This is a genomic window from Streptomyces sp. NPDC036815 (assembly GCF_055609205.1).
On sequence record NZ_JBVJPW010000007.1, the window covers coordinates 1 to 114,384 of the forward strand.

Below are 114,384 nucleotides of genomic sequence, written 5' to 3' on the forward strand. Positions count from 1 at the left end.
CCCCGCATGCGCGCCAACATCGGCATCCGCCGCCGCCTGGCCACCCTCCTGGACAACGACCGCAACCAGATCGAACTCTTCACCGCGCTGCTGCTGTCCCTGCCGGGCTCGCCGATCCTCTACTACGGCGACGAGATCGGGATGGGCGACAACATCTGGCTCGGCGACCGCGACGCCGTCCGCACCCCCATGCAGTGGACCCCCGACCGCAACGCCGGATTCTCCTCCTGCGACCCCGGACGCCTCTACCTGCCCACGATCATGGACCCGGTCTACGGCTACCAGGTCACCAACGTCGAAGCCTCCATGTCCTCCCCGTCCTCGCTGCTGCACTGGACGCGCCGCATGATCGAGATCCGCAAACAGAACCCCGCCTTCGGCCTCGGCTCCTACACCGAACTGCCGTCGTCGAATCCGGCCGTGATCGCGTTCCTGCGCGAGTACAAGGACGATCTGGTGCTGTGCGTGCACAACTTCTCCCGCTTCGCCCAGCCCACCGAACTCGACCTCCAGGCCTTCGACGGACGCCACCCCGTGGAGCTGATCGGCGGGGTGCGCTTTCCGGCCATCGGTGAGCTCCCCTACCTCCTGACGCTGGCGGGGCACGGGTTCTACTGGTTCCGGCTGCGCCAGGAACCGGCGTAGGCTCCGGCAGCGCGACGCCCTCGCGGGGCGGTTTCCACCGCTCCGCCCTGGGCACTCCTACGCAACACGACCGGCATCCCCGGACGCACCACTCGCACCCCTCCACGCACCACCGGCACTCCCGCACCCTGCCTTGTCCGCGACGCGGAAAGGACGCGACGCCATGTCGGAAGCCGCCACTCGCCCCACCGCGCACGCCACCGCGCTGCTCGCCTCACTCGACCCGCTGCTGCGCGCATGGCTGCCCCGGCAACGGTGGTTCGCCGGAAAGGGGCGCCCCATCAGCGCCCTGGAAGCGGTGACGGCCACCGAACTCCTGCCGCGCAGCTCGCCGTCGGGCCTGCTCCATCTGCTCCTGCGGGTCCGCCAGCCGGTCGTCGCCGCGCCGGGCGCCGCGCTCGACGGCACCGAAGTCCCCGCCGACTGCTACCAGTTGCTGCTCGGACTGCGTCGCACCCTGCCGGCCCACCTCGCCCCGGCGCTGATCGGCCACGTCACCGAGGGCCCGCTCGCCGGCCACACGGTGTACGAGGCGCTGCACGACCCGCATCTCGCCGAACTCCTCCTGGAACGACTGCGGATACCGGGCCGGGCCGGGGTACTCCGCTTCGAACGCGACATGTCCGTCGAGATCCCCTCCGGCCTCGGCCCCCGGCTGCTCGCCGGTGAGCAGTCCAACTCCTCGCTGGTCTACGGAGATACGTTCATCCTCAAGCTGTTCCGCCGCGTCGTGCCCGGCGTCAATCCCGACCTCGAACTCCCCCTGCGGCTCGCCCGCGCGGGCTGCGCCCGGGTGCCCGCGCCCGCCGCCTGGTTCCTCGCGGACCTGGCGCACGGCACGGCCGGCGCGGCGGAGAGCTGCGGCCTCGGGGTGCTCCAGCCGTTCCTGGCCGGGGCCGAGGACGGCTGGGAGCTCGCCCTCAGGATGCGCGCCAAGGGCGAGTCCTTCACCGGTGAGGCGCGGGCGCTCGGCCGCGCCACGGCCCAGGTGCACGCCTCGCTCGCGGCCGCGCTGCCGACCGTCACGCTCGGCCGGGCGCAGGTCGAGGCGGCCGCCGACGCCATGGCGGACCGCCTCACCGCGGCGGCCCGGGCCGTCCCCGCCCTGCGGCCGTACGCGCCCGGGCTGCTCACCGCCTTCGAGGCCCTCGCCGACCTGGGCGGCGAGGGCCAGTCGTGGACGGCCCAGCGCGTCCACGGCGACCTGCACCTGGGGCAGTGCCTGCGCTCCCCGGACGGCGAGTGGTCGCTCATCGACTTCGAGGGCGAGCCCGCGCGGCCGCTCTCCGAGCGCCGCCTGCCCCAGCCGCCGGTCCGCGACGTCGCGGGCATGCTGCGCTCCTTCGACTACGCGGCGTCCCACGGCACCCGGGATCCGCGGTGGGCCGACGACTGCCGCGCCGCGTACTGCTCGGGGTACGCCGAGGTCTCGGGCCGCGACCCCCGCACGGACCCCGTCCTGCTGCGCGCCCACGAGACCGACAAGGCGGTCTACGAAGTCCTCTACGAGGCGCGCCACCGCCCCGACTGGCTGCCGGTCCCCCTGGCCGCGGCCCGCCGTCTCGCCCAGGACGGCTCCGCCGACGAAGCCCATTGACCACCCCTCCGGAGGAGGACTCTCCCGTGACCCCCCGCCCCCGCAAACCGTCCGACGAAGCCGCCGCCCCCAGCACACCGGCCACCCCGGCTGGGAAGGGCGCGGCGAGCAGGAAGAGCACCAAGGCGGCGAAGCCCGCGAAGAGCACCACGAGTTCCAGGAGCACGAAGAAGGCGGCGGCGAAGGCCCCGGCGAAGAGGGGCGCCCGCTCGCAGGCCGAACCCGCGGTCACCGACACTCCGGCCACCGACTCGCCGGACGCCGGGCCCCCCTTCACCGAACCCCCCGTCACCGAATCCCCCGTAAGCCAGGACGACCGTGCCCGGCTGCTGAGCGGCACCCATCACGACCCGCACGGCGTCCTGGGCGCCCACCCGGTCCCCGGCGGCACGGCGTTCCGTGCGCTGCGCCCGTACGCCAAGGCCGTCACCGTGATCGCCGACGGCCTGCGCGCCGAGCTGCGCGACGACGGCGACGGCTTCTTCTCCGCCGTCCTCCCGCTGCGGGCCGCGCCCGACGAGTACCGGCTGCGCGTCACGTACGAGGAGACGGAGCTGGAGATCCACGACACGTACTCCTTCCTGCCCTCGCTCGGCGAGTTCGATCTGCACCTGATCGGCGAGGGCCGCCACGAGCGGCTGTGGGACGCGCTCGGCGCCCACCCGATGATCCACCAGGGGGCGACCGGCACCCGCTTCACGGTGTGGGCGCCCAACGCGCGGGGCGTGCGGGTGGTCGGGGGCTTCAACTTCTGGGACGGCGTGGGCTTCCCGATGCGCTCGCTCGGCGGCAGCGGCGTCTGGGAGCTGTTCGTGCCGTCCGTCGGCGAGGGCGAGCTGTACAAGTTCGAGATCACCCGGCCCGACGGCTCGAAGAGCCTGCGCGCCGACCCGCTCGCGCGCCGCACGGAGACGCCGCCCGCGAACTCCTCGGTCGTGCACGAGTCGCACCACGAGTGGCACGACCAGGAGTGGCTGGTGCGCCGTGCCGAACTCCCCGCCCACGAGGCGCCGTTCTCCGTGTACGAGGTGCACCTCGCCTCCTGGCGGCCCGGGCTGACGTATCGGCAACTGGCCGAGCAACTGCCCGCGTACGTAGCGGACTTGGGCTTCACCCACGTGGAGCTGATGCCGGTCGCCGAGCACCCCTTCGGCGGCTCCTGGGGCTACCAGGTCACCGGCTTCTACGCCCCGACGGCCCGCCTGGGCACCCCGGACGACTTCAAGTTCCTGGTCGACGCCCTGCACCGGGCGGGGATCGGCGTCCTGATGGACTGGGTGCCCGCGCACTTCCCGCGCGACGACTGGGCGCTCGCCGAGTTCGACGGCCGTCCCCTGTACGAGCACGAGGACCCGGCGCGCTCCGCCCACCCCGACTGGGGGACCCTGGAATTCGACTACGGCCGCAAGGAAGTCCGCAACTTCCTCGTCGCCAACGCCTGTTACTGGTGCGAGGAGTTCCACATCGACGGGCTGCGCGTCGACGCCGTCGCCTCGATGCTCTACCTCGACTACTCCCGCGAGCACGGCGAGTGGACCCCGAACGCGCACGGGGGCCGCGAGAACCTCGACGCCGTCGCCTTCCTCCAGGAGATGAACGCCACCGTCTACCGGCGGGCGCCCGGCGTCGTCACCATCGCCGAGGAGTCCACGGCCTGGGACGGCGTGACCCGGGCCACCCACCACCAGGGCCCCGGTGGCTTCGGAGGCCTCGGCTTCGGCCTGAAGTGGAACATGGGCTGGATGCACGACTCCCTCGGCTACGTCTCGAAGGAGCCGGTGCACCGCAAGCACCACCACAACGAGATGACGTTCTCGATGGTGTACGCGTACAGCGAGAACTACGTCCTGCCCATCTCGCACGACGAGGTCGTGCACGGCAAGCGCTCGCTGGTGTCGAAGATGCCCGGTGACTGGTGGCAGCAGCGCGCCAACCACCGCGCCTACCTCGGCTTCATGTGGGCCCACCCGGGCAAGCAACTCCTCTTCATGGGGCAGGAGTTCGCGCAGGGCGCCGAGTGGGCGGAGGGGCACGGCCCGGACTGGTGGCTGCTCGACCCGGCGTACGGCGCGGAGGCCGACCACCGGGGCGTGCGCGACCTCGTCCGCGACCTCAACACCGTGTACCGGCGCGAGGGCGCCCTGTGGCAGCGCGACACCGACCCCGCGGGCTTCTCCTGGGTCGAGGGCGACGCCGCCGAGGACAACGTCTTCGCCTTCCTGCGCTTCCCCGCGGCGGGCGGCGACGGAACCCCGCTGCTCGCCGTCTCGCACTTCTCCCCGGTCGTCCGGCACGGCTACCGCCTGGGCGTGCCGGACGAGTTCGCCGCCTGGCAGGAGGTCCTGAACACGGACGAGGCCCGCTACGGCGGCGGTGACGTCACCAACCCCGACCCCCTCAAACCGGAGCCGGTGGCGTCCCACGGCAGGCCCGCGTCCCTGCGCCTGACCCTGCCGCCGCTGGCTACGGTGTGGCTCCGACCCGCTTGAGCGCGACGGGCAGCTCCTCGGCGTACAGGACGCCGAGGCGCTGCGTGGCCCGGGTCAGCGCCACGTACAGGTCGCTCGTGCCGTACCGCGCGGGCTCGACGACCAGGACCGTGTCGAACTCCAGGCCCTTCGCCTGACGCGGGTCGATCAGGACGACCGGCCGCGTCAGGTCCGGGGCCTGCCCGGCCGTCACCCCGGGCAGCTCGGCGGCGAGCTCCGCGTGGAGCTCGCGGGGGGCGATCACCGCGAGGCGCCCCTGGTCACGCGCCTGGGCGGCCACCGCGTCCGCCACGGCGGCGGGGAGGTCGTCCGCGCGGCGCGCCCAGGGCCGTACGCCCGTGGACCGCACCGAACTCGGCGGCATGAAGTCGGGCCGCTCCAGGCGCGGCACCTCCGCCGCCACGTCCATGATCTCCACGGGCGTGCGGTAGTTGACGCCGAGCCGGGTGTACTCCCAGCGGTCCTCGACATACGGCGCGAGGATGCTCTCCCACGAGCCGCAGCCGCCCGCCTCCGCGGTCTGCGCCGGGTCGCCGACGAGCGTCATGGAGCGGGTCGGGCAGCGGCGCATGAGGAGTCGCCAGGCCATCGCCGAGAGCTCCTGCGCCTCGTCGACGATGATGTGCCCGAACGCCCAGGTGCGGTCGGCCGCCGCGCGCTCGGCGGCGCTGCGGTGGTCGGCCTCCTCCTGGCGCTCGGCCATCCGTTCCGCGTCGATGATGTTGTGCGCGAGCAGGACCTCCGCGTCGTCCTCGTCCTTGTCCTCGAACTCGTACGTCCGGGAGGCGCGCGAGACGTCGAGGACGCCCTGCGCGTAGGCGATCTGCCGGGCCCGCTCGGCCTCGGCCGCCGCCCGCTCGGCGCTGTCGTCGTGGCCGAGCAGCTCGGCCGCCTCGTCGAGCAGCGGCACGTCGGCGGCGGTCCAGGGCGCGTCGAAGGGCCTGCGGACGGCCGCGGCATCCCGCTCGTCCAGCCCGGTCGGCTCCTCCAGATACTCGGCGACGAACCGCTGCGGAGTCAGCGTCGGCCACAACTCCTCGATGGCCGCGTGGACTTCGGTACTGGCCGCGATGGCCTTGCCGAGCTGGGCGATGTCGTCGGGGCCGAGGAAGTTCGGCCCGCCGTACGGGTCGTGGCCGATGCGCTCGGCGAGCTGTGCGGTCAGCGCGTCGATGATCCGGAACGCGAAGTGCGGGCGGCCGAGGTTGTGCGGCACGTCGGCGGCGCGGGCCGCCTCGCGCGCCTGGTCGGCGATGGTCCAGTCGAGGATCAGATCGCCGTCGTCGTGTGCGATGACGAGGGGCTCGCCCGGCTCGGGCGTCCGCTGCCGGTCGCGTACGGCGGCGGCGAGCACCTCCGCCATCCGCGCGCGCCCCTTCACCTCGGCCGCCTCGGGGCTTTCGGTGCCGGTCGCCGTCACGCCGGGGAAGAGCTCACCGAGCGTGGAGAGCAGCACGCCGGTCTCGCCGAGAGCGGGCAGGACCTCGCCGATGTAGCCGAGGAAGGCCGGGTTCGGGCCGACGATCAGGACCGCGCGCTTGGCGAGCAGCTCGCGGTGGGCGTAGAGGAGGAAGGCGGCGCGGTGCAGCGCGACGACCGTCTTGCCCGTCCCCGGGCCGCCCTCGACGACGAGGACGCCGCGGTGCGGGGCGCGGATGATGCGGTCCTGCTCCGCCTGGATGGTCTGGACGATGTCGTGCATGCGGCCGGTGCGGGCCGAGTCGAGGGCGGCGAGCAGCACCTCGTCGGCGTCGGCGCCCTCGTGGCCGGTGCGGGTCGTGTCGGCGAGGTCCAGGATCTCGTCGTGCAGGTCCGTGACCTCGCGGCCCTTGGTGGTGATGTGACGGCGCCTGCGCAGGCCCATCGGGGTGTACCCGGTCGCGAGATAGAAGGGGCGTGCGACATCGGCGCGCCAGTCGATCACGAGCGGGGTGCGTGCGGCGTCGGACGCGCGGATCCCGATGCGGCCGATGTGGTGATCGCGGCCGTCGCGGAATTCGAGCCGGCCGAAGCAGAGCCCGTTCTCTCCCGCGTCGAAGGCGGCGAGCAGTCCGGACTGCTCGGCCACCAGTACATCTCGCTCAAGGCGCGCCTGGAGGCCCGTTCCCACCTGCGACAACGACGTCTGTACGGCGGTCTCGGCCTCCTCGCGCAGTGCGTCCAGGCGCGCGTACAGCCCGGAGACGAATTGCTGCTCTTCTCGCAATTCCTCGGTTGACAATTCAGCCCCTCGCCAGTTACAGTGCTCTTATTGAAGCTTTCCGTGAAGGCGTCGTGCTGAATAAGCACAGCTTCGCGAAAGATTCCAATATACGCAGGGAAATGCCCCGGACGTCAATTCGTCCGGGGCATTTTTCTTGAGTCGGAGCTCTGGGTCGGAGCTCTGGGTCGGGGCCTCGGGTCAGAGCACGTCGGCCAGCTCAGCGAGCAGCTTCCGCTTGGCCCGCGCCCCCACCATCTGCAGCACGGGCTCGCCCCCACGGAACACGATCATCGTCGGCGCCGACAGCACCCGGTAGGCGATCGCGGTCTCCGGGCTTCGGTCCACGTCCAGCTGGACGATCTTCAGCCGCTCCGACTCCTCCCGCGCGAGCTCGCTCAGCACCGGCGCCAGCTGCCGGCACGGCCCGCACCAGTCCGCCGTGAACTCCACGAGCACGGGGCGGTCCGCCTCACCCAGCACCTCCCCCGCGAAATCCTCGTCCGTCACTTCGGCCACTCCCGCTGCCTTCATGCCCACTCCCTTCATCCCGCTGCTGTTCCGCTGCTCATCCCGTCAGTTCGCACCGCGGCTCGGGGCCGCCCTCGATCGCCGCCTCCGCACGCGCGAGCTGCGCCCCCACCTGATCGCGCACCGCGCTCAACTCGCCGATCAGCGCGTCGAGTTCGGTGAGCTTACGGCGGTACACGGCGAGCGAGGCCGGGCAGGAGTCGCCCTCCGGATGCCCCGAACGCAGACACTCCACGAAGGGCCGGGTCTCCTCCAGATCGAACCCGAAGTCCTGCAGGGTCCTGATCTGCTCCAGAAGCCGCACGTCGTCCTCGTCGTACGTGCGGTACCCGTTGCCGGCCCGCCGCGCGGGCAGCAGCCCGCGGGACTCGTAGTAACGCAAGGTCCGCGTGGTCGTCCCCGCCCGCGCCGCGAGCTCCCCGATTCGCATGCCCTGACGGTAATCCTTGACGTGGGCGTCAAGGCCAGGGGTGTGGGCTCTCCCGTCGCCCGACAGGTTCAGGCGGGCGTGGCCAGGGCCGACCTGAGCCAGTTGTCCGCGGCGCCGGGTGTCGGCTCGGGCGGTTGTGACGGCGGGGTCAGGACCTCGGCGGTGAGCTGCCAGTAGCGGTCGATGCGGGGTTCGGCGGCGAGCACGCGGTGCAGGGTGCGGCGGAAGTCCGCGGTGTCGCGGTGGTTGCGGGCCGCGGCGTGGACGGCGACGAAGCAGTCGAGTGCCTCGCCGCGGTGCGGGGCCCGGCCGGCGCGCAGCTGCGCCGCCGCCAGCTCGTACGCCTCCGGGAGGCCCTCGTAGAGCACGGCGGGGCGGTATCCCTTGCCGGGCGCGTGCACTTCGGGCTGGCCGTGGTCGGTGCCCGCGCGGGGGCCCGCGACGAAGCAGGGGCTGACGACGAAGTCGTGCAGCCGGGCGAAGGCGAGCACCTGCGCCGGGGCGGGGGCGTCGGCCAGGGGCGGCACCGCCCGGTCGACGACGGCGGTGACCACCCGCGACGGCAGGCGCGCGGGCAGCCAGCACCGCCAGAACCGGGCGATCGCGGTCGTGTCGGGAGGGGTGGACACCGCCCCGACCAGGCGCAGCCGCTCGGCGCGCTCCTCCGCGGCGCAGTCGGTCAGGAGGCGAAGGGCCGCCTCCCGCCAGCGCAGCGCCGCGAGGCGCGAGCCGACCTCGCGCAGCTGTCCGGCGACGATGTCCGCCAGCTCGTCCTCCCGGTCGAGGACGCGGCTCACCTCGGGGACGGGCAGGTCGAGGGCGCGCAGCGAGCGGATGAGGCGGAGCCGGTCGAGGGCGTCGGGGCCGTAGCGGCGGTGGCCGCCGCCGCTGCGGGCGGCTTCGGGCAGCAGGCCGCGGTCGGAGTAGAAGCGGACGGTCTTGACGGAGACGCCCGCCTGTTCGGCGAGCTGTCCGATGCTCCACATGCCGTCGGGCAGCACGACTTGAACCTCCCTCAGGTGGAGTTCCTACGGTACCGGCGAGCGCGGGCGGCCGGTCGGCCGGACCGTGCGGACCGCGGTGTGCGCGGCCTACGAGGAGGAGGGCACATGACGACGTTCGTGCTGGTGTCGGGCGGGTACACGGGCGGCTGGCTCTGGCGGGACGTGGCCGCCGGGCTGCGTTCGGCGGGGGCCGAGGTGCATGCGGCGACGCTCACGGGCCTCGGCGACCGCCGCCATCTGGCGGGGCCCGAGGTCGACCTCGACACCCACGTCGAGGACCTCACCCAGCTGATCGACCACATCGACGCGCCGGAGGTGGTCCTCGTCGGCTACTGCTACGGGATCTATCCGTCCGCGGGCGCCGCCGACCGGCGCCCGGACCGGATCGCCCGGCTCGTGTACCTGGACTCGCCCCTGCCCCAGGACGGTTACTCCATGATCGACCAGGTGCGCGAGCAGATGCCGGACGGGCCCGCCCGGGACCGGACGCTGAGTCAGCAGGAGCGGGCCGAGGACGGCTGGCGGATCCCGGCGCCCACTCCGGCGGAGTGGGCGGCCCACGGAAACCTCGTGGGCGTCCCCGGCGAGGCGCTCGACCGGCTGGCCCGCCTCGCCTCGCCCGCGCCGGCCGGCCCGTACGCGCAGCAGGTGCGGATCTCGGAGGCGGTCGCGGCCCTGCCGACGACCGGCGTCTTCTGCACCACCGGCGGGACGATGGACATCGCCGGGCTCGAAGCCCTGGTGGCGTCGGGGCTGCCCCACGTCCAGCACCTGGCCGACCCGCGCGCCACCTTCTTCGAACTGGCCACGGGGCACTGGCCGATGCTCTCCACGCCGGACGAGCTGACCGGCGTACTGCTGCGGGCGGCGGCGGGCGAGGGCCACCGGCTCACGGCCCCGGCGACCAGGTAGTGCCGCGTCAGGTCCTGTCGTAGGTGAGGAAGAGCGCGCCGCTGTCGAGGAGCACGGCGTCCGTGCGCTCGTACAGGACCGGGTCGAAGGCGGTCTTCCGCGCGAACAGGGGCGTGCCCGAACCCAGCGTCAGCGGGCTCAGCTTGACGACGAGCCGGTCGATCTCGCCGCGCAGCACCCCGGCGAGCTCGCCGCCGCCGCACAGCCAGATGTCCTTGCCGTCCTCCCGCTTCAGCTCCCGCACCCGCTCGACCGGGTCGGTGGCGACCAGTTCGATGCCGGGGTCGGGGCTCTCGGCGAGGGTCCGGCTGAAGACGAGGTGGCGCAGGTGCGGATAGCAGTTGGTGAAGCCGGCGTCCGCGCCGATCATGTACGTCCGGCGCCCTTCGAGGATCGTGTCGAAGTGGGTTCCCTCGGCGGTGATGCCGAGGGCGTCCCGGGCGTGGCCCGGCAGGGTCTCGGGATAGGTCTGCGTGAGGTGCTCCACGTAGTCCTGCGTGACGGGCCAGAAACCGTCGGGACCCGTGGGGTCGGAGCCGTCGGGACCGGCGATGAACCCGTCGAGGCTGACGGCGATGAAGTAGACGAGCTTGCGCATACGGGCTCCCTGGAAGCGGTGGTCGTGGCCGGTCGGGACGGTGGTGGGCACATCTCTCCTCTGCGGTGCGCGGATCCGCGGTGCGGGGATTTGCGACGCGGGGACTGCCGCATTCGTTGCACTCCGTTTGAAGTGGTCTGAACGTAGTACTTCACTTGGAGTAGTGTCAACGGTTTTCTTTCGCGTCGGCAGAAAGCAGAGCCGGGCCGCCCCGACTGGGGCGACCCGGCTCTCACGCGTCCGCGCGGCTCAACTCTGGAGCTGCGACTCCCGGTCCCGCGCGCGGTCCGTCGCACGGTCCTCCGGCGCACCCGCGTCGTCGGCGGATGCCGCGGGCCCGCCCCGGCCCTTGCGCGGCAGCAGCACCGCGACCAGCACCGTTCCGACGCCGAGGATCCCCGCGCCGACCAGGCTGGTGTGGGCCACCGCGTCCGAGAACGCGGAGCCGACCGCGTCCGCCATCTTGCCCGCGCCCTGCGCGAGTTGATCGGCCTGGCCCTTGAGCTGCGCCGCCTGCTGCTGCGAGCTCGCGTGGGCCGCCTTCTCGGCCGCCGCCTGCGCCTTCTCGCCGATGCCCTGTGCCACCGCGTAGCCCGCGCCGACCGAGTCCTGCGCGGTGTCGAGCGTGCCGGCCGGCAGCTTCGTACCGGAGGCCTCGGCCGCGTCCGCCAGCTTCGAGGAGTACGAACTGGCGAGCACCGAGCCGAGGATGGCGATGCCGAGCGAGCCGCCGAGCTCCAGGGAGGTGTCGTTGACCGCGCCGCCGACGCCGAGTTCGGACTCGGGGAACGCGCCCATGATGGCGTCGGTGCAGGGCGAGAGCGCGAGGCCGATCGCCAGGCCGAGGATGATCAGCGGGGCCACGAAGTCCCCGTACGTGGAGCCGGAGTCCACCCGCGTGAGCAGCGCGAGCGCCACGGTGCCCGCGACCATGCCCGCCGACACCGTGATCTTCATGCCGATGCGCGGGGTCAGGTACCCCGTGAGGGCCGACCCGACGAAGACCGCGCCCGCGAGCGGCAGCATGCGCACGCCCGTCTCCAGCGGGTTGTAGCCGAGGACGAACTGCAGGTGCTGCGTGAGGTAGTAGAACGCGCCGAAGACCGCGAGGAAGAAGAGCGCCACCGCCAGGTTCGAGCCGGCGAAGCGGCGGTCGAGGAAGCGGCGGACGTTCAGGATCGGGTGCGGGTGGCGCAGCTCCCAGGCCACGAAGGCGAGCAGACCGAGGCCCGCGACGACCGCCGCCGAGATGGCCTTGGCGTCCCAGCCGAAGTGCGGGCCCTGGATGATCATGTAGACCAGCGCGCCGGTCCAGACGACGGAGAGCGCGCCGCCGACGTAGTCGATCCGGTTGCTGTGGCCGGCCTTGGACGGCGGGATGAGCACGAACGCGCCGACGAGCGCGACGGCGGCCACGGGCACGTTGATCAGGAAGGTCGACGCCCAGCCGTGGTTCTCCAGGAGCGCACCGGCGACCAGCGGTCCCGCGGCGATCGCGAGACCCGCGGTGGCGGTCCACAGCACGATGGCCTTGGCCCGCTCCGCGCGCGGGAACGTCGCGGCGAGCAGCGACAGCGTGGCCGGCATGATCATCGCCGCGCCGAAGCCCATCACCGCACGGGCCGCGATGACCCCGCCCGAGCTGTCGACGAGCGAGCCCGCGACCGAGCCCGCGCCGAACACAACGAGGCCGAGCACGAGCGCGCCGCGCCGGCTGTACTTGTCGCCGATCGCGCCGAGCAGCAGCATCAGCGCGGCGTACGGAACGGTGTAGCCGTCGATGACCCACTGCAGGTCGGAGCTGGAGAGCCCGAGGTCCTTGGTCATGTCGGGGGCGGCGACGGTCAGTGCCGTGTTCGCCATCACGATGATCAGCAGACTCAGGCACAGCACGCCCAGGGCCCACCAGCGCCGCGCGTACGGCTCCTTCATCTCCTCGACCGGTTGCTTCATGACGAGAGCCACCGAAGCCTCACCCTTCCCTGCTCCATGTACGTTCCTGCTTCACGGTGACCTTGCACAGCACTGTGCAATTACACACGACTGTGCAACTTACTCCACTGCACACCGCCGTGCAAAACAGGGCAGAGACGGCCGAGCCGCCCTCGGACCGAGCTCGGAAATCGCCCGCGGGACCCGCGTGCACAATGGAGCCCATGAGCAGAGCCGACGCCAACCGCCGCCGCATCCTGGAGGTGGCCCTCGCCGAGCTGCTGCGCGATCCGGACGCGTCCATGGACCAGATCGCGCGCGCCGCGGGCGTCGTGCGCAGGACGGTGTACGGCCACTTCCCCAGCCGGGAGGCGCTGATCGGCGCGCTCATCGACGGCGCGGCCGAGGCGGTCGCCGCGGCCCACGCCTCCGGGCGCGCGCGGTCGGACGACCCCGCCGAATCGCTCGCCCACTCGATCGTCGCCGTCTGGGAGATCGCCGACGGCTACCGCCTGCTCATCGCCCTCGCCCAGCGCAGCGTCGCGATGGAGGGCATCCGACAGCGCCTCGCCCCGGTCCGGGCGGAGTGCGTGGACGTCCTGCGCCACGGCCTGGCCCTGGGGGCGTTCACCTCGCCCCTGCCGCCCGCCGCCCTCGCCTACGTCCACGAACAACAGCTCTTCGGCCTGATGGAAGCGGTCAACGACGGCCTCATCGCCCCCCAGGACGCGGGCCGGGCCGCCGCGTCGACGGCACTCATGTCGGCGGGGGTTCCGGCGGAACGGGCGCGGGCGATCGTGGCGTCCTTGCCGTGACCCCGGCCGGGGGGGGACCCGGACGCGGTGCCAGACTCTCAGAGCGAGGGCGGCTCCGACCCGCCCGGCGCGGGGTCCTCCGCCCCGGCCCCCGGCGCACCCTCCGCCGACGGGAGCCCCGCCCTCGCGCGCAGGATGTCGGCTCTCGCGTGGATCAGGAGCGCGACGGCCTTGACCACGGCGGCGCCGCCCGTGCCGATCGCGAGGACCATCCCGCTGATCGCGGTGATGATCTGCCCCGTCTCGGACGGCTCGAACTGGAGGCCCGCGTGCACGTCCAGGATGCCGGCGGTGAGTTCGTGGGTGAGGAAGAAGGCGAGTGCGGAGAGCACTGCGAGGGCCGCGATGAGGGCGGCATCCGTCCGGCGCCGTTTGCGCCGCGCCAGATACGCGTCCCGGCGGTCCTGAGCAGCCGCCTGCCGGCCCGCCGGAAGGCTGGGGACGAGTACGTGGCCGGGAAATTCATCTCCCCACACCCGTAGGAGAGGGATCAGGCGCGGTCTGGCGGAACGGATGCGGTCCAGTCCCACATCCGCCGTTTCGTACGTGCCCTCCCGCACACTCCGCCGTGGCACCAAGGCGACGGACAGAAAGTCCTCGACCCGGTCCGAGAGCTGCAGGTCTCCCAGTTCCACCCAGCCCTCGACCGAGGCGCCCCGCATCGAGATCCCGCGCCGGAACTCGGCGCCGGACAGCCGGCAGTTCCCGACGATCTTCGCGCCGTCCAGGTCAAGCCGCGGGGCACAACTGCTCTCCTCGAAGGAGAGATCCCGAATCTCCGCCGCCGCCAGGGACAGTTCCCCTCCCGCGAAGACGGCTCGGCCGAAGGCCGCGTCGGCCATGGTCGCCCGGTGAAAGGATGCGCCCGCGTCGAATCGGGCGCGGTGGAAGTCGACCTGGCTACGGCCCGTCACACTTGCCCAGACGGTGGCCCGTGCGAACCACACCACCGCGAAGTCGGCGCGCTCCTCGAACCGTGCCCCGGTGAACATGCTGGCCCCCGTGAAGTGCGAGCCCGCGAAGTGGGCGGCCCCGGAGAACACCGCCCCGTCGAAGTGGGCGCCTCCGGAGAAACGGGCTTCATGGAACAGGGCTTCGGCGGTGAACCTCACCTGGGTGAAGTGGGCCTCACCCGTGAACGTCGCCCCCACGAAGCCCGCCCGCCCGAACCGGCAGCTCCGGCTCTCCGGGTCGTACAGAGCCATTTTCAGGGCGCCGAGGAGCTCGGCGTCGAAACACGTCCCCCGGTGGTCCACGTCATCGCCCGGCCGCAAACCCTCGAAGTAGGCGCTGCGTGCGTCCGCGTCCAGGTGCGCGAGGCACAGGCCCTGGCGACGCACCGCTTCCCCGCCGCACCCCACGCGCCCGCACTCCGGCCAGCGCTTGGGCATTGAGATCGTCATGTCCCGATCACACCAAGACGAGAAGCCCGGCCGCAGGGATTTCGCGGATCACCGCCCCCTCACGAGGGATTTCGAGGAGCACCGCCCCCGCACGCCCGCAGCTACACCTTCACCGGCTCCTTGCCGTCGTCGCGCTGCTCCGGCACCGGGTCCACGTCACGCGGGTCCGACGGCGCGAGAACCTCGTGACCGTCATCCACCAACGTACGCTCGTCGAAGGGCAGTTGACCGGCCAGGACCGCCGTGACGCGCTCCTTGTCGACCTCCTTGGTCCACGTGCCGATCAGCAGCGTGGCGACCGCGTTGCCCGCGAAGTTGGTGAGGGCGCGCGCCTCGCTCATGAAGCGGTCGACGCCGATGATCAGGCCGACCCCGTCGACCAGCGCGGGCTTGTGCGACTGGAGGCCGCTCGCGAGGACCGCGATGCCCGAACCGGAGACGCCCGCCGCGCCCTTCGACGCGATCATCATGAAGAGCAGCAGCGAGATCTGCTCGCCGATGCCCAGCGGCTGGTGCATCGCGTCGGCGATGAACAGCGAGGACATGGTCAGGTAGATCATGGTGCCGTCGAGGTTGAAGGAGTAGCCCGTCGGGACCGTGATGCCGACGACCGGGCGGCTGACCCCCAGGTGCTCCATCTTCGCGATGAGCCGCGGCAGCGCGGACTCGGACGACGAGGTGGAGAGGATGAGCAGGAACTCGCGGCCCAGGTACTTGAGCAGCTTGAAGAGGTTGACCCCGGTCACGACCCGTACCAGCGTGCCGAGCACCACCACGATGAACAGCACGCAGGTGACGTAGAACCCGATCATGATCGTGGCGAGCGCCTTGAGCGCGTCGACGCCCGTCTCGCCGATGACGGCCGCCATGGCGCCGAACGCGCCGACCGGGGCCGCCCACATGATCATGCCGAGGACGCGGAAGACCAGCTTCTGGATGTGCCCGATGCCGCGCAGCACCGGCTCGCCGGAGCTGCCCATGGCCTGGAGCGCGAAGCCCACGAGCAGCGCGACGAGCAGCGTCTGGAGGACCTCGCCCTGGGTGAAGGCGGAGACGAAGGTCTTGGGGATGATGCCGATCACGAAGTCGACGAGGCCCTTGTCCGCCTTGTCGGCCGCCTCGTGGCCCGCGCCCTTCTCGGACTCGGTGATGTCCATGCCCGAACCCGGGTGCAGGATGTTGCCGACGAGGAGCCCGATGGCGAGCGCGACGACGGACATCGCCATGAAGTAGCCGAGCGCGAGCCCGCCGACCTTGCCGACCTTGGCGGCCTTGCGCACCGAACCGACGCCGAGCACGATCGTGCAGAAGATGATCGGCGAGATCATCATCTTGATCAGGTCGACGAAGCCGGAGCCGACCGGCTTCAGGTCCTTGGCGAAGTCCGGCCAGATGAAGCCGACGGCGATGCCGAGCAGCACGGCGCCGATCACGGCGATGTAGAGGTAGTGCGTGCGGTCCCGCTTGGCTGCGGGCTGCGCTTGTGGGTCGGCCGTGGTGGTCACGGGGCCCTCCTTGAACGACGACGTCGGCGTTGTGGTGCCTGCGGTGCGTGCGGCTCACGTCCTGTGCGTGCGGCTCGCGCCCTGCGGACGCGGCCCACGCTCTGCGTGCCCGGCTCACGTCCTGTGCGATCGGCTCCCGTCCCGGGCGATCCCGGTGACTATCTCCCGGCCTGTGAGGGCGGTCACCCTTGCGTTCATTTAGTTCGCACTTATACGACCAGGTGTGCGAGGAGGCAGACTGGCACCATGTCCCGCACCCCTCACGGCCGCCCGCGCCGGCTGCCGCGCAGCCTGGCGGGCCAGCTCTTCGCGATGCAGATCGTGCTGGTCACGGTGGTGGTCGCCGGGTGCGCGCTCTTCACGTACCTGAGCGACAAGCACCAGGCCGAGGAGGGCGCGCGCCGACAGGCCACCGCGGCGGCGCGCGCGGTCGCGGACTCCCCTTCCGTACGGGAGGCGATCCGCGGCAGCGACCCGTCGAAGGAGCTCCAGCCGTACGCGGCCCGGGTGCAGCGCGACACCAGCGTCGACTTCGTCACGATCATGGATCCGCGCGGCATCCGCTGGACCCACCCGGACGAGCGGCGCATCGGCGAGCGCTTCCTCGGCCACCGGGCGGCCGCGCTGCGCGGCCGGACGTTCACGGAGACGTACACGGGGACGCTGGGCCCCTCGGTACGGGTGGTCACCCCGATCCGGGCGGGCTCCGGCTCCGGCGGCCGTGTCGTCGGGCTGGTCAGCGCCGGGATCACCGTCGAGGAGATCACCGCGAAGGCCCGCGGCCAGCTCGTCGCGCTGCTCGGCGTCGCGGCGGCGGCCCTCGTGCTCGGCGGCATCGGTACGTACGTCATCAACGCGCGCCTGCGCCGCAGCACCCACGGCATGAACGCGGGTGAGCTGAGCCGCATGCACGACTACCACGAGGCGGCGCTGCACGCCGTGCGCGAGGGGCTCCTGATGCTGGACGGACAGCGCCGGATCGCGCTCATCAACGACGGCGGCCGCGAGCTGCTCGGCGTCCCGGGCGGCCCGGTCATCGGCCGCAACGTCGCCGAGCTCGGTCTCCCCGCCCCCCTCACGGGCGCGCTGCTCGCCACGGAGCCGCGCGTCGACGAGCTGCACCTGACCGCCGACCGCGTGGTCGTCGTCAACACCTCCCCCGTGACGGGCGGCGAGCGCCGCGGCACGGTGGTCACCCTGCGCGACCACACCGAACTCCAGGCGCTCGCCGGGGAGCTGGACTCCGAGCGCGGCTTCACGCGGGCGCTGCGCTCGCAGGCCCACGAGGCGGCGAACCGCCTCCACACGGTGGTGTCCCTCATCGAGCTGGGCCGTGCGGACGAGGCGGTCGACTTCGCCACCGCCGAGCTGGAACTGGCCCAGGCGCTGACCGACCAGGTCGTCGCCGCCGTCAACGAGCCCGTCCTCGCGGCCCTGCTGCTCGGCAAGGCGGCGCAGGCGAACGAGCACGGCGTGGAGCTGGTCGTCTCGGCCGACAGCAGCATCGACGACGGCATGCTCCCGGAGGCCCTCTCCGCCCGCGACCTGGTGACGGTCCTCGGCAACCTCATCGACAACGCGGTCGACGCGGCGCAGGGCTCGCACGTGGCCCGGGTCACCGTGACGGCCCGGGCCGACGAGTCGGGCCTGCTCCTGCGCGTCGCGGACACGGGTCCCGGTGTCGACCCCGCGCAACGCCGCTCGGTCTTCGAACGCGGCTGGTCGACGAAGGCGCCGACGGGCCGGGGCCTCGGCCTGGCCCTGGTCCACCAGACGGTCACCCGCAACGGTGGCACGCTGACGGTACGGGAGTCCGCGGCGGGCGGAGCGGAGTTCGAGGTGACCCTGACGGCACGAGCGTCCCGCAGCGGCCCGGCCCCGGGTGACCGGAGCGATCAGGGAGGTGAGCGATGATCCGCGTACTCGTGGTCGAGGACGACCCCGTGGCGGCCGACGCCCACGTCCTCTACGTGAACCGCGTCCCCGGTTTCGAGGCCATCGAGCGCCCCGCGCACTCCGCCGCCGAGGCCCGCCGCGTCCTGGACCGCACCCCGGTCGACCTGATCCTCCTGGACCTGCACCTCCCCGACGGCCACGGCCTCCAGCTCGCCCGGTCCCTGCGTGCGGCGGGGCACCCCACGGACGTGATCGCGGTGACGTCGGCCCGCGACCTGGCGGTCGTCCGCGAGGGCGTCTCCCTCGGTGTCGTCCAGTACGTCCTGAAGCCCTTCACCTTCGCCACCCTCCGCGACCGCCTCACCCGTTACGCGGAGTTCCGCGCCGCCGCCGCCGACGGCGAGGCCACCGGCCAGGACGAGGTGGACCGCGCCCTCGCCACCCTGCGCGCGCCGGGCCCCGCCGCCCTGCCGAAGGGGCTCAGCGGGCCGACCCTCGAACGCGTCATCCACACCCTGCGCGCCGCCCCCGAGGGCCTCACCGCCGCCGCGGCGGCCCGGTCGGCGGGCCTGTCCCGCATCACCGCGCGCCGCTACCTGGAGCATCTGGTCGACACGGCGCGCGCCGCCCGCAGTCCTCAGTACGGCCATGTCGGCCGCCCCGAACTGGTCTACCGCTGGCTCTCCGCGGGCGACTGAGCCACGGGCGGCCGAGCCCCGGCCGACGCGCCCTTTCCCACCCCGGGCGCCTCACCAACGTACGCCCGATAACAACGTTGTCACGTTGCTGAAAAGCATCAATTCACAGCCCCCGCAGGGGCATTGACCTTGCTCCGAGCCCGCCCGTACGTTCACCGGGCAACCCGCGTTGTACCCGTTGCACCCCGCGTGGCGACCCAGCCGCGTCGGCCAGTAGGAGGTCGTGCCCGTGCGCCCCACCACCACCCCCCTGCTCCTCACCGCCTCCGCCCTGCTCGCCGCCGGCACCCTCACCGCGTGCGGCGGCGGCTCCGGCGACGACCCCGACACCGTGAAGGTCTCCTTCAAGCAGTCCACGGACAACAAGATCAAGGTCATGGACACCTACCTCGAAGGCGTCAAGAAGCAGTTCGAGAAGGAGAACCCCGGCAAGAAGGTCAAGCTGGTGCCGATCAAGGCGCCGGACTCCGAGTACTACACCAAGCTCCAGCAGATGATGCGCTCCCCGAAGACCGCGCCCGACCTGGTCTACGAGGACACGTTCCTCATCAACTCGGACATCACCAGCGGGTACTTGAAGCCGCTCGATCCCTACCTGGACAAGTGGCGGGACTGGGAACAGTTCATCGACACGGCGAAGACGGCGGCGAAGGCGGCCGACGGCAAGACGTACGGCGTGCCGGACGGGACGGACACCCGCGGCCTCTGGTACGACAAGGCCGTCTTCGAGAAGGCGGGCCTGCCCGCGAACTGGCGGCCGAAGACCTGGGACGACGTCCTCGACGCGGCCCGCACGGTCAAGGAGAAGGTCCCCGGCGTCACCCCGCTCAACGTCTACACCGGCAAGCCCGCGGGCGAGGCGGCGACGATGCAGGGCTTCGAGATGCTCGCGTACGGCACGGGCGACGACCCGCTCTACGACCCGGAGTCGAAGAAATGGATCACGGGCAGCAAGGGGATCGAGGACTCCCTGAAGTTCGTGGAGACCGTCTACAAGGAGAAGCTCGGCCCGGACGTCTCGGACGCCCTCGACCCCAACTTCGCCACCCGCGTACGCGGTGAGCTGCTGCCCGAGGGCAAGCTGGCGATCAACCTCGACGGCTCGTGGCTGCCGCAGGACTGGGGCGAGGGCGCGGGCCACGAGTGGCCCGAGTGGTCGAAGAAGCTGGGCCTCGCCGCCATGCCGACGCAGCACGGCCAGGCGCCCGGCAAGGTGAGCATGTCGGGCGGCTGGACCTGGTCGGTGCCGGCCAAGGCGGACAACCCCGGCCTGGCCTTCAAGTTCATCGAGACGATGCAGACGAAGGCCAACGCCAAGAAGTGGTACATCGCCAACTCGGGGATCGCGGTCCGCAAGGACGTCGCGGCCGACCCGGCGTACGTGAAGGCGCAGCCCGGCATCAAGTTCTTCACCGACCTGGTGTCCTCGACGCACTACCGGCCCGCGTTCCCCGCGTACCCCAAGGTCTCCACGGCGATCCAGGAGGCGATGGAGACGGTGACGACGGGCGACGGCTCGGTGAAGGACGCGGCGAACGGCTACGCGGAGGAGGTCGATTCGGCGACGGACGGCGAGGTCGTGGAGAAATAGCGGCACGGGCAGGCCGTACCGCCGTCGCGACCAGAGAGTGAGTGCCCGTACGTGACCACCGCATCCCCCGCGGGCCCCGGCGGCGTCGCCAAGACGTCGCCGGGCCGCCCGCCCGCCACCCCGCCGGACGCCCGGACCCGCGTCCGCAGGGGCCTGCTCAGGGCCCTGCCCGTCTCCCCCGCCGTCATCCTGCTCGTCCTCTTCCTCGCGGGCCCGATCGGCTACTGCGCGTACATCGCGTTCACCGATCTCCAGCTCACCGGCCAGGCCGAGTCGAGCTTCGTGGGGTTCGACAACTTCCGTGAGGCGTTCGGCGACGAGCGGTTCCTCAACGCGGTCTGGCTCACCCTCGTCTTCACGGTCCTCTCCTCCCTCATCGGCCAGAACACCCTGGGCCTGGCCCTCGCCTCCCTCATGCAGCGCGCGTCCAAGCCGGTCCGCACCCTCACCGGCGCGATCGTCGTCACGGCCTGGGTCCTGCCCGAAGTCGTCGCGGGCTTCCTGCTCTACGCCTTCTTCCGCCGCGAGGGCACCCTCAACGCGGTCCTCGACTTCCTCCATCTCCCGTCCCAGAACTGGATGTTCACTCTGCCGATCCTGGCGGTGTCGTTCGCGAACGTCTGGCGGGGCACGGCCTTCTCGATGCTCGTCTACTCCGCCGCCCTGAACGAGATCCCCAAGGAGATCACCGAGGCCGCGGAGGTCGACGGCGCGAGCGGCTGGCGGAAGATGTGGCACATCACGCTGCCCATGATCCGCCGCTCCATCGGCACCAACCTCATGCTCAACACCCTCCAGACGCTCTCCGTGTTCGGGCTGATCTGGGTGATGACGCGCGGCGGCCCGGGAAACGACAGCCAGACGCTCCCGCTCTTCATGTACGAGCAGGCCTTCCAGAAGAGCATGATCGGCTACGGCACCGCCGTGGCCCTGCTGCTCCTCCTGGTCGGCTCCCTCTTCTCCCTCGTCTACCTGCGCCTGCTGCGCACGGAGGTCTGAGTGGCCGTCAACTCATCTGCGCGCAGGGCGACTTCGGGCACGCTCCGGACGCGGCGCACCAAGCACCGGCTCGCGGCCGACGCGGGCCTGCTGGTGGTGGCCGCGGCGTTCGTGCTCCCGCTCGCCTGGGTGGTCCTGTCCTCCTTCGACCCGAAGGCGGACCTCAGGGTGCGGGTCCCCGACGGCCTCACCCTCGACAACTACGACCAGGTGCTGACCCCCGAGATCACCTTCACCCCGCTCCTCAACAGCCTCCTGCTGTGCGGCGGCGGCACCCTGCTCACGGTGGTCTGCGCGGCCCTCGCCGCGTATCCGCTCTCGCGCTACCGCTCCCGCCTGAACCGCCCCTTCATGCTGACGATCCTCTTCGCGACGAGCCTGCCGATCACCGCGATCATGGTCCCCGTCTACGCGCTCTTCGTCCAGGTCGACCTGATCGACACGATGCAGGGCACGATCTTCTTCTTCGCGGCGTCCCAACTGCCGTTCGCCATCTGGCTGATGAAGAACTTCATGGACGGCGTCCCCAAGGAGCTGGAGGAGGCGGCGTGGACCGACGGCGCCTCGTCCTTCCAGTCCCTCCTGCGGATCGTCCTCCCCCTGATGGGCCCGGGCGTGGCCGTGGTGACGGTCTTCTCCTTCGTCATGATGTGGGGCAACTTCTTCGTCCCCTTCATGCTGCTGCTCACCCCGGAGCAGATGCCCGCGTCGGTCAGCATCAACGACTTCTTCGGCAACAAGGGCACCGTGGTCTACGGCCAGCTCGCCGCGTTCTCCATCCTCTACTCGACGCCGGTGATCCTCTTGTACGTCCTGATCTCGCGGAAGCTCGGCGGCGGCTTCGCGCTGGGCGGGGCGGTGAAGGGCTGAAAACAGGCTTCCCCCGCGGACACAGAACTGTGACATGAGTTCGCGCCGATACGTCCCCGGCGCCCCATTCGTGGCCACACATCTCCCTGGTATCGGGCCCGTCTCCGCACTAGCGTGCTGAGCTCGCCCCCTCCCCCCCACCTCGCCAGGAGCCGACAGTGAACCGCCCTCTCCGCCTAGCGACGGCCGCGCTCACCGCGTCCGCGGTCCTGCTCCTGACGTCCTGCGGCAGCGACGACGACGCGTCCGGGGACGACGACAGGATCGCGGGGGCGGACCAGGGGGACGGCGGGAAGTCGACCCCCGCGGACAAGCCCGCCCGCGACGCCGCGGACCGGCCGAAGATCGAGCTCCCCGCGGACCTGACCTACGAGTTCGAGTGGTCGAGGACGGGCGACGAGAACAAGGACGCGGTGCTCGCCGACACCGAGCAGTACCTGAAGGCCGTCGACCTGGCCATCGCCGAGCAGAAGCCGCTGCACAAGGCGTACCGCTTCTACGCCGAGGGCGAGGCGGCGGCCGGCAGCCAGAAGTTCGTGCAGGAGTACGTCGACTACAAGGACCGGATCACCGGCACCAAGCGGTACTACAACGCCCGGGTGGACGTGACGGGCGGCAGGACGGCGGGCCTCGTCTACTGCGAGGACCAGCGCAAGGCGCACAACAAGAGCCTGAAGACGGGGAAGACCGCCAAGGCGTCGGCGCCGTCCAAGGACGACTTCGTGCTCTACAGCAGCCGACTGCGCGTGAACGACCAGGGCGTCTGGATCACCGAGACGACCACATCCGACCGGGGGAACGACACATGCCAGCCATGAGAAGGACGTCACTCGTAGCCGCCGGGGCCGTGGCGATGGCCGCCGCGCTGCTCCTGCCGGGGCCCGCGTCCGCGCGCACCGGCCACGGCGGCACCGCGAACGGAAACGCCGAGGGCCCCACCGAGAGCGGCGGCGACGGCTCGCTGACGGCGACCGCGGGCGGCATCAGCTACGACGACTCCAAGAACGGCTCCGGCCCCAAGGCCGGCCCCATCGCCCCCACCGGCGACTACAGCCCGCCGCCCTGCTGGTACGGCCCCACCTACACCCCCGCCCAGTTCAAGAAGGAGCGCGAGGCGGTCTGGTCGGTCGACTCCACGGGCGCCCAGTGGGACCTGGAGCAGCGCAAGCGGTACGTCGACGGCGAACCGTACAAGAACTTCAACCTCGACAAGGCCGGCAAGGGCTACTGGTGGACCGCGTTCCCCAACAAGTCCTACCCGCCCGGCTGGGACAAGTGCACCAAGGACACCTTCTGGGTCGACGAGGGCGACCCGCCGCCGCCCGGCATCCCCGCCCTCGACCCGGAGATCCTGGCGAAACTGGCGTACGCGAGGATCCGCGTCCCCGGCACCGAGGTGAAGCTGGCCCCCGAGGCCGCGACCAAGGTGAACCTGCCGACCTGGGCGTGGCTGGACGGCGCGGAGTTCAAGCCGGTGTCGGTCACGGCCAGGGTCCGCGTCCTCGGCATCGAGGCGACGACGACCGCCGAACCAGTCTCCCTCAAGATCGACCCGGGCACCGCGGACGCGGAGACGTACCCCGCGAACGGGGTCTGCGACCTCGTCGGCGACAAGATCGGCACGCCCTACGCCAAGGGCAGAGCCGAGGAGACCCCGCCCTGCGGCGTGAAGTACCTGCGCTCCTCGGGCAAGGGCTCGTACCCGCTGAAGGCCACGGTGACGTGGAAGATCCACTGGACGGGCACCGGCGTGAACGGTGCGAAGCCGCTGCCCGACGGCGAGTTCGGCGCGGAGCAGGACGTGGTGGTGGAGGAGGTCCAGTCGGTCAACCGCTGACGCGGACCGGGCTGCCGGGGCGGACGCGCCGCCGTTCCGGCAGCCGTACCTTCCCACCAATCCGCAACCTCGTAGAAACACACCGTAGTCACCACCCCCGCAGGCGCCTACGGTGTGCCCGTGCAATCGAGCCAACCGCCGCACCAGCCGACGCCCCCCTTCGACTTCCCCGCCGCCCGGCGCCTGCGGGAGGCGCTCGGGATGGCCCACGGGCACGTCGCCTACGGGATGCGGGCCAGTTACGGGCTCGCGTACGTCACCGCCGACACCATCGCCGCCTGGGAGCGCGGGCTCGCCGCGCCGACCTCCGCCGAGCTCACCGCGCTCGCCGCCACGCTGTGGTGCTCGCCGGGGGATCTGATGGGGGCCGCGCGGACCCTGCGCGAGCACCGGCTCGCGCGGGGGCTCGCCCCCGAGGACGTCGCGCGGGAGTCGGGGGTGGAGATCCAGTCGTATCTGCGCATGGAGGAGACCGGCACCTGGCGCGGCAACGAACGGCAGTCCGCCGCCCTCGCCCGCGCCCTGGCGCTCTCCCCCGCCGACTTCGTCACCGTGACGGGCCGGGCCGACGCGCTCGCCGAGCTGCTGCGCAGCGCCGTCACGACCCGGTGGCAGGGGTACGTGCGACCGGTGGCCAAGCTGCTTCCGGTGGAGAAGCGGCACGTCGAGGACGTGCTGCGGCAGATGCACGAGGACTACCAGTCCCGGATGACGCGCACGCTGAGCTGGGGCGGCGGGGCGAGCTCCGACGCGTCCGGGGAGGCAGGCCGGGACTTCCTCGACCGGATCCTCGAACACTTCTGGTCGTTGGTCCGGGGCGGGCGGGGCTGAGGTTCCGCCCGCCGCCCCGAAACCGGGGGACCCGTCGCGGGGACCCGGGCTAGAAGACCGACTCCGCCTCGTCCATCCGGTCCTTCGGGACCGTCTTCAGCTCCGTGACCGCCTCCGCGAGCGGCACCATCGTGATGTCCGTGCCGCGCAGCGCCGTCATCCGGCCGTACTCCCCGCGGTGCACCGCCTCGACCGCGTGCCAGCCGAAGCGGGTCGCGAGGACGCGGTCGTACGCGGTGGGGGTGCCGCCGCGCTGGACGTGGCCGAGGATGACCGGCTTGGCCTCCTTGCCGAGCCGGGCCTCCAGCTCGTAGGCGAGGGCCGTGCCGATGCCCTGGAAGCGCTCGTGGCCGAACTGGTCGATCGCGCCCTTGCCGTAGTTCATCGTGCCGTCCTGCGGGTGCGCGCCCTCGGCGACGCAGATCACCGCGAACTTCTTGCCGCGCGAGAAGCGCTCCTCGACGAGGGCGACCAGGTCGGCGGGGTCGAAGGGGCGCTCGGGCAGGCAGATGCCGTGCGCGCCGCCGGCCATGCCGGACTCCAGGGCGATCCAGCCCGCGTGGCGGCCCATGACCTCGACCACCATCACGCGCTGGTGGGACTCGGCGGTGGTCTTGAGGCGGTCCATCGCCTCGGTGGCCACGCCGACCGCCGTGTCGAAGCCGAAGGTGCGGTCCGTGCCGGAGATGTCGTTGTCGATGGTCTTGGGGACGCCGACGACCGGCACGCCCGCGTCGGACAGCAGGCGGGCCGCCGTCAGAGTGCCCTCGCCGCCGATCGGGATGAGCGCGTCGAAACCGCTCTTCTCGATGAGTTCCTTGGCGTTGTCGCAGGCCGCGCGGAAGCGGGCGCGCTCCAGGCGGGACGAGCCGAGGATGGTGCCGCCGCGGGCGAGGATGCCGCTGACGGCGTTCAGGTCGAGGGGGCGGTAGCGCCCGTCGAGCAGGCCCGCGTAGCCGTCCTCGAAGCCGATGACCTCGTCGCCGTAGTGCGTCACGGCGCGGTGCACGACCGACCGGATCACTGCGTTGAGGCCGGGGCAGTCGCCGCCCGCGGTGAGAATTCCGATACGCATCGCGCTGTGTCTCCTGCTCGCTGCTGGTACTTGTGAGCCAATCCGATTGTTCCACGGCCACCAGGGGGTCGCCGCTCACGGATGTCCGACGGATGTCTGTCCGAGAGGCGGGCAGGGACCTTGGTACCGCCCCCGTGGGGCCTTTCGTCCGGCGGGCGACGTATCCAGCCGCAGAGGTATTGTCAAGAGGGCACAGCCGCGATATCGGGTAATTTGTCCAGCTCGCCCGGCACCCGTGCCGGGCCGCGGACAGCGACGGAAGCGAAGAAGGGGAGCACGCGTGACGCGCAGCGTGTACGTGACCGGGATCGACCGGGGCGACGGTCGCCAGGTCGTCGAACTGGGAGTCATGGAGCTCCTCACCCGCCAGGTCGACCGGGTCGGGGTCTTCCGGCCGCTCGTCCACGACGGTCCCGACCGCCTCTTCGACCTGCTGCGGGCGCGCTACCGCCTCTCGCAGGACGCGACGACCGTCTACGGCATGGACTACCACGAGGCGTCGGCGCTCCAGGCCGAGCAGGGCACCGACGAACTGGTCTCGCAACTCGTCGACCGGTTCCACCGGGTCGCGAGGGATTATGAGGTCGTCCTCGTCCTCGGCACGGATTTCGCCGCCACCCAGCTCCCCGACGAGCTCGCGCTGAACGCCCGCCTGGCCAACGAGTTCGGCGCCTCCGTGCTCCCCGTGGTCGGCGGCAAGAACCAGACCGCCGAGTCGGTGCGCGCCGAGACGCGCAACGCCTACCGCGCGTACGACTCGCTCGGCTGCGACGTCCTCGCGATGATCACCAACCGGGTGGCTCCTGCCGACCGCGACGAGATCCACGAGCGCCTGGACGCCCGCCTCCCGGTGCCCTGCTACGTGCTGCCCGACGAGGCCGCGCTCTCCGCGCCGACGGTCGCGCAGATCACCCACGCCCTCGGCGGCCGCGTGCTGCTCGGGGACGACTCGGGGCTCGCGCGCGACGCCCTGGACTTCGTCTTCGGCGGCGCCATGCTGCCCAACTTCCTGAACGCCCTGACGCCGGGCTGCCTGGTGGTCACCCCCGGCGACCGCGCCGACCTCGTGGTCGGCTCGCTCGCCGCGCACAGCGCCGGTACGCCGCCCATCGCGGGCGTCCTGCTGACCCTGAACGAGCAGCCGGGCCAGGAGATCCTCACCCTTGCCGACCGCCTCGCGCCCGGCACCCCGGTCGTCGCGGTCTCCGGCGGCTCCTTCCCCACGGCGGCCGAACTCTTCGCCCTGGAGGGCAAGCTGAACGCGGCGACGCCCCGCAAGGCGGAGACCGCCCTCGGCCTCTTCGAGCGGTACGTCGACACCGCGGACCTGCTGAGCCGCGTATCGGCGCCGAGCAGCGACCGCCTCACGCCGATGATGTTCGAGCACAAGCTCCTGGAGCGGGCCCGCGCCGACCGGCGCCGCGTCGTGCTGCCCGAGGGCACCGAGGAGCGGGTGCTACGCGCCGCCGACGTGCTCCTGCGCCGCGGCGTCTGCGACCTGACGCTGCTCGGCCCGGTCGAGCAGATCCGCAAGAAGGCCGCCGACCTCGGCGTGGACCTCGCCGACTCCGAGCTCATCGACCCGCAGACCTCCGAACTGCGGGACCGTTTCGCCGCCAAGTACGCGGAGCTGCGCTCCCACAAGGGCGTCACCGTCGAGCTCGCGTACGACGTGGTGGCCGACGTGAACTACTTCGGCACACTGATGGTCCAGGAGGGCCTCGCCGACGGCATGGTGTCGGGCTCCGTGCACTCCACGGCGGCGACCATCCGGCCCGCCTTCGAGATCATCAAGACCAAGCCGGACGCCTCGATCGTCTCGTCGGTGTTCTTCATGTGCCTCGCCGACAAGGTGCTCGTGTACGGCGACTGCGCGGTCAACCCGGACCCCGACGCCGTGCAGCTCGCGGACATCGCCGTCCAGGCGGCCGCCACCGCCGGGCAGTTCGGGGTCGAGCCGCGGATCGCGATGCTCTCGTACTCGACGGGTACGTCCGGTTCGGGCGCCGACGTCGACAAGGTGCGCGAGGCCACCGAGCTGGTCCGCGAGCAGCGCCCCGACCTGAAGATCGAGGGACCGATCCAGTACGACGCCGCCGTGGAGCCCTCCGTCGCGGCCACCAAGCTGCCGGGGTCGGACGTCGCGGGCCAGGCCAGCGTGCTGATCTTCCCGGACCTGAACACCGGCAACAACACCTACAAGGCCGTGCAGCGCTCGGCCGGCGCGATCGCCGTCGGCCCGGTCCTGCAGGGCCTGCGCAAGCCGGTCAACGACCTGTCCCGCGGCGCGCTCGTCCAGGACATCGTCAACACCGTCGCCATCACGGCCATCCAGTCCCAGGCCCAGTCCCCCACCGCCTGACCACCCCCACAGAAAGCGTCCCCCCAGTGACCGCCACTCGCGTACTCGTCCTCAACTCCGGCTCCTCGTCGGTGAAGTACCAGCTGCTCGACATGCGCGACAGCTCACGCCTCGCCGTCGGCCTGGTCGAGCGGATCGGCGAGGAGACCTCGCGGCTCAAGCACACCCCGCTGGCCGGCGGCGGCGCCGAGCCCCGTGAGCGCGAGGAGCCGATCGCCGACCACGAGGCCGCGCTGCGGGCCGTCGCCCACGAGCTGACGGCGGACGGCCTCGGCCTCGACTCCCCCGAACTGGCCGCGATCGGCCACCGGGTGGTGCACGGCGGCCTGAAGTTCACCGAGCCGACCGTGATCACCGACGAGGTGCTCAAGGAGATCGAGCGCCTGGTCCCGGTGGCCCCGCTGCACAACCCGGCCAACATCACGGGCATCCGCACCGCCCAGGCCCTGCGCCCCGACCTGCCGCAGGTCGCCGTCTTCGACACCGCCTTCCACACGACGATGCCGGAGTCCGCGGCGCGCTACGCGATCGACGTGAAGACCGCCGACGAGCACCGCGTGCGGCGCTACGGCTTCCACGGCACGTCCCACGCGTACGTCTCGCGCAGGACGGCGAAGCTGCTCGGCAAGGCCCCCGAGGACGTCAACGTCATCGTGCTGCACCTGGGCAACGGCGCCTCGGCGAGCGCGGTGCGGGGCGGGAAGTGCGTCGACACCTCGATGGGGCTCACGCCGCTGGAGGGGCTCGTGATGGGCACCCGCTCCGGTGACCTGGACCCGGCGGTCATCTTCCATCTGGCCCGGGTCGGAAAGATGTCCATCGACGAGATCGACGTACTGCTCAACAAGAAGAGCGGGTTGATCGGGCTCTGCGGCGACAACGACATGCGGGAGATCAGGCGCCGGGTCGATGAAGGCGACGAAGAGGCCGCGCTCGCCTTCGACATTTACGTCCACCGCCTGAAGAAGTACATCGGTGCCTATTACGCGGTTCTCGGCCGGGTCGACGCGATCGCTTTCACGGCGGGCGTGGGTGAGAACGCCGCCCCGGTGCGGGAGGCGGCGGTGCAGGGCCTGGAGGAGCTGGGGCTCGCGGTCGACGGTGCGCTCAATTCCGTACGTTCCGACGAAGCCCGGCTCATTTCGCCGGAGTACGCGCGCGTCGCCGTGGCCGTGGTGCCGACCGACGAAGAATTGGAGATCGCCGCGCAGACGTATGCGTTGGTCGCCGACCGCAACGCCTGAGCGGACTTCCGCCCATTTGTAGATTCCACCAGACGGAATATTCCGTAGCGAAACAAACCGATAGGATCGCCCCATGCGCCGTTCCAAAATCGTCTGCACGCTGGGCCCCGCCGTCGACTCCGAAGAGCAGCTCGTCTCGCTGATCGAGGCCGGCATGAACGTGGCCCGATTCAACTTCAGCCACGGCACGCACGCCGAGCACCAGGGGCGGTACGACCGCGTCCGTGCGGCCGCCGCGAAGACCGGCCGCGCCATCGGTGTCCTCGCCGACCTGCAGGGCCCCAAGATCCGTCTGGAGACCTTCGCCGAGGGCCCCGTCGAGCTGGTGCGCGGTGACGAGTTCACCATCACCACCGAGGACGTCCCGGGCGACAAGTCGATCTGCGGCACGACCTACAAGGGCCTGCCGGGCGACGTCTCCAAGGGTGACCAGGTCCTGATCAACGACGGCAACGTCGAGCTGCGCGTCGTCGAGGTGGACGGCCCGCGCGTCAAGACGATCGTCGTCGAGGGCGGTGTCATCTCCGACCACAAGGGCATCAACCTGCCCGGTGCGGCCGTGAACGTGCCCGCGCTCTCCGAGAAGGACATCGAGGACCTGCGCTTCGCCCTGAAGATGGGCTGCGACATGGTCGCCCTGTCCTTCGTGCGCGACGCGAGCGACGTCAAGGACGTCCACAAGGTGATGGACGAGGAGGGCCGCCGGGTCCCCGTCATCGCCAAGGTGGAGAAGCCGCAGGCCGTCGCCAACATGGAGGGCGTCGTCGCGGCGTTCGACGCCGTGATGGTGGCCCGTGGCGACCTGGCCGTCGAGTACCCGCTCGAAAAGGTCCCGATGGTGCAGAAGCGCCTCGTGGAGATGTGCCGCCGCAACGCCAAGCCGGTGATCGTCGCGACCCAGATGATGGAGTCGATGATCACCAACTCGCGCCCCACGCGCGCCGAGGCGTCCGACGTCGCCAACGCGATCCTGGACGGCGCGGACGCGGTCATGCTGTCCGCCGAGTCCAGCGTGGGCGCGTACCCGATCGAGACCGTCAAGACGATGTCGAAGATCGTCGCCGCGGCCGAGGAGGAGCTCCTCTCCAAGGGCCTGCAGCCGCTCGTGCCCGGCAAGAAGCCGCGTACGCAGGGCGGTTCGGTGGCCCGTGCCGCGTGCGAGATCGCGGACTTCCTCGGCGGCGAGGCGCTGGTCGCCTTCACGCAGTCCGGTGACACGGCCCGCCGCCTCTCCCGCTACCGCGCGGCCCAGCCGATCCTGGCCTTCACCACGGACGAGGGCACCCGCAACCAGCTCGCGCTGAGCTGGGGCGTGGACACCTACGTCGTGCCGCACGTCGACAACACCGACGCGATGGTCGAGCTCGTCGACGCCGAGCTGATCAAGCTGAAGCGCTTCAACGACGGCGACACCGTCGTCATCACGGCGGGCTCGCCCCCCGGCGTCCCCGGCACCACCAACATGGTGCGGGTCCACCACCTGGGCGGCGGCGGCCGCGACTGACGGCCGGGCCCACGCCCGTCACCGCGCACGCGCCGAGGGCGCCCCCTTGCGAAAGGGGGCGCCCTCGGCGTCTGTCGTGCGGGCGGCTCAGTCGGTGATCGACTGGTGCAGTCCGGGAATCGTCAGGTTCCCGCCGAACTGGCCCGCCTGCTGCACCTTCACGTCCGTGAAGTAGATCAGCGGGATGTTCAGCGGCGGCGGGTGCTCGGGGTCGAAGGTGATCGGGATGAGCCCGAACAGCTTGCCCGAGATCCGCTCGGTGTACATCGTGGTCTCCCCGCCCCGGATGGTGGACGTGGTGCCCTTGGCCGCCTCGACGTGGTACTTCTTGCCGCCCGGCCCCTCGACGATCTGGTGCAGGTCGCCGATGTCGGTGTTCTGGACGACGTACTTCAGGGCCTGCTTGCTCTGGCCGTTGGGCATCGTCAGGTTCACGACGCCCTGGTAGTCGGCGCCCTTGAGGGTGAGCGAGCTGGCTTCCAGGTTCCACGGCTGGTTCGGGATCGGCGAGGGCGTCTTCTCGGCGTCTCCGGCGACCTTCTTCTCGACCACGCAGGGGAACGGCTTCTTGCCGTTCTCGTCCGGCGCCATCGGGTCCTCGGCCTTGTCCTTCGCCGCGTCCTTCGCCGCCTTCTCGGCCGCTTCCTTGAGCTTGTCCGCCTTGTCCTTGAGCTTGTCCGCCTTGTCCTTGAGCTTGTCGGCCTCGTCCTCGGCGGTGTCCTTGCCGTCCTCGAGACCGTCCTTGACGCCGTCCCCGAGCTTGTCGACGGTGTCGTCGACCGGCTTGGTGACCTTGTCGGTGGTGTCCTTCAGCGCGTCCTCGGGGGACCCGTCCTTGCCGGAGCCCGCCTCGGAACCGGACTTCGAGCCGGAAGACGCCGAGGAATCGGGCTCCTTCTCGGCCTCGTCCTTGGCCTCTTCCTCGTCCTTGTCGGGCGTGAAGACGTCCTTGATGGCGTCGCCCACGCCCAGCGGGTCCCAGGGGTTCTTGGTCTCGGCGGGCTCCGGAGTCTTCCCGGACTCCTCGGCGCCGTCCCTCTCGCCGGTGGAGGGCTCGGTGGGGCCGGACTTGCCGTCGGGGTCCGCCTTGTCGCCGCGGTCCGCCTCGTCGTCCGAGGAGGGCGAGGTCGACGGGTCCGGCTTCGCGGCGTCGTCCTTCTTCGCCTCGTCCTTCCCGTCCGTCCCCTTGGCCTCGTCGGCGTTCTTGGCGTCCTCAGCGTCCTTGGCCGCCTTCTCGGCCGCCTCTTCCTTCGCCTTGGCCGCGGCGTCCTTCTCCGCGTCGCCCTCGGCGTCCTTGTCCGGCGCCGTGACACACGGCCCGTCCTGGAAGGGGTTGTCCGGGACACCCGGCTTGGCCTGCGCGAGCGTCGGGGTCAGGCCCATGCCCATGAGTACGGCGGTGGGCATCGCGGCGATGGCGATCGCCTTGCCCGCGGGAACCTGCAGCCGGGTCAGCAGCGGCTTCCTGGGTGCCGCGTGGCGCGGCCCGGTTCTCGCACGGGGCTCCCCCGCGAAGCCCTCGTGGTGCACCTCGTCAGCCGGCACGGTGCCTCCCGTTCGTCCCGTTCGTCGGGCTCGTTCCTGACAGATCGTCCTGTTCGCCGCTCACCCCACCCGCGCCGGCCGCTGCGGGCGACCCGAGGACCCCGTCGGGGCCGCCGGACTCTGCGGCCTTGCGTCCCGCGGGCTCACCGGCAGGCTTCGCGTGGGCCCAGGAGACGCCGAGGGCGCCGCCGATCAGGGCGAGCAGGAAGCCGATGACGAAGCCGCCGAAGTTGGAGACCACCAGGGAGACCAGGGCGAGCAGAATCGCCGCGACGCCCGCGAAGACACGGGAGTGCGGCTGGAACCACATGGTCAGGCCGAGCACGACCAACAGCACGCCGATGATCAGCGATCCGGCGCCGGCGGTGGTCGCCATCCGGATCGTCATCGTGCCGAGCGTGAGGTTCGCGTACGGGAAATACATGATCGGGATGCCGCCGAGAAGTGTCAGCAGGCCACCCCAGAACGGGCGCTGACCGCGCCACCCTCGGAAACGAAGGCGCATCCGGCCGAGCTTGTCGCCCAGTCCCACTTGCGCTTCGGCGCTCATGTCGTACAGCTCCTCGGGAATGGCGTTGGTTCGGTGTGTCATGCGGTTTCGGGCACGGGGACGGCTCCGTCAGATGCCGTCGCGCCCCCGCGCCCGGCCGTTCTCATCGCACCGAGTGCGCGCCGGGCCGCCTAGCTGCGACCCGTTAGGGCATCAACTGCCCTAGTAGCACTCGTGCTTGCCCTTCTTGACCGACATGCCCAGGCCAGAGAGCTTGAAGGTACCGGCGGTGGTCGCCCACGCACGCTGCTTGACATCGGTGAACTTCACCGACTCCGCCTGCTGCGCGAACGAGTCCGGGGCGTACTTGTCGCCCTTCGCCGGACCAGGGCCCTTGGTGGTCTGGTCGACCGAGACGCCGATGTCGACCTTGTGGAAGGTCGCATTGGCCTTCAGGTCGTCGGCATCGATGTAGAGCTTCTTGGCCTGTACCTTCGGACCGCCCTCGCCACCGGCCTTGAGGGTCATCGACACATCGCCGAAGACCGGGACCGGCACGACCACCGACTGGCAGAGATTGGTGATCGTCGCCGATTCGAGACCGACGACCGCCACCGGGTGGTGACCCGACTTGCCGCTGTCAAGGGCTCCGTACTGGACGAACCCCTTGCCGTTGAGCTCCTTGGCAGTCACCTTGAACTGCTGACCGGACACACTGAACGATGCCGCGAGCGCACCCTGGGACAGGGCGACGCCTATCGCGGCAGTCGCCGCGACGCTCGGCACCATGACCACGGCGAACCGCTTCCATCTGGTTCCGCCACGAGCCACGGACTCCATGACTTTCCTCCTTCTCGGACGTACATCTCCGGCCCTGACTGCTCCCGTTCGGGCGGCTCAGCCGGGCAGGGATGGGAGAAGTGCTACGTCCTCGGGAAGGAGAGCGCCCGCATCGGAGGCGCGCAACCGCACCACTCATCACCGGCGATCACCCCCGAGCGACAACCACTGGTCGCGCCTGACGCATCACGCACGACCTCGCGGACAGGCCCTGCCGGGACCGGCAGAGACCCCCCTGTCCTAGACCGGCGACGGCGTCACCGGCCTGCTCGGTGGGGACCCAGAAACCCCGCTCCCGATTGGCTGTCGGGCTGCGGGTTATCGGACCGAGCGTCGCCGATCGTGGTGCATTCTCGGCCCCCGCACAAGGGGGTTCGTTACTCGCTAGTAACGGCCGGATAACCGAAGCGCGACCGCGCGGTATCGGTCGGCCACGGACGGTGGCTCAACGACCGGGAGCAGAACGGGGCATGAACGGGCGAATACGCCCAGAAGGAAGCGTTTCCCTTACTCCAAGTAACAGCGGCCGCAATTGCCAAGTTTTGGCAAAGTGCGGCCGCTGTTGCGTCCTGGGGACAGACTTTTCACTCCGGCATCACATGCCCCTGTGTTTAGGGACTGGTCAGCAGGAGGGCCGGTGGACGGTACCGGCCGGACGGTCGGCGTGCGGTCAGAAGAGCACCCGGGCGAGCGCCGTGCGCGCCGTCGTCACCCGCGGATCGTCCGCGCCCACCACCTCGAAGAGTTCGAGCAGCCGCACCCGCGCCGCGTCCCGGTCGTCGCCCACCGAGCGGCGGACCGTGTCGATGAGCCGCCCGAAGGCGTCCTCGACGTGACCGCCCACCAGGTCCAGGTCGGCGGCGGCGATCTGGGCCTGCACGTCCGCGGGACGGTCGGCGGCGTCCTTGCGGACCGCCTGCGGGTCGAGGCCCTGGACGCGCCGCAGCAGTTCGGCCTGGGCGAGGCCGAGCTTGGCCTCGGTGTTGGCCGAATCGTCGCTGAGCACGTTCTTGTACGCCTGGACGGCACCGTCGAGATCGCCCGCGTCCAGCGCCTGTACGGCCGCTTCGAGCAGGGCGTCGTAAGGACCGGCCGGCACCTCGGCGGGCGCGGGGGCCTGCTCGCCCTCGGCGCCGGCGTCGACCACCAGGCCCGTCAGGCCGAAGCGCTCCTCGCCGACCTGGATGAGCTGGTCCAGGGTCTGGCGGATCTGCGCCTCCGGGGCGGCGCCCTGGAAGAGGGGCAGGGCCTGGCCCGCCACCACCGCGAAGACGGCCGGGATCCCCTGGACCCCGAACTGCTGCATCAGCATCTGGTTCGCGTCGACATCGATCTTGGCAAGGAGGAAACGGCCGTTGTATTCCTGCGTGAGCCGCTCCAGAAGGGGGCTCAGCTGCTTGCACGGCTCGCACCACTCGGCCCAGAAGTCGATGACGACCGGGACCTCGGTGGAGCGCTGCAGGACCTCGCGCTCGAAGCCCGCCTCATCGACGTCGATGACGAGGGAGGCCGGGGAGATCGCGGCGCCCGCCGCGCCCCCGCCCTGCCGGGCCGCTTCGGCGCGCGCCTGCTCCGCCTTCGCCTTGGCCTCCTGGGCCGCCTTCACCGCGGCGAGGTCGACGACTCCGCTCATGGACATGTTCCGTGGCTGCATGAGTACATCCTCCCCCAAGCCGTGCGGGAACCGCGCCCGTCCGTGACCCCCCGCCGGATTGCGGGGCCACAGGGGGCACGGTCCAAGGTCCCGAGGAGGACCGTCGGTTGGCCCGGGGTCCCCACCCCGGGCCGGTGGTCGTGCTGCGTGGTTGTCGCTCGTGGCGGTCGTTGCTGCCGCGGGGGTGTTCGCCGTTCACCGCGGTCATCAACTTTCGCTACAGGTCGTAGCGTAACTGCCCCCTCCGGGGCGCGGAACGGGGCCTCCGGTGATCTCGCTCACTCCGCACCCCGAGGCGGTACGTACTGGCCGGTATGGTCGCGGGCATGCAGAGCCGCACCACTCCTCCCACCCGCACCGGCGGCCGCCCGCGCAGCGCGACCGCCGACGCCGCGATCCTGGAGGCGACCCGGCAGGGCCTCGTCGAACTCGGCTGGTCCAAGCTGACGCTCGGCGCCGTCGCCACCCGGGCGGGCGTCGCCAAGACGACGCTCTACCGGCGCTGGGCGGGCAAGAGCGAGCTCGTCGTCGACGCGGTGGCGGAGCTCTTCGACGAACTGGAACTGCCCGACCGGGGCAGCCTCGCCGGCGACATCGAAGGCGTCGTCCTGCAGTTCGCGGTGCTGCTCGGGCGCCCCGAGACGAAGACGGCGCTGATGGCGGTGGTCGCCGAGTCCACGACGGACGAGCCGCTGCGGGACCGCATCCGCTCCTCCATCGTGGACCGCCAGAAGCGCCTGGTCCTCGCGGGCCGCGAACGGGCCCAGGCCCGCGGCGAGCTCCCCCCCGAACCGGACCCCACCTCCGCCGCCCGCACCGCCGACCTCATCTTCGACGTGATCGCCGGCGCGGTGGTCCACCGCGCCCTGGTCAGCGCGGAACCGGTGGACGAGGAGTGGGCGCGGCGGTTCACGCTGCTGCTCCTGGGAGGCCTGGCGGCGGCAGCCGCACAGTCCTGAGCGGGTGCCGGAGGCGCGGTTCGGTCAGGGGCGCGGGGAACCGCGCGACCGGCCCCCCACGGCCCGCGGCCGGAACTCAGACCTGATAGCGCTCGGGCGCGAACAGGTGCAGGTTCTCGGCGACCCAGGCCGACGTGTGCTTGAGCCCCTCCATGAGGGAGACCTCCGGCACCCAGCCCGCCCACTCCCGCGCCCGGGAGTTGTCCGACAGGAGCCGCTCCACCTCGCTCCCCGAAGGGCGCAGCCGCGCCGGGTCCACGACCACCGACGCCTCTCGTCCGGACGCCGCGATCAGCGCCTCCGCGAGGTCGCCGATGGAGATCTCCTGACCCACGCCCAGGTTCACCGCGTGGCCGAGCGCCCGGTCGCACACCGCCATCGCCAGGAAGCCGCGCGCCGTGTCCGTGACGTAGGTGAAGTCCCGCGTGGGTGTCAGGGAACCCAGCTTGATCTCCCGTGCGCCCGCGTGCAGTTGGGCCAGGATCGTGGGGATGACGGCGCGGGCGGACTGCCGGGGCCCGTACGTGTTGAAGGGCCGGACCACCGTCACCGGCAGCTCGAAGGCGTGCCAGTGGGAGAGCGCCATCATGTCGGCGCCGATCTTCGAGGCGGAGTACGGCGACTGCGGCTGCAGCGGGTGCGTCTCGGCGATCGGTGCCGTCAGCGCGGTCCCGTACACCTCGCTGGTGGAGGTGTGGACGAGGCGCCGCACGGAGTGCCGCCGGCACGCCTCGGCGATGTTCTCCGTGCCGACGACGTTCGTCTGCACGTACGCGCCCGGCGAGTCGTAGGAGTAGGGGATGCCGATCAGCGCGGCGAGGTGGAAGACCGTGTCGCAGCCGTCGACCGCGTCCATCACGCGGCCCGCGTCCCGCACGTCCCCGGCGATCATCTCGACCCGCGGGTCGCCGAGGAGGTGCGCCAGGTGCCCCTTCTCCGCGTACGGCTTGTAGTGCACGAAGGCCCGGACGTTCGCGCCCGCTTCGAGGAGCAGGTCGACGAGCGTCGAGCCGATGAAGCCTTCGGCTCCGGTGACCAGGACGGTGCGGTCCTGCCAGGAGAAGGTGGTGGACGTGTTCATGCGTACTCCAGGTGAGGGGTGACGTGGGCGAGTTCGAGGACCCGCTCGGCGAGCAGGTCGGCGGCGCGGGCGTGCGGGCCGGGGTCCGCGGCGCCGCTCATCGCGGCGAGCCGCACCGGGTCGGCGAGCAGCGGGCCGAGCAGCTGCGCGAGCCGGTCGGCGGTGGTCTCCGCGTCCGGCAGCAGGACGCCCGCGCCGGCGTCGGAGAGGACCCGGGCGTTGTGGGTCTGGTGGTCGCCGGGCGCGTGCGGGTAGGGCACGAGGACGGCGGGGACGCCGGTGGCGGCCAGTTCGGCGACCGTCGCCGAGCCGGCGCGGCAGACGACGAGGTCGGCGGCCGCGTAGGAGAGGTCCATGCGGTCGAGGTAGGGGACGGCGCGGGCGACCGCGTCACCGCCCTCGGCGGCGAGCCGGGCCCGCGTCTCCTCCAGGGCCGCGGGGCCGGTCTTGACGAGGAGGTGTACGTCCCGCCGCTCCCGCCAGCGCGCCGCGAGGCCGACCGCCGCCTCCGTGAGGCGGGCCGCGCCGAGGCTGCCGCCGTTGAAGAGGATCAGCCGGGCCCCGGCGGGCACCCCGAGGTCGCGCCGGGCCTCGTCGCGCAGCGCGGCCCGGTCGAGCGCGGCGAGCGGCGCGGCGATCGGCATCCCGGTGGTGTGCGCGCGCTCGCCGCCCGGCAGGTGGGCGCGGCTGCGGTCGAAGGCGACCGCGATGTTGGGGGTGAGCCGCGCCGCGAACCGGTTGGCGCGGCCCGGCACCGCGTTGGACTCGTGGATGAGGCTCGGCAGCCCCGCCATGCGGGCCCCCACGATGACGGGCGCGCTGGGGTACCCGCCCATGCCGACGGCGACCTGTGCGCCCTGCCCGCGCAGGATGGCCCGGCACTGGGCGCCGGACTTCACCAGCGCGGCGGGGAGCAGGTAGCGACGGGCGCCGAGCGACGGATCGAAGGGGATCATGTCGACGGTGTGGAGGCGGTACCCGGCGTCCGGTATCAGCCGGGTCTCCAGGCCCCGCTCGGTGCCGACGAAGGAGATCACGGCGCCGGGCACGGCCCGGCGCAGCGCGTCGGCGAGGGCGAGGCCCGGATAGATGTGCCCACCGGTGCCGCCCGCGCCGATCACGACGGAGAGAGAGGTTCGCATGGCATCGGAGCTTCACGCGGGGGTCTAAGAGGGTTTTAAGAGCCGCGTTTGGCACCTTTGGTCCATGAGCTTCACGAGCGTGACCAGCAAGGGCGGCCCGCCGGGCGCGGGCGACGCGTCGCGGCACCGGATCCTCGTCGTCGACGACGACCCCGAGGTGCGGGCCGCCGTCGAGGACGCCCTCACGGTCGAGGGCCACCACGTGCGGGGCGCGGCCGACGGCCACCGCGCGCTGACGGCGGTCGCCCGCTGGCAGCCCGACCTGGTGGTGCTCGACGTCCTGATGCCGGTCATGGACGGCCTCGCGGTCTGCCGCCAGCTGCGCGCGGCGGGCGACCGCACGCCGGTCCTCGTGCTGACGGCGCTGGACTCGGTGAGCGAGCGCGTCGACGGTCTTGACGCGGGCGCCGACGACTACCTGGTCAAGCCGTTCGCCCTCGACGAGCTGGTGGCGCGGGTGCGGGCCCTGCTGCGCCGTGCGACGCCGGAGCGCGCCGCGGCCGACGGCGACGACCTCGCGTACGGCGATCTCGTCCTCGATCCCGCGACGCGCACCGGCCGCCGCGGCGAGCGCCGGGTGGAGTTCAGCCGCACGGAGGCCGTCCTGCTCGAACTGCTCCTGCGCAACGCGGGCCAGGTCCTGCCGCGCGAGCTGATCCAGCAGGCGGTGTGGGGCCGGGACTTCGGCCCCGACTCCAACTCGCTTGCCGTGTACGTGGGTTATCTGCGCCGGAAACTGGAGTCGGGCGGTGAGCCGCGGCTCGTCCACACGGTGCACGGCGTCGGCTACCGGCTGGGCTCCCCGTGAGCGCGCGGCGCAGGCTCGGCGCGCGCTGGCGGCGCCGCAGGCCGCTGCGCACCCGCCTCGCGGTGATGGCCGCGGCGGCCGTGGCGGTGGTGGCGATCGGGGTGTGCGCCGCCGCGTTCTTCGTGATCCGCTTCAAGCTCTACCAGCAGCTCGACCAGAACCTCGCCCAGTCGGCGACGCTCGTCGTCCAGGAGCACCGCGACGAGGGTCTGGGCGTCCTTGCGGGCCAGTGCCGGTACCTGGGCGCGCCCGCCTGCTCCCAGGTCGTACCGGCGGCTGCGGCGGACGACCCGGCCGAGCCGTACCTGCTGCCGGTGACGGGGCCGACGCGCGCCGTCGCGGACGGCCGGCGGGCGCCGTACTACTCGAACTTCACGCTCCCCGGCGGCAAGCCGGGCCGGATGTACACCACCACCTTCGGCAAGGGCGAGGCCGTGCAGGTCGCGCTGCGCGCGGACATCGCGGAGCGCGGGGTGCGCCAGGCCGCGTCGCTGCTCGCGGCGGTGGGCGGCGCGGGCGTGCTGCTCTCCGCGGTGGGCGGCTACTGGGTCTCGCGCACCGGTCTGGCGCCGATCACCCGGCTGACCGCCACCGCCGAGCGCATCGCGGCCACGCGGGACGCCCGGCACCGCATCGAGCTGCCGCCGGGGCCGCCGGGCCGCGAGGGGTACGAGGGGTACGAGGGGTACGAGGACGAGGTCACCCGCCTCGCCGCCACGTTCAACACGATGCTCGCCGAGCTGGAGGAGTCCGTCGCCGCCCGCCGCCGGCTGGTCGCCGACGCCTCCCACGAGCTGCGCACGCCGCTGACGGCGCTGCGTACGAACGCCGAACTGCTCGCCAAGGCCGACCTGTTGACGGACGCGCAGCGCGACCGGGCGTCCGGGGCGCTCGGCCGCCAGCTGCGTGAGGTCACCGGCCTGGTCAACGACTTGATCGAGCTGGCCAGGGACGCGGAGCCGCAGCCGCTGCTCGAAGAGGTCCGGCTCGCGCCGCTGACCGTGCACGCGGTGGACGCGGCGCGCGGCCACTGGCCTGCCGTGCCGTTCACGCTGCGGGTGGCGCCGGACGCGGAGGGCCTGAGCGTGCCCGGGGTGGCGGCGCGGCTGTCCCGGCTGCTCACCAACCTCCTGGACAACGCGGCGAAGTTCAGCCCGCCGGGCGCTCCGGTCGAGGTCGCGCTGACCGGCGCCGACCTGACCGTGCGCGACCACGGCCCGGGCATCGCGGAGGAGGACCTGCCGTACGTCTTCGACCGCTTCTACCGCGCGGAGAAGGCCCGCGCGCTGCCGGGCTCGGGTCTGGGCCTCGCGATGGCCCGCCAGATCGCGCACGCGCACGGCGCGGAGCTGACGGCGGAACGGGCGCCGGGCGGGGGCGCGCTGTTCCGCCTCGTACTGCCGAGCCCGTGAGGCCTGTGGCGGCGGGCCTGTCGCGGCGGGCCCGCTACTTCTTCGCCCAGGCGCAGCTGCCCAGCTCCGCCTTGCCCTTGGCGACGAGGCGGTCGGCCTCGCGGGCGATCAGAACGCGGGTCTTGTCGCCCTTGCAGACGACCGTGCGGTCGCCGTGCCCGGCCAGGTCGACCAGGATCTGGTCCCAGTGCCGGTACTGCACGTCGTGCCCGGAGTCCGCGTAGGTGCGCACCCGCTCCTCGCCCGGCAGCGCGTCCTGCCAGGCCTTCAGCGTGGCGGGCGGCACGGTGGTGTCCTTCTTGCCGCCGTAGAGGTAGACGGGGGCGTCGAGCTTCGACAGGTCGGGGCCGGGGCGGCCGCAGTACAGCTTCTGCTCGTGCACCTGGGGCGCGGGGTCGGCCTGCTGCCCGCGCTGGTTGTAGGTGCGCGCCCCTTCCTCGTACGCGGTGTCGGCGAAGCCCGGGATCGACTTCACGGGGCTGTCGTCGGGGAAGGCCCACCACTTGCGCGGGTCCTTGATCTGGTCCTTCACGGCGGCGGCGAGCGCGTCGTCGGAGAGGCCGCAGTAGGCGGGCTTCGTGCCGTACGGCGGCAGGGCGGCCGCGAGGTGGAGCTGCGAGATCCGCTCGGGGGCCCGGGCGGCGAGCTCGGCGGCGTAGGGGCCGCCGCCGGATATCGCGATCACGGACACGTCGTCGACGCCGAGCTTGTCGAGGACCTGGAGGGCGTCCTCGGCGTAGTCGGCCTTGCCCAGGTTCTCGTCGAATTCGGTGTCGCCGAAGCCGTTGCGCTCCACGGAGATGAGGCGCAGGCCCAGGTCCTCGCGAGTCGTGCGGAAGAAGTCCGTCATGTGCGAGGCCCGGGCGCTGGTGCCGGTGCCGCCGATGAAGAGGACGGGCTTGCCGTCCTTGTTGCCGGTGTCCGAGTAGTGCGCCGTGCGGCCGTCGGAGAGCTTCGCCGCGTGCACCTCGGGGCCGAGGGAGTCGAAGGCGTCCTGCACCTTCGGCTCGGTCGGCGGGCTCGCGCTCACCTCGCCGGAACCGCCCAGGAGGAGCGCGCCGAGGACGGTTGCGGTGGCGGCTCCGATGGCGATGGCGGCGGTGCGGGCGTGGCCGGTCGAGGTCACGGTTACTCCTGGGACGGGGGTGGGTGGCCGGGCGGGCGCCTGCCCTGGCCCCTGGGCCTTAAACCTACGAATTCGCTCGGCCCGCCGGGTGCGGCGTCCGCGGGCGGCGGGGCTCACTCACCCAGTCCCCCGCACCCCCACGCGCCCCTCCGGGGCTTGCTCGCGCAGTTCCCCGCGCCCCTACGCGCCCCTACGGGGCTTGTCGCGCAGTTCCCCGCGCCCCTGAAACCCCCTCCCCCGCAGCCGACAACGCACGACGCCCCCTCCAGGGGCGCGGGGAACTGCGCGAGCAACCCCGAACACCCCGCAGAAAACCACGCATCACCAGCCCCCCAGGGGCGCGGGGAACTGCGCGCTCAACCCGCGACGCCCGCAGGAAACCACGCACCACCAGCCCCCTAGGGGCGCGGGGAACTGCGCGACAAGCCCCCACCACCCCGCAGAAAACCACGCACCACCAGCCCCCCAAGGGGCGCGGGGAACTGCGCAACAAGCCCCCACGAGCCACAGAAGCCCACCCACAGCCAGCCACCCCGCAGGGCCCCGCAGGGAACCGCGCGAGCCACGCCCAGCTAGAAGCCCGGCGGCTCCACGTACACCCCCCACTCATCGCGAAGCACCCCGCAGATCTCCCCCAGCGTCGCCTCCGCCCGAACCGCCTCCAGCATGGGGGCGATCATGTTCGACCCGTCCCGCGCAGCCGCCAGCATCGCCTCCAGCGCCCCCCGAACCACCGCGTCGTCCCGCCGCCCCTTGCGCCCCGCGAGATCCCGGACCTGCTCCCGCTCCACCTCGTGGCTGACCCGCAGGATCTCCAGGTCACCCGTGACCGACCCGTGGTGGCAGTTGACGCCGACCACGCGCTTGTCGCCCTTCTCCAGGGACTGCTGGTACTGGAAGGCCGACTCGGCGATCTCGCCGGTGAACCAGCCGTCCTCGATGCCCCGCAGGATGCCCGAGGTGATCGGACCGATCGGGTGCTGCCCGTCCGGGTGCGCCCGGCGCCCCCGCTCCTTGATCTGGTCGAAGATCTTCTCGGCGTCGGCCTCGATGCGGTCGGTGAGCTGCTCGACGTACCAGGAGCCGCCCAGCGGGTCCGCGACGTTGGCGACGCCGGTCTCCTCCATCAGCACCTGCTGCGTACGGAGCGCGATCTCCGCGGCCTGCTCGCTCGGCAGCGCGAGGGTCTCGTCCAGGGCGTTGGTGTGCAGGGAGTTCGTGCCGCCGAGGACGGCCGCCAGGGCCTCGACCGCCGTACGGACGACGTTGTTGTACGGCTGCTGGGCCGTGAGCGAGACACCCGCCGTCTGCGTGTGGAACCGCAGCCACTGCGCCTTGTCCGTCTTCGCCCCGTACTCGTCGCGCAGCCACCGCGCCCAGATGCGGCGGGCCGCGCGGAACTTGGCGATCTCCTCGAAGAAGTCGACGTGCGCGTCGAAGAAGAAGGAGAGGCCGGGCGCGAAGACGTCGACGTCCAGGCCGCGCGAGAGGCCCAGTTCCACGTACCCGAAGCCGTCCGCGAGGGTGTACGCGAGCTCCTGCGCGGCCGTCGCCCCGGCCTCGCGGATGTGGTAGCCGGAGACGGAGAGCGGCTTGTACGCGGGGATGTCGCGCGCGCAGTGCTCCATCAGGTCGCCGATGAGGCGCAGGTGGGGCTCGGGCTGGAAGAGCCACTCCTTCTGCGCGATGTACTCCTTGAAGATGTCGGTCTGGAGCGTGCCGTTGAGCACGCCCGGGTCGACGCCCTGGCGCTCGGCCGCGACGAGGTACATGCAGAAGACGGGCACGGCGGGCCCGCTGATCGTCATGGACGTCGTCACGTCGCCGAGCGGGATGTCCTTGAAGAGGACCTCCATGTCGGCGGCGGAGTCGATGGCGACACCGCAGTGCCCGACCTCGCCGAGCGAGCGGGCGTCGTCGGAGTCGCGGCCCATGAGGGTCGGCATGTCGAAGGCGACCGAGAGGCCGCCGCCGCCGTTGGCCAGGATCATCTTGTAGCGCTCGTTGGTCTGCTCGGCGTTGCCGAAGCCCGCGAACTGGCGGATGGTCCAGGTCCGGCCGCGGTACCCGGTCGGGTAGAGCCCGCGCGTGAAGGGGTACTCACCGGGCCAGCCGATCCGCTCGAACCCCTCGTACGTGTCCCCGGGCCGCGGCCCGTAGGCGGGGTCGACCGGGTCCCCGGAGAGCGTGGTGAAGTCCGCGTCGCGCTTGCGGGCCTTGTCGTAACGGGCCTGCCAGCGCCGGCGGCCTTCCTCGATCGCTTCAGCGTCCATACCCTCGAATTTACTAGGACGTCCTAGTAAAAGTCGATGGGCAACCGCCACGGACCTGTCCGTGGCGGTGGGAGTCAGGCCTTGCTCAGGCCTTACTCAGACCTTGCTCAGACCTCGGTCAGACCTCGGTCAGGCCTTGGCCGTGGCCGGGGAGCCGTCCGCGATCAGCGGCTCCACCTCGCGGACGACCTTGCGCTCGACGAAGAACGCGGCGGTCGGGATGGTGCCCGAGACGAGCACCCACAGCAGCTTCCCGAACGGCCACTTCGCCTTGGAGCCCAGGTCGAAGGCGAAGATCAGGTAGATGATGTAGAGGACTCCGTGGATCTGGGAGACCACCAGGGTCAGGCCCTCGCCCTTTTCGAAGCCGTACTTGGCCACCATGCAGGCGCACAGGATGAGGAGCATGACGGCGGTGACGTAAGCCATCACCCGGTAGCGGGTCAGCACGCTGGATTTCATGGCTACGAGCGTAACGGCCCGTTTTGCGCGATCTTCGCCGCCCCCGCCCCGGCCGGAACGTGCAACTCCTACTTCTCCTCGAAGTCCTCCGCCGCCACCCGCAGGGGCCTGAGCATGGCGAAGATCTCCCCGCACTCCTCCGCGTCGTACACGCCGAGGCCGAAGTCCATCGCCATGAGCTCGCGCGTCGCGGCCTCGACGACCTCGCGGCCCTTCCCCGTGATGGAGGCGAGCGTGCCGCGGCCGTCGTTGGGGTTCGGGCGCTTGTCGACCAGGCCGGACCTGACCAGGCGGTCCACCGTGTTCGTGACCGACGTCGGGTGCACCATGAGCCGCTCGCCGATCTTCGACATCGGCAGTTCGCCCGCCTGCGAGAAGGTGAGCAGGACCAGCGCCTCGTACCGCGCGAAGGTCAGTCCGTACGGCTTGACGACCGCGTCGACCTCGGCGAGCAGGATCTGGTGCGCACGCATGATCGAGGTGATCGCACCCATGGCCGGCACGGACCCCCAGCGCTGCTTCCAGAGCTCGTCGGCGCGGGCGATGGGATCGAAGGGGAGGCTGAGCGGCTTCGGCACGGCATCGACCTTACCCGTCGGTCACATGCTGGTCAGCCCCGTCTCGCAATTCGGTCGCGGGCGCCCGGCGGCCGTCCGCAGCGTCTTTCCGCGTGCGCCGCACCTCCAGCGCGAGAAGCACACAGCAGGCCGTGCCGAGCACCCCCGCCCCCGCGACCACCGTGCTCACCGCCCAGAACTCCGCGGCGAGGCCGGCCAGCGCCATGCCCACCCCCTGGACCGTCATCAGCCCCGCCGTGAGCACCGTCATCGCGCGGCCCCGCAGCTCCTCGGGCACGGCGTCGAGGAACCAGCGGTCGAGGCCCAGGGTGTACGCCGACGCGGCCCCGGCGAGCGCGAGGGCCACCAGCACCGGGACGAGGCCGGGGGTGAACGCGTACGAGACGAACGGCACCAGGGCCAGCGAGGCGAGCGGCAGCACGATGCGGGCGCGCGCGGACGCGGACAGCGCCGACCCCGCGTACAGCTCGCCCGCGACCGTGCCCACCGGCAGGGCGCACATGAGCGGTCCGACGCCCCCGGCACCGATGCCGATCTCGTCCGCGTAGGGGGCGGCGAGCGCCTCGGGGGCGACCATGAACATGGGCGGCACCCAGAAGAGCAGCAGCAGGGCCCGCGCCCGCCGGTCGCCGAGCACCTGCCGGGCACCGCTCAGGGAGTACCGCACGAGCGTGCCGCCGCCGCTCCCGCGCGCGGGCCGCCGTCTTGTGCCGAACCGCAGCACCAGCGCCGACACCGTGAACGTGCCGACGGTGACCGCGAGGGCGGCGCGCGGCGTCACGAGGGTGAGGAGCACGCCGCCGAGCCCGAACCCGACGAGGAGGGAGCTCTGGGAGACGATCCGCAGCAGGGAGCGGCCGAGCACGAACAGGTCGCCGTCGCCGAGGACGTCGGCGAGGGTCGCCGTCCGCGTGCCGTTGAAGACGGGGGCGACGAGGGCGATGAGGCAGCGCAGCGCGAGCAGTGCGGCGACGGGCGTCACGGGCAGCGCCATGAGGCCCGCGCACCCGGCGCAGACCACGTCGCACACGACGAGCACGCGCCGCGGCGGACAGCGGTCGGCGATCCCCGCCAGCAGGGTCCCGCCGACCAGGTACGGCAGCATGCCGAGCGCGAAGGTGAGCGCGCCGAGCAGCGGTGACCCGGTGAGCCCGTAGACGAGCACGGTCAGGGCGATCTCGCTGACGACGACGCCGAGCAGCGAGAACGCGTGCGCGACGAAGACGGCGCGGAACTCGCGTACGGCGAAGACGCGGGCGTAGCCGGAGGGTTCGGCGGCGGGGGCGGGGCGGACGCTGGACATGTGCGCAGCCTCCCGCCGGGCGCCGGTCCTGCCCTAAAGTTTCGGCCCCGGGCGAATCTTCGGCGCCCGGCGGGAGGACGGTGAGAGTCCGGAGAGGGCCGGGGCGGGTCCGGCGGGGATCCGGAGAGGGCCGGTGCGGGCCCGGCGGGACCGGCAGGACCGGCAGGACCGGCGAGAGCCTGGCGGGTCCGGCGAGTCCGGCAGGACCGGCGAGAGCCTGGCGGGACCGGCGAGTCCGGCAGGACCGGCGAGAGCCTGGCGGGACCGGCGGGACCGGCGGGCCGGTGAGTCCGGCGGGACCGGCGGGCCCAGTGAGAATCTGGCGGGCCGGTGAGTCCGGCGGAACCGGTGAGGGGGGTTGCGTGCCGTTTCATCTGCGGTTCGGTCGGGACGACTTGCTGCGCTGCCGGTTCGCGGTGTCGCCGCTGTGGGAGACGCAGGAGGCCGTCCGTACCCTCAAACGCCCCGACCGGCACGCCTACCACCCGCGCTGGCTGCGCCGGATCCGTGCGGCGGGCCGCGGGCTCGACCTCTCCGCGCTGTGGCTCCTGATGCCCCGGCGCGGGCACTCCCCCGACTTCCTCGGACCGCCGCCGATCGGTCCCGCCGCCCGCTTCGCGGAGGAGATCGCGGGCGTCCGCGCGGCCGACCCCGCGGCCGCCGGGGAGGACATCGCGCGGGCGCTCGCCTGTACCCCGGGCGCCGCGCGCTCACCGCTGGGCCGGTCGCTGCTCGCCGATCCCGCGGGCGCGGTGCGGGAGCTCGCGGACACGCTGGAGGCCGCCTGGCACGCCCTCGTCGAGCCGGACTGGCCGCGTCTGCGCACGCTCCTGGAGGCCGATGTCGCCTATCACTCTCGGCGGCTCGCGGAGGTCGGCCTGGGCGGGGTGCTCCCGGAGCTGGACCGGCGCCTGTCGTGGGACGCGGGGACGCTCACCGTGGAGTGGCGCGACGAGCACGTGCGGGAGCTGTCGGGGCAGGGGCTCGTCCTGATCCCGAGCGTCTTCTCCTGGCCGGACGTGGTCAGCGGCTTCGAACCCCCGTGGCAGCCGACGCTGGCCTATCCGGTGCGGGGCATCGCCGCGCTCTGGGCGGAGCCGGACGACCGTACGCCCGACTCGCTCGTACGGCTGCTCGGCCGCGGCCGGGCCAGGGTGCTCGCCGCGCTCGCCGTGCCGGACACCACGTCGGGTCTGGCGCAGCGGCTCGGGCTCGCGCCGTCGTCGGTGTCGGCGCACCTGGCGGCGCTGCGGGGCGCCGGGCTGCTGATGTCGCGGCGGTACGGGCACCGGGTGTTCTACGAGTGCACGCCGCTCGGTATCGCGCTCGGCGCCGGGGGCGGTGTGGCACAAGAGCTTGAATAGTCCTTTATGTAACGATTGCCGGGCTGACTGACCGTCACCGTCACCACCGCCCAAGGGGGCTGGATGCACCGGCTGCTCCGCACGTCCAAGGCGCTGCGCACGTTCACGGCACTCGCGGCCCTCGCCGCCCTCGGGCTCACGGCGGGCTGCTCGTCGGAGTCCGGGCCCGAGACGCGGGAGGCGGCCGAGCGCGCCCCCGCCTCCGAGTCCGCCCGGCACTCCGCGAGCACCTTCTGGGTCGACCCCGACAGCGCCGCCGCACGCCAGGTGGAGCAGTGGGAGCGACAGGGCCGCACCAAGGACGCCACGGCGCTCAAGCGCATCTCCGAGCAGCCCATGGCCGTATGGCCGGCCGGCGACGACCCCGCACCCGACATCGAGGAGGCGACGAAGGGCGCGGCGAAGGAGGGCCGCACCGCCGTGCTCGTCGCGTACAACATCCCGCACCGCGACTGCGGCCAGCACTCGGCGGGCGGCGCGGGCAGCTCCGACCAGTACCGGGGCTGGGTGAACGCCTTCGCCGACGCGATCGGCTCCGCGCCCGCGCTGGTCGTCCTCGAACCCGACGCGATCCCGCACATCGCGGACGGCTGCACCCCCGCCGAGTACCACGCGGACCGCTACCAGCTGCTCTCCGAGGCGATCCAGCGGCTCAAGCGCCAGCCGAAGGTGAAGGTCTACCTCGACGCGGGGAACCCCGGCTGGATCAACGACGCCCACAAGCTCACCGAGCCGCTCCAGAAGGCGGGCGTCGCCCAGGCCGACGGGTTCTCGCTGAACGTCTCCAACTTCCAGAGCGACGCGACGACCAAGGAGTACGGCCGCACGCTGTCGGCCACGGTCGGCGGCAAGCACTTCGTCATGGACACCAGTCGCAACGGCAAGGGCCCCCTGGCGGGCGACCGCCAGGACGCCTGGTGCAATCCGCCGGGCCGGGGCCTCGGCGCCCGGCCGACCGACCGCACGGGCGACCCGCTGCTCGACGCCGTCCTGTGGATCAAGCGCCCCGGGGACTCGGACGGCCCGTGCCGGGGCGGCCCGGCCGCCGGGCAGTGGTGGCCGGACTACGCGCTCGGCCTGGCGCGCAACGCCAAACAGGCGTGAGCGCCGCGCGCCCCCGAGGAGGCCGGGCAAGGCCTCCCCGGACGGCCGCGGAGGTCAGTCCTGCGGGCCGACGTGGATCCACTTCGCCTCGGACGACGTGCCGTCCTTGTCCGTCACGAACAGCATGTACCAGCCCGGCGGGACCAGCGCCGTGTCGCCCTGCGGCACGTCCACCGTCACCGTGCCCCTGCCCTTGCTGAGCCCCAGCGCGATCGAACGCTGCTCGACGTCCGTCGTGTGCGTCACCGCGCTCGGGCGCATCAGCCGGGCCGACGCCAGGTTCTCGGGGTGCTCGGTCCTGAACGTCGCGCGGCCGTCCGCCGCCAGCTGCTCCGGGCCCTCGCCGAGCACCGGGCGCACCTGCCCGCCCTTGTGCAGCGCGGGGGGCGTGAAGATCTCCATGCGCTGCTCGAAGTGGCCGAGCTTGGTGTTCTGCTCGTTGTCGTAGAGCGGGTCGGAGCCGAACGTCGCGACCCGGCCGTCGGGCAGCAGCAGCGCCTCGGAGTGGTAGTTGCGGCCCACCCTGGGCGAGGCGGCGGCGCGGAAGGCGTTGGCCTTGGGGTCGTAGAACTGCGCCTTGAGGATGTTGCTGCCGCTGCGGCCCCGGTAGTCGCCCGAGCCGTTGGACGTGAAGACCGAGTCGTCCGGCATGAGCACGCTGTTCAGGTACCGCGTGCCCTGCGGGAGTTCGGGCCCCGTCTTGAAGGCCGGGTTCTCCTCCTTGAGGTCGATCACGGCGGTGCGGCGCGTGGCCTTGTCCGACTCGCCCACTCCCCCGCCCCCCATGATCATCACCTTCTGGTCCTGCGCGGGCGGCAGCAGCATGGACGCCGACGTCTCGGTCTGGTCCATGTCCTCCAGGCCCGGCACCTTCTCGAACTTGTTCGTCTCCAGGTCCCACAGGCCCGGCTCGCGGCCCTTCTCGGCCGGGCCGTAGCCCGCGTTCGACGCCGGGTAGAAGAGCTTGCCGCCCTTGGTGAGGAAGAGCGCGGGGTACGTCGGGAAGTACCGCTTGGGCCCGTCCGTCCACTTCTTCGTCTTCGGGTCGTAGATCTCGTTGTCGCCCGGGTCGATGACGCCGACGTCGTCGAGACCGGAGACCGCGAGCACCTTGCCGTCCTTGAGGCCGACCAGGGTCGGGTACCAGCGGGCCTTCTTCATCGGGTCGACGGGCAGGTACTTCTCGGCCTTCGGATCGAACTCGTACGCCGCCTTGATCCCCTGGAAGTCCTGCTTCTCCATGTCGATCTTCTCGGCGATGCCGTAGGTGTTGTCGGCCTCCTCGCCGGTCAGCCCCTCGATCTCGTACTGCGCCGACTTCTCGGTGACCGACTGGGCGCCGCCCTGGACGGCCTCCACGAAGACGCGCGCCTCGCTCGCCTTGACCTTGGTCTTCCAGGGCTGCATCACACCGGACTTGGAGTACGTGATCTCGAAGCCCCGCTTGGCCTTGGGCACGACGACGTCGAACTTGCTGACGTACTCGACGCCCGACGGGGAGCGGAACGTGGTGCCCTTCTTGAGGGTCACCGGCTTGTCCGGGTTCTCGTTCTTCACCCGCATGCCGCCGCCCGCCCGCTCCACCTCACCGTCGAGCAGTTCGTAGCGCGCGGTGCCGCCCGCCACCAGGAGCCGCCCGTCGGGGAGTTGGGCGTGCCCGGAGCAGAAGAAGTCCTCCGGGGTGTCGATCTTCTTGAACGTGTCGTTCTTCGGGTCCCACAGGATCGTGTCGAACGACCCGGCGTCGAACTTCTTCTGCTCGTTCCCGGAACCGGCGACGATCAGCACCTTGCCGGTGTGCAGCAGCGCGGCGTGGATGGCGTTGGTCCGGAACTCCTCGGGGATGTCGACCTGTTTCCAGGAGCCGTACTTCGCCTTGTACCCGGGTCGGGTGATCTTGTACTCGTAGTACTGCTCCTCGGCGAAGGAGAGCGCGGCGGGAGCGTTCAGCCCCACCAGGAGCGCGCCCGCGCCGACTCCGAACAGCGTCTTCCTGGTGCGCTTCGAGGGGCGGTAGGCCATGGGTCAGTTCCCTCCTGTCGTCGTGCCGGTGGCGAAGGCCGGCTCCGGCTCGCCCTCCGCGTCCTCGCCCAGCGGTCCCGTCCGCTCCGTCCGCCGCTCCTGCCGGGCCGCCCTGCGCTCCTTGGCGAGCGAGAAGGCCCAGATCGAGACCGGCGCCAGCGAGATCACCATCGCGAGGACCGCCCAGGTGCGCATCGCCACGTGGGTGTGGCCGAGCACGAAGGAGGCGACCAGCGAACTGGCGAGCACCACCGCCCAGAAGAGGTGGATACGGAAGGTGAGCAGCCGGTCGGGGCTCGCGTCGCCGCCCTTGGGGGTGACCACGAAGCGGCTGGGGCGGCGCACCAGGGCCGCGCCGAGCGACTTGGCGTAGATGGGCGCGGAGAGCGCCGACATCGCCATGCCCGCGAGGCCGCCGGAGCCTTCCGGCTCGTGCGGGGACACGTTGTGCCGCCGGTTCCAGAGGTAGAGGCCGATCTGCAGGGCCGCCGCGTCGCTGTACAGCATCAGCCAGACCGACGCGGCGACCTGCGTGCCGCTGGCCCCGAACCACAGGAACAGGACGCAACTGAGGATGCCGAGCAGCCAGTTGACGGCCGTCATGGGGTAGTACACGAGCATCAGCGAGTACGAGAAGAGGCGCCCGGGCGGCATCGTGAACGGCGCCTTCCAGTACTGCTTGAACAGCGTCTCGTAGGTGCCGCGCGACCAGCGCATCTGCTGGGTGAAGAAGTCCGTCCAGGAGGCCGGGCCCTCGCCGACGGCCAGGACGTCCGGCGTGTAGACCGAGCGCCAGTGCCGGTTGGTCGCCGGATTGCGGTGGCGGTGCAGCTCGAAGCCCGTCGCCATGTCCTCGGTGATCGAGTCGTGCAGGCCGCCGATCTGGGTGAGCGCGCTGATGCGTACGACGTTGTTCGTGCCGACGAACATGGGGGCGCGGTAGCGGTTGCCCGCGCGCTGGATGAGCGCGTGGAAGAGGAACTGCTGGGACTCGGCGGCCTTGGTGACGGGCGTCGTGTAGTTCCCGTAGACCTGCGGTCCGACGACGAACGCCACGTCCGGGTCGCGGAAGTAACCCATCATCCGCTCCAGGAAGTTGGGGAGCGGGACGTGGTCGGTGTCGACGGACGCGAAGAAGTCGTACTCCGCGTGGTAGAGCGCGAGCCAGGCGTTGTAGTTGCCGTGCTTGGTACGGGCCTTGTGCGGGCCCTTCTTGCGGTTCCACTCCGCGATGCCGTACCGCGTGAAGTGCCGCACGCCCAGCTCCTCGCAGAGCGCCTTGGCCTCGGGGGTGTTGCCCTCGTCCAGGAGCCATACGTCCAGGGGGCCGGGGTGGTGTATCCGGACGGCGCCCTCGAGGGTGGCCCGCACCATGGTGAGGGGCTCCTTGCCGGGCACGTACGTGGTGAGGAAGGCGACGCGGGTGCCCGCCTCGGGGAACACGGGGACCGGGTCCCTCGCGACCATCGTGGCGTGGGCGATCGATACGACGTTGACGAGCATGAAGAGCTCGATCAGGCCGATCGCCACGAGCATCGTCACATCCAGGCCGATCAGCCAGCGGTCGGCGCCCTCACGTTCGGTCCAGTGGGTCGGCCAGACGAGGTAGACCAGCAGGACACCGGTGAGCACCGGCGCCAGGGCCATCAGGAGCACGGCGCGTATTCGGTGCGGTTCGCCGGACAGCAGCGAGCGGTACCGGACCCGGTACGGTCCGGGGCTCCCTCCTGCTCCCTCGTCGCCGTCCGGCTCGGTGAGCGGTCCGGCGAGCGTGCTGTGGGTTTCGTAGTCGTAGCCCTCCGGCTGCCGCACAGCGCCCTCCAGGTTCTGGGTGATCCGGTATCGAACGTGCCGATACCCACACAAAAGTGGAGTTTCCCCGGCGTGTCGAACGGGGTTCCCCCGTGCGAGGGGTTTTAGGTTGGGTGGTTTTGGCCGGGTTGCGGTGCTCTTAGGGGCGTGTACGGCGCAACCGGTGGCGGACCGCGCGCTGGGCCAGCGGGCCCAGGTCCTCGACCGCCGTCACCAGGACGGCCAGCTGCTCCAGCGAGGCGAGCGCCCGCTCCGTACCCGCCGGGTCGACCCCCTCGTACAGCTCGATGCCCACGAAGGACGCGCCCAGCGCCCTGGCGAGCCCGACGGGGTCGGTGAACTCGCCGAGCGGCGACGCGGACAGGACCCGGGTGAGGACCTTCTCGATCTCCTCGATCCAGAGCGCGAGGCCCGCCGCCGTCGCCGCCGCGAGCCGCGGCTGCGTCTGCGCCCCGGCGAGGAGCTGGCCGAGGACGGCGACGTGCCCCTCCTCGCGTTCCCGCTCGTGCATCTCCCGCCCGAAGGCGAGCAGTTCGGCGAAGGACTCGATTCCGGCGAGGCGCTCCCGGTAGAGCGAGACCCGCTGTTCCGTGCCGTGCCGGCAGGCCGCCGCCAGGAGGTCGTCGACGGAGCCGTAGTGGTAGAAGACGAGCGCCTGGTTGACCCCCGCGGCCGCCGCGATGTTCCGCGCCGACGCCTTGGCGATGCCCTGCTCCGTGAGCGTCCGCAGCGCGCCTTCGAGGAGCTTGGTCCGGGTCTCCCGGCTCTTGGCCGGGTCCTTGGCGGCGCTCACGCGCGTGCCTCCTCGCGGACGGGCCGGAGCCCGGGGCGCACCCCGCACGTACGGACGTCGCCATACGTCGCCGTGAAGGACCCCTCGTACCCGAAGAGCGGCCCGAAGCGGCGGTTGGTGACCCGCACCCGGATGCGGAACCGGCCCGCCGCGTCGTCGTAGGACTCCCGCACCTCGGCGTCGCCGCCGATCAGCCCGGGGACGCGGCAGTCCACCGGGCCCTCCCGGAAGCGGTGCTCCCCGGAGCGGATCAGGAGCGAGCCGTCGGGCTCGACCCGCAGGTGCAGGTCGCTGGCGAGGTGCTGGTGCGTGCCGAGGTAGTCGAGCACGCGGTCGCCCTGGGGGCCGAGGACCATCTGGGCGTCGAAGCGGCGGGGGCCGCCGGGCAGGTCGAAGGTGCGCACGAAGGTCACCGTCTCACGGCCGTACGTGTCGGTGTACGGCACGTTCTCGATGGTGAAGGGGACGTTCGTGCCCTGGCGCGGCAGGAGGATGTTGCGGGTGCCGCCGAGCGCGAGGAACGGCTTCACGAAGCCCCTGCCGCGCCAGATCCGGTCCATCACACCCCGGCCCGTGCAGGCCTCGCCGCTGTCGAGGCCCACGGAGAAGCGGCGCTGGAGACGCGGGTGCAGCCGGTCGAAGTCGGCGCCGAGCACCGTGCGGAAGATCGAGGCGTGCTGCTTCACGGGCGCTGCTCCCGGGCGGTGTCGAGGGTGGTGGCGAGGGTGGCGAGGACGCGGGGGGCGCGGGCGCGTTCCGGCGGGGTGCGCAGACAACGGCGGGCGGCCGGGGTCGTGGGCAGGGGCGGCAGGAACAGCACCAGGGCCGCCGTGGCGATGGCCGTGACGGGGGCGAGGAGGACGGCGGCGACGACGCAGAGGACGCGGGCGGCGGTCTCCGCGACGGCGTTCCACAGGGCGCGTTCGGGGGTGATGCCCCGCTCCAGCCAGAGCCGCAGCCGGTCGAAGGACCAGGCGGTCGCCCAGCCCATGAGGGGGCGCAGGAGCACGTGGTCGACGGCCTTCCCGAAGCGGCCCCAGCGCGGCCGGTAGTCGTACCCGGTGAGGAAGCGGATGCCGTCGCCGTCCGGCGCCGGTACGTAGCGCCAGTAGCCGCTGCCCTCTTCGAGGAGGGAGAGGGGGTGCGGCGAGGAGAAGCGCAGGGCGGAGGTCCGGGTGCCGTCCGGGCGCCGCTTCTCGCCCGCGGACACCCCCGTGCCCGCGATGGCCAGGAAGGGCAGCACGCGCGTGGCGTACCGGAAGTGCTGGGGCTCCCCCTCCTGGCGCGGCAGGTAGTCGATCTCGGTGAAGCGCAGGTCCCAGCGCTGGTGCCGGTCAGGTTCCTGGGTGCGGGCCCAGAGGTCGTCGAGATCGGCGCGTATGCGTGCCTCGATGTACAGACTCACCGTAAACCCCCACGTCAGCGTACTTTTGAGCGACTGCTCAAACCGGAAGGTACAGGTGTTTGAGCGGTCGCTCAAGTGAGGGGCACGAAAAAAGCCCCCGCCCGGAAGGGCGGGGGCTTTCTGTGCTGCTTGAGGTGCGGGTGCCGGCGACTCACGCGCCGAGGTGACGCTCCACCGTGTCGACCTTGGAGGTGAGACCGTCGGTCACGCCGGGGCGGATGTCCGCCTTCATGACGACGGAGACGCGCGGGGCCCGCGCCTCGACCGCGGCGACGGCGCGCTTGACGACGTCCATGACCTCGTCCCACTCGCCCTCGACGGACGTGAACATGGCGTCGGTCCGGTTCGGCAGCCCGGACTCGCGGACGACGCGGACCGCGTCGGCGACGTACTCGCCGACGTCCTCGCCGACCCCCAGCGGGGTCACGGAGAAGGCGACGATCATGCGTTCACGACGCCTTCCTTGCGGGCGCGCGAGGCGATCACCGCGGCCTCGGCCTCACGCTTCAGCCTGCGCTCGGCCATGAACCCGCCGCCGGGGATGAAGGAGTACGCGAAGTAGAGGGCGCCCGTCTTCAGGTCCCACTTCGTACGGTTCCACGCGTCGAGCCAGAAGATCACGTACAGGATGAAGAGCACGCCGTGGATCGGGCCGAGCACCGGGGCGACGTTGAAGCCCTCGGCGACCGTGTACTTGATGATCGTGCAGACCAGCAGCACGATCCAGGAGATGCCCTCGGGCACGGAGACCAGACGGAGGCGGCGGAGGGCGGAGGCGGTCTTGATGTCCACGGGTCACCTTCGGTGGGTGGGCGGCGGGAGGAGGCGGGGCCGGGCGGCGCCGATCTTGTGAACGCACGCACAAGCGACCCCATTGTGACATCGGGGTCTTCTCGGGGTTCGCTCAGGGGCCTTCACCCTGTTCTGGGCGGGTACGCGGCGGCTACCGTCGATTCGTGGCTACATTCCGGCTCCAAGGGAGCAGAGTGCTTGCCGTCGACATGACCGGCGATGCCGTGAAGGCGAAGAACGGCTCGATGGTCGCCTATGACGGCCAGATGGCGTTCAAGAAGATGACCGGCGGCGGCGAGGGGATCCGGGGCATGGTGACCCGCCGCGTCACCGGCGAACAGATGACGGTGATGGAGGTGAAGGGCCACGGCACCTGCTGGTTCGCCGACCGGGCCACGGAGATCAATCTCGTCCGGCTGACGGGCGACAAGCTCCACGTCGAGGCGAGCAATCTGCTGTGCACCGACGCCGGGCTGCGCACCGGCACCAGCTTCACCGGCCTGCGCGGCGCGACCCAGGGCAACGGCCTGTTCACGACGACGGTCGAGGGCACGGGCCAGGCGGCGATCGTCTCGGACGGACCGGCGGTGGCGCTGCGCGTCTCCCGGCAGTACCCGCTGATGGTCGACCCGGGGGCGTACATCGCCCACCAGGGAGACGTCCGCCAGAGCTTCCAGTCCGGCGTCACCTTCCGCACCTTCATGGGCGAGGGCGGCGGCGAGGCCTTCCAGATCCGCTTCGAGGGCGACGGCCTGGTGTACGTACAGCCCAGTGAGCGCACCACGATCGCGGGGGACGTCTGAGATGCCGTTCCGGGAGATCAATTCGAAGATGGTCGAGGCCACGCTGCGGCCGGGCGACACGGTCTTCAGCCAGCGCGGCGCCATGCTCGCCTACAAGGGGGACGTCTCCTTCACCCCCAACATCCAGGGCGGCCAGGGCGGCCTCGCCTCCATGATCGGCCGCCGGGTCGCGGGCGAGGCCACCCCCCTCATGACCGTCGAGGGCAGCGGCACCGTCCTCTTCGGGCACGGCGGTCACCACATCCAGGTGATCGGCCTCTCCGGAGACACCCTCTACGTGGAGGCGGACCGCCTGCTCGCCTTCGACGGCACGCTCCAGCAGGGCACGATGTTCCTGGGCGCGCAGGGCGGCGTCATGGGCATGGTGCGCGGACAGGTCAGCGGCCAGGGCCTGTTCACCACGACCCTGAAGGGCCACGGCGCGGTCGCCGTCATGGCGCACGGCGGCGTCATCGAGGTGCCGATCACCCCGCAGCGGCCCGTCCACGTCGACCCGCAGGCGTACGTCGCCCACCACGGCGACGTGCGCAACAAGCTCTCGACGGCGCTCGGCTGGCGCGACATGGTGGGCCGCGGCTCGGGAGAGGCCTTCCAGCTGGAGCTGTCGGGGAGCGGCGCGGTGTACGTCCAGGCTTCGGAGGAGAAGCTGTGAACCCCAACGTCTCGACCCCCGCGGGGGCGCCCGCCGTCTTCGACCCCATGACGCTGCCGAGCGACGACAACGTCAATCCGTACACCTTCTGCGTGGAGCTCAAGGGCAGCCAGTGGTTCCTGCAGAAGGGGAAGATGATCGCCTACTACGGGCGCATCGACTTCAACGGCATCGGGCACGGCCGACTGGACCGGCTGGTCCGGACCAGCTTTCATTCGCCGCTGCACGCAAGCGACTGGGTCGTGGCGGACGGGCAGGGCAAGATGCTCCTCGCCGACCGGGCCTTCGACGTGAATTCGTATGACTTGAACGAGGGCAACCTGACCATTCGCTCGGGCAACCTCCTCGCTTTTCAGCCAACTCTCGCGTTGAAGCAATCCATCGTTCCGGGCTTTCTGACGCTCATCGGCACGGGCAAGTTCGTCGCCGCTTCGAACGGCCCGGTGGTGTTCATGGAACCGCCGATCCGCGTTGATCCACAGGCCCTCGTGGGGTGGGCGGACTGCCCTTCACCCTGCCACCACTACGACCACGGATATCTCACCGGAGTGATCGGGGGCGTGCGAGCGCTGACCGGCATCGGCGGCAGTTCGGGCGAGGAGCACCAGTTCGAGTTCGTGGGCGCCGGCACCGTGCTGCTCCAGTCCTCGGAGGCGCTCATGCCCGAGCAGGCCGCGGGAGCGGTGCCGAACCAGGCGGGCGTGCCCGGCGGACAGGGCGCCCCGGGCCAACCGGGTCAGCAGCCGGGGACACCGCGCCTTCCCGGACAACTGGGGGACCTCCAGCGTCGCTTCGGGCTGTGAGCGGTAGTCTGCGGAGTGTGACGGCGAACGCCTGTGCCCCTCCGAGAGGCAGGGGTTGCGAGGCGCGTCACATCCCACCATTCGTTCACCTTTCAACTTCTTAGGTAGAATCGATTCCATGGAGACCGAGACGGCCCCGCAGTGGCTGACCGACGAGGAACAGTGCGCATGGCGCACCCACGTGGAGGTCAACAGGATGCTGACATATCAGCTCGAAAAGGACCTTCAGCCGTTCAACCTGACCATGAACGACTACGACATTCTCGTGTATCTCTCCGAATCGGAAGAGCTGCGGATGCGGATGAGTGATCTTGCCGCCGCCACCCTGCAGTCCAAGAGCCGCCTGTCCCACCAGATCACCCGCATGGAGAACGCGGGTCTGGTGCGCCGTGAGAACTGCGAGTCCGACCGGCGAGGCCTCTACACCGTACTCACCGAGGAGGGCATGGAGACCATGCAGAAGGTGGCTCCACACCACGTCGCCTCCGTGCGGCGGCACTTCGTGGACCTCATCTCCGCCGAAGCACTCGAAGATCTGCGCAAGGCCCTGACCCCGATCGCGGAACACCTGCGCTCCCAGCGCGGCAAGCCCTGATCCGCTCCGCCACGGCCGGCCGCGACACCCCTCAATCCGCCGACGACTGAGGGCTGGGCAGCCGGAGTTCGAAGAGCGCACCACCGGACGGCGCCTCGCGCACCACGAGCGTGCCGCCGTGCCGTACCGCCACGTCCCGCGCGATGGCGAGGCCCAGGCCGGCCCCGCCCTCGTCGCGGGTGCGCGCGTCGTCGAGCCGTACGAACCGCTCGAAGATCCGCTCCCGTTCGCCCACCGGCACGCCGCTGCCGTCATCGGCCACCTCCAGGACCGCCCAGGCGCCGTCGGTCCCGGTGGTGACCGTGACGCGGGAGCGCGCGTGCCGCTGGGCGTTGTCCAGCAGGTTGCCGAGCACCCGCCCCAACTGGCCGCGCGAGCCCGCGATCTCGACGCTCCGCAGATCCGTGCGCACGTCGACGTGGTCCCCGGTCCGCTGCGAGACCTCCTCGCGGACGAAGGCCGCCAGGTCGACCCGGGCGTCGCCCGGCTTCTCCCCCGCGTCAAGGCGGGCAAGGAGGAGCAGGTCCGCGGCGAGACCCTGAAGCCGCACGGTGTCCTCGACGGCGCCGTCCACGTCCAGCAACTCCGGGTGCGCCGCGCCCACTTCGAGCTGGGTGCGCAGCGAGGCGATGGGGCTGCGCAGCTCGTGCGAGGCGTCCGCCACGAAGCGCCGCTGCCGCTCCACCGAGGTCTGCAGGGCGGTGAGCGTCTCGTTCGTGGTGCGGGCGAGGCGGGCGACCTCGTCGTGCGTGTCCGGCTCGGGCACGCGGCGCGCCAGGTCCTCCGACGCGGTGATCGCTGACATCTCCGCGGTGATCGCCGCCACCGGGCGCAGCGCTCGCCGCGTCACCAGCCAGGTCACACCGGCGACGACCGCGAGGAGCAGCGGGAAGCCGATCAGCATGGACGTCAACGCCGTGGAGACCGCGCTCTGTTCGCTGGAGAGCGAGCCGCCCGCGTGGACGGTGAGGTCGCCCCTGGACTCGGTGGTCACCTCGACGGCGGCGAAGCGGAAGTCGGAGGTCTCGCCGTCGACGGTGGCGGAGCCGTTGGTGAACTCGGTTTCGTCGTCGACCTCACCGACGTCGGAGGAGTCCTCCTCCCCCTTCTCCTCCCCCTTCTCGCCCTGCTCCCTCTTCTCTCCCTGCTCCCCGTCCTCGGCGCTCCCGGGCTTCGGCGTCCGGGAGGCGGGGACGGGCTTGACCGCGTCGACGCCGGTTCCACTGATCTTCTCCAGGTCCTCGCCGGCCGCGACCAGCCTGCCCTCGTCGTCGACGACCTGGACGGGCGCGTCCTCGTCGTCCGGCAGGTCGAGGTCGGCGTACGGCCGGCCCGCGACGAGCTGCGAGGCGACCTTGCGGGCGGTTGAATCGGCCCGCGCGTCCGCCTGGTCGACGAGGTTGGCCCGCAGCGAGAGGAGCACGGCGGCGCCCGCGGCGACCAGGGCGAGGGCGACGACCAGGCTCGCGCCGAGCGTGGCCCTGGCCCGTACCGATCCGAACAGCTTCCTCATCGCGGGGCCTCCAGGCGGTACCCGGCGCCGCGCACGGTCTTGATCAGGGCCGCGCCCAGCTTGCGCCGCAGCGTGCTCACGTACACCTCGACGATGTTGGGGTCGCCCTCGTACGCGAAGTCCCAGACGTGGTCCAGGATCTCGCCCTTGGAGACGACCTCGCCGGTCCGCAGGACCAGCTGCTCGAGGACCGCGAACTCCTTCGCGGTGAGCGTGACTTCGTCCTCGCCGCGGAAGACGCGGCGCGCGGCCGTGTCGACCTTGAGGTCGCCGAGGGTGTGCACCGGGGACGGTCCCGCGGAGCCGCGGCGGCGCAGCAGCGCCTTCACCCGGGCGACGAGGACGACGTACGAGAAGGGCTTGGTGAGGTAGTCGTCGGCGCCCGTGTCGAGTCCCTCCGCCTCGTCGTACTCGCCGTCCTTGGCGGTGAGCATCAGGATCGGCACCTCGTGCCCGGCGGCGCGCAGCGTGGCGCAGACGCGGTAGCCGTTCATGCCGGGCAGCATGATGTCGAGGATCACCAGGTCGTACGTGCCCTCGCTCGCCCGGTGCAGTCCGTCGAGGCCGTCGTGGACGACGTCGACCGCGTAACCCTCCGCGGTGAGGCCCTTGGCCAGCGACAGGGCCAGTCGCTTTTCGTCCTCCACGATCAACAGGCGCATGCGTTCAGGGTGGCAGAGCGAAGCTGAAGAGTTCTTCAGGCGGCTTCAGCGTGGGTTCAGGATCGCTCGGCCAGATTGGTCCCTGTCGAAAGCGAACGGCAGCGGCCCCGGCCGCCGCCCCCATCGCCCAGCTCCTCGGGAGGACCCTCATGAAGCGCAACATCGTGATCGCCACCGTCGCCGCCGCGGCCCTGATCGGAGGCGGCACCGCCACCGCCTTCGCGGTCGGCGGTGACGACGACGGCGCCGCGGGCAAGTCGAGCGTCCAGCTCAAGGACAACGGCCGCGACAGCGGCTCCGACGGCGCCCGCGACGACGACGCACACGACGACGACGCGGAGGACGCCGCCGAGGCGAAGGCCGCGAAGGTGACGGCCCCCGACGCCATCGAGGCCGCGCTCGCCCACACCAAGGGCACCGCCGTCTCCGCCGAGCTCGACGACGAGGACGGCGGCCTGGTCTGGGACGTCGACGTCCTCAAGGGCAGCACCTGGCACAGCGTCGAGGTCGACCCCGGCACCGGCAAGGTGCTCGGCTCCTGGGTCGACAAGGACGACGACGGTGACGACGCCGCCGACGCCGCCCGGGTGAACTCCGCGCTGAAGGGCGCCTCCGTCGGCGCCGCGGACGCCGCGCGGGCCGGTGCCGACAAGGGCACGGTGACCTCCGTGGACCTGGACGACGACGGCAAGGCGGTCGCCTGGGACGTGGAGACGACCGGGGCCAAGGGCGCCGAGTCCGAGTACACCGTCGACCTGAAGACCGGCAAGGTCACGGCCGACCACGACGACCGGGGCCACGACGACCACGACGACCACGACGGTCAGGACGGTCAGGATGACGACGGCTCCGACGACTGACGTACGGCGGGCACTTCGGCCACCGGGGCGGCGTCACCGACGCCGCCCTCGGTGCGTCGCGGCCCGCGCAGGGTGACGAGCACCGCCAGGACGGGGGCGACCGCGGCCCCCGCGAAGCACCAGGCCAGCGGGGCCCGTCCCACCACGGCGCCGATCGCGGCCGCGCCGACCGAGAGCCCCGCGTTCACCGCCGTGTTGACCCACGCGCCCGCCTGGGTGCGCAGCTCCGGGGCCACGGAGGCGTCCGCGATCAGATAGGCGGTGGTCAGCGCCGGGGCCACGAAGAGTCCGGCGCAGGCCGCCACGCCGACCAGGGCGGGCAGCCCCGGCGCGAGCCCCGCCGCGGCCGAGAGCAGGCCGAGCGCCACGGCGAGCACGGGCAGCCGGGACCGCGCCGACGACCGCCAGGGCACGGCGCCGTGCAGCAGACCGCCCACGGCACTGCCCGCCGAGAACGCGGCAAGGACCCAGACCACGGCGTCCGGCCGCCCCGCCCGCTCGGCGAAGGCGACGAAGAGCAGTTCGAGGGCGCCCACGCAGAGACCGACCCCCGCCACGACGACGACGGGCTGCGCCAGCACGCGCCCCGCGGCGCGCCCACCTCCTCCACCGCCCCCGGCGGCCTCGCCGCGCCGGTCGCGCCGCCCCCGGACGGCCGGGCAGGCGAGGAAGGCGAGCGTGCCGGTCCAGATCAGCGCGGCGCTGACCGCGATGCCCGCGGCGGCGGGCCCGACCTGGACGATCAGCCCCACGAGCAGCGGCCCCGAGACGAACAGCAGCTCCTCGGCCACCCCGTCCAGGCTGTACGCGCGCTGCAGCAACCGCCGGTCACCGTCGAGGAGTTCGGCCCACACGGTACGCATGACGGGGCCGAGCGGCGGCGTACAGGCTCCCGCGCACGCGGCGAGGACGCCGAGCCAGACCGGGGCCGTGCCGGGCCGCCAGGTCGCGAGGGTCAGGGCGGTCAGGAGCGCGGCGTACAGCGAGACCATCGGCGCGAGCGCGCGGCGCGGCCCGTGCCGGTCGACGAGCGCGGCACGGACCGGCGAGAGCAGCACGTTGGTCGCCCCGAACAGCGCGGCGACGGCCCCCGCCACCGCGTACGAACCGGAGGCATCCCTGACCGCCAGCATCAGGGAGAGGGAGACGGTCCCGTACGAGAGGCGGGCGGGCAGGACGGTGGCGAAGGCGCGGAGGGCGTGCGGGGTCCGCAGCACGGCGAGATACACGGAAGGGTTCCTCTGGACTCGAAGAGGCACAAGGGGTCGCCGGAGTCCCGCGTGGGCCACGGTCGTACGTGGCGAGCGCGGGCGGGTCGGGCCTTATGCCAAGAGGAGGAACACGGGGGCACGGTAACCGTCGGGATGCCGCTCCGGCACCCCTTTTTCCCGTACGGGCGTCAGAGGCGCCCAGCTCCCCGGCCGATGTCAGAGGCACTCCAGCCCCCCCCCGTTCAGCAGCGGCGCCCTGGCCCTCCGTCAGCAGCGGCGCCCTAGCCCTCCGTCAGCCCTTCGACCAGTTCGTCGGCCGCCGTGTACGGGTCGAGCTCCCCCGCCACGATCCGCTCCGCGAGCGCGGAGAGCCTGAGGTCGCCGTGCAGGGAGCCGATCCGCTCGCGCAGCGCCGTGACGGCGATCGTCTCGACCTCGTGGGAGGCGCGGGCGGCCCGGCGCTCCGCGAGGACCCCCCGCTCCTCCATCCACGCCCGGTGCTTCTCCAGCGCCTCGACGACCTCGTCGACGCCCTCGCCGCGCGCCGCGACCGTCTTCACGATGGGCGGCCGCCAGTCGCCGGCGCCGCGGGACTCGCCGAGGCCCAGCATGTGGTTCAGCTCGCGCGCGGTCGCGTCGGCGCCGTCGCGGTCCGCCTTGTTGACGACGTACACGTCGCCGATCTCCAGGATTCCGGCCTTCGCCGCCTGGATGCCGTCGCCCATGCCGGGCGCGAGGAGCACGACCGAGGTGTCCGCCTGCGAGGCGATCTCCACCTCGGACTGCCCGACGCCGACGGTCTCGACGAGGATCACGTCGCAGCCCGCGGCGTCCAGGACGCGGATGGCCTGCGGCGCGGCCCACGCGAGCCCGCCGAGGTGGCCGCGCGTGGCCATGGAGCGGATGTAGACGCCGGGGTCGGACGCGTGGTCCGACATCCGCACCCGGTCGCCGAGGAGCGCGCCCCCGGAGAAGGGGGACGACGGGTCGACGGCGAGGACGCCGACCCGCTTGCCGGTCCGCCGGTAGGCGCTCACGAGCGCGGACGTCGATGTCGACTTGCCGACACCGGGCGACCCCGTGAGGCCGACCACGTACGCGTGGCCGGCGAGCGGCGCCAGCGCGGCCATCACTTCGCGCAGCTGCGGCGACGCCCCCTCGACCAGAGAGATCAGCCGGGCCACGGCCCGCGGCCTGCCCTCGCGGGCCTGCGCCACGAGAGAGGGGACGTCCTGCATCACAGCTCCGTTCACTACGTACGACTCACTGCGGCGGCCGGGCGGAGGCTAGCCCTTGGCCACCTTCACGATCAGGGCATCGCCCTGACCACCGCCACCGCACAGCGCGGCCGCGCCCACGCCACCGCCGCGCCGCCGCAGTTCCAGGGCGAGGTGCAGCACGACACGGGCGCCGGACATCCCGATCGGGTGACCCAGGGCAATGGCGCCGCCGTTGACGTTCACCTTTTCCGAGGACACTCCGAGGTCCTTCATTGACTGCACCGCGACGGCGGCGAAGGCCTCGTTGATCTCGATCAGATCGAGGTCGGAGACCTGCAGGCCCTCCTTCTTCAGCGCGTGCCGGATCGCGTTGGACGGCTGCGACTGCAGCGAGCTGTCGGGCCCCGCCACGTTGCCGTGGGCGCCGATCTCCGCGATCCAGGCCAGGCCCAGCTCCTCGGCCTTGGCCCTGGACATGACGACGACCGCGGCCGCGCCGTCGGAGATCTGCGAGGAGGTGCCCGCGGTGATCGTCCCGTCCTTGGCGAAGGCGGGGCGCAGCTTGCCGAGGGACTCGACGGTCGTCTCCGGGCGGATGCCCTCGTCCTGGGAGAAGAGGACCGGGTCGCCCTTGCGCTGCGGAATCTCGACCGGGGTGATCTCGGCCTCGTACAGGCCGTTCTTCTGGGCGGCGGCGGCGCGCTGGTGGGAGAGGGCGGCCACCTCGTCCTGCTCCGGGCGGCCGATGCCGAGGCGGGTGTTGTGCTTCTCCGTGGACTCGCCCATCGCGACGCCGTCGAAGGAGTCGGTCAGGCCGTCGTACGCCATGGAGTCGATCATCTCGATCGCCCCGTACTTGTGGCCCTCGCGGGACTTGGGGAGCAGGTGCGGGGCGTTGGTCATCGACTCCTGGCCGCCCGCCACCACGATGTCGAACTCGCCGGCGCGGATCAGCTGGTCGGCGAGCGCGATGGCGTCGAGGCCCGACAGGCACACCTTGTTGATGGTGAGTGCGGGGACGTTCATGGGGATGCCCGCCTTGACGGCGGCCTGGCGCGCCGGGATCTGCCCTGTCCCGGCCTGGAGCACCTGGCCCATGATCACGTACTGGACCTGGTCGCCTCCGATGCCCGCGCGCTCGAGCGCGGCCTTGATCGCGAAGCCCCCCAGGTCCGCACCCGAGAAGGACTTCAGCGAGCCGAGGAGGCGGCCCATGGGCGTGCGAGCGCCCGAGACGATCACTGAGGTGGTGCCGGTCGTTCCTGCCATGTGCGACGACCCCTTGGGAGGAGAGGAGTTAACGAGGGTTTATCTGAATGTACTGAGCAGTACCCCCGCCGTCACCGGGCGGCAGGTGTGATCGCGCGCACGTTGCGTAATCACTGCGTCAAGCGCTGCACTTGAAGCATGCTGACGCGAATCGATCACATCGGGATCGCCTGTTTCGACCTCGACAAGACCGTCGAGTTCTACCGCGCGACGTACGGATTCGAGGTGACCCACAGCGAGGTCAACGAGGAGCAGGGCGTGCGGGAGGCCATGCTCAAGATCAACGACACCGGCGACGGAGGCGCCTCCTACCTCCAGCTCCTCGAGCCCACCCGCGACGACTCCGCGGTCGGCAAGTGGCTGGCCAAGAACGGCGAGGGCGTCCACCACATCGCCTTCGGCACCGCCGACGTGGACGGCGACGCCGCGGCCATCAAGGACAAGGGCGTGCGCGTGCTCTACGAAGAGCCCCGGATCGGCTCCATGGGGTCACGCATCACCTTCCTGCACCCCAAGGACTGCCACGGCGTCCTTACGGAACTTGTCACTTCGGCACCGTCCGAGTCACCGGAGCACTGACCTCCGTATATCTGGGCCGGTAGGGTGAGGGGCGGCCGTCCGAACTTCGGGGCGGCCGAGTGCCGGGGTCCGGGTTTCGGGGGACGAGCGTCGGGGCAGCAGCCCATGCTCCGCTGTTGATCTGACACCATTCCCCCGGGGGCCCCGTTCGGCGGATGAACGGGGCTCGATGGAGAGAGTTGCGACCAGGGTTGGGGTATCCCCTGCTCGTAGAGCTTGGGGAAGGATGGGACCGCGCAGTGCGGGGCTACGAACGCCAAGAGAACTCGCGGGCTGAGACCGACAGTCTTTCGCGGTTCGAGGCCGAGATGGACCGGCTGAAGACCGAGCGGGAGAAGGCCGTCCAGCACGCCGAGGACCTCGGCTACCAGGTCGAGGTGTTGCGCGCCAAGCTGCACGAGGCGCGCCGCAACCTCGCGTCCCGCCCTGCCTACGACAGCGCGGACATCGGGTATCAGGCCGAGCAGTTGCTCCGCAATGCCCAGATCCAGGCCGAACAGCTGCGCGCCGACGCCGAGCGCGAACTGCGGGACGCCCGGGCGCAGACCCAGCGCATCCTCCAGGAGCACGCCGAACAGCAGGCCAGGCTCCAGTCCGAGCTGCACACCGAGGCCGTGACGCGGCGCCAGCAGCTCGACCAGGAGCTGAACGAGCGCCGGCAGACCGTCGAGTCGCACGTCAACGAGAACGTGGCCTGGGCCGAGCAGCTCAGGGCCCGTACCGAACAGCAGGCCCGCCGCCTCCTCGACGAGTCGCGCGCCGAGGCCGAGCAGTCCCTCGCCGCCGCCCGCGCGGAGGCCGCCCGCGTCGCCGAGGAGGCCCGCCAGCGCCTGGCCGGGGACGCCGAGGCCGCCCGCGCCGAGGCCGAGGCGATCCTGCGCCGCGCCCGCACGGACGCCGAGCGCCTCCTGAACGCCGCGTCCACGCAGGCCCAGGAGGCCACCGACCACGCCGAGCAGCTGCGCTCCACCACGGCGACCGAGTCCGAGCAGGCGCGCCGGCAGGCCGCCGAGGCGAGCCGGGCCGCCGAGCAGCGGATGGCCGAGGCCGAGACGGCGCTGCGCGCGGCGCGCGCCGAGGCGGAGAAGGTGCTCGCCGAGGCCAAGGAGACCGCCTCCAAGCAGCTCTCCGCCGCCGAGGGGGCCAACGAACAGCGCACCCGCACCGCCAAGGAGCAGGTCGCCCGGCTGGTCAGCGAGGCCACCAAGGAGGCCGAGGCCACCAAGGCCGAGGCCGAGCAGCTGGTCGCCGACGCCCGCGCGGAGGCCGAGAAGCTGATCGCGGACGCCGCCGAGAAGGCGCGCACGATCACCGCCGAGGAGACCGCGGGCCAGCTCGCGAAGGCCGCGCGCACCGCCGAGGAGGTCCTCGACAAGGCCTCCAAGAACGCCAAGGACACGACGAAGGCCGCCACCGAGGAGGCCGAGCGGATCCGCACCGAGGCGGAGACCGAGGCGGACCGGCTGCGCGCCGAGGCGCACGACATCGCCGAGGAGCTCAAGGGCGCGGCGAAGGACGACACCAAGGAGTACCGCGCCAAGACCGTCGAGCTGCAGGAGGAGGCGCGCCGGCTGCGCGGCGAGGCCGAGCAGCTGCGGGCCGACGCGGTCGCCGAGGGCGAGCGCATCCGGGGCGAGGCGAGGCGCGAGGCGGTCAAGGAGATCGAGGAGGCGGCCAAGTCCGCCGAGGAACTCCTGGCCAAGGCGAAGGCCGACGCCGAGGAGCTGCGCACCGCCGCGACCACCGAGAGCGAGCGGGTCCGCGCCGAGGCCGTCGAGCGCGCCACGGCGCTGCGCACGCAGGCCGAGGAGACCCTGGAGCGCACCCGCGAGGAGGCCGAGCGGCACCGCGAGGAGGCCGCCGAGCAGGCCGAGACGACCAAGTCCGAGGCTGAGGAGGCCGCGCGGGCGCTGCGCGAGGAGACCGAGCGGGCCATAGCGGCGCGTCAGGCCGAGGCCGCCGACGAGCTGACGCGGCTGCACACGGAGGCCGAGGAGCGTCTGACCACCGCCGAGCAGGCGCTGAGCGACGCCCGCGCGGAGGCCGAGCGCATCCGCAAGGAGGCCACGGACGAGACGGACCGGCTGCGCACCGAGTCCGCCGAGCGGATCCGCACGCTCCAGGCGCAGGCCGAGACCGAGGCGGAGCGGCTGCGCACGGAGGCCGCCGCCGATGCCTCGCAGGCCCGCGCGGAGGGCGAGAACCTCGCCGTACGCCTGCGTTCGGAGGCCGCCGCCGAGGCCGAGCGGCTCAAGACCGAGGCGCAGGAGACCGCCGACCGCGTCCGCGCGGAGGCCGCGGCCGCCGCCGAGCGGGTCGCCGCGGAGGCCGCCGAGGCGCTGTCCGCCGCCCAGGAGGAGGCCGCCCGCCGCCGTCGCGAGGCCGAGGAGACCCTGGGCTCCGCGCGCGCGGAGGCCGATCAGGAGCGTGAGCGCGCCCGCGAGCAGAGCGAGGAGCTCCTCGCCTCCGCCCGCAAGCGCGTCGAGGAGGCCCAGGCCGAGGCGGTCCGCCTGGTCGAGGAGGCCGACCGCCGCGCGAGCGAGACGGTCTCGGCCGCCGAGCAGCACGCCCAGTCCGTACGGGACTCCGTGGCCGGTCTGCACGAGGCGGCGCAGGAGGAGGTCACGGGCCTGCGGTCGGCCGCCGAGCACGCCGCCGAGCGCACGAGGACCGAGGCGCAGGAGGAGGCCGACCGCGTCCGCTCCGACGCCTATGCCGAGCGGGAGCGCGCCACCGAGGACGCCAACCGCACCCGGCGGGAGGCGTCGGAGGCCGCGGAGGCCGCGAAGTCCCTTGCCGAGCGCACGGTTTCGGAGGCCATCGCGGAGGCCGAGCGGATGCGCTCGGACGCCTCGGAGCACGCCCAGCGGGTGCGTACGGAGGCATCGGACACCATCGCGCAGGCCGAGCAGGACGCGTCCCGCACGCGTGCCGACGCCCGCGAGGACGCCAACCGCATCCGCGGCGACGCCGCGAGCCAGGCCGACCAGCTGATCGGCGAGGCCCGCAGCGAGGCCGAGAAGCTGCAGAACGCCACGGCGGCGGAGGCCGAGCGCGTCCGTACGGAGGCCGCCGAGCAGGCCGAGCGGCTGCGCGCCGAATCGACCGCCGAGGCCGAGCGGCTCACCGCGGAGACCGCCGCCGAGGCGGAGCGGGTGCGCGCGGAGGCCGTGGCGAAGGCCGAGAAGCTCATCTCGGACGCGTCCGGCGACGCGGAGCGGCTGCGTGCCGAGGCCGCCGAGACGGTCAACTCCGCGCAGCAGCACGCCGAGCGGATCCGCGGCGAGTCCGAGCGCGTCAAGGCGGACGCGGCCCGTGAGGCCGAGCGGCTCACGTCCGAGGCGCGCGACGAGGCCGAGCGGACCCTCGACGAGGCCCGCCAGGCCGCCAACAAGCGCCGCCAGGAAGCCGCCGAGCAGGTCGACACGCTCATCACGGAGGCGGCGGCGGAGGCCGAGAAGCTGACGTCGGACGCGCAGGAGAAGGCCCTCAAGGCGACCACGGACGCCGAGGCGCAGGCCGACACGATGGTCGGCGCGGCCCGCAAGGAGGCCGAGCGCCTCGTCGCCGAGGCGACGGTGCGGGGCAACTCCCTGGTGGAGAAGTCCCGTACGGACGCGGACGAGCTGCTCGTCGGCGCCCGCCGCGACGCGACCGCCATAAGGGAGCGCTCGGAGGAGCAGCGCGACCGTCTGTCGGCCGAGATCGAGGAGCTGCACGAGCGCGCCCGCCGCGAGTCCGCGGAGGCGATGAAGACGGCGGGCGAGCGCTGCGACGCGCTGGTGAAGGCCGCCGAGGAGCAGCTCGCGGAGGCCGAGGCGAAGGCCAAGGAGATGGTCGCCGAGGCCAACTCCGAGGCGAGCAAGGTCCGTATCTCCGCGGTGAAGAAGGCCGAGGCGCTCCTCAAGGAGGCCGAGACGAAGAAGGCCGCGCTGACGCGCGAGGCCGAGCGGATCAGGGCCGAGGCGGAGGCGGAGGCCACGCAGACGGTCGAGGAGGGCAAGCGCGAGCTGGAGGTCCTGGTCCGGCGCCGCGCGGACATCAATGCGGAGATCTCCCGTGTCCAGGACGTGCTGGAGGCGTTGGAGTCTTTCGAGGCCCCGACGGGCGGTGCGAAGTCCGGGTCCAACAGCGGCTCGGGAACGGGTGGCGTCAAGGCCGGGGCCGCGGCGGGGTCGACACGTTCGGGTGGCAAGCAGTCTGAGGGGTAGCCAAAGAGCATCTCGCGTGCTCTGTAAGGACCTTTGGCCCTGTCGCTGGCAAGTGCTCTGGCGGTTAGCCACTCAAAAGGGGTGTCATTCTCCAGATCAAACGGGCATCTGCTCGATGACACGCCGCTCGGACCCCTAGGATTCCCTCTATCACCTCACCGGTCTCATTCGACAGGAACCCCATGAGCGACACTTCCCCCTACGGCTTCGAGCTTGTGCGGCGTGGGTACGACCGCGCTCAGGTGGACGAACGTATCTCCAAGCTCGTCTCCGACCGTGACAGCGCTCTCGCCCGTATCACTGCTCTGGAAAAGCGCATCGAGGAGTTGCACCTCGAAACGCAGAACGCCCAGGCCCAGGTTGCCGACGCCGAGCCGTCGTACGCCGGTCTCGGTGCCCGCGTCGAGAAGATCCTCCGCCTCGCCGAGGAGGAGGCGAAGGACCTGCGCGAGGAGGCCCGTCGCGCGGCCGAGCAGCACCGTGAGCTCGCCGAGTCCGCGGCCCAGCAGGTGCGCAACGACGCCGAGTCGTTCGCCACCGAGCGCAAGGCCAAGGCCGAGGACGAGGGCGTCCGGATCGTCGAGAAGGCCAAGGGCGAGGCGAACGCGCTGCGGGCCGAGGCCCAGAAGGACGCGCAGTCCAAGCGCGAGGAGGCGGACGCCCTCTTCGAGGAGACCCGCGCCAAGGCCGCCCAGGCCGCCGCGGACTTCGAGACGAACCTCGCCAAGCGCCGCGAACAGTCCGAGCGCGACCTGGCATCGCGTCAGGCCAAGGCGGAGAAGCGCCTCGCGGAGATCGAGCACCGCGCGGAGCAGCTGCGTCTGGAGGCGGAGAAGCTGCGCACGGACGCGGAGCGCCGCGCCCGGCAGACCGTCGAGACCGCCCAGCGCCAGGCCGAGGACATCGTGGCGGACGCGAACGCCAAGGCGGACCGCATCCGGTCGGAGTCCGAGCGTGAGCTCGCGGCGCTCACCAACCGCCGGGACAGCATCAACGCGCAGCTCACCAACGTGCGCGAGATGCTGGCGACGCTCACGGGTGCGGCCGTGGCCGCCGCGGGTACGCCCGCCGACGACGAGCCGGTCTCGCGCGGCGTTCCCGCGCAGCAGACCCGCTGAAGCGATCCGTCGCACAAGCGAAGCCCCCCGCCACCGAGTGGCAGGGGGCTTTGTCTCGTTCTAGCGTTGCCGCATGATCGAGCTCCAGGGGCTGACCAAGCGGTACGGCGAGAAGGTGGCCGTCAACAACCTGACCTTCACCGTGCGCCCCGGCATGGTCACCGGCTTCCTGGGCCCGAACGGCGCCGGGAAGTCCACGACCATGCGCATGCTGCTCGGGCTCGACAACCCCTCGGCCGGTGACGTCCGCATCGACGGCAGGCACTACTCCGAGCTCACGGACCCCCTGAAGTACATCGGCGCGCTGCTCGACGCCAAGGCGATGCACGGCGGCCGCAGCGCCTTCAACCACCTGCTCTGCCTCGCGCAGAGCAACGGCATCCCGCGCGGGCGCGTCAGCGAGGTCCTCGACACCGTCGGCCTGAGCGCCGTCGCCAGGAAGAAGGCCAAGGGCTTCTCGCTCGGCATGGGTCAGCGCCTGGGCATCGCGGGCGCCCTGCTCGGCGACCCCGAGATCCTGATGTTCGACGAGCCGGTCAACGGCCTCGACCCCGAGGGCATCCACTGGATCAGGAACCTCATGAAGTCCCTTGCCGCACAAGGCCGTACGGTCTTCGTCTCCTCGCACCTGATGAGCGAGATGGCGCTCACCGCCGAGCACCTCGTCGTCATCGGCCAGGGCCGCCTTCTCGCCGATCTGTCGATGTCCGACTTCATCCGGCAGAACTCCCGGTCGTACGTCAGGCTGCGCTCCCCGCAGCGCGAACGGCTCCTCGACGTGCTGCACGAGGCGGGCGTCACCGCCGTCGAGGCGGGCGACGGGGCCCTGGAAGTGGACGGGGCCCCCGCGGAGCGGCTCGGCGAGCTCGCCGCGGGCCACGGGCTCGTCCTCCATGAACTGAGCCCCCAGCAGGCCTCGCTGGAGGAGGCTTTCATGCAGCTCACCGCGGAGTCCGTGGAGTACCACGCGCACGCGGACCACCCGCACGCGGACCACCGGCGCGACGGACCGCCGCCGAGTGCCGCGGGGCCGGTGAGCACCGGCTGGGGCGAGGGCTGGCAGCAGCGGAAGGACGTCTGAGCGATGGCCGCGACGCAGGTTCTGAAGTCGGAGTGGACCAAGATCCGCTCGGTCTCGTCGACCGTCTGGACGCTCGGCCTCGCCGTCGTCGTCACGGTCGCGCTCGGCACCCTGATCAGCATCCTGTCCAAGAACGACTACGACAGTCTGGACGCCAAGGACCGGCTGACCTTCGACCCGACCTTCATCAGCTTCGCCGGGATGTCCCTCGGCCAGCTCGCGATGATCGTCTTCGGGGTGCTCGTCGTCTCGAACGAGTACAGCACCGGCATGATCCGCACATCGCTCGCGGCGGTGCCGCAGCGGGCCACGTTCCTGTTCAGCAAGATCGGCGTCGCGACCCTGCTCGCGTTCGCGGTGGGCCTGGTCACCAGCTTCCTCACGTTCTTCGTGGGGCAGGCGATGCTCGGCCAGTACAAGGCCCATATCGGCGACCCCGGCGTGCTGCGCGCGGTGCTCGGCGGCGCCCTCTACATGGCGCTCATCGCGATGTTCTCGATGGGCGTCGCGGCGATGCTGCGCAGCCCGATGCTCTCCCTCGGCATCCTGATGCCGTTCTTCTTCCTGATCTCCAGCATCCTCGGCAACGTATCGGCGACGAAGAAGATCGGCCGCTTCCTGCCCGACCAGGCCGGCAGCAAGATCATGCAGGTCAAGTCGCCGTTCGACGACGACACCCCGTACGGGCCGTGGGGCGGTCTCGGGATCATGGCGGTGTGGGTGGTGGCGGCGCTGATCGGTGGGTACGTACTGCTGAAGAAGAGGGACGCCTGACGGTCGCGTCCGACGGCGCGGGGCACAGGGGGGCGCGTGACAGCGCAGGACCGCGGACTCGCGGCGCTCGGTCTCGACGGGGTGCCCGCCCTGCAGCCCCTCACCTACCCCGGCCTGCCGGTCACGGTCCCCTCCCTGCTGACCGGCGCCGAACTGCTGCCGCTCCGGGCCCGGCGGGGCGGACTCGGCGCGTGGACCGTCGCCGGGGGCCACCGGCCCCACCGCTCCCTGGACGACGTCCTCGCCGGGCTCGGCCGGACGCCCGTCGACGGCCGGCTGCCCGTGATCGCCGTCGGCTCGAACGCCTCCCCCGGACAGCTCGCCCACAAGCTCGCCCGGCTCGGCACCCCCGGCGCCGTGCCGATGGTGCCCGTGCGGCTGCGCGGCATCGGCATCGGCTGCTCCGCGCACATCGGCCGCGCCGGGTACGTGGCGGCCGCCCCCTACAGCGCCCCCGAGGCGCGGGCCGCCCTCGTCGTGTCCTGGCTGGACGAGGCCCAGCTGGCCGCGGTCGACGCCACGGAGCTCCCCAACTACCGGCGGGTGCGGCTCCCGGGCGACGCGTACGGGATGACCCTGCCCTCCGGCGAGCGGCTCGACGAGGGGTACGTCTACGTCAGCATGCGCGGCCTCCTCGCCGACCCGGTCACCGCGGCGCCGCGGCCCGGCGGCGGCGACCAGGCGGTCCTGCTCGACACCTTGCTCGACGCGTCGCCGCGGCTGCGCGAACTGCTCGGGCCCGACGCGGCCACCTGGGTGCGGCGGGCCGCCGCCGACCCGGAACTGCGTGCCCGGGGCACTCTCCTCTTCGCCGAGGAGGGCTGGGTGCTGCCCTGGACGGAGCTTCCGCTTCCGCCGGGCTGAGCCCGGCCGTTTTACTCGCTCTTGGCTGGAACCGTCAGCTCCCCGTTATCCTCCTAACCCTTACGGGGGCGTGTGCCCCGACGTCCTGAACCATTCGATGGGTGCGGAGAATGATCGAGGCAGTCGGCCTGACGAAGCGCTACGGCGCCAAGACAGCCGTGTACAACCTTTCCTTCCAGGTGCGGCCCGGTACCGTCACCGGCTTCCTCGGGCCCAACGGCTCCGGCAAGTCGACGACGATGCGCATGATCCTCGGGCTCGACGCGCCCACCACCGGGCAGGTGACGATCGGCGGCTACCCGTACCGCAAGCTCCCGAACGCCCCCCGCCAGGTCGGTGCGCTGCTCGACGCCAAGGCCGTGCACGGCGGCCGGCACGCCCGCAACCACCTGCTCTGCCTCGCGCAGCTCTCCGGCATCCCGGCCCGCAGGGTCGACGAGGTGCTCGGCGTCGTGGGTCTGCAGGACGTGGCGAAGAAGCGCTCCAAGGGCTTCTCGCTCGGCATGGGCCAGCGCCTGGGCATCGCCGCGGCGCTCCTCGGCGACCCGCAGGTGCTGCTCTTCGACGAGCCGGTCAACGGCCTCGACCCCGAGGGCATCCTCTGGGTCCGCAACCTGATGAAGTCGCTCGCCGCCGAGGGACGCACGGTCTTCGTGTCGTCCCACCTGATGAGCGAGATGGCGCTCACGGCCGAGCACCTGATCGTCATCGGCCGCGGTCAGCTGCTCGCCGACATGAGCGTCACGGACTTCATCTCGGCCAACTCCGCGGACTTCGCGCGGGTGCGGACGCCGGACGGCGAGCCCGAGCAGCGCGAGAAGCTGACGGCCGCGCTGACCGAGGCGGGCGGCCAGGTGATGCCGGAGGCGGACGGCGCGCTGCGCGTGACCGGCCTGCCGCTCCCCCGCATCAGCGACCTCGCGCACGGCGCGAACGCCCGCCTGTGGGAGCTCTCCCCGCACCAGGCCTCGCTGGAGGAGGCGTACATGCGGATGACGCAGGGCGCCGTCGACTACCGCTCCACGGTCGACCAGCGCGCGAGCCTCCAGCAGCAGATGCCGCCCGGCGCGCTGCCGCCCGGCCAGGCGCCGGTGCCCGGCCAGGGCCAGCCCGGCTGGTACGCCCCGCCGCCGCCCCAGCAGGGCGGCCAGCCCTTCGCGATGCCGCAGCCGCAGGGCGCGCCCGGGACGCCGAACCCCTACGCCACGGCGCCCCAGCAGGCCCCGACGGCTCCCCCCGCAGCCCCCGCCCCCGACATGACCAAGCGCGACAGCGAGGACCAGCGATGACCACGCCTCCGACGCCGCAGCAGCAGCCGCAGGCACAGCCCCAGCAGGCGTACGCACCGGCGGGCGCCCCGGCGCAGGGCGCTCCGATGCAAGGAGCCCCCGCCACCCCCACGGCCCCCGCGCCCGCCGCCCCCGCGCCGCCCTCCGCCTGGCAGCAGGCGATGGCCAACGCCTACACCTCGCCGATCCCGGTCAAGAAGACCCACCTCGGCAACGCCCTCGCCTCCGAGTGGACGAAGATCAAGTCGGTCCGCTCCACGATGTGGACCCTGGGCATCTTCCTGCTCCTGGTCATCGGCATCGGCCTGCTCGCCGTGGCGAACACCACCCCGGCCGACTACGCGGACATGCCCTTCACGGTCCCGGCCTTCTTCGGCCTGATGCTCGGCCAGATCTGCCTGATCACGCTCGGCGTCCTCGTCACCTCGTCCGAGTACGGCACGGGCATGATCCGTCCGACGTTCACCGCGTCCCCGCAGCGCCACCGCGTCCTCACCGCGAAGATTCTGATCTTCTTCGTGGTCGCCTTCGTGGTCTCGGCCGGTTCCATCCTGCTCGTGGGCCTGGCGGCGTCGGCCGCCAACAGCGGCCCGGAGGCGGGCGACCTGCCGTGGGCGGGCACGGTCTTCAAGGGCGGCCTGTACGTCTCGCTGCTCGGCGTCCTCGCGCTCTGCGTCGGCTCCATGCTGCGCCACTCCGCGGGCGCCATCACGGCGATGCTCGGCGTGGTCCTGGTGCCCGCGATCCTGCCCGGATTCCTGATGATCTGGAAGAGCACGGAGCCGCTCGGCGAGAAGATGAACGACTACAACGCCATCACCGCCCTCGCCAAGATCTTCGGCGCGGAGGACACGGGTGGCAGCGGCGGCGCGCAGCTGGCGCTGCTCCTCGTCATCACCGCGGCCGCCGTCGCGGGCGCGTTCGCCCTCCTGGAGAAGCGCGACGTGTAGCCGCAGAAGCAAGCCGAGGCGTCAGTACCTCGGCGCGTTACGGGACCGCTGTACCCGCGTGGTGCGGCGGTCCTTCGCGTTCCAGCACGCCTTGTGCCAGTGCCTGCGCTCCTCCACGCCCGAGTGCTCGGGCCAGGCCACCACGTGCGCGAGGGCCGAGGGGATCTCCTGGTCGCAGCCGGGGCAGCGGTAGCGCTTGCCCGCCGCGCTGGCGCCCGCGACGTGCCGCACGCTCCACTGCTCGCCCTGCCAGCTCTCGGTGTTCTGGAAGCCGCCGTAGCGGCCCGACGGCTCCGCGTCCGCGGACGCCCTCAGCTCTCCGGCGCCCTTGGGGCGGTTGCGACGCGGGGACACGAAACACCTCACGGGCTGTACGGCGGTCAGGAGGGTGACCAGCCTACGCGGCACGCCGCGGGGTACCCGTCGCCTTCCGGTGGCCCCCGGCCCGCCCGCTGCACGGAAAATCAAACAATCTTCATGCCAGGCCGTGCCTTTGGCACGTGTCACACGTTGTTGCCCGTAGGGGAGTGCCTGCGTCGGCGCCAAGGAGGCAGGAGTTCCATGCGTGTAGGTAGTTTTGTTCTGGCCGCACAGTTTCCCGGCCAGGGTCAGGGGGAGGCGCTGCACCGAGCGGTGCGGTCCGCCGAGGTGGCGGAGGAGGCGGGGCTCGACTCCGTCTGGCTCGCCGAACACCATTTCGTTCCGTACGGCACGTGCCCTTCGGCGGTGACCCTCGCGGCGCTGCTCCTCGGGCGGACGCGGCGGATCCACGTCGGCACGGCCGTGAGCGTACTCCCGACCGCGCACCCCGTCGCGCTCGGCGAGCAGGCCGCGCTGCTCCACGTCACGTCCGGCGGCCGGTTCTCGCTCGGCGTGGGACGCGGCGGCCCGTGGGTGGACCTGGAGGTCTTCGGAGCCGGTCTTGAGGCGTACGAGAAGGGGTTCCCCGACTCTCTCGACCTGCTCCTGAAGTGGCTGAGCGAGGCCCGGGTGGAGAGCAGGGGCGAGCGGTACGCCTTCCGCGAGGTGGCCGTCGTACCGCGCCCGCAGGAGGCCCTGAACGGCGTGGGCGAGAGCGGTCCCGAGGTGATCGTCGCCTGCACCTCGCCGTCCAGTGTGCGGCTCGCCGCGCAGCGCTGCCTGCCGATGCTCCTGGGCATGCACGTGGGCGACGACGAGAAGGCCGAAATGGTGGCCTTGTGGAATCGGCACGCACGTGCTGCGGGACACGGAGCGGAGGCCGTCGCCGCGGTCTCGCACGTCTCCGCGGGCGTCGCCCAGATCGCGGACCGGCGCCTGGAGGCCGCCGAGACGTTACAGAAGGCCATGCCCGGCTGGCTGAAGCAGGGGCTGGACGCCCATGTGACCGTGGACGGCCGCCACCGCGCCATGCGGGATCCGCTGGCCTACACCGAACTGCTCTGCGGGCTGCACCCCGTGGGGACCCCGCAGGTGTGCGCCGACCGGCTCGCCGCCACCTCGGAGCGCACCGGCATCACGCGTTTCGCCCTGCTCGTGGAGGGCTCGGGCGACCTCTCGGCCACCGAGGAGAACGTGCGGAGGCTGGGCGCCGAGGTACTGCCCCAGCTCGGCTGAGACCCTTCGTCGGCTGCGGAGCCGCCGCTCCGGACTGAACACCTCCCGCGTCCGGAGCGGCGGCAACCTACGTCAGCAGTCCCGGAGTTCGGGTGACTGGTTGAGCAGCTGGCCGCGGATCGAGGTGAAGCGGGCGAGCCGGTCGTCCACTGACGAATCCAGCGGGAAGACGGCCACGCGGTGGCAGTTCTGGAAAGCCAGACGCACACCGAAGTGCCGCTGCAGGGCCCCGCGAATCGCGTCACTCGCGAGAGCCCGCAGCAGCTGGCCACGGGCCTGCTCGTCCGGCGGCGGAGTCTGGTTGTCGGCGAACTCGCCGCCGTCGACCTTCAACTGGGCCACCAGGGAGCTGATCATCTCCCATGCGTAAGGCAGGGAGGTCCGGACGCAGTCGACGAATTCCGCTTCGTCGACCTCGCCTCGCTCGGCCTGTTCCAACAGTGCCGGTGAGACGTCGAGCGACATGGGTTCTCCTCTCGCACCCCCGGGGAGCGGGGGCCTACGGACAGGGATGGAGTCCGCCTACGCAGCGTGCACGGATGACGACCTCTTGCTTCTACGGTAGGCAACGCGCGGTGACCGCACCAGGAGATTGGGCGCATAACCGGCCAGGATCGAACGGGTTCATCGAGGGACAAGTCGCGCGGGGCGGGGGTGGCCCGGGCAGCGCGACGGGCGAATCGCGTGCACCGCCCCGAGTCGAGTAGCGTTGCGCCCCATGCGTCTCGTCATTGCCCGATGCTCCGTGGACTACGCGGGCCGGCTCACCGCCCACCTCCCCTCGGCCCCCCGCCTGATCCTTGTGAAGGCGGACGGCAGCGTCTCCATCCACGCGGACGACAGGGCCTACAAACCGCTCAACTGGATGTCCCCGCCCTGCACCTTGAAGGAGGGGACAGGGGACGACACCGGCGTGTGGACCGTCGTGAACAAGGCGGGCGAGAAGCTCATCATCACGATGGAAGAGATCCTGCACGACTCCTCGCACGAGCTGGGCGTCGACCCGGGCCTCATCAAGGACGGCGTGGAAGCGCACCTCCAGGAGCTGCTCGCCGACCGGATCGAGACACTCGGCGAAGGGTATTCACTCATCCGTCGCGAGTACATGACCGCGATCGGCCCGGTGGACATCCTCTGCCGCGACGCCGACGGGCAGACCGTCGCCGTCGAGATCAAGCGGCGCGGCGAGATCGACGGCGTCGAGCAACTCACCCGCTATCTGGAGCTGTTGAACCGCGACCCGCACCTGGCGCCGGTCAAGGGCATCTTCGCCGCCCAGGAGATCAAGCCGCAGGCACGCGTGCTCGCCACGGACCGCGGCATCGGCTGCGCCGTCCTGGACTACAACGCGCTGCGCGGCATCGAGGACGACAAGCTGCGGCTGTTCTGACCCAGGGGTCCAACGGCGGAACGACAGGCTCTCAGCCCGCCGACGCGCTGCCCGGCCCGCTCGCCGAGTCCGACATCTCGGGCGAGGTGGGCGGGTCCTCACTCTCGGGCGGGGTGGTCGGCGGGCTCGTGGGCGGAGTGGTCGGCGGATCCGTCGGCGGCTTGGTGGGCGGGTCCGTCGGCGGCTTGGTCGGCTTCGTCGGCTTGTCCGTGGGCTCGGTGGGCTTGCCGGTCGGCTTCGTCGGCTTGTCCGTGGGCTCCGTCGGCCTGCCGGACGGCGCGCCGCTGTCGCTCGGCCTGCCCGAGGGCTTGCCGCTGCCGCTCGGCGTCGGGTCGTCGACGGTGTCGGTGACGCCGTCCCCGCCCGCTCCACCGGGGCGGCTCGTGGAGTCCTCCCGCGGCTTGTCGGCGGTCAGGCCGTCGTCGCCGTGGTCCTCCTTCGCCGACTGCTCCGTGGTGACCTTGTCGCCGTCGGGTGAGTCGTTGCCGGAGGTGGCGCCGAGCGTGACCACGGTGCCGAGGACGGCGGCGAGCAGGGCTCCCGCGCCCGCCGCGACGAGGTTGCGCCGGGTGCCGCTGATGATGGAGCGGCGGCTCGGGGCCGGCCCCGTGGCGGTGGTGGCGGCCGCGGGCGTCACCCTGCTGGTGACCAGCGTGTCGGGTTCCGCGGGCGGTTCGGGCAGCGCGAAGGCGGCGGGGATGCCGCCGGGGGGCGACGCGGACTCCTCGTAGCGCGCGTCGGGGACCTCCTCGGCCGCGGCGGTACGGCCGCCGGGCAGCACGGCGCCCGAGCGGTCGGCGACCAGCGCGAGGGCCCGGCGACCTGAGATCATGCCGCGCTTGTCGGCGAGCGCGCCGCGCAGCCCGATGGAGGCCTCCAGCTCGGCGCGGGCCCGGTCGAGCTGCCCCGCGCAGAGCGCGAGGATCCCCAACTCGTGGTGGAAGTACGCCTCTTCGGCGACCTCGCCCGCGTTGCGCGCCGCCTCCTGGCCGGACCGCAGGGCGCGCTCCCAGGCGGCCCAGGCGAGCCCCCCGGCGAAGGCGGGTGCTGCGGTGCGGGCGAGCAGGACGGCGGCGCCGCTCTCCGTGGCGACCAGGGCGGCGAGCGCGGCCTGCACGGCGTCGGCCTCGGCGGCGACGCGCTCCGGGGTGACGGAGGGGTGCCCGGCCCACCAGGCGTAGTGCTGGGCGGCGGACAGGGCGTGGGCGGGCGCGTCGTCGGCGTACCCGACGGCCTCCAGCTGGGCCCGCACCCCGGCGGCGAGGCGGTAGTGCGCGCCGACCGGGGTGACCAGGGCGCAGCTCACCAGCTCGGCGAGGGCGGCGTCGGCGTGGGTGTGGCCCACCAGGGCGGGCAGGTGGGCCTGGTGCGGGAGCTCGCCGCCGAGGGCCACGGCGAACGTCAGCGTGGCGCGGGCGGACGGGCTGAGCCGCGAGGCGAGCAGGGCGGCGGGCGCGGCTCCGTCGGCGAGCGAGGGCAGCGGCATGTCCGGCGCGCCGTCGGCGTCGAAGGGCGTGTCCAGGGGTGCGTCGACGGGGGTGCCCGCGACGTGGCCGGACTCCTCGAAGGCGTGCGGGTCGGCGCGCAGCTGGTCGCGCTGGCGGAGCAGGGCGCCCGCCTGCACGAAGCGCAGCGGCAGCCCCTCGGACTCGAACCACAGGTCGCCCGCCCAGTTGGCCTCCTCGTCGTCGAGGACGCGGCCGACGGCCCGCTCCAGGAGTTCGAGGCCGCCGCCGCGGCCGAGGCCGCCGAGGAAGACCTCTTCGAGGTGAGAGTCGGCCGAGGGCGCCGCCACGTCGGGTGTCGCGGAGATCAGGAAGGCGCACTCGGGCGTGGCGTCGAGCAGCTCGTCGAGTCCGGCGCCGCCGAACTCCAGGTCGTCCAGGACGACGACCGCGCCGATGTCGTGGACGAGTTCGAGCAGCAGGGCGCGCTCGGGCCGGTGCAGCGGTGCGTCGTAGACGGCCGCGAAGAGGTCGTGGAGCAGCTCTCCGGGGGTCCTGCGGTAGCCGGAGAGGCGGACGACGCCGTCGGGCGCGAGGTCCGCGCAGTCGTCGGCGACGGCGTTCAGGAGCGCGGTGCGCCCCGCTCCCGCAGGTCCGGTGAGCCGTACGGAGCGGCCGCGCGCGAGGAGGCGTGCGAGGCGCTCGCGCTCCTCCTGGCGCTCGAGGAGCGGCAGCCGGGGCAGCGCGGGCCCCGGCGGCACGGGCGGCAGCGCGGCGCGGCGCAGCTCGGCGCGTTCGGCGGCGGTCCGCTTGGCGGGGCGTGCCGGCCGTTCGCCGGGCGGGCAGGGTTCGATCTCGCTGCCGTCGACGGGGTTGACGGTGACCAGGAAGTCGCCCGAGACGAGCTGGACGGTGCGGGCGAGCGCGGGTGTCCGCTGGCCGAAGTCGGGTGTCACGGGGTCGCGCGGCGGCCGCCCGGGGCGCGCCGAGTCGTCGTCGGTGCCGTCCTGGCCGTACTCTTCGGGTCCCCGGTTCGTCGGGTCCATGGTCCTAGCCCCCCAGATGCGTGGTGTGCAGAGCCCCCTCCGGCCTTCGTGCACACTGCGCTGTCGCTTCTGGTCCGGTGCCCCCGTGCGGGTTCGTATATCGGTGGGCGACCGAACCCTAGACCTTTGCTCAGTATCTCCGGGAGGGCGGGGTACCGCCCCGTCCGAGACGTCACAGGTTCGTGAGGATTGTGCGCTCTCGGTCCTCAGGCTCTGGGGAGCGATTCGACTCCGATGCCGCCCTCGATGGCGAGGATGCGGTGCAGCCGGGTCGCCACGAGGAGGCGCTGCATCTGGGGCGGCACGTGGCGCAGGACGAGTCTGCGTCCGCAGCGGCCGGCGCGGCGGTGGGCGCCCATGATCACGCCGAGTCCCGTGGCGTCCCACGAGTCGAGTTCGGACAGGTCGAGCACCAGATCGCCGGCGCCGTCGTCGACGGCCGAGTGCAGGACCGTGCGGGCGTCCGCCGCGCTGCGTACGTCGAGGCGTCCCCCGACGACCAGCTGGGCCTGGTCGCCCCTGATGTGCATATATGCGCTCCCCGAGAGTGCTGTGTCTGCGGTGACGCCCGATACGTAAGGCGTCTGCGTATGTCACTGCAACTGACTGCCACGTGGGCGAGGAAGTTGCCGTCTGTAAGCGAACCGATACCGAATTCACTCCGAGGGGTGACCCGTCCGGCGCCGAGGCGTCAGACGGGGCGTCAGACGGCGTACGTCAGTGCTGGTTCAGTGCTTGTAGAACCCTTGCCCGCTCTTGCGCCCGATGTCACCGGCGTCAACCATCCGGCGCATCAGCTCCGGCGGCGCGAACTTCTCGTCCTGGGACTCCGTGTAGATGTTGCTCGTGGCGTGCAGGAGGATGTCGACGCCCGTCAGGTCGGCCGTCGCGAGCGGCCCCATGGCGTGCCCGAAGCCGAGCTTGCAGGCGATGTCGATGTCCTCGGCGGTGGCGACGCCCGACTCGTAGAGCTTGGCGGCCTCGACGACGAGCGCGGAGATCAGACGGGTCGTCACGAAGCCCGCGACGTCGCGGTTGACGACGATGCAGGTCTTGCCGACGGACTCGGCGAACTCCCGGGTACGGGCGAGGGTTTCGTCACTGGTCTTGTAGCCGCGCACCAGCTCGCAGAGCTGCATCATCGGGACCGGCGAGAAGAAGTGGGCGCCGACCACGCGCTCCGGGTGCTCCGTCACGGCCGCGATCTTGGTGATCGGGATGGCGGAGGTGTTGGAGGCGAGCACGGCGTCGTCACGCACGATCTTGTCGAGCGTGCGGAAGATCTCGTGCTTGACCTCGAGCTTCTCGAAGACGGCCTCGACGACGATGTCCGCGTCGGCGACGGCGTCCAGGTCGGTGGTGGTCGTGATGCGGGCGAGCGCGGCCCCGGCGTCGTCGGCCGCGAGCTTGCCCTTGCTCACGAACTTGTCGTACGACGCCTTGATCCCGTCGGTGCCACGGGTCAGCGCCTCCTCGGTGACGTCGCGCAGGACGACGTCCCAGCCCGCCTGGGCGGAGACCTGAGCGATGCCGGACCCCATGAGTCCGGCTCCGATGACGGCGAGCTTCCGTGCCACTGTTCCGACTCCCCTACCGCTTAACACGCTTGGCTTACACGCTGTTTACGTATGCCTCTTCGGCGCACGTTAGCGTTCGTGAGCGCGCCTGTGGCGGTGAAGAGATACGCGTCACGTCTCAGATGACGGACATCACACTGGTACGCGTGATTACGCGCCACGTGGCGCGTAGTTGAGGACCTTTTCGCTCAGCAGCTCCTCCATCTCGTCGAGCAGTCCGAGCGCCTCGCGGGAGACCTCGGCGGGCTCGCGGCGCTTGGACATCTCGTCGCCGATCCAGGCCATCAGCGTGCTGTGCACCCAGGAGAGCTGACCCGCGACGAGCCCGGGCAGCGGGTCGCCCGCAGCGGCCCCGGTCTCCTCGGCGAGGGTCGTCGTGAGGTGGTCGAGGGCCTCCTGCTGGATCGCCCAGAGCCGGGAGCGCAGGGCGTGCGCCTCGGTGATGACCTTCATGAAGTCGGCCCAGCCGGGGAAGAGCCCGATGGTCGGCGAGACGGACTCCACGTCGGCGCGCAGCTCGCGCAGGACGGCGTCGGCGGCCGACTCCCCGTCGCGGCGGCCGCGCACGTAGCGGGAGAGGCGGTCGACGACGTCGCCGCCCCGGTCGAGGAAGAGGTCCTCCTTCGCCGGGAAGTAGTTGTAGACCGTGTTGACGGAGACGTCCGCGGCGTCCGCGATCTCCGCGATGGTCACCGTCACGAAGCCGTGCTCCAGGAAGAGTCCGGTCGCGATGTCCGAGATCCGCTGTTTGGTCTGCCGCTTCTTGCGCTCTCTGAGCCCTTCAGCCATGCACTCATCGTAAGCATCGTTGGCGGCTCACAAATTTTGAGAGGCATGAAATTTTGGGTGCGTTGCAAAATTTCATGGACTCTGTTTTTGTGGTCGCCATGGCAATCATCAGCACCGCCGGGCTCGCCCGGACCTTCCAGACCAAGAACGGCCCCGTGGAAGCCGTGCGCGGCATCGACCTGCGCGTCGAACCCGGCGAGATCCTCGGCCTCCTCGGGCCGAACGGCGCGGGCAAGACCACCACCCTGCGCATGCTGACCACGCTGCTCCCGCCCACCGGCGGCGCCGCCACCGTCGCGGGCCGCGACCTGGCCAGGGACCCCGCGGGCGTCCGCGACAAGATCGGGTACGTCGCCCAGTCCGGCGGCGTCGACCCGAACATCTCCGTCCGCGAGGAACTGATCACGCAGGGCCGCCTCTACCGCCTGACCAGGACTCAGGCCGCCGCACGCGCCGAGGAACTGGCGCGCGACCTGGACCTCACCGAGCTCCTGGAGCGCCCCTGCGCCGCGCTCTCCGGCGGCCAGCGCAGGCGGCTCGACATCGCCATGGGGCTCACCCACCGCCCCGAGGTGCTCTTCCTCGACGAGCCGACCACCGGCCTCGACCCGGGCAGCCGTGCGGGCCTGTGGCAGCTGGTGCGACAGCTGCGCGACGAGTACGGCACGACGGTCCTGCTCACCACGCACTACCTCGACGAGGCCGACGCACTCTCCGACCGCCTGGTCGTCGTCGACAAGGGCGTCGTGGTCGCCGAGGGCACGCCGAGCGCGCTCAAGCTGCGCTACGGCGGGTCGATCGACGCCACGCTCCAGGACACCTTCCTCGCCATCACCGGGCGCGCCGCCGCCCCCAAGGACACGACCCCCGTCGCCGTCTGACCACCACGATCCGGGACCCCACCATGCCTGCACTGCTCTCCGACACCGCGCTGATCTTCGGGCGGTACGCCCGGCAGACCCTGCGCTCCACGTTCCAGATCCTCTTCGGCGTCCTGACGCCCCTGCTCTACCTGCTCTTCTTCGGCCCGCTGCTCACCGATCTGCCGCTCGGCTCGCAGGGCGACTCCTGGCAGGTGCTCGTACCGGGGCTGCTGCTCCAACTCGGCCTGTTCGGCGCCACGTTCAGCGGTTTCGCGCTCATCATCGAGAAGCAGTTCGGCGTGGTGGAGCGGATGCGGGTGACCCCCGTGAGCCGCCTGGCGCTGCTGCTCGGCCGCATCCTGCGCGACGCGGCCCTCTTCGTCTTCCAGGCGGTGCTGCTCGTCCTCGCCGCGCTGCTCATGGGGTTGCGGGCGCCGCTCGGCGGCATCCTCATCGGCTTCGCGTTCGTGGCACTGCTGACCGCCGGGCTCTCCGCCCTCTCGTACGCACTGGCGATGAAGGTCGGCAAGCCGCACGAGTTCGGCCCCGCCGTGAACGCGGTGAGCATGCCCTCGATGCTGCTCTCGGGCCTGATGCTGCCGATGGCGCTCGCCCCCACCTGGCTGGACGTGCTCTCCCACTTCATGCCGTTCCGCTATCTGGTCGACGCGGTGCGCGCGGGGTACGTCGGTGCGTACGCGACGACGACCATGCTCTACGGCGTCCTGATGGCCCTCGGCTTCCTCGCGCTGTCCGTGACGGTGGGCACACGTGTCTTCCAGAAGGCCGGGGCGTAACTACGCTGGCAGCATGGTCAATCTGACGCGCATCTACACCAGGACCGGCGACCGGGGCACCACCGCCCTCGGCGACATGAGCCGCACCGCCAAGACCGATCTGCGGATCTCCGCGTACGCCGACGCCAACGAGGCCAACGCGGCCATCGGCACCGCCATCGCGCTCGGGCAGCTCGACGCGGAGGTGGTGAAGGTCCTGGTCCGGGTCCAGAACGACCTCTTCGACGTGGGCGCCGACCTCTCCACGCCCGTCGTCGAGGACCCCGAGTACCCGCCGTTGCGCGTCGAGCAGTCCTACATCGACAAGCTGGAGGAGGACTGCGACCGCTTCCTGGAGGAGCTGGAGAAACTGCGCAGCTTCATCCTGCCCGGCGGCACCCCCGGCGCGGCGCTCCTGCACCAGGCGTGCACGGTGGTGCGGCGGGCCGAGCGCTCGACCTGGGCGGCGTTCGAGGTGCACGGCGAGGTCATGAACCCCTTGACCGCCACCTATCTCAACCGGCTGTCCGACCTGCTGTTCATCCTCGCCCGTACGGCGAACAAGGCCGTCGGCGACGTCCTGTGGGTGCCGGGCGGCGAGCGCTAGGCCTGCGGGTCACTCCAGCTAGAGCCTGCTCAGGAAGCTCGGCTTCGCCGCGTCGTCCCGTACCGCCGGCGCCTTCTTCGGGAAGACCGTGTACGTGGCCGCGATGATCACGTTGATGCCGATCAGCCACAGCATCCGCTGCTGCCACATCCGCAGGGAGTCCACGTCGCCCGCGTCCCCGACGTACCAGACCGCTCCCTGCAGCAGCGCCATGGCGATCAGTGCCGCCAGGATCCAGCGGGCGGCGAGCTTCCACTCGTGGACGGCGCGGGGGACGCCGTACTTGGGGGTCGAGGGCGGCGGCCCGCCCGCGAAACGGTGGGCGACGCGGACGTCCACCCACGTGATCGTGTAGTGGCCGAGCGCGGCGGAGTAGCCGATGTAGACGGCGGCGAGGCCGTGCTTCCAGTCCGGCTCCGCGCCGTTCCTCAGGTCGATCGCGGTGACGACGAAGAGGACGACTTCGAGCAGCGGCTCGCACAGCAGCACGCCGACGCTCGCCCTCGGCATCTTCGCCCAGTAGCGCAGGGCGAGCCCCGCGGCCAGCAGCACCCAGAAGCCGGCCTCACAGATGATGATCAGTGTGACGATCACGGCTCGCTCCTCCGGGTCGCTGTCTCGCTCACCCCTCAAGGCTGCCGCCCGCCGGGCCGCCGATCGTCGTCACCAGTGACGAAGTGGGACTGCATCCTTCGATGTAGCGCGCGGTTCCTCCCCCGGGATCAGGCACGGGTCCGGCGCGCCGTGTTGGATGGACCCATGGCCCTGACCCTCCCCCGCCCGCAACGCGTCGACGTGCAGATCGCCGTGGGCAGCCTGCTGTGCGGGCTCGCGCTGTGGGCGCTGGGGCTGAACTCCCAGACCGACCGGCCGCTGAGCGGTCACTGGGCGCTGCCGCCCCTCTTCGTCCTGGCCGGACTCGAACTGCTGCGGAGCACCAGACCGCAGTTCGCCCTGGTCACCGCCACCCTCGCGCTGGTGGCCGACCAGTTCACGGCGGGCAATCTCGCGTCGATCCTGATGTTCACGGACATCATGTACGCGGCCGTCGTCTACGGGACACCGGCCGCCGCCCGGCGCATCCCGATCACCGCGGGCCTCGTCACCGTCGCCATGACCGTCGTGTTCCTCGCCTGGTGGCAGGACCCGCAGGCGGTCCTCCTCGGCGTGGCGACCGGCATCGTGGCCCTCACCCCGGCCGGCACCGGCGTGCTGGTGCGCAACCACCGCGAGGCGACCGCCGCGGCGAAGCTGCGGGCCGAACAGACCGCGCTGCTCGCCGAGATGGACCGCGCCCAGGCCGTCTCCGCCGAACGCGCCAGGATGGCCCGCGAGCTGCACGACATGGTGGCCAACCACCTCTCGGCGATCGCCATCCACTCCACGGCAGCGCTCTCCCTCGACGACGCGCGGACCAGCATGGACGCGCTCGGCGTCATCCGCGAGAACAGCGTCGAGGGGCTCGCCGAGATGCGCCGCCTGATCGGCATCCTGCGCGACCAGAGCGGCGACCTCGAACCCGCCGCCGCGCCCACCCTCGACGGCCTCGGCGCATTGATCGCGGGCGCCCGCAGGGACGGCCTGGACGTCACGCTCGACGACGCCAGGCCCCCGCAAGGCCCGAAGCCGCCCACCCCGGTGGAGCTCGCGGCGTACCGGATCGTGCAGGAGTCCCTGACGAACGCCCTCAAGCACGCCTCCCCCGGCCGCGTCACGGTCTCCCTCGCCCAGCCACCCCGCGCCCTGACGGTCCGCGTGAGAAGCCCGTACGGTGATCCGTCCGGGCCCCGCGCCCCCGGCTCGGGAGCCGGCCTCGTCGGCATGCGCGAACGCACCGAACTGCTCGGCGGCGCCTTCGAGTCGGGCCCCGAGGACAGCCCCGACGGCAAGGTCTGGAACGTCTTCGCGACCCTGCCCGTCGACCCCGCCGACGAAGGAGCCAAGGAATGATCCGAGTACTGGTCGCCGAGGACCAGTCGGCCGTGCGCGCGGGACTCGTGCTCATCCTGCGCAGCGCGTCCGACATCGAGGTCGTCGGCGAGGCGGCGGACGGCGAGGCGGCCGTCGAGCTCGCCCGTGAACTCCGCCCCGATCTGGTCCTGATGGACGTGCAGATGCCGCGCCTCGACGGGGTCTCGGCGACGCGCCGGGTCGTCACCGAGGGCCTCGCGGACGTGCTGGTCCTGACCACGTTCGACCTCGACGAGTACGTCTTCGGGGCGCTGCGGGCGGGCGCCTCCGGGTTCCTCCTGAAGAACACCGAGGCGAGGGACCTCATCGAGGCCGTCCGTACGGTCGCGCGCGGCGAGGGCATGATCGCTCCCGCGGTCACCCGCCGCCTGATCGCCGAGTTCGCCACCCCGGTGCGGGCCGTACGCGACGAGAACGCGCCGGACCCCGCCGTCCTCGACTGCCTCACCCGCCGCGAGCGGGAGGTGCTCTCGTGCATCGGCGAGGGGCTGTCGAATGCGGAGATCTCCGGTCGTCTCTCCATGGCGGAGGCGACGGTGAAGACGCACGTCAGCCGGATGCTCGGCAAGCTGGAACTGCGCAGCCGAGTGCAAGCCGCCGTACTGGCGCGGGAGTTGGGGGTCTGATCCGGAGGCCGGGCGATCGACCGTCGCGATCCGGCCACTGGTTCAGACCTCTTGACCGATGGTCCAGACCTTTCTATTCTCACCGCACTGCGGTGAGCACTCCCCCACGTGTCCACGTGCTCACGGGCGGCGCAGGGTCCCAACCCCGTAGACCCCCGGAACCGAGGAGCACCTCGTGCGCTTCACAGACAGCAACGCACGCTCGAAAATCAGAGTCAGACACAAAGCCGTGGCGGGACTGACCACTCTGCTGCTGCCGCTCGCCACCCTGGTCGCGCTCGGCGGTTCCGCCGAGGCGGCCCCCGACGCCGCCCCCGAGGCCACCGCCACGTACGCCAAGACCCAGGACTGGGGCAGCGGCTTCGAGGGCAAGTGGACGATTCGGAACACCGGCACCACGAGCATCAGCTCCTGGAACGTCGCCTGGGACTTCCCCACCGGCACCAAGGTGACCTCCGCCTGGGACGCCACCGTCACCAACTCCGGCAACCGCTGGACCGCCAAGAACCTCGGCTGGAACGGGACGCTCGCCCCCGGCGCCTCGGTCTCCTTCGGGTTCAACGGCTCGGGCTCCGGCGACCCCTCCAAGTGCGAGCTGAACGGCGCGAGCTGCGACGGCGGCAGCGTCCCCGGCGACAACCCGCCGAGTGCCCCCGGCACGCCGACCGCCTCCGGCATCACCGACACCTCGGTGAAGCTCGACTGGAAGGCCGCCACCGACGACAAGGGCGTCAAGAACTACGACGTCCTGCGCGACGGCGCCAAGGTCGCCACCGTGACGGCGACGTCGTACTCCGACACGGGCCTGACCAAGGGCACCGACTACTCCTACACCGTCCAGGCGCGCGACACCGCCGACCAGACGGGCCCCGCGAGCGGCGCCGTCAAGGTCCGCACCACGGGCAGCACCGACCCGGGCCCGGGCCCCGGCGACAAGGTCAAGCTCGGCTACTTCACGGAGTGGGGGGTCTACCAGCGCAACTACCACGCGAAGAACATCGCGACCTCCGGCTCGGCCGACAAGATCACGCACATCAACTACAGCTTCGGCAACGTCCAGGGCGGCAAGTGCACCATGGGCGACTCCTACGCCGCGATCGACAAGGCCTACACCGCCGACCAGAGCGTCGACGGCGTCGCCGACACCTGGGACCAGCCCCTGCGCGGCAACTTCAACCAGCTCCGCAAGCTGAAGGCCAAGTACCCCAACGTCAAGATCCTCTGGTCCTTCGGCGGCTGGACCTGGTCCGGCGGCTTCACCGACGCCATGAAGAACCCGGCCGCCTTCGCCAAGTCCTGTCACGACCTGGTCGAGGACCCGCGCTGGGCCGACGTCTTCGACGGCATCGACCTGGACTGGGAGTACCCGAACGCCTGCGGCCTGTCCTGCGACACCTCGGGCCCGGCCGTCTTCAAGAACATGATGCAGGCGTTCCGCAACGAGTTCGGCGCCAAGAACCTCGTCACCGCCGCCATCTCCGCCGACGGCTCCGAGGGCGGCAAGCTCGACCTGGCCGACTACGGCGGCGCCTCGCAGTACGCCGACTGGTACAACGTGATGACGTACGACTTCTTCGGCGCCTGGGACGCCAAGGGCCCGACGGCCCCGCACTCCCCGCTCACGTCCTACCCGGGCATCCCGAAGGACGGCTTCAACTCCGCCGCCGCCATCGCCAAGCTGAAGGCCAAGGGCGTGCCCTCGGCCAAGCTCCTGCTCGGCATCGGCTTCTACGGCCGCGGCTGGACCGGCGTCACCCAGAAGGAGCCGGGTGGCACGGCCACCGGCGCGGCGCCCGGGACGTACGAGGCGGGCATCGAGGACTACAAGGTCCTCAAGAACTCCTGCCCGTCCAACGGCACCGTGGCCGGGACCGCGTATGCCCACTGCGGCAGCAACTGGTGGTCGTACGACACGCCGGCGACGGTCCGCGCGAAGATGGGCTGGGCCAAGCAGCAGGGGCTCGGCGGCGCGTTCTTCTGGGAGTTCAGCGGTGACACCTCCAACGGTGAGTTGGTGTCCGCCATCAACGACGGTCTGAAGTAACCGTCCCCGATACGAAGCCGGGAAGACAGGATCGCCCCCTGTCTTCCCGGCTTCTCCTGTGTCGCGACTGCGGAACCTTCGGCTAAGCCACATTCACTCGCTGGCCAGGGGGTGCCGCCTCCAGCCAGGCCAGGAAACCCGTCAGCGCGTCCTCGCTCATCGCCAGCTCCAGGCGGGCGCCGCGGTGCAGGCAGCCCAGGACGATCGCCTCGGAGAGCAGCGCGAGCTCCTCCTCGCCGTCCGGCGCGCGGCGGTCGACGACCTCGATGGCCGAGCGCTCCAGGATCCGCCGGGGGCGGGGAGCGTACGAGAAGACGCGGAACCACTCGACCCGGTCACCGTTGTAGCGGGCGACCCCGTACCCCCAGCCCTTGCCGGAGGTGTCGCCCTTCTCCGGGGCGTCCCAGCGCAGACTGCAGTCGAAGGTGCCGCCGGAGCGCTGGATCAGCCGGCGCCTCAGTCCGAAGACGAAGAGCCCCACCAACACCAGCACGATCAAAGCAAGTCCGCACACGAGCAGAGTGAGGATCATCGGCACCGACCTCCTCGCCTCTACCGTCGGTCGACGGACCGACAACGGACCAATACATTGCACCCGCATTGCCTCAGCCGCGACCCGGTCCGGAAGCTTCCCGGACCTGGCCGCGGCTGAGTCACGTTACGCCGCGCGCTGGGGTCAGCGCGCCACCGCACGCAGTCGGACGTCGGCGCGACGCTCGGCGGAGGCGTCGGCCTCCGACTTCGCGCGCTCCAGCGCCCGCTCCGCACGCTGGACGTCGATCTCGTCGGACAGCTCCGCGATCTCGGCCAGCAGCGACAGCTTGTCGTCCGCGAAGGAGATGAATCCTCCGTGGACAGCGGCGACGACAGTGCCGCCGTCGCTCGTACGAATGGTCACCGGGCCCGACTCCAGCACACCGAGCAGCGGCTGGTGACCGGGCATGACGCCGATGTCGCCGGACGTGGTGCGCGCGACGACCAGGGTGGCCTCACCGGACCAGACACTGCGGTCCGCTGCGACCAGCTCGACATGCAGCTCAGCAGCCAAGGGTGGCTCCTCGGGTCACCACCCGGCGGTTCAGCCGGGTGTTGGGTCAAATTCTAGTGGGCGTACGGAGAAGGGCGGGACACGGCCCCCGCGGGACGTGCCCGCCCCCCTCCGTCAAGAGCTACTGAGCTCAGGAGACGCCGAGCTCCTTGGCGTTCTTCTTGAGGTCCTCGAGCCCACCGCACATGAAGAAGGCCTGCTCGGGGAAGTGGTCGTACTCGCCGTCGCAGATCGCGTTGAAGGCCGCGATCGACTCCTCGAGGGAGACGTCCGAGCCGTCGACGCCGGTGAACTGCTTGGCGGCGTGCGTGTTCTGCGACAGGAAGCGCTCCACGCGACGGGCACGGGCGACGACGAGCTTGTCCTCCTCGCTGAGCTCGTCGATGCCGAGGATCGCGATGATGTCCTGGAGGTCCTTGTACTTCTGGAGGATCCCCTTGACACGCATGGCGCAGTTGTAGTGGTCCTGCGCGATGTAGCGCGGGTCCAGGATGCGGGACGTGGAGTCCAGCGGGTCCACGGCCGGGTAGATGCCCTTCTCGGAGATCGGACGGGAGAGAACCGTCGTCGCGTCGAGGTGGGCGAACGTGGTGGCCGGGGCCGGGTCGGTCAGGTCGTCCGCGGGGACGTAGATCGCCTGCATCGAGGTGATCGAGTGACCACGGGTCGACGTGATGCGCTCCTGGAGGAGACCCATCTCGTCGGCCAGGTTCGGCTGGTAGCCCACCGCGGAGGGCATGCGGCCGAGCAGGGTCGAGACCTCGGAACCGGCCTGCGTGAAGCGGAAGATGTTGTCGATGAAGAACAGCACGTCCTGCTTCTGCACATCGCGGAAGTACTCCGCCATGGTCAGACCGGCCAGGGCGACGCGCAGACGCGTGCCCGGCGGCTCGTCCATCTGGCCGAAGACCAGCGCGGTCTTGTCGAGAACGCCGGCCTCCTCCATCTCGACCATGAGGTCGTTGCCCTCACGGGTGCGCTCGCCGACACCGGCGAAGACGGAGACACCGTCGTGCAGCTTGGCCACACGGACGATCATTTCCTGGATGAGGACGGTCTTGCCGACACCGGCACCACCGAACAGACCGATCTTTCCACCCTTGACGTACGGGGTGAGAAGGTCGACGACCTTCAGGCCGGTCTCGAACATCTCGGTCTTGGACTCGAGCTGGTCGAAGGCCGGGGCCTTGCGGTGGATCGTCCAGCGCTCGGCCTCGGCGACCGTGGACGGGTCGTCGTTCAGGACCTCACCGAGGGTGTTGAACACCCGGCCCTTGGTCACGTCGCCGACCGGCACCGAGATGCCCTTGCCGGTGTCGGTGACGGGCGCCTGGCGGACCAGGCCGTCGGTGGGCTGCATCGAGATCGCGCGGACCACGCCGTCACCCAGGTGCTGGGCGACCTCGAGGGTCAGCGTCTTCTTCGCGCCCGCGGTCGACGGGTCGTCGACCTGGACGTGGAGGGCGTTGTAGATCTCCGGCATCGCGTCGACGGGGAACTCCACGTCGACGACCGGGCCGATGACCCGGGCGACGCGGCCCGTGGCAACGGCCGTCTCAACAGTGGTCGTCATTACTTGTCACTCCCCGCGGTCGCGTCGGCCAGGGCTGCTGTGCCGCCGACGATCTCGCTGATTTCCTGGGTGATTTCGGCCTGGCGGGCCGCGTTGGCAAGCCGGGAGAGGCTGTTGATCAGATCCCCGGCGTTGTCGGTGGCCGACTTCATCGCGCGGCGCGTGGCGGCGTGCTTGGAGGCAGCCGACTGGAGCATCGCGTTGTAGATACGGCTCTCGACGTAGCGCGGCAGCAGGGCGTCGAGGACGTCCTCCGCCGACGGCTCGAAGTCGTACAGCGGAAGGATCTCGCCCTTGGTGGGCGACTCCTCCGCGACGTCTTCGAGGCTGAGCGGCAGCAGCCGGCCGTCGATGGCCGTCTGCGTCATCATCGAGATGAACTCGGTGTAGACGATGTGGAGTTCATCCACGCCGCCCTCCGCCGTCTCCTTCTCGATCGCCTCGATGAGCGGCACCGCGACCTTCTTGGCGTCCGCGTACGTGGGCTCGTCGGTGAAGCCCGACCACGACTCCACGACCTTGCGCTCGCGGAAGTTGTAGTGGGCCAGACCGCGGCGGCCGACGATGTACGTGTCGACCTCCTTGCCCTCGGCCTCCAGGCGCGCGGTCAGCTGCTCCGCGGCCTTGATGGCGTTCGAGTTGAAGGCGCCGGCCAGTCCGCGGTCGCTCGTGAGGAGCAGCACCGCGGAACGGGTCGCCGTCTCCGCCTCGGTCGTCAGCGGGTGCTTCGTGTTCGAGCCCGTGCCGACCGCCGTGACCGCGCGGGTGAGCTCGGTCGCGTACGGCGTGGAAGCCGTCACCTTGCGCTGCGCCTTGACGACACGCGAGGCGGCGATCATCTCCATCGCCTTGGTGATCTTCTTGGTCGCGGTGACGGATTTGATGCGACGCTTGTAGACCCGGAGCTGGGCTCCCATGAGTCAGGTCCCTTCCGTCGTCACTTGCCGGCGGCGGCCGGGGCGTCCTCGCCGAGAAGCTTCCCGTCCGAGGTCTCGAACTGCTTCTTGAACTCCGCGATGGCGTCGCCGACGGCCTGCAGGGTGTCGTCCGACATCTTGCCGCCCTCCTTGATGGAGGTCATGAGGCCCTGCTCCTTGCGGTGCAGGTACTCGAGGAGCTCACGCTCGAAGCGGCGGATGTCGTTGACGGGCACCTCGTCCATGCGACCGGTGGTACCGGCCCACACGGAGACGACCTGGTCCTCGGTGGCCATCGGCTCGTACTGGGGCTGCTTGAGCAGTTCGACCATGCGCTGACCGCGCTCCAGCTGGGCCTTCGACGCGGCGTCCAGGTCCGAACCGAAGGCGGCGAACGCCTCCAGCTCACGGAACTGGGCGAGGTCCACGCGGAGGCGGCCCGAGACCTGCTTCATCGCCTTGTGCTGCGCGGAACCACCGACTCGGGAGACGGAGATACCGACGTTCAGCGCGGGGCGCTGACCGGCGTTGAAGAGGTCCGACTCCAGGAAGCACTGGCCGTCGGTGATGGAGATGACGTTGGTCGGGATGAACGCCGACACGTCGTTCGCCTTGGTCTCGACGATCGGCAGACCGGTCATCGAGCCCTTGCCGAGCTCGTCCGAGAGCTTCGCGCAGCGCTCGAGCAGACGCGAGTGCAGGTAGAAGACGTCACCCGGGTAGGCCTCGCGCCCCGGCGGGCGGCGGAGCAGCAGGGACACGGCGCGGTAGGCGTCGGCCTGCTTCGAGAGGTCGTCGAAGATGATGAGGACGTGCTTGCCCTCGTACATCCACTGCTGGCCGATGGCCGAACCGGTGTACGGCGCAAGGTACTTGAAGCCGGCCGGGTCGGACGCCGGGGCGGCGACGATGGTCGTGTACTCCAGCGCGCCGGCCTCTTCGAGGGCACCGCGCACGGAGGCGATGGTGGAGCCCTTCTGACCGATGGCGACGTAGATGCAGCGCACCTGCTTGTTCACGTCGCCCGTGCGCCAGTTGTCGCGCTGGTTGATGATCGTGTCGACGGCCAGGGCGGTCTTGCCCGTCTGGCGGTCACCGATGATCAGCTGACGCTGGCCGCGGCCGATCGGGGTCATCGCGTCGACGGCCTTGTAGCCGGTCTCCATCGGCTCGTGCACCGACTTGCGCTGCATGACCGTGGGGGCCTGCAGCTCGAGGGCGCGACGTCCGCTGGTCTCGATCTCGCCGAGGCCGTCGATCGGGGTGCCGAGCGGGTCGACGACGCGGCCGAGGTAGCCCTCGCCCACGGCGACGGAGAGCACCTCACCGGTGCGCTGCACCGGCTGGCCCTCCTCGATACCGCTGAACTCGCCGAGGACGACGGCACCGATCTCGCGCTCTTCCAGGTTCAGCGCGAGACCGAGGGTCCCGTCCTCGAACTTCAGCAGCTCGTTCGCCATCGCCGAGGGAAGACCCTCGACCTTGGCAATACCGTCGCCGGCGACGGTGACCGTACCGACCTCCTCGCGCGAGGCCGCGTCCGGCTTGTACGCCTGGACAAAGTTCTCCAGCGCGTCCCGGATCTCCTCCGGCCGGATCGTGAGCTCCGCCATCTGGGTTCCCTGCTCTCCTTGTTGGGCCCGAAGTTTCTTTGGGGGGATGGGGACTCCCCCCAAGAAAGAGGTGAATCCTCTGCACGACCCAACTAGGGCCGTAGATCATGCTTGTTTAATTACTGCCCGGCCACGCGGCGGCCGGCTTCCGCGATGCGGTCCGCGACACTGCCGTTGATGACCTCGTCGCCCACCTGAACCGTGATCCCGCCGAGGACCCCGGGGTCCACGTCGAGGTTGAGGTGCATCGGGCGTCCGTACACCTTGGCCAGGACGGCGCCGAGACGCTCCTTCTGCTGGTCCGAGAGCGGAACAGCGGAAGTGACGACGGCGACCATGCGGTTGCGGCGGTCCGCGGCCAGCTTGGAGAGGGACTCGAGTCCCTCCTCCAGGCTACGTCCACGCGGCGCGGTCACAAGGCGCTCGATCAGCCGCTCCGTGACGCTCTCGGCGCGACCGCCGAGCAGGCTGCGCAGCAGCTCGCTCTTGGCCGTACCGGTCGCGGCGCGGTCCGTCAGGGCGGACCGAAGCTCGGTGCTCGACGAGACGATCCGGCCGAACCGGAAGAGCTCGTCCTCGACGTTGTCCAGTGCGCCGGTCTTCTGCGCGCCGGTCAGGTCGGCGAGGTTGGCGAGCTCCTCGAGGGCGTCCACCAGGTCGCGCGACGACGACCAGCGCGAGCGCACCATGCCGGCCACCAGGTCGGCGATCTCGCCGCCCACCTGGCCGGACAGCAGGCGTCCCGCGAGCTCGGCCTTGGCCTCACCGGACTGTGCCGGATCGGTCAGGACCCGGCGCAGCGAGACCTCGCGGGCGAACAGCGCCGTGACGGCTGCCAGCTCGTCCGCGAGCCGCTTGGCGTCGACCGAGGTGCTGTCCGTCAGCGCGTCGAGACGCTCGCGCGCGGCGGCCAGGGCCTCGCGGCTAGCTCCGTGCGCTGTCATCGAGCGGCCTCGGCCTTCTCCTCGAGCTCGTCGAGGAAACGGTCGATCGTGCGGCTCTGCCGGGCGTGGTCCTCGAGGGACTCGCCGACGAGCTTGCCGGCCAGGTCGGTGGCCAGCTGGCCCACGTCCTGGCGCAGCGACTGCGCGGCGGCCTTGCGGTCTGCCTCGATCTGGGCGTGACCGGCGGCGACGATCTCCTCGCGCTGACGCTGGCCCTCGGCCCGCATCTCGGCGATGAGCTGGGCGCCCTGCTCCTGCGCCTCCTGGCGCAGACGCGCGGCCTCGTGCCGGGCCTCGGCGAGCTGAGCCTTGTACTGCTCAAGAACGCTCTGGGCCTCGGTCTGAGCGGCCTCGGCCTTCTCGATACCGCCTTCGATCGCCTCCCGGCGCTCGTCCAGAACCTTGTTGATGTTCGGGAGGAGCTTCTTCCAGAAGAAGAAGAAGACGATGGCGAAGGCGATGGCGCCGACGAGCAGCTCAGGACCCGGCGGGACGAGCGGGTTCTGCTCCTCCTCGGCCGCCAGCTGAACCAGGTTGGCGATCACATCAGTGCCTTTCGTCGAAAAGTGTCAGTAAGAAGTGCTTACTTACCGAACACGAACGGCATAACGATGCCGATGAGGGCGAGCGCCTCACAGAAGGCGAAGCCGAGGATCTGGTTGGCGCGGATCAGGCCGGCAGCCTCGGGCTGACGAGCGAGAGCCTGCGTGCCGTTACCGAAAACGATGCCGACGCCGATGCCGGGGCCGATCGCGGCGAGACCGTAGCCGATGGAACCGAGGGAGCCGGTGACACCCTTGTCGGCGGCGAGGTTGACCATGTCGAGAGCAGCGGACATGCCGTTACTTCCTTCTCTTTCACTGGCCGGTGGGGGTTGGCCACCGGACGATCTGGGGGCTTGCGGAGACGGGCTGGCTCAGTGGTGCTCGGCGAGGGCGCCCTGAATGTACGAGCAGGCGAGGAGCACGAACACGTACGCCTGGACGGCCTGCACGAAAAGCTCGAAGAGGATCATGACCACGGTCATCACGAAGGAGACACCGGCGGCCGGGATCATGTAGCTGTTCAGCAGGTACCAGGAGGCGACGGTGAACATCACCAGCATCAGGTGACCGGCGAACATGTTGGCGAAGAGTCGCACCGCGTGCGTGAAGGGACGCACGAGGAGGTTCGAGAAGAACTCGATGAACGACACGAGCCACTTGATCGGGCCGAGCGAGTTGTCGTAACCCGTGATGTTCTTCCAACCGCCCACGAATCCATGGCGCTTGAAGGTCAGCGAGACCCAGAGCACATAGACCAGGACCGCCAGGACAATCGGGTAGGCGATGACCGACGCGACCGGGAACTGGGCCAGCGGAATCACGGACCAGATGTTCATCAGCCAGATGAAGAAGAACATCGAGACCATCAGGGGGACGTACTTCTCGCCCTCCTTCTTCCCGAGGGTCTCGTAGACGATGCCGCGGCGTACGAAGTCGTAGCCGGCCTCGCCCATCATCTGGAGCTTGCCCGGGACCACCTTGGCCTTGCCGAAGGCCGCGTAGAAGAACGTGACGACGACGATCGTGGTCAGCAGGGCGAGCAGCATCACCTTGTTGAACTCGACCCCGCCGACGGTGGCGATCGGCTTGAAGAGGAACGAGTGCAGGCCCGGAGCCGGGAAGCCACAGCCGTTGTCGGACATGATCCGACAGCTCCAGTCAAAGGCGAGCTCAGTTTGGTCAGCACTCACCGCGGGCTCCTTCGGCGTGACGCATAGGTACGGCAACCTCGTTGTCGTGTCGGCGCGGCGCGCAGCCGCGGGTCGGCACCGGACTGGTGTTTCGGAAGTGTGAGCGGCATTCAGGCATCGAGCCTCGCGATCGTGCAGGCGTCAGCTCAGATGCCCGCGCCCGCAGTGCCGCAGTTGGCACCGGACGATAGCAGGATCTCGAACGGCCATTTATCCCGCCCCTACCCTTCACTGCGACGACCCCGACTTTTCCGGCTTGTCGCTGTTATCGGAGTGGGGCTCGACGTAAAGGATCTTGGCCTTCATGTGCGCACGGGCCTGTGAGGCCATCCACGAGACGGTGGCCACCACGAGCCCGACGGCAAACGCCCTCGGGTTGAACAGCGTCGTGTCCTTGAACAGGGCCACAAAGACCAGCAGCAGCAGAAGTTGGGCGACGTAGAGCATCAAGCCCATCGCCTGGAAAAGCTGCGGAAGCGATTTCGCCGTCCGCTGCAGCACGAACATCCCGAGCCCCATGAACACGATCACGACCAGCGTGCCGACGACGGCCCCGACAGCCCCCTTGCCACCCGCGACCACACCACTGACCACGGCGACGATCGCGCCGACGGCAGCTGTGGGTACAGCGGATTGCAGGAGAGTTCGGGTGTCTTGAGACGGCATGGCGGCAGCTCCGCTTACTGATGGGGGCAGGGTGTCGTCATGGACGAGCGTAGACCCGGGTCGAGAGGGTCCCTCGGGCCAATGGACCGTCGCACTACGGTCCTTCGGCTCTATCCCGGGGTTTCGTGAACGGTATCACAAACTATTTGATGAGGTCTTTACCTGCTGAGTGTGCTCGCTGTCACACATGAGAGGTAATCCGCGCGTCTGTGCATCTGGAGCGGCAACTTGTCTGGTAATGGGGCGTTTTCGGCTCGGGCGTCAACGTGACGTACCGGCTTCTCGCCTCTCCGAGAGGTGCGAACGGTCGCCGACCGCGGTCGCTCCGTTGACACCGGCGCCGACGGGATCCTTCGACTCCGCTTCCCTCGCGTCCTCTTCCGCCTCGTGCACCACAGCCGCGGCATCGCGCTCCGCACGGCGGCGCCGGTAGCGCGGCGGCACGAAGGCCTCCGCCCACCGCGGGGTGCGCGGCGTGAAGCGCGGCAGCAGGAGCAGCACGAGACCCACCGCGCTCAGCGCGACGATGAGCAGCAGGATCCACATGCTCGTCGAGTGCACCGAGTAGGCGACGGTGCCGAAGGCGATGAGGGCCGACCAGAAGTACATGATCAGCACCGCTCGGCTGTGCGAGTGCCCGATCTCCAGGAGCCGGTGGTGGAGGTGGCCGCGGTCGGCGGCGAACGGCGACTTGCCGTTCCAGGTGCGCCGGACGATGGCGAGGACGAGGTCGGCGAAGGGGATCGCGATGATCGTCAGCGGCATCAGGAGCGGGATGAAGACGGGCAGCATCGCGTGCGTGGCATCGCGGCCGCCGCCGAAGTTCAGCTTCATCGCGGCCGGGTCCACCTGGCCGGTGACGGAGATGGCGCCCGCCGCGAGGACGAGCCCGATGAGCATCGAGCCGGAGTCGCCCATGAAGATCCGGGCGGGGTGCATGTTGTGCGGCAGGAAGCCCAGGCACATGCCCATGAGGATGGCGGCGAAGAGCGTGGCGGGGGCCGCGGCCTCGATGCCGTAGCCGTACCAGATCCGGTAGGCGTACATGAAGGACGCGGCGGAGGCGATGCAGACCATGCCCGCCGCGAGGCCGTCGAGGCCGTCGACGAAGTTGACGGCGTTGATCGTGATGACGACGAGCGCGACGGTGAGCAGCGTGCCCTGGCCGGAGGTCAGCGAGACCGTGCCGACGCCGGGGACCGGGATCCACAGGATCGTCAGACCCTGCATGACCATGACGCCCGCGGCGATCATCTGGCCGCCGAGCTTGATCAGCGCGTCGATCTCGAACTTGTCGTCCAGGACACCGATGAGCCAGATCAGCGCCGCCCCGGAGAGCAGGGCGCGCGGCTCGTTGGAGTTCTCGAAGACCGTGTTCAGGTTCGGCAGGTGGTCGGCGACCAGCAGCCCCGCGCAGAGACCGAAGAACATCGCGATCCCGCCGAGCCGGGGCGTGGGCTCCCGGTGCACGTCGCGGGCGCGGATCTCCGGCATGGCGCCGGCCACGATCGCGAACTTCCGCACCGGGCCGGTCAGCAGGTAGGTCACCGCGGCCGTGATGCAGAGCGTCAGCAGGTATTCACGCACGGGCTTCCCCACAGGTATCGCTGGCCATCTCAGCCCCACACCCTAGCTTTGAGCGCATACGGTTGGGGACTTCCGGGTAGCGACGATGGTTGCACGAGTACCGGTCCGTCCCTGACCCGGCCACCCCGCCCTAGCCCCGGTACGGCGGAAATCTTCCCACCAGTTCACGCACCTCTTCTCGTACGTTCGCGTCCTCGCGCACCGCCCCGGACAGCAGTGCCGCGACGCGTGCCAGTTCCACGCCCGCCAGGCCCTGGGTGGTGACGGCGGCCGTTCCCAGGCGCAGGCCGCGGGTTCCGGGGTGGGGCAGGGCGCAGGTGTCGAGGATGATCCCGGCTGCGGCGAGGCGGCCGCGGGCGGTGTGGGCGTCCACTCCCAGAGGGGTCGGGTCGGCCAGGACCAGATGGGTGTCGGTGCCGCCGGTGGCGATCGCGAAGCCCTCGGCGGCCAGGGCCTCCGCGAGGACGCGCGCGTTCGCAACCACCTGATGGGCGTATGCCGTGAAGGCGGGCGCCGCCGCCTCGCCGAACGCCACCGCCTTCGCCGCGATCGTGTGCATCTGGGCGCCGCCCTGGGTGAACGGGAAGACGGCCCGGTCGATCCGCTCCGCGAGGCCCGCACCGCAGAGCAGGAGACCGCCGCGCGGGCCGCGTAGCACCTTGTGCGTGGTGGCGCAGACGACGTCGGCGTGCGGTACGGGGCTGGGCGCCGCTCCCCCGGCGACCAGGCCCATGGGGTGCGCCGCGTCGGCGATGAGGTAGGCGCCCACGTCGTCGGCGATCTCGCGGAAGGCCGCGTAGTCGATGTGCCGCGGGTAGGAGATCGAGCCGCACACGATGGCCTTGGGATGGTGCGCGCGGGCCAGGGCGTGCACCTCGTCGTAGTCGATCAGGCCGCTCCCCGCGTCCACTCCGTAGCCGACGAAGTCGAACCACCGGCCGGAGAAGTTCGCGGGCGAGCCGTGCGTGAGGTGGCCGCCGTACGGCAGCCCCATCGCCAGGACCGTGTCGCCGGGCCGCAGCAGCGCGGCGTACGCGGCGAGGACCGCGGAGGACCCGGAGTGCGCCTGGACGTTGGCGTGCTCGGCGCCGAACAGGGCCTTCGCGCGGTCGACGGCGATCCGCTCGGCGGCGTCGACCAGCTCGCAGCCGCCGTGGTGGCGGGCGCCGGGATAGCCCTCGGCGTACTTGTTGGCCAGCGGCGAGCCGAGCGCGGTCAGCACGGCGGGCGACTGGAAGTTCTCGGCGGCGATCAGCTGGAGTCCGTCGGCCTGCCGGGCGCTCTCCCCGATGAGCACCTCGGCGAGCTCGGGGTCCTGCCGGCGCAGCGCGTCGAGATCCGTGTACGCCGCGGGGGCGGAGGGTGCGGTGCTGACCGTCATCGTGGGCTCCGGGGCCTTGCAGGGGTGACCTCAGATCCAATGTAGGCCCGTGCGGGCCGCTCCGCGCGGGCCCGCCGCTAGGTGTGCGCGGGCACCCCGGTCAGCGCCGTCACCACGGGGTCGAGCGCCTGGTTGATCTCGTCGCCCACCGACCGGAAGAACGGCAGGGGCGCCCCGTACGGGTCGTACACCTCGTCGGCCTCCACGCTCGGCGCGAGCAGCCAGCCGCGCAGCGCCGCGGCGGCCCGCACCAGTGCGCGGGCGCGCTCCACCACGTCGCTGCCGTCGGGGTCCGGCAGCGTCGTCGGGTCTATGGCCCGCACCAGCCGCGTGAACTCCTTGAGCGTGAACGTGCGCAGTCCGGCCGAGTGCCCCATGGAGATGACCTGCGCCCGGTGGTCGCGGGTCGCGGTCAGGACCAGGTCGGCGCGGATCACGTGGTCGTCGAGGAGCTCGCGGCCCATGAAGCCGGTGGGGTCCGCGCCGTAGTCGGCGAGGACCGCCTCGGCGTTGGTCTCCATCGGGGCGCCCTCGTGCCCCCAGGTGCCCGCGCTCTCCACGATCAGGCCGCCGGTGCGGGGGTCGCCGAGGCGGTCGGCCAGGGCATGCCGGGTCAGCCGCTCGGTGATCGGCGAGCGGCAGACGTTGCCGGTGCTGACGTGGAGGATGCGGAAGGAGCCCGCGGATCCCGGGAAGCCCGCTATGCCACGCCCCGTCTCAGGGGCTGTCAATTCGCCACCTCGAGGTCGGGTACCACCTTGCGCAGCTCGTCCGCGTCAAGGGCGCCCGCGCGCAGCAGCACCGGCACCTTCCCCGTGACGTCGACGATCGACGAGGGGACGATGCCGGGGGTCGGGCCGCCGTCCAGGTAGACGGAGACGGAGTCGCCGAGCATCTCCTGGGCGGCGTCGCAGTCCTCGGGGGCGGGGTGCCCGGTGAGGTTGGCGGAGGAGACGGCCATCGGGCCGACCTCGGTGAGCAGCTCGATGGCGACGGGGTGCAGCGGCATGCGGATGGCGACCGTGCCGCGGGTGTCGCCGAGGTCCCACTGGAGGGACGGCTGCTGCTTGGCGATGAGGGTCAGGGCGCCCGGCCAGAAGGCGTCCACGAGCTCCCAGGCCATCTCGGAGAAGTCGGTGACCAGGCCGTGCAGCGTGTTCGGCGAGCCGATGAGCACGGGGGTGGGCATGTTGCGGCCGCGGCCCTTGGCGTCGAGGAGGTCGGCGCACGCCTCCGGCGTGAAGGCGTCGGCACCGATGCCGTAGACGGTGTCGGTGGGCAGCACGACCAGCTCGCCACGGCGGACGGCGGACGCGGCCTCGCGCAGACCGGTCGTACGGTCGGTCGCGTCGTTGGTGTCGTATCGCCGTGCCATTTAGCGGGCCTCCTCGTACACGTACTGCTCGGTTGAAGTCTGGGTCACGGCATCGCCTTGCGGGCGGTCGCGAAGCGCGGACGGTTGTTCAGGTCGGGGTGGTCGGCCGCGTCGGCCCAGCCCCGCTCCTCGGTGAAGATCCACGGGACCTGGCCGCCCTGGGTGTCGGCGTGCTCGATGACGACGACCCCGCCGGGGCGCAGGAGCCGGTGGGCGGTGCGCTCGATGCCGCGGATCAGCTCCAGGCCGTCCTCCCCGGAGAAGAGCGCGAGTTCCGGGTCGTAGTCGCGGGCTTCCGGGGCGACATACTCCCACTCGGTGAGCGGGATGTACGGCGGGTTGGAGATGACGAGGTCGACCTGGCCGTCGAGCTCGGGGAGCGCGTCACGGGCGTCGCCCCGGGAGAGCTTGACCCTGGACCCCTCGACGTTCTTCCGCGTCCACTTCAGGGCGTCCTCGGAGAGCTCCACGGCGTGCACGCGCGAGCGCGGGACCTCCTGGGCGAGCGCGAGGGCGATGGCGCCCGATCCGGTGCACAGATCGACGATCAGCGGCTCGACCACGTCCATGGCGCGCACGGCGTCTATGGCCCATCCGACGACCGACTCGGTCTCCGGCCTCGGTACGAAGACACCGGGGCCGACCTGCAGCTCCAGATACCGGAAGTAGGCGTGTCCGGTGATGTGCTGGAGCGGCTCGCGGGCCTCGCGCCGGGCGACCGTCTCCCAGTAGCGGGCGTCGAAGTCGGCGTCCTTGACCGAGTGCAGCTCACCGCGCTTCACGCCGTGCACGAAGGCGGCGAGCTCCTCCGCGTCGTTGCGCGGCGAGGGCACGCCGGCGTCGGCGAGGCGCTGGGTGGCCTGGGCGACTTCCGCGAGCAGCACGCTGCGGGGGTTCGGGGGTCGCCCCCCAATATGTTGCTGCACGCTGGTCCTCCGGGACGGTCGTGAAGGGTCGTACGGGGGTGGCTTACGCGGCGGCGAGCTTGGCTGCGGAGTCGGCGTCGACGCAGGCCTGGATGACCGGGTCGAGTTCGCCGTCGAGCACCTGGTCCAAGTTGTACGCCTTGAAGCCGACGCGGTGGTCCGAGATCCGGTTTTCCGGGAAGTTGTACGTACGGATCTTCTCGGAGCGGTCGACGGTGCGGACCTGGCTGCGGCGGGCGTCCGCGGCCTTGCTCTCCGCCTCTTCCTGGGCCGCCGCGAGGAGCCTGGAGCGCAGAATGCGCATCGCCTGCTCCTTGTTCTGCAGCTGGCTCTTCTCGTTCTGGCAGGAAGCGACCACTCCGGTGGGCACGTGCGTGATGCGCACCGCGGAGTCGGTGGTGTTGACGGACTGGCCGCCGGGCCCGGAGGAGCGGTAGACGTCGATCCGCAGGTCGTTCGCGTGGATCTCGACGTCGATCTCCTCGGCCTCGGGCGTCACCAGGACACCGGCGGCGGAGGTGTGGATGCGCCCCTGGGACTCGGTGGAGGGCACGCGCTGCACGCGGTGCACGCCGCCCTCGTACTTCAGCCGCGCCCAGACGCCCTGGCCGGGCTCGGTCGCGCCGTTGCCGCCCTTGGTCTTCACGGCGACCTGGACGTCCTTGTAGCCGCCGAGCTCGGACTCGGTGGAGTCGATGATCTCGGTCTTCCAGCCGACGCGCTCGGCGTACCGCAGGTACATGCGCAGGAGGTCGCCCGCGAACAGGGCGGACTCGTCGCCGCCCGCGCCCGCCTTGATCTCCAGGATGACGTCCTTGTCGTCGGACGGGTCCCGGGGCACGAGCAGCAGCCGCAGCTTCTCGGTGATCTCCTCGCGCTGCCGTTCCAGGTCCTTGACCTCGGCGATGAAGTCGGGGTCGTCGGCCGCGAACTCGCGCGCGGTCTCGATGTCGTCCCCGGTCTGCTTCCAGGACCGGTACGTCGTGACGATCGGGGTCAGCTCGGCGTAGCGCTTGTTCAGCTTGCGCGCGTTGGCCTGGTCGGCGTGGACCGACGGGTCGGCGAGCTTCTTCTCGAGATCGGCGTGTTCGCCGATCAGTTCCTCGACCGCCTCGAACATTCGGGGGCTCCTGGTTATCTACGCGGTGGTTCTAGGCGAATTGGCTGCGGGACGGCAAAAGCGCCGGTCCCGGCCACCCCCTCGCGAGGGCGGCCGACGACCGGCGCAGTGGCTCGCTACTTCTTGGCAGCCGCAGCCTTGCCGAAGCGGGCCTCGAAGCGGGCCACGCGGCCACCGGTGTCGAGGATCTTCTGCTTGCCCGTGTAGAACGGGTGGCACTCGGAGCAGACCTCGGCACGCACGGTGCCGCTGGAGATCGTGCTGTGGGTGGTGAACGACGCGCCACAGGTGCAGCTGACCTGGGTCTCGACGTACTCGGGGTGGATGTCGCGCTTCAAGGTGTCTCCTAGTTTCGGGAGGGCGCCGGGTCGTACGCGCGGATTGCTCGTACGTGAACCGGGGCCGACGTACCAGTCTGCCAGGACCGGCCGTATCTCCCAAAACCGGGGTAGGTGCCGATCTATTCCCCGCGGGACCCGCACGGAGCCCGCGCCGCCGCTCAGTGGCTGGCGACCACGTCGCCCGCGTCGCCCTTGTCGCCCGCGGACTGGTCGGTGGCGGACTTGGGGATGGGCTTGTCGGCCCGGAGGGCGTCCCAGACCTCCTGGTCGGCCTTCTCCAGGGGAAGCACGCGGTTGGGGTCGTTCGGGTCGTACTGGATGGGCAGCGTGACCATCTTCATGTCGCCCGCGCCGATGCCCTTGAGTCCGTTGGCGAAGCTCGCGAGCGACTTGACGTCGTTCAGGTCGGAGTCGGTGGTGATGGCGCTGGTCGCGTCGTTCGCCAGGTCGTACATCTTCTTCGGGTTGCCGAAGACCCCGACGTCCTTGACCTGGTCGAGCAGCGCCTTGATGAAGGCCTGCTGGAGCTGGATGCGGCCGAGGTCGCTGCCGTCGCCGACGCCGTGCCGGGTGCGGACCAGGCCGAGGGCCTGCTCGCCGGTGAGCGAGTGCTTGCCGGCTTCCAGGTCGAGGTGGCTGTCCTTGTCGTGGATGGCCTTCTTGGTGGTGATGTCGACGCCACCGAGGGTGTTGATGAGCTTCTTGAAGCCCGTGAAGTCGACCTCGAGGTAGTGGTCCATCCTGATGCCGGACATCGTCTCGACGGTCTTGACGGCGCAGGCGGGGCCGCCGACCTCGTACGCCGTGTTGAACATCTGCCGCTGACCGCCCGGGTCGGTCCTGCCGTCGTCGGTCTTGCACGAGGGCCGGGATATGAGGGTGTCGCGGGGTATGGAGACGATGCTGGCCTTCTTGTGGCCCTTGTAGACGTGCACGATCATCGCCGTGTCGGAGCGGGCGGCGCCCTCGTCCTTGCCGTACTTGGCGTTGTCGCCGGAGCGCGAGTCGGAGCCGAGGACGAGGATGTCCTGGGAGCCGTTGTCGATGTCCAGGGGGCGGTCGTCGCCGAGCGCGGCGTTGATGTCGACGCCGTTGATGTTGCCGTTGAGCTTGAAGTACAGGAAGCCCGCGCCCACTCCCCCGAGGACGACCACCGAGGCGGCGGTCCACGCCGTGACGACGAGCGCCTTGCTGCGCTTGCGGGGCTTGCGGCGTCGGCCGCCGCCGCCGCGGGAGCGCTGCGGCTTTCCCTCGGCCGTGCCCGCGGACATGCTCTCGTCGGTCATGCGCTCCTCAAGTCCTCGTCGGTCGTACCCCCTGCTTTCAGGGCCAGGCGCGGTCTGTCGTCACTTGTCAGACGGCGAATCCGCTTGAAGGGTTGCACAGCGCTCTGTGCGCGCCCCGGGTACCACCGGTCACGCCCCGTGTACCCCTGCCCCTGGATTTCAGCCCTCACCTGCGGCTTTTTCCGCCACCGGGCTACGGCCCGTGACCGTGAGAATCTCTTATGCGTGTGGCCAAGGTCTCGCCTGCCACAGGCGCACCAAAAGGGCCGCCCCGTCACGGCTGTGACGGGGCGGCCCTTTGGAACGCTGCGGACGACTAGTCGTTGCCGTTGCCCGGCGCCGGGGTCGTCTTCTGGATCTGCAGCAGGAACTCGCCGTTCGACTTCGTCTGCTTCATCTTGTCCAGGAGCAGCTCGATCGCCTGCTGCTGGTCGAGCGCGTGCAGCACACGACGCAGCTTCCAGGTGATGGCGAGCTCGTCGCTGCCGAGCAGGATCTCTTCCTTGCGGGTGCCGGACGCGTCCACGTCCACCGCCGGGAAGATGCGCTTGTCGGCGAGCTTGCGGTCGAGCTTGAGCTCGGCGTTGCCGGTGCCCTTGAACTCCTCGAAGATGACCTCGTCCATGCGCGAACCGGTGTCGACGAGCGCGGTGGCGAGGATGGTCAGCGAGCCGCCGTCCTCGATGTTGCGCGCGGCACCGAAGAAGCGCTTGGGCGGGTACAGCGCCGTCGAGTCGACACCACCGGACAGGATGCGGCCGGAGGCCGGGGCGGCGAGGTTGTACGCACGGCCCAGACGCGTGATCGAGTCGAGCAGCACGACGACGTCGTGACCCAGCTCCACCAGACGCTTGGCGCGCTCGATGGCGAGCTCGGCGACCGTGGTGTGGTCCTCGGCGGGACGGTCGAAGGTCGAGGAGATGACCTCGCCCTTCACCGACCGCTGCATGTCGGTGACCTCTTCCGGACGCTCGTCGACCAGGACGACCATCAGGTGGCACTCGGGGTTGTTCACCGTGATCGCGTTGGCGATCGCCTGCATGATCATGGTCTTGCCGGTCTTCGGCGGGGCCACGATCAGACCGCGCTGCCCCTTACCGATGGGCGCGACGAGGTCGATGATGCGGGTGGTGAGCACGCCCGGGTCGGTCTCCAGGCGGAGCCTGTCCTGCGGGTACAGGGGCGTCAGCTTGCTGAACTCCGGCCGCCCGCGCCCGGATTCGGGCGCCATGCCGTTCTGCGAGTCCAGGCGGACCAGCGCGTTGAACTTCTCGCGGCGCTCGCCGTCCTTGGGCTGGCGGACCGCACCGGTGACGTGGTCACCCTTGCGCAGGCCGTTCTTGCGGACCTGGGCGAGGGAGACGTACACGTCGTTGGGACCGGGGAGGTAGCCCGACGTACGGATGAACGCGTAGTTGTCGAGGATGTCCAGGATGCCCGCGACGGGGATCAGGACGTCGTCGTCGGCGACCTGCGGCTCGTTGCCGAAGCCCTGCTCGTCACGGCCACGGCGCCCGCGCCGGTCGCGGTAGCGGCCGCGACGGCCGCGCCGGCCGCCCTCGAAGTCGTCGTCGTCCTGCGGACCGTTGTCACGCTGGCGGTCCTGGCGGTCCTGACGGTTGCCGCCCTGCTGCTGGCGGTCCTGACGCTCCTGGCGGTTGTCCTGACGGCCGCCGCCCTGCTGGTCGTCGCCCTTGTTGCCGCGGCGGTCGCGGTCACGGCTACGGCCCTGGCGGTCACGGCGCTCGCGGCGGCCCTCGGCGTTGTTGTCGCCGGAGTTGTCGCCGCCCTTGTCGCCCTTGGCCTCGGACGCGTCGCCCTTGGCGTCGGCCTTCGACTCGCCCTTGGCCTCGGCGGTGACCGTCTCCGGGCTGCCCGCCTCGGCGGTGGCGCGGCGCCGGCGGCGCTCGCCGGACGGCTGCTCGTCGCCGCCGCGGTCGCCCTCGCCCGAGCGGGCGGGGCCACCGGCCGGCTGGCCGGGGATGTCGATCTGCTGCTGGGCGGCCTTGTCGGCCTTGGCGCCCTCGGCCTTGGCGGCGCTCGCCTTGCCCGCGGGCTCGGCGGCGTCCTCGCCCGTACGGGCCTTCGAGGTCGCCCGGCGCTTGGGCTTGGTCTCGGTGGTGTCTCCGGAAGCCGCGGCGTTCTTCGCCGGGGCCCCGCCCCCTGCCTGCGCCTCCTTGATGACCTCGATCAGCTGGCTCTTGCGCATGCGCCCGGTGCCCTTGATCCCAAGGCCCGATGCGACCTGCTGCAGTTCCGCCAGCACCATGCCCTCGAGGCCGGTGCCGCGGCGCCGCCGGGACCCGGCCGAAGCACCGGTGGCAGGCGCCGCAGAGGCGTCCGTGGCGGGCGTGTCGGCAGTCACGCCCATCAGATCGGTGGTGTCGCTCACGAAGGGTCCTTCCCTGGAGCGGGCGTCGGCCTGTCTGGCTCGGCGACCGGTTGTGCTGTCCGGCGGTCGGTCCTTGCTTTCCTGTGGACCGTGCCGGGGCGGTGGTCCGCCAACGCGGCGGAAGAATTCATTGGTGATGGCGATTCCCGGTGCGGTGCCACTGAGGTGCGGTGTCACTCGGCTCGGTCACGCCGGTTCCGGAGCGTGCTCAGGACCGCTCAGTGCGGGGCACGAAGCAGTTTGGGGGGCTCCCGGAAGAATGGTTGTCCCGGACGGGGACACAAAGCACCTCGCCATGGTGAGGTCGGGTGCAGACTTGAGATTAACACTACCGGATCCAACAAACATTCCCCCTCTCGGGATCGGGACACCCCGAAATCCCTGTGTTCACTGCGTCAGGGCGCAAGCGGCAGCACGCTCGCTCCCGTGGCGTCGAGCGCCAGGCGGTTGGCCGCCCAGCCCTCCCCCGCCAGGCGTGCGACCTTGTCGGCCGCACTGTCTTCGACCAGCGCGAGGACCGTGGGGCCCGCGCCGGAGATCACCGCGGGCACGCCGTCGGCGCGCAGCCGCTCCACCAGGGCCGTGCTCTCCGGCATGGCCGGGGCGCGGTAGTCCTGATGCAGACGGTCCTCGGTGGCGGCGAGCAGCAGCTCGGGACGCCTGGTCAGGGCCTCGACGAGCAGGGCCGCGCGGCCCGCGTTGGCGGCCGCGTCGACGTGCGGGACGGTGCGCGGGAGCAGGCCGCGCGCCGTCTCGGTGAGTACGGGCTTTCCCGGTACGAAAACCACTGGAACGACGGAATCGGCCGGGTCCATCCGGATCGCCCGCGCCGTCCCGCCATCCATCCAGGAGAGCGTGAAGCCGCCGAGCAGACAGGCGGCGACGTTGTCGGGGTGGCCCTCGATCTCGGTGGCGAGTTCGAGCAGCGCGGCGTCGTCCAGCCTGGCCTCGCCGCCTATCGTCACGGCGCGCGCGGCGACGATGCCCGCGCAGATGGCGGCGGAGGACGAGCCGAGGCCGCGGCCGTGCGGGATGCGGTTGGCGCAGACGATCTCGAGGCCGCGCGGCTGCCCGCCGAGCAGGTCGAAGGCGGTGCGCAGGGACCGTACGAGCAGGTGGGACTCGTCGCGCGGGAGGTTGTCGCTGCCCTCCCCTGCGATGTCGATGTTCAGGCCGGAGTCGGCCACCCGGACGACCACGTCGTCGTACAGCCCCAGCGACAGGCCCAGGGCGTCGAAGCCAGGGCCGAGGTTGGCGCTGGTGGCGGGGGTGCGCACCCGGACGGCGGCGGCGCGGAAAGCGGGACCGGCCATCGCTCGATGACTCTCCTTGAGCTGCGTGTTTTTTGAGGCTCCGTATTTTTCAGTACGTGCCACATGTACGGAACACCCGAAGGCCGTTGACCACGGCGGCACCGCGGCATATGCGGCGGGGCGGGTTCGGTACAGCCTATCGAAGGAAGGTTCTGTGGCGACATAGGGCGCACAGGAGGCGCACGATGCGTGTCGTAAGCCCCCTGTGCCACCCCCTGTACGGAGTTGCGGGTTCCGCCCGCGGTCGCGCGAGCGGTTACGCGAGGCCGAGCCGCTCGGCCGCGGCGGCGGCGTCGACCGGGACGGTGACCGGCTGCGGAGCGCCCGCGACGGCCCAGTCCGGGTCCTTGAGGCCGTTGCCGGTCACGGTGCAGACGATCTTCTGGCCCTTGTCGACCTTGCCCTGCTCGGCCGCCTTCAGCAGACCGGCGACGGACGCGGCCGACGCGGGCTCGACGAAGACACCCTCCTGGGACGCCAACAGCTTGTAGGCGCGCAGGATCTCACGGTCCGTCACCTCGTCGATGAGGCCGCCGGACTCGTCGCGCGCGGCGAGCGCGTGCTGCCAGGACGCGGGGTTGCCGATGCGAATCGCCGTGGCGATCGTCGAGGGGTCCTTGACGACCTCGCCGCGCACGATGGGCGCGGAACCGGAGGCCTGGAAGCCCCACATCCGGGGGGTACGGGTCGACACCGCGTCGGCCGCGTACTCCTTGTAGCCCTTCCAGTAGGCGGTGATGTTGCCGGCGTTGCCGACGGGAAGGACGTGGAGGTCGGGGGCGTCGCCGAGCGCGTCGACGATCTCGAACGAGGCGGTCTTCTGGCCCTCGATGCGGAACGGGTTCACCGAATTGACCAGCGCCACCGGGTAGTTCTCCGACAGCGCTCGAGCCAGGTTCAAGCAGTCGTCGAAGTTGCCGTCGACCTGGAGGATCTTCGAGCCGTAGACGAGCGCCTGGCCCATCTTGCCGAGCGCGATCTTGCCCTGCGGCACGAGGACGGCGCAGACCATCCCGGCGCGTACGGCGTAGGCGGCGGCGGACGCCGACGTGTTGCCGGTCGAGGCGCAGATGACGGCCTTCGCGCCCTCCTCCTTGGCCTTGGTGATCGCCATGGTCATGCCGCGGTCCTTGAAGGACCCCGTGGGGTTGGCACCCTCGACCTTGAGGTGGACCTCGCAGCCGGTGCGCTCGGAGAGCACCTGTGCGGGCACGAGCGGCGTACCGCCCTCGCGGAGCGTCACGACCGGCGTGGTGTCGGAGACCGGAAGACGGTCCCGGTACTCCTCGATGATTCCGCGCCACTGGTGGGTCATTGCTGCTTACTCCCCTTCAACCCGCATGATGCTGGCGACACCACGCACGGTGTCGAGATTGCGCAACGCCTCGACGGTGCCGGTGAGGGCGGCGTCGGGCGCGCGGTGGGTGACGACGACGAGGGAGGCCTCGCCGTCCTTGCCCGTCTGACGGACCGTATCGATCGATACGCCGTGCTCGGCGAAGACCGTCGCGACCTGGGCGAGCACGCCCGGCTTGTCGGCCACGTCGAGGCTGATGTGGTAGCGCGTGACGACCTCGCCCATGGAGCTCACGGGCAGCTGCGTGTACGCGGAGTCGCCGGGCCCGGTGGCCTCGGCGAGCTTGTTGCGGCAGACGGCGACGAGGTCGCCGAGGACCGCGGACGCGGTGGGCGAGCCGCCCGCGCCGGGCCCGTAGAACATGAGCTGCCCGGCGGCCTCCGCCTCGACGAAGACGGCGTTGTACGCGCCGCGCACCGAGGCGAGGGGGTGGCTGAGCGGGATCATCGCGGGGTGCACGCGCGCGGTGACGGACCCGCCGTGGGCGGCGCGCTCGCAGATGGCCAGGAGCTTGATGGTGCAGCCCATGCGTTTGGCGGACGCGAAGTCGGCGGCGGTGACCTCGGTCATGCCCTCGCGGTAGACGTCATCGAGGCGCACGCGCGTGTGGAACGCGATCCCGGCGAGGATGGCGGCCTTGGCGGCGGCGTCGAAGCCTTCGACGTCGGCGGTCGGGTCGGCCTCGGCGTACCCGAGCGCGGTCGCCTCGTCGAGGGCCTCCTGATAGCCCGCCCCGGTCGTGTCCATCGCGTCGAGGATGAAGTTCGTCGTCCCGTTCACGATGCCCAGGACGCGGTTGACCTTGTCCCCGGCGAGGGACTCGCGCAGCGGCCGGATCAGCGGGATCGCACCGGCGACGGCGGCCTCGTAGTAGAGGTCCCGCCCGTGCTCGACGGCGCTGGCGTGCAGCGCGGCGCCGTCCTGCGCGATGAGCGCCTTGTTCGCGGAGACGACCGACGCACCGTGCTCGAAGGCGGTGGTGATGAGGGTCCTCGCGGGCTCGATGCCGCCGATCACCTCGACGATGACGTCGATGTCGCCCCGCTTGACCAGCGCGGTCGCGTCGGTGGTGATGAGCGAGGGATCGATTCCCTCACGCACCTTGGAGGGGCGGCGGACGGCGACCCCGGCGAGCTCCACCGGGGCGCCGATCCTGGCTGTGAGGTCGTCGGCGTGCGTCGTCATGATGCGCGCCACCTCTGAGCCGACGACCCCACAGCCCAGCAGCGCCACCTTCAGCGGACGCGTACGCATCATCCGACCTCACTTCTCATACATCTACGGTGGGACCAGTCTCACCCACCGGAACGGACTTTCCGTCCATCGTCCGGATCGTGAGACGTCTATTCCATTATGCGATTGATTATCCGACGTCGAGACGCAGGAGATCGTCCTCCGTCTCGCGCCGGACGATCACCCGCGCCGCACCGTCCTTGACGGCGACGACGGGCGGGCGGAGCGCGTGGTTGTAGTTGCTCGCCATCGAGCGGCAGTACGCGCCGGTCGCGGGCACGGCGATCAGGTCGCCGGGCGCCAGGTCGGCCGGAAGGAAAGCATCGCGTACGACGATGTCCCCACTCTCGCAGTGCTTGCCGACGACGCGCACCAGGACGGGCTCGGCGTCGGAGGAGCGGGAGACGAGCGCGACGGTGTACTCGGCGTCGTACAGCGCGGTGCGGATGTTGTCGGACAT

Annotated in this window: 104 protein-coding genes (1 of these 104 only partly in view); 42 read left to right on the forward strand and 62 right to left on the reverse strand. The window is 71.2% G+C overall.

The genetic code is table 11. The features are described from left to right. The 3 genes from ACZ69I_RS16370 to glgB all read left to right on the forward strand — a co-directional run. The coding region (locus ACZ69I_RS16370; protein WP_470832829.1) for an alpha-glucosidase C-terminal domain-containing protein at positions 1-645 on the forward strand (645 nt) is incomplete at its 5' end. 163 nt (positions 646-808) lie between these two features. Beyond that, positions 809-2,242 carry a maltokinase N-terminal cap-like domain-containing protein gene (locus tag ACZ69I_RS16375; protein WP_470832830.1) on the forward strand — a complete coding sequence of 478 codons (1,434 nt, stop codon included), beginning with the start codon at positions 809-811 and terminating at the stop codon, positions 2,240-2,242. 26 nt (positions 2,243-2,268) lie between these two features. Continuing rightward, complete coding sequence (glgB, locus tag ACZ69I_RS16380; protein WP_470832831.1) at positions 2,269-4,731, forward strand: 1,4-alpha-glucan branching enzyme; 2,463 nt, start codon at positions 2,269-2,271, stop codon at positions 4,729-4,731. On the opposite strand, the gene ACZ69I_RS16385 is transcribed toward glgB, so the two are convergent. The 4 genes from ACZ69I_RS16385 to ACZ69I_RS16400 all read right to left on the reverse strand — a co-directional run bounded on the left by ACZ69I_RS16385 (position 4,706) and on the right by ACZ69I_RS16400 (position 8,878). Next, positions 4,706-6,952, reverse strand: coding sequence for a HelD family protein (locus ACZ69I_RS16385; protein WP_470832832.1), 2,247 nt, complete (start codon positions 6,950-6,952; stop codon positions 4,706-4,708). The two genes, glgB and ACZ69I_RS16385, sit on opposite strands and share 26 nt — an antisense overlap. Before the next feature lie 180 nt (positions 6,953-7,132). Then, complete coding sequence (locus ACZ69I_RS16390) at positions 7,133-7,465, reverse strand: thioredoxin family protein (protein ID WP_470832834.1); 333 nt, start codon at positions 7,463-7,465, stop codon at positions 7,133-7,135. Between the two features lie 34 nt (positions 7,466-7,499). Beyond that, positions 7,500-7,892 carry a MerR family transcriptional regulator gene (locus ACZ69I_RS16395; RefSeq protein ID WP_470832836.1) on the reverse strand — a complete coding sequence of 131 codons (393 nt, stop codon included), beginning with the start codon at positions 7,890-7,892 and terminating at the stop codon, positions 7,500-7,502. A 68-nt stretch (positions 7,893-7,960) separates the two neighbouring features. After that, on the reverse strand, positions 7,961-8,878 hold the full coding sequence (locus tag ACZ69I_RS16400; protein ID WP_470833138.1) for a MerR family transcriptional regulator: 918 nt from the start codon (positions 8,876-8,878) through the stop codon (positions 7,961-7,963). 123 nt (positions 8,879-9,001) lie between these two features. Between ACZ69I_RS16400 and ACZ69I_RS16405 the strand changes: the two genes are divergently transcribed. Next, on the forward strand, positions 9,002-9,808 hold the full coding sequence (locus tag ACZ69I_RS16405) for an alpha/beta fold hydrolase (protein ID WP_470832837.1): 807 nt from the start codon (positions 9,002-9,004) through the stop codon (positions 9,806-9,808). A 7-nt stretch (positions 9,809-9,815) separates the two neighbouring features. On the opposite strand, the gene ACZ69I_RS16410 is transcribed toward ACZ69I_RS16405, so the two are convergent. Beyond that, positions 9,816-10,406, reverse strand: a complete 591-nt coding sequence (locus tag ACZ69I_RS16410; protein WP_470833140.1) for a dihydrofolate reductase family protein — start codon at positions 10,404-10,406, stop codon at positions 9,816-9,818. A 249-nt stretch (positions 10,407-10,655) separates the two neighbouring features. Beyond that, the gene (locus tag ACZ69I_RS16415) at positions 10,656-12,371 is read right to left on the reverse strand and encodes an MFS transporter (protein ID WP_470832839.1); all 1,716 of its coding nucleotides are present in this window, start codon (positions 12,369-12,371) and stop codon (positions 10,656-10,658) included. A 182-nt stretch (positions 12,372-12,553) separates the two neighbouring features. Here ACZ69I_RS16415 and ACZ69I_RS16420 point away from each other — a divergent pair, with 182 nt between their 5' ends. Beyond that, positions 12,554-13,153 (forward strand): TetR/AcrR family transcriptional regulator, encoded by a 600-nt coding sequence (locus tag ACZ69I_RS16420; RefSeq protein WP_467671487.1) that lies wholly within the window; start codon positions 12,554-12,556, stop codon positions 13,151-13,153. Between the two features lie 38 nt (positions 13,154-13,191). On the opposite strand, the gene ACZ69I_RS16425 is transcribed toward ACZ69I_RS16420, so the two are convergent. Both ACZ69I_RS16425 and ACZ69I_RS16430 read right to left on the reverse strand, forming a co-directional pair. Continuing rightward, the gene (locus tag ACZ69I_RS16425; RefSeq protein WP_470832841.1) at positions 13,192-14,556 is read right to left on the reverse strand and encodes a pentapeptide repeat-containing protein; all 1,365 of its coding nucleotides are present in this window, start codon (positions 14,554-14,556) and stop codon (positions 13,192-13,194) included. 101 nt (positions 14,557-14,657) lie between these two features. Next, positions 14,658-16,061 (reverse strand): cation:dicarboxylate symporter family transporter, encoded by a 1,404-nt coding sequence (locus tag ACZ69I_RS16430; protein ID WP_467671483.1) that lies wholly within the window; start codon positions 16,059-16,061, stop codon positions 14,658-14,660. A 246-nt stretch (positions 16,062-16,307) separates the two neighbouring features. Between ACZ69I_RS16430 and ACZ69I_RS16435 the strand changes: the two genes are divergently transcribed. The 8 genes from ACZ69I_RS16435 to ACZ69I_RS16470 all read left to right on the forward strand — a co-directional run bounded on the left by ACZ69I_RS16435 (position 16,308) and on the right by ACZ69I_RS16470 (position 24,783). After that, positions 16,308-17,975: a sensor histidine kinase gene (locus ACZ69I_RS16435; protein ID WP_470832843.1), complete on the forward strand. Its 1,668-nt coding sequence runs from the start codon at positions 16,308-16,310 to the stop codon at positions 17,973-17,975. Further along, positions 17,972-18,655, forward strand: coding sequence for a response regulator (locus tag ACZ69I_RS16440; protein ID WP_470832845.1), 684 nt, complete (start codon positions 17,972-17,974; stop codon positions 18,653-18,655). The genes ACZ69I_RS16435 and ACZ69I_RS16440 overlap by 4 nt, the downstream gene beginning before the upstream one ends. 223 nt (positions 18,656-18,878) lie before the next feature. Then, positions 18,879-20,246, forward strand: a complete 1,368-nt coding sequence (locus ACZ69I_RS16445) for an extracellular solute-binding protein (protein WP_470832847.1) — start codon at positions 18,879-18,881, stop codon at positions 20,244-20,246. Between the two features lie 51 nt (positions 20,247-20,297). After that, positions 20,298-21,245, forward strand: a complete 948-nt coding sequence (locus tag ACZ69I_RS16450; protein ID WP_467671475.1) for a carbohydrate ABC transporter permease — start codon at positions 20,298-20,300, stop codon at positions 21,243-21,245. Continuing rightward, positions 21,246-22,115, forward strand: coding sequence for a carbohydrate ABC transporter permease (locus ACZ69I_RS16455; RefSeq protein WP_470832848.1), 870 nt, complete (start codon positions 21,246-21,248; stop codon positions 22,113-22,115). 158 nt (positions 22,116-22,273) lie between these two features. Further along, positions 22,274-22,933, forward strand: coding sequence for a hypothetical protein (locus ACZ69I_RS16460; protein ID WP_470832850.1), 660 nt, complete (start codon positions 22,274-22,276; stop codon positions 22,931-22,933). Continuing rightward, positions 22,921-23,952 carry a hypothetical protein gene (locus tag ACZ69I_RS16465; RefSeq protein ID WP_467671469.1) on the forward strand — a complete coding sequence of 344 codons (1,032 nt, stop codon included), beginning with the start codon at positions 22,921-22,923 and terminating at the stop codon, positions 23,950-23,952. Before ACZ69I_RS16460 ends, ACZ69I_RS16465 begins: the two co-directional genes overlap by 13 nt. Positions 23,953-24,153: 201 nt before the next feature. After that, positions 24,154-24,783 carry an XRE family transcriptional regulator gene (locus tag ACZ69I_RS16470; RefSeq protein WP_467672029.1) on the forward strand — a complete coding sequence of 210 codons (630 nt, stop codon included), beginning with the start codon at positions 24,154-24,156 and terminating at the stop codon, positions 24,781-24,783. A 49-nt stretch (positions 24,784-24,832) separates the two neighbouring features. Here ACZ69I_RS16470 and ACZ69I_RS16475 read toward each other — a convergent pair whose 3' ends face one another. Next, entirely contained in the window at positions 24,833-25,858 is a 1,026-nt protein-coding gene (locus tag ACZ69I_RS16475) for an ATP-dependent 6-phosphofructokinase (protein ID WP_467671467.1), read from the reverse strand. 280 nt (positions 25,859-26,138) lie between these two features. Here ACZ69I_RS16475 and pta point away from each other — a divergent pair, with 280 nt between their 5' ends. From pta to pyk, 3 genes are all read left to right on the forward strand, one after another. Next, a complete protein-coding gene (gene pta, locus ACZ69I_RS16480) occupies positions 26,139-28,220 on the forward strand; it encodes a phosphate acetyltransferase (RefSeq protein ID WP_467671465.1) in 2,082 nt (693 codons plus the stop codon). Between the two features lie 26 nt (positions 28,221-28,246). Further along, positions 28,247-29,464, forward strand: coding sequence for an acetate kinase (locus tag ACZ69I_RS16485; protein WP_470832852.1), 1,218 nt, complete (start codon positions 28,247-28,249; stop codon positions 29,462-29,464). A 73-nt stretch (positions 29,465-29,537) separates the two neighbouring features. Next, a complete protein-coding gene (gene pyk, locus ACZ69I_RS16490; RefSeq protein ID WP_467671461.1) occupies positions 29,538-30,968 on the forward strand; it encodes a pyruvate kinase in 1,431 nt (476 codons plus the stop codon). Positions 30,969-31,055: 87 nt separating this feature from the next. Here the strand turns inward: pyk and ACZ69I_RS16495 are convergent, their stop codons facing one another. The 4 genes from ACZ69I_RS16495 to ACZ69I_RS16510 form a co-directional block, all read right to left on the reverse strand. Beyond that, positions 31,056-32,513, reverse strand: coding sequence for a hypothetical protein (locus ACZ69I_RS16495; RefSeq protein WP_470832855.1), 1,458 nt, complete (start codon positions 32,511-32,513; stop codon positions 31,056-31,058). Then, positions 32,503-33,063: a DUF6114 domain-containing protein gene (locus ACZ69I_RS16500; RefSeq protein WP_467671457.1), complete on the reverse strand. Its 561-nt coding sequence runs from the start codon at positions 33,061-33,063 to the stop codon at positions 32,503-32,505. The genes ACZ69I_RS16495 and ACZ69I_RS16500 overlap by 11 nt, the downstream gene beginning before the upstream one ends. A gap of 162 nt (positions 33,064-33,225) precedes the next feature. Then, complete coding sequence (locus ACZ69I_RS16505) at positions 33,226-33,843, reverse strand: DUF6230 family protein (protein WP_355802687.1); 618 nt, start codon at positions 33,841-33,843, stop codon at positions 33,226-33,228. 670 nt (positions 33,844-34,513) lie between these two features. After that, entirely contained in the window at positions 34,514-35,497 is a 984-nt protein-coding gene (locus tag ACZ69I_RS16510; protein ID WP_470832857.1) for a tetratricopeptide repeat protein, read from the reverse strand. Between the two features lie 326 nt (positions 35,498-35,823). Between ACZ69I_RS16510 and ACZ69I_RS16515 the strand changes: the two genes are divergently transcribed. Continuing rightward, on the forward strand, positions 35,824-36,456 hold the full coding sequence (locus ACZ69I_RS16515; protein ID WP_470832859.1) for a TetR/AcrR family transcriptional regulator: 633 nt from the start codon (positions 35,824-35,826) through the stop codon (positions 36,454-36,456). A 76-nt stretch (positions 36,457-36,532) separates the two neighbouring features. On the opposite strand, the gene ACZ69I_RS16520 is transcribed toward ACZ69I_RS16515, so the two are convergent. Continuing rightward, complete coding sequence (locus ACZ69I_RS16520; RefSeq protein ID WP_470832860.1) at positions 36,533-37,537, reverse strand: SDR family NAD(P)-dependent oxidoreductase; 1,005 nt, start codon at positions 37,535-37,537, stop codon at positions 36,533-36,535. Next, positions 37,534-38,679: a UDP-N-acetylglucosamine--N-acetylmuramyl-(pentapeptide) pyrophosphoryl-undecaprenol N-acetylglucosamine transferase gene (locus ACZ69I_RS16525; protein WP_470832862.1), complete on the reverse strand. Its 1,146-nt coding sequence runs from the start codon at positions 38,677-38,679 to the stop codon at positions 37,534-37,536. Before ACZ69I_RS16525 ends, ACZ69I_RS16520 begins: the two co-directional genes overlap by 4 nt. A gap of 64 nt (positions 38,680-38,743) precedes the next feature. Between ACZ69I_RS16525 and ACZ69I_RS16530 the strand changes: the two genes are divergently transcribed. Together ACZ69I_RS16530 and ACZ69I_RS16535 are read left to right on the forward strand one after the other, a co-directional pair. Continuing rightward, positions 38,744-39,487, forward strand: coding sequence for a response regulator transcription factor (locus ACZ69I_RS16530; RefSeq protein ID WP_467671447.1), 744 nt, complete (start codon positions 38,744-38,746; stop codon positions 39,485-39,487). Next, positions 39,484-40,899, forward strand: coding sequence for a sensor histidine kinase (locus ACZ69I_RS16535; RefSeq protein WP_470832864.1), 1,416 nt, complete (start codon positions 39,484-39,486; stop codon positions 40,897-40,899). Before ACZ69I_RS16530 ends, ACZ69I_RS16535 begins: the two co-directional genes overlap by 4 nt. A gap of 34 nt (positions 40,900-40,933) precedes the next feature. Here the strand turns inward: ACZ69I_RS16535 and ACZ69I_RS16540 are convergent, their stop codons facing one another. The 5 genes from ACZ69I_RS16540 to ACZ69I_RS16560 form a co-directional block, all read right to left on the reverse strand. Beyond that, the gene (locus ACZ69I_RS16540) at positions 40,934-42,025 is read right to left on the reverse strand and encodes an alpha/beta fold hydrolase (RefSeq protein WP_470832865.1); all 1,092 of its coding nucleotides are present in this window, start codon (positions 42,023-42,025) and stop codon (positions 40,934-40,936) included. A gap of 572 nt (positions 42,026-42,597) precedes the next feature. After that, positions 42,598-44,298 carry an acyl-CoA mutase large subunit family protein gene (locus tag ACZ69I_RS16545; protein ID WP_470832867.1) on the reverse strand — a complete coding sequence of 567 codons (1,701 nt, stop codon included), beginning with the start codon at positions 44,296-44,298 and terminating at the stop codon, positions 42,598-42,600. A gap of 129 nt (positions 44,299-44,427) precedes the next feature. Beyond that, positions 44,428-44,760 carry a DUF3817 domain-containing protein gene (locus tag ACZ69I_RS16550; protein WP_389721249.1) on the reverse strand — a complete coding sequence of 111 codons (333 nt, stop codon included), beginning with the start codon at positions 44,758-44,760 and terminating at the stop codon, positions 44,428-44,430. A 68-nt stretch (positions 44,761-44,828) separates the two neighbouring features. Next, a complete protein-coding gene (locus ACZ69I_RS16555) occupies positions 44,829-45,338 on the reverse strand; it encodes a MarR family winged helix-turn-helix transcriptional regulator (protein ID WP_470832869.1) in 510 nt (169 codons plus the stop codon). 10 nt (positions 45,339-45,348) lie between these two features. Continuing rightward, complete coding sequence (locus ACZ69I_RS16560; RefSeq protein WP_470832871.1) at positions 45,349-46,641, reverse strand: MFS transporter; 1,293 nt, start codon at positions 46,639-46,641, stop codon at positions 45,349-45,351. Between the two features lie 362 nt (positions 46,642-47,003). Between ACZ69I_RS16560 and ACZ69I_RS16565 the strand changes: the two genes are divergently transcribed. Together ACZ69I_RS16565 and ACZ69I_RS16570 are read left to right on the forward strand one after the other, a co-directional pair. Further along, positions 47,004-48,005 carry an ArsR/SmtB family transcription factor gene (locus tag ACZ69I_RS16565; protein WP_470832872.1) on the forward strand — a complete coding sequence of 334 codons (1,002 nt, stop codon included), beginning with the start codon at positions 47,004-47,006 and terminating at the stop codon, positions 48,003-48,005. A 63-nt stretch (positions 48,006-48,068) separates the two neighbouring features. After that, positions 48,069-49,109: a glycoside hydrolase family 6 protein gene (locus ACZ69I_RS16570; RefSeq protein ID WP_470832873.1), complete on the forward strand. Its 1,041-nt coding sequence runs from the start codon at positions 48,069-48,071 to the stop codon at positions 49,107-49,109. Positions 49,110-49,163: 54 nt separating this feature from the next. Here ACZ69I_RS16570 and glxA read toward each other — a convergent pair whose 3' ends face one another. The 7 genes from glxA to ACZ69I_RS16605 form a co-directional block, all read right to left on the reverse strand. After that, positions 49,164-51,131, reverse strand: coding sequence for a radical copper oxidase GlxA (glxA, locus tag ACZ69I_RS16575; RefSeq protein WP_470832875.1), 1,968 nt, complete (start codon positions 51,129-51,131; stop codon positions 49,164-49,166). A gap of 3 nt (positions 51,132-51,134) precedes the next feature. Further along, positions 51,135-52,943, reverse strand: coding sequence for a glycosyltransferase family 2 protein (locus tag ACZ69I_RS16580; RefSeq protein WP_470832876.1), 1,809 nt, complete (start codon positions 52,941-52,943; stop codon positions 51,135-51,137). 139 nt (positions 52,944-53,082) lie between these two features. Further along, positions 53,083-53,736: a TetR family transcriptional regulator gene (locus tag ACZ69I_RS16585; RefSeq protein ID WP_470832877.1), complete on the reverse strand. Its 654-nt coding sequence runs from the start codon at positions 53,734-53,736 to the stop codon at positions 53,083-53,085. Beyond that, positions 53,733-54,422: a DUF4166 domain-containing protein gene (locus tag ACZ69I_RS16590; protein WP_470832879.1), complete on the reverse strand. Its 690-nt coding sequence runs from the start codon at positions 54,420-54,422 to the stop codon at positions 53,733-53,735. The genes ACZ69I_RS16585 and ACZ69I_RS16590 overlap by 4 nt, the downstream gene beginning before the upstream one ends. Beyond that, complete coding sequence (locus ACZ69I_RS16595) at positions 54,419-55,141, reverse strand: hypothetical protein (RefSeq protein ID WP_467671425.1); 723 nt, start codon at positions 55,139-55,141, stop codon at positions 54,419-54,421. Before ACZ69I_RS16595 ends, ACZ69I_RS16590 begins: the two co-directional genes overlap by 4 nt. Before the next feature lie 151 nt (positions 55,142-55,292). Further along, positions 55,293-55,586, reverse strand: coding sequence for an MTH1187 family thiamine-binding protein (locus ACZ69I_RS16600; RefSeq protein ID WP_467671423.1), 294 nt, complete (start codon positions 55,584-55,586; stop codon positions 55,293-55,295). Further along, a complete protein-coding gene (locus ACZ69I_RS16605; protein WP_467671421.1) occupies positions 55,583-55,933 on the reverse strand; it encodes a DUF3817 domain-containing protein in 351 nt (116 codons plus the stop codon). The genes ACZ69I_RS16600 and ACZ69I_RS16605 overlap by 4 nt, the downstream gene beginning before the upstream one ends. 164 nt (positions 55,934-56,097) lie before the next feature. Between ACZ69I_RS16605 and ACZ69I_RS16610 the strand changes: the two genes are divergently transcribed. The 4 genes from ACZ69I_RS16610 (at position 56,098) to ACZ69I_RS16625 (ending at position 58,786) form a co-directional block, all read left to right on the forward strand. Beyond that, on the forward strand, positions 56,098-56,736 hold the full coding sequence (locus tag ACZ69I_RS16610) for an AIM24 family protein (RefSeq protein ID WP_470832882.1): 639 nt from the start codon (positions 56,098-56,100) through the stop codon (positions 56,734-56,736). A gap of 1 nt (position 56,737) precedes the next feature. After that, entirely contained in the window at positions 56,738-57,388 is a 651-nt protein-coding gene (locus tag ACZ69I_RS16615; RefSeq protein WP_467671417.1) for an AIM24 family protein, read from the forward strand. Positions 57,389-57,435: 47 nt separating this feature from the next. After that, positions 57,436-58,191 (forward strand): AIM24 family protein, encoded by a 756-nt coding sequence (locus tag ACZ69I_RS16620; RefSeq protein ID WP_470833142.1) that lies wholly within the window; start codon positions 57,436-57,438, stop codon positions 58,189-58,191. Positions 58,192-58,309: 118 nt separating this feature from the next. Further along, positions 58,310-58,786, forward strand: a complete 477-nt coding sequence (locus ACZ69I_RS16625) for a MarR family winged helix-turn-helix transcriptional regulator (RefSeq protein ID WP_055564215.1) — start codon at positions 58,310-58,312, stop codon at positions 58,784-58,786. 31 nt (positions 58,787-58,817) lie between these two features. Here the strand turns inward: ACZ69I_RS16625 and ACZ69I_RS16630 are convergent, their stop codons facing one another. After that, positions 58,818-60,299 carry a sensor histidine kinase gene (locus ACZ69I_RS16630; RefSeq protein ID WP_470832885.1) on the reverse strand — a complete coding sequence of 494 codons (1,482 nt, stop codon included), beginning with the start codon at positions 60,297-60,299 and terminating at the stop codon, positions 58,818-58,820. After that, positions 60,296-60,961, reverse strand: coding sequence for a response regulator transcription factor (locus ACZ69I_RS16635; protein ID WP_470832887.1), 666 nt, complete (start codon positions 60,959-60,961; stop codon positions 60,296-60,298). Before ACZ69I_RS16635 ends, ACZ69I_RS16630 begins: the two co-directional genes overlap by 4 nt. Before the next feature lie 149 nt (positions 60,962-61,110). Here ACZ69I_RS16635 and ACZ69I_RS16640 point away from each other — a divergent pair, with 149 nt between their 5' ends. Next, positions 61,111-61,821 (forward strand): PepSY domain-containing protein, encoded by a 711-nt coding sequence (locus ACZ69I_RS16640; protein WP_470832888.1) that lies wholly within the window; start codon positions 61,111-61,113, stop codon positions 61,819-61,821. Here ACZ69I_RS16640 and ACZ69I_RS16645 read toward each other — a convergent pair. From ACZ69I_RS16645 to ACZ69I_RS16655, 3 genes are all read right to left on the reverse strand, one after another. Further along, complete coding sequence (locus ACZ69I_RS16645; RefSeq protein WP_470832889.1) at positions 61,794-63,050, reverse strand: MFS transporter; 1,257 nt, start codon at positions 63,048-63,050, stop codon at positions 61,794-61,796. The two genes, ACZ69I_RS16640 and ACZ69I_RS16645, sit on opposite strands and share 28 nt — an antisense overlap. Before the next feature lie 263 nt (positions 63,051-63,313). Next, positions 63,314-64,270 (reverse strand): methylmalonyl Co-A mutase-associated GTPase MeaB, encoded by a 957-nt coding sequence (meaB, locus tag ACZ69I_RS16650; RefSeq protein ID WP_470832891.1) that lies wholly within the window; start codon positions 64,268-64,270, stop codon positions 63,314-63,316. Between the two features lie 48 nt (positions 64,271-64,318). Further along, on the reverse strand, positions 64,319-65,521 hold the full coding sequence (locus ACZ69I_RS16655; RefSeq protein ID WP_470832892.1) for an acetyl-CoA C-acetyltransferase: 1,203 nt from the start codon (positions 65,519-65,521) through the stop codon (positions 64,319-64,321). Positions 65,522-65,659: 138 nt separating this feature from the next. On the opposite strand from ACZ69I_RS16655, the gene mce reads away from it, so the two are divergent. The 8 genes from mce to ACZ69I_RS16695 all read left to right on the forward strand — a co-directional run bounded on the left by mce (position 65,660) and on the right by ACZ69I_RS16695 (position 76,387). Beyond that, positions 65,660-66,100, forward strand: coding sequence for a methylmalonyl-CoA epimerase (gene mce / locus ACZ69I_RS16660; protein WP_467671401.1), 441 nt, complete (start codon positions 65,660-65,662; stop codon positions 66,098-66,100). Between the two features lie 239 nt (positions 66,101-66,339). After that, positions 66,340-70,311: a polarized growth protein Scy gene (scy, locus tag ACZ69I_RS16665; protein WP_470832893.1), complete on the forward strand. Its 3,972-nt coding sequence runs from the start codon at positions 66,340-66,342 to the stop codon at positions 70,309-70,311. Between the two features lie 182 nt (positions 70,312-70,493). After that, on the forward strand, positions 70,494-71,429 hold the full coding sequence (locus tag ACZ69I_RS16670) for a coiled-coil domain-containing protein (RefSeq protein ID WP_362364906.1): 936 nt from the start codon (positions 70,494-70,496) through the stop codon (positions 71,427-71,429). Between the two features lie 73 nt (positions 71,430-71,502). Continuing rightward, positions 71,503-72,510 (forward strand): ABC transporter ATP-binding protein, encoded by a 1,008-nt coding sequence (locus tag ACZ69I_RS16675; protein WP_470832894.1) that lies wholly within the window; start codon positions 71,503-71,505, stop codon positions 72,508-72,510. 3 nt (positions 72,511-72,513) lie between these two features. Then, positions 72,514-73,284, forward strand: a complete 771-nt coding sequence (locus ACZ69I_RS16680) for an ABC transporter permease (protein ID WP_467671395.1) — start codon at positions 72,514-72,516, stop codon at positions 73,282-73,284. A gap of 36 nt (positions 73,285-73,320) precedes the next feature. Next, entirely contained in the window at positions 73,321-74,148 is an 828-nt protein-coding gene (locus ACZ69I_RS16685; RefSeq protein WP_470832895.1) for a hypothetical protein, read from the forward strand. Between the two features lie 110 nt (positions 74,149-74,258). Further along, positions 74,259-75,437: an ABC transporter ATP-binding protein gene (locus ACZ69I_RS16690; RefSeq protein WP_470832896.1), complete on the forward strand. Its 1,179-nt coding sequence runs from the start codon at positions 74,259-74,261 to the stop codon at positions 75,435-75,437. Positions 75,438-75,523: 86 nt separating this feature from the next. Then, positions 75,524-76,387 (forward strand): ABC transporter permease, encoded by an 864-nt coding sequence (locus tag ACZ69I_RS16695; protein WP_470833143.1) that lies wholly within the window; start codon positions 75,524-75,526, stop codon positions 76,385-76,387. A gap of 21 nt (positions 76,388-76,408) precedes the next feature. Here the strand turns inward: ACZ69I_RS16695 and ACZ69I_RS16700 are convergent, their stop codons facing one another. Next, positions 76,409-76,741 carry an ATP/GTP-binding protein gene (locus tag ACZ69I_RS16700; protein WP_467671387.1) on the reverse strand — a complete coding sequence of 111 codons (333 nt, stop codon included), beginning with the start codon at positions 76,739-76,741 and terminating at the stop codon, positions 76,409-76,411. Between the two features lie 207 nt (positions 76,742-76,948). Between ACZ69I_RS16700 and ACZ69I_RS16705 the strand changes: the two genes are divergently transcribed. Next, a complete protein-coding gene (locus tag ACZ69I_RS16705; protein WP_467671385.1) occupies positions 76,949-77,983 on the forward strand; it encodes an LLM class flavin-dependent oxidoreductase in 1,035 nt (344 codons plus the stop codon). A 72-nt stretch (positions 77,984-78,055) separates the two neighbouring features. On the opposite strand, the gene ACZ69I_RS16710 is transcribed toward ACZ69I_RS16705, so the two are convergent. Further along, positions 78,056-78,448: an SCO5389 family protein gene (locus ACZ69I_RS16710; protein WP_467671383.1), complete on the reverse strand. Its 393-nt coding sequence runs from the start codon at positions 78,446-78,448 to the stop codon at positions 78,056-78,058. Between the two features lie 253 nt (positions 78,449-78,701). On the opposite strand from ACZ69I_RS16710, the gene nucS reads away from it, so the two are divergent. After that, positions 78,702-79,373: an endonuclease NucS gene (gene nucS, locus ACZ69I_RS16715; RefSeq protein ID WP_361722504.1), complete on the forward strand. Its 672-nt coding sequence runs from the start codon at positions 78,702-78,704 to the stop codon at positions 79,371-79,373. 31 nt (positions 79,374-79,404) lie between these two features. Here nucS and ACZ69I_RS16720 read toward each other — a convergent pair whose 3' ends face one another. From ACZ69I_RS16720 to ACZ69I_RS16735, 4 genes are all read right to left on the reverse strand, one after another. Next, positions 79,405-81,864, reverse strand: a complete 2,460-nt coding sequence (locus tag ACZ69I_RS16720; protein WP_470832897.1) for an ATP-binding protein — start codon at positions 81,862-81,864, stop codon at positions 79,405-79,407. Between the two features lie 206 nt (positions 81,865-82,070). After that, positions 82,071-82,394, reverse strand: a complete 324-nt coding sequence (locus tag ACZ69I_RS16725) for an STAS domain-containing protein (RefSeq protein ID WP_030792181.1) — start codon at positions 82,392-82,394, stop codon at positions 82,071-82,073. Positions 82,395-82,592: 198 nt separating this feature from the next. Further along, the gene (locus tag ACZ69I_RS16730) at positions 82,593-83,441 is read right to left on the reverse strand and encodes a 3-hydroxyacyl-CoA dehydrogenase family protein (protein WP_467671378.1); all 849 of its coding nucleotides are present in this window, start codon (positions 83,439-83,441) and stop codon (positions 82,593-82,595) included. Between the two features lie 150 nt (positions 83,442-83,591). Beyond that, positions 83,592-84,230 (reverse strand): TetR/AcrR family transcriptional regulator, encoded by a 639-nt coding sequence (locus ACZ69I_RS16735; protein ID WP_467671376.1) that lies wholly within the window; start codon positions 84,228-84,230, stop codon positions 83,592-83,594. Between the two features lie 98 nt (positions 84,231-84,328). Here ACZ69I_RS16735 and ACZ69I_RS16740 point away from each other — a divergent pair, with 98 nt between their 5' ends. From ACZ69I_RS16740 to ACZ69I_RS16750, 3 genes are read left to right on the forward strand one after another with little or no spacing between them, the layout of a single operon-like run. Continuing rightward, positions 84,329-85,111, forward strand: coding sequence for an ATP-binding cassette domain-containing protein (locus ACZ69I_RS16740; RefSeq protein ID WP_467671374.1), 783 nt, complete (start codon positions 84,329-84,331; stop codon positions 85,109-85,111). 23 nt (positions 85,112-85,134) lie between these two features. Then, positions 85,135-85,890 carry an ABC transporter permease gene (locus ACZ69I_RS16745; protein WP_467671372.1) on the forward strand — a complete coding sequence of 252 codons (756 nt, stop codon included), beginning with the start codon at positions 85,135-85,137 and terminating at the stop codon, positions 85,888-85,890. A gap of 13 nt (positions 85,891-85,903) precedes the next feature. Next, a complete protein-coding gene (locus ACZ69I_RS16750) occupies positions 85,904-86,476 on the forward strand; it encodes a cob(I)yrinic acid a,c-diamide adenosyltransferase (RefSeq protein ID WP_470832901.1) in 573 nt (190 codons plus the stop codon). Positions 86,477-86,494: 18 nt separating this feature from the next. Here ACZ69I_RS16750 and ACZ69I_RS16755 read toward each other — a convergent pair whose 3' ends face one another. Then, positions 86,495-87,070: a hypothetical protein gene (locus ACZ69I_RS16755; protein ID WP_467671368.1), complete on the reverse strand. Its 576-nt coding sequence runs from the start codon at positions 87,068-87,070 to the stop codon at positions 86,495-86,497. A 165-nt stretch (positions 87,071-87,235) separates the two neighbouring features. Here ACZ69I_RS16755 and ACZ69I_RS16760 point away from each other — a divergent pair, with 165 nt between their 5' ends. The 3 genes from ACZ69I_RS16760 (at position 87,236) to ACZ69I_RS16770 (ending at position 91,117) form a co-directional block, all read left to right on the forward strand. Then, positions 87,236-88,426 carry a sensor histidine kinase gene (locus ACZ69I_RS16760; RefSeq protein ID WP_470832903.1) on the forward strand — a complete coding sequence of 397 codons (1,191 nt, stop codon included), beginning with the start codon at positions 87,236-87,238 and terminating at the stop codon, positions 88,424-88,426. Next, complete coding sequence (locus ACZ69I_RS16765; RefSeq protein ID WP_470832905.1) at positions 88,423-89,073, forward strand: response regulator; 651 nt, start codon at positions 88,423-88,425, stop codon at positions 89,071-89,073. Before ACZ69I_RS16760 ends, ACZ69I_RS16765 begins: the two co-directional genes overlap by 4 nt. A gap of 208 nt (positions 89,074-89,281) precedes the next feature. Next, positions 89,282-91,117 carry a glycosyl hydrolase family 18 protein gene (locus ACZ69I_RS16770; RefSeq protein ID WP_470833144.1) on the forward strand — a complete coding sequence of 612 codons (1,836 nt, stop codon included), beginning with the start codon at positions 89,282-89,284 and terminating at the stop codon, positions 91,115-91,117. 82 nt (positions 91,118-91,199) lie between these two features. On the opposite strand, the gene ACZ69I_RS16775 is transcribed toward ACZ69I_RS16770, so the two are convergent. From ACZ69I_RS16775 to lysA, 23 genes are all read right to left on the reverse strand, one after another. Continuing rightward, on the reverse strand, positions 91,200-91,649 hold the full coding sequence (locus ACZ69I_RS16775; RefSeq protein WP_467671362.1) for a DUF2550 domain-containing protein: 450 nt from the start codon (positions 91,647-91,649) through the stop codon (positions 91,200-91,202). Between the two features lie 144 nt (positions 91,650-91,793). Further along, positions 91,794-92,165 carry a F0F1 ATP synthase subunit epsilon gene (locus ACZ69I_RS16780; protein ID WP_467671360.1) on the reverse strand — a complete coding sequence of 124 codons (372 nt, stop codon included), beginning with the start codon at positions 92,163-92,165 and terminating at the stop codon, positions 91,794-91,796. Positions 92,166-92,295: 130 nt separating this feature from the next. Continuing rightward, positions 92,296-93,738, reverse strand: coding sequence for a F0F1 ATP synthase subunit beta (gene atpD / locus ACZ69I_RS16785; protein WP_467671358.1), 1,443 nt, complete (start codon positions 93,736-93,738; stop codon positions 92,296-92,298). Then, positions 93,738-94,655 carry a F0F1 ATP synthase subunit gamma gene (locus ACZ69I_RS16790; RefSeq protein ID WP_470832907.1) on the reverse strand — a complete coding sequence of 306 codons (918 nt, stop codon included), beginning with the start codon at positions 94,653-94,655 and terminating at the stop codon, positions 93,738-93,740. The genes atpD and ACZ69I_RS16790 overlap by 1 nt, the downstream gene beginning before the upstream one ends. A gap of 20 nt (positions 94,656-94,675) precedes the next feature. Further along, on the reverse strand, positions 94,676-96,268 hold the full coding sequence (gene atpA / locus ACZ69I_RS16795) for a F0F1 ATP synthase subunit alpha (protein ID WP_467671354.1): 1,593 nt from the start codon (positions 96,266-96,268) through the stop codon (positions 94,676-94,678). A gap of 119 nt (positions 96,269-96,387) precedes the next feature. Then, a complete protein-coding gene (locus ACZ69I_RS16800) occupies positions 96,388-97,212 on the reverse strand; it encodes a F0F1 ATP synthase subunit delta (RefSeq protein ID WP_470832908.1) in 825 nt (274 codons plus the stop codon). After that, a complete protein-coding gene (locus ACZ69I_RS16805) occupies positions 97,209-97,757 on the reverse strand; it encodes a F0F1 ATP synthase subunit B (RefSeq protein WP_401994776.1) in 549 nt (182 codons plus the stop codon). The genes ACZ69I_RS16800 and ACZ69I_RS16805 overlap by 4 nt, the downstream gene beginning before the upstream one ends. A 38-nt stretch (positions 97,758-97,795) precedes the next feature. After that, a complete protein-coding gene (atpE, locus tag ACZ69I_RS16810) occupies positions 97,796-98,050 on the reverse strand; it encodes an ATP synthase F0 subunit C (RefSeq protein ID WP_470832911.1) in 255 nt (84 codons plus the stop codon). A 78-nt stretch (positions 98,051-98,128) separates the two neighbouring features. Then, positions 98,129-98,899 carry a F0F1 ATP synthase subunit A gene (gene atpB, locus ACZ69I_RS16815; protein ID WP_467672025.1) on the reverse strand — a complete coding sequence of 257 codons (771 nt, stop codon included), beginning with the start codon at positions 98,897-98,899 and terminating at the stop codon, positions 98,129-98,131. A gap of 276 nt (positions 98,900-99,175) precedes the next feature. After that, positions 99,176-99,613 (reverse strand): hypothetical protein, encoded by a 438-nt coding sequence (locus tag ACZ69I_RS16820; protein ID WP_467671349.1) that lies wholly within the window; start codon positions 99,611-99,613, stop codon positions 99,176-99,178. A 261-nt stretch (positions 99,614-99,874) separates the two neighbouring features. Further along, on the reverse strand, positions 99,875-101,200 hold the full coding sequence (locus tag ACZ69I_RS16825) for an MraY family glycosyltransferase (protein WP_470832912.1): 1,326 nt from the start codon (positions 101,198-101,200) through the stop codon (positions 99,875-99,877). Positions 101,201-101,330: 130 nt separating this feature from the next. After that, positions 101,331-102,581, reverse strand: coding sequence for a serine hydroxymethyltransferase (locus ACZ69I_RS16830; RefSeq protein WP_467671345.1), 1,251 nt, complete (start codon positions 102,579-102,581; stop codon positions 101,331-101,333). 77 nt (positions 102,582-102,658) lie between these two features. Next, complete coding sequence (locus tag ACZ69I_RS16835; protein WP_467671343.1) at positions 102,659-103,312, reverse strand: arsenate reductase/protein-tyrosine-phosphatase family protein; 654 nt, start codon at positions 103,310-103,312, stop codon at positions 102,659-102,661. After that, the gene (locus ACZ69I_RS16840) at positions 103,309-103,956 is read right to left on the reverse strand and encodes an L-threonylcarbamoyladenylate synthase (protein WP_362328809.1); all 648 of its coding nucleotides are present in this window, start codon (positions 103,954-103,956) and stop codon (positions 103,309-103,311) included. Before ACZ69I_RS16840 ends, ACZ69I_RS16835 begins: the two co-directional genes overlap by 4 nt. Positions 103,957-104,000: 44 nt before the next feature. Continuing rightward, complete coding sequence (gene prmC, locus ACZ69I_RS16845; protein ID WP_389721351.1) at positions 104,001-104,882, reverse strand: peptide chain release factor N(5)-glutamine methyltransferase; 882 nt, start codon at positions 104,880-104,882, stop codon at positions 104,001-104,003. A 43-nt stretch (positions 104,883-104,925) separates the two neighbouring features. Beyond that, positions 104,926-106,002, reverse strand: a complete 1,077-nt coding sequence (prfA, locus tag ACZ69I_RS16850) for a peptide chain release factor 1 (protein ID WP_467671340.1) — start codon at positions 106,000-106,002, stop codon at positions 104,926-104,928. A 116-nt stretch (positions 106,003-106,118) separates the two neighbouring features. Then, a complete protein-coding gene (gene rpmE, locus ACZ69I_RS16855) occupies positions 106,119-106,340 on the reverse strand; it encodes a 50S ribosomal protein L31 (RefSeq protein ID WP_467671337.1) in 222 nt (73 codons plus the stop codon). 161 nt (positions 106,341-106,501) lie between these two features. Next, positions 106,502-107,629 carry an LCP family protein gene (locus ACZ69I_RS16860; protein WP_470832916.1) on the reverse strand — a complete coding sequence of 376 codons (1,128 nt, stop codon included), beginning with the start codon at positions 107,627-107,629 and terminating at the stop codon, positions 106,502-106,504. 316 nt (positions 107,630-107,945) lie between these two features. Continuing rightward, the gene (rho, locus tag ACZ69I_RS16865) at positions 107,946-110,021 is read right to left on the reverse strand and encodes a transcription termination factor Rho (protein WP_467671333.1); all 2,076 of its coding nucleotides are present in this window, start codon (positions 110,019-110,021) and stop codon (positions 107,946-107,948) included. Between the two features lie 395 nt (positions 110,022-110,416). Beyond that, a complete protein-coding gene (thrB, locus tag ACZ69I_RS16870; protein ID WP_470832918.1) occupies positions 110,417-111,334 on the reverse strand; it encodes a homoserine kinase in 918 nt (305 codons plus the stop codon). A gap of 256 nt (positions 111,335-111,590) precedes the next feature. Continuing rightward, positions 111,591-112,649, reverse strand: coding sequence for a threonine synthase (gene thrC / locus ACZ69I_RS16875; RefSeq protein ID WP_467671330.1), 1,059 nt, complete (start codon positions 112,647-112,649; stop codon positions 111,591-111,593). A gap of 6 nt (positions 112,650-112,655) precedes the next feature. Next, on the reverse strand, positions 112,656-113,948 hold the full coding sequence (locus ACZ69I_RS16880) for a homoserine dehydrogenase (protein WP_467671328.1): 1,293 nt from the start codon (positions 113,946-113,948) through the stop codon (positions 112,656-112,658). Between the two features lie 106 nt (positions 113,949-114,054). Continuing rightward, on the reverse strand, positions 114,055-114,384 hold the final stretch of the coding sequence (lysA, locus tag ACZ69I_RS16885; RefSeq protein WP_467671326.1) for a diaminopimelate decarboxylase. 1,062 nt of this gene lie beyond the right edge of the window; only the last 330 of its 1,392 coding nucleotides appear in the window; its start codon lies beyond the right edge, outside the window — the gene reads right to left on this strand; it ends in the stop codon at positions 114,055-114,057.

Coding starts and splice junctions, on each gene's coding strand:
- ACZ69I_RS16375 (WP_470832830.1), top strand. CDS start 809: ATGTCGGAAGCCGCCACTCGCCCCACCGCGCACGCCACCGCGCTGCTC.
- ACZ69I_RS16390 (WP_470832834.1), bottom strand. CDS start 7,465: ATGAAGGCAGCGGGAGTGGCCGAAGTGACGGACGAGGATTTCGCGGGG.
- ACZ69I_RS16395 (WP_470832836.1), bottom strand. CDS start 7,892: ATGCGAATCGGGGAGCTCGCGGCGCGGGCGGGGACGACCACGCGGACC.
- ACZ69I_RS16400 (WP_470833138.1), bottom strand. CDS start 8,878: ATGTGGAGCATCGGACAGCTCGCCGAACAGGCGGGCGTCTCCGTCAAG.
- ACZ69I_RS16405 (WP_470832837.1), top strand. CDS start 9,002: ATGACGACGTTCGTGCTGGTGTCGGGCGGGTACACGGGCGGCTGGCTC.
- ACZ69I_RS16410 (WP_470833140.1), bottom strand. CDS start 10,406: ATGCGCAAGCTCGTCTACTTCATCGCCGTCAGCCTCGACGGGTTCATC.
- ACZ69I_RS16420 (WP_467671487.1), top strand. CDS start 12,554: ATGGAGCCCATGAGCAGAGCCGACGCCAACCGCCGCCGCATCCTGGAG.
- ACZ69I_RS16425 (WP_470832841.1), bottom strand. CDS start 14,556: ATGACGATCTCAATGCCCAAGCGCTGGCCGGAGTGCGGGCGCGTGGGG.
- ACZ69I_RS16435 (WP_470832843.1), top strand. CDS start 16,308: ATGTCCCGCACCCCTCACGGCCGCCCGCGCCGGCTGCCGCGCAGCCTG.
- ACZ69I_RS16440 (WP_470832845.1), top strand. CDS start 17,972: ATGATCCGCGTACTCGTGGTCGAGGACGACCCCGTGGCGGCCGACGCC.
- ACZ69I_RS16465 (WP_467671469.1), top strand. CDS start 22,921: ATGCCAGCCATGAGAAGGACGTCACTCGTAGCCGCCGGGGCCGTGGCG.
- ACZ69I_RS16470 (WP_467672029.1), top strand. CDS start 24,154: ATGGCCCACGGGCACGTCGCCTACGGGATGCGGGCCAGTTACGGGCTC.
- ACZ69I_RS16475 (WP_467671467.1), bottom strand. CDS start 25,858: ATGCGTATCGGAATTCTCACCGCGGGCGGCGACTGCCCCGGCCTCAAC.
- pyk (WP_467671461.1), top strand. CDS start 29,538: ATGCGCCGTTCCAAAATCGTCTGCACGCTGGGCCCCGCCGTCGACTCC.
- ACZ69I_RS16500 (WP_467671457.1), bottom strand. CDS start 33,063: ATGAGCGCCGAAGCGCAAGTGGGACTGGGCGACAAGCTCGGCCGGATG.
- ACZ69I_RS16505 (WP_355802687.1), bottom strand. CDS start 33,843: ATGGAGTCCGTGGCTCGTGGCGGAACCAGATGGAAGCGGTTCGCCGTG.
- ACZ69I_RS16510 (WP_470832857.1), bottom strand. CDS start 35,497: ATGCAGCCACGGAACATGTCCATGAGCGGAGTCGTCGACCTCGCCGCG.
- ACZ69I_RS16515 (WP_470832859.1), top strand. CDS start 35,824: ATGCAGAGCCGCACCACTCCTCCCACCCGCACCGGCGGCCGCCCGCGC.
- ACZ69I_RS16520 (WP_470832860.1), bottom strand. CDS start 37,537: ATGAACACGTCCACCACCTTCTCCTGGCAGGACCGCACCGTCCTGGTC.
- ACZ69I_RS16525 (WP_470832862.1), bottom strand. CDS start 38,679: ATGCGAACCTCTCTCTCCGTCGTGATCGGCGCGGGCGGCACCGGTGGG.
- ACZ69I_RS16530 (WP_467671447.1), top strand. CDS start 38,744: ATGAGCTTCACGAGCGTGACCAGCAAGGGCGGCCCGCCGGGCGCGGGC.
- ACZ69I_RS16545 (WP_470832867.1), bottom strand. CDS start 44,298: ATGGACGCTGAAGCGATCGAGGAAGGCCGCCGGCGCTGGCAGGCCCGT.
- ACZ69I_RS16550 (WP_389721249.1), bottom strand. CDS start 44,760: ATGAAATCCAGCGTGCTGACCCGCTACCGGGTGATGGCTTACGTCACC.
- ACZ69I_RS16560 (WP_470832871.1), bottom strand. CDS start 46,641: ATGTCCAGCGTCCGCCCCGCCCCCGCCGCCGAACCCTCCGGCTACGCC.
- ACZ69I_RS16570 (WP_470832873.1), top strand. CDS start 48,069: ATGCACCGGCTGCTCCGCACGTCCAAGGCGCTGCGCACGTTCACGGCA.
- glxA (WP_470832875.1), bottom strand. CDS start 51,131: ATGGCCTACCGCCCCTCGAAGCGCACCAGGAAGACGCTGTTCGGAGTC.
- ACZ69I_RS16600 (WP_467671423.1), bottom strand. CDS start 55,586: ATGATCGTCGCCTTCTCCGTGACCCCGCTGGGGGTCGGCGAGGACGTC.
- ACZ69I_RS16615 (WP_467671417.1), top strand. CDS start 56,738: ATGCCGTTCCGGGAGATCAATTCGAAGATGGTCGAGGCCACGCTGCGG.
- ACZ69I_RS16620 (WP_470833142.1), top strand. CDS start 57,436: ATGACGCTGCCGAGCGACGACAACGTCAATCCGTACACCTTCTGCGTG.
- ACZ69I_RS16625 (WP_055564215.1), top strand. CDS start 58,310: ATGGAGACCGAGACGGCCCCGCAGTGGCTGACCGACGAGGAACAGTGC.
- ACZ69I_RS16630 (WP_470832885.1), bottom strand. CDS start 60,299: ATGAGGAAGCTGTTCGGATCGGTACGGGCCAGGGCCACGCTCGGCGCG.
- ACZ69I_RS16635 (WP_470832887.1), bottom strand. CDS start 60,961: ATGCGCCTGTTGATCGTGGAGGACGAAAAGCGACTGGCCCTGTCGCTG.
- ACZ69I_RS16640 (WP_470832888.1), top strand. CDS start 61,111: ATGAAGCGCAACATCGTGATCGCCACCGTCGCCGCCGCGGCCCTGATC.
- meaB (WP_470832891.1), bottom strand. CDS start 64,270: ATGCAGGACGTCCCCTCTCTCGTGGCGCAGGCCCGCGAGGGCAGGCCG.
- ACZ69I_RS16655 (WP_470832892.1), bottom strand. CDS start 65,521: ATGGCAGGAACGACCGGCACCACCTCAGTGATCGTCTCGGGCGCTCGC.
- mce (WP_467671401.1), top strand. CDS start 65,660: ATGCTGACGCGAATCGATCACATCGGGATCGCCTGTTTCGACCTCGAC.
- ACZ69I_RS16670 (WP_362364906.1), top strand. CDS start 70,494: ATGAGCGACACTTCCCCCTACGGCTTCGAGCTTGTGCGGCGTGGGTAC.
- ACZ69I_RS16675 (WP_470832894.1), top strand. CDS start 71,503: ATGATCGAGCTCCAGGGGCTGACCAAGCGGTACGGCGAGAAGGTGGCC.
- ACZ69I_RS16680 (WP_467671395.1), top strand. CDS start 72,514: ATGGCCGCGACGCAGGTTCTGAAGTCGGAGTGGACCAAGATCCGCTCG.
- ACZ69I_RS16690 (WP_470832896.1), top strand. CDS start 74,259: ATGATCGAGGCAGTCGGCCTGACGAAGCGCTACGGCGCCAAGACAGCC.
- ACZ69I_RS16695 (WP_470833143.1), top strand. CDS start 75,524: ATGCAAGGAGCCCCCGCCACCCCCACGGCCCCCGCGCCCGCCGCCCCC.
- ACZ69I_RS16705 (WP_467671385.1), top strand. CDS start 76,949: ATGCGTGTAGGTAGTTTTGTTCTGGCCGCACAGTTTCCCGGCCAGGGT.
- ACZ69I_RS16710 (WP_467671383.1), bottom strand. CDS start 78,448: ATGTCGCTCGACGTCTCACCGGCACTGTTGGAACAGGCCGAGCGAGGC.
- nucS (WP_361722504.1), top strand. CDS start 78,702: ATGCGTCTCGTCATTGCCCGATGCTCCGTGGACTACGCGGGCCGGCTC.
- ACZ69I_RS16720 (WP_470832897.1), bottom strand. CDS start 81,864: ATGGACCCGACGAACCGGGGACCCGAAGAGTACGGCCAGGACGGCACC.
- ACZ69I_RS16725 (WP_030792181.1), bottom strand. CDS start 82,394: ATGCACATCAGGGGCGACCAGGCCCAGCTGGTCGTCGGGGGACGCCTC.
- ACZ69I_RS16735 (WP_467671376.1), bottom strand. CDS start 84,230: ATGGCTGAAGGGCTCAGAGAGCGCAAGAAGCGGCAGACCAAACAGCGG.
- ACZ69I_RS16740 (WP_467671374.1), top strand. CDS start 84,329: ATGGCAATCATCAGCACCGCCGGGCTCGCCCGGACCTTCCAGACCAAG.
- ACZ69I_RS16745 (WP_467671372.1), top strand. CDS start 85,135: ATGCCTGCACTGCTCTCCGACACCGCGCTGATCTTCGGGCGGTACGCC.
- ACZ69I_RS16750 (WP_470832901.1), top strand. CDS start 85,904: ATGGTCAATCTGACGCGCATCTACACCAGGACCGGCGACCGGGGCACC.
- ACZ69I_RS16760 (WP_470832903.1), top strand. CDS start 87,236: ATGGCCCTGACCCTCCCCCGCCCGCAACGCGTCGACGTGCAGATCGCC.
- ACZ69I_RS16765 (WP_470832905.1), top strand. CDS start 88,423: ATGATCCGAGTACTGGTCGCCGAGGACCAGTCGGCCGTGCGCGCGGGA.
- ACZ69I_RS16775 (WP_467671362.1), bottom strand. CDS start 91,649: ATGATCCTCACTCTGCTCGTGTGCGGACTTGCTTTGATCGTGCTGGTG.
- atpD (WP_467671358.1), bottom strand. CDS start 93,738: ATGACGACCACTGTTGAGACGGCCGTTGCCACGGGCCGCGTCGCCCGG.
- ACZ69I_RS16790 (WP_470832907.1), bottom strand. CDS start 94,655: ATGGGAGCCCAGCTCCGGGTCTACAAGCGTCGCATCAAATCCGTCACC.
- atpA (WP_467671354.1), bottom strand. CDS start 96,268: ATGGCGGAGCTCACGATCCGGCCGGAGGAGATCCGGGACGCGCTGGAG.
- ACZ69I_RS16800 (WP_470832908.1), bottom strand. CDS start 97,212: ATGACAGCGCACGGAGCTAGCCGCGAGGCCCTGGCCGCCGCGCGCGAG.
- atpE (WP_470832911.1), bottom strand. CDS start 98,050: ATGTCCGCTGCTCTCGACATGGTCAACCTCGCCGCCGACAAGGGTGTC.
- atpB (WP_467672025.1), bottom strand. CDS start 98,899: ATGTCCGACAACGGCTGTGGCTTCCCGGCTCCGGGCCTGCACTCGTTC.
- ACZ69I_RS16820 (WP_467671349.1), bottom strand. CDS start 99,613: ATGCCGTCTCAAGACACCCGAACTCTCCTGCAATCCGCTGTACCCACA.
- ACZ69I_RS16830 (WP_467671345.1), bottom strand. CDS start 102,581: ATGACGGTCAGCACCGCACCCTCCGCCCCCGCGGCGTACACGGATCTC.
- ACZ69I_RS16840 (WP_362328809.1), bottom strand. CDS start 103,956: ATGGCACGGCGATACGACACCAACGACGCGACCGACCGTACGACCGGT.
- prfA (WP_467671340.1), bottom strand. CDS start 106,002: ATGTTCGAGGCGGTCGAGGAACTGATCGGCGAACACGCCGATCTCGAG.
- ACZ69I_RS16860 (WP_470832916.1), bottom strand. CDS start 107,629: ATGACCGACGAGAGCATGTCCGCGGGCACGGCCGAGGGAAAGCCGCAG.
- thrB (WP_470832918.1), bottom strand. CDS start 111,334: ATGGCCGGTCCCGCTTTCCGCGCCGCCGCCGTCCGGGTGCGCACCCCC.
- thrC (WP_467671330.1), bottom strand. CDS start 112,649: ATGACCCACCAGTGGCGCGGAATCATCGAGGAGTACCGGGACCGTCTT.
- ACZ69I_RS16880 (WP_467671328.1), bottom strand. CDS start 113,948: ATGATGCGTACGCGTCCGCTGAAGGTGGCGCTGCTGGGCTGTGGGGTC.